The following is a 115,343-nucleotide window of genomic DNA, read 5'->3' on the forward strand; positions in this document are numbered from 1 at the left end:
CGGCTACTGCACGGCAGTAATCGCGGCCGGCGAGGGGGCGCGTGTAACAATCGTCGGCCACGACGGCATTGAGCGCGTTCAGGAGGTCGCGGCATCGATCATGCAGCGGTTTGGATTGACGGTCGAACCGGCTGATGGATCGACCGAGGCCAAAAAAAGCACCATTGTGGAAGGCACGGAGGTCGTCCTCGCGGCGGCAAAGGCAGGCGTGCAGGTGATCTCGAAAGCGCAGCTCGGTTCGGCGGGCGGACTTCTGGTTGCTGCCGATGTGAATGCGGTGCCTCCGGCTGGTATCGAAGGACTGAAAGTAAATGCAAATGGTGAGACGCTCGATGCGACACAGGCTGTCGGCATTGGTCCGCTCTCGATTGGCAACGTCAAATACAAGACGCAGGCTGGTTTGTTCGAACAGATGATCAAGGCCGAAAAGCCGGTCATCTTTGATTTCCGGGACGCATTCACCCTTGCTCGCGACCTTGCCAAATAGACCCGAGATCCTGATCGTTGCGATCTCTGGCCGCTCGCTTGCAGCAGCAGCGAAGCAGGCCGGTTTCCGGCCGCTGGTCGCGGACCTTTTCAACGATGCGGACACGCTCGCGCTGGCAGACCGCGCAGTGAAGCTGTCGGGCAGCCTGGAGGCGGGAATCGATGAGGATCAGATCGTCGACACGCTGACGGATCTGGCTCGCGGCTATGCACCCACTGCGGTCGTGTTTGGTTCCGGATTTGAACGAAAGCCGGAAATGATCGACGCGATATCGAAAATATTTCCGGTTGCCGGCAACAATGCCAAGACGATTCGGCTGGTAAAGGATCCCTCCAGTCTTTCCCGCCTCTGTTCCGATCTGAAAATTCCGCATCCCGACATTCGTTTCGACGTGCCCGACAACCAACAGGAATGGCTGACGAAACTCGCCGGTGGTGCGGGAGGGTCGCATGTGAAGCCAGCCAATGGCGGTGCTTCCGGCCACGAACGCTATTTTCAGCGCTTCATTCCCGGCAAGAACCTATCCGCGCTGTTTCTCGCCGACAGGCACCAAGCCCACATTGTCGGCTTCAGCCGGCAATGGTCTTCCCCCTCCAGACACGCGCCGTTTCGCTATGGCGGGGCGGTGCGGTTGCGGCGTTACAACAGGACAAAATCAGTGCTGATTGGCGATTGGCTCACCGCGTTGACCCGGCGCACTGGCCTTGCAGGCCTGTGCAGCGCCGATTTCATCGACGACGGTTGCGGCTTCCATCTCATCGAAATCAATCCACGCCCCGGCGCGACGCTGGATATCTTCGACAGCAAGGAGACGCCGCTGCTGCGCGAACATTTGCGCGCCGTCATGGGCCACAGGATATCGGTGCCAGCTTACAGAGGTTCCGCCGCATCGGCGATCGCCTATACCGCGCGAGCCATCAGCGCCTTTCCGCACGTGGCGTGGCCGGCATTGACGGCAGATCACCAGATGCCGGGCACTGCTCTTGCGGCTGGTGATCCCGTTTGCACTGCATTTGCCACTGCAGATTCGGCTATCGCCGCAATGAGGGCCGTCAAGAGCCGCGTCAAGGAACTAGCAGTTCATTGGAGGGAGGAGTTCCGATGAGGGACGGTCATGCCTATCTGAATAGAAATGCGCAACGCATTGCCGATTCGATGATCGAGGATGCCGACCGCCTCGGCATTGAACACAGCCGCGGCAGTCTCGGTGAACGGCTGATCGATGCTGGCGCGAACAGTCCGGGCGGCATCGAAGCGGGCCTTCGCATCGTCGAGATCTGCATGGGTGGCCTGGGCACCGTGTCCGCCGCTCTGGGCACAGGCAAATGGCCCTATTGCGTTGATGTTCGCTCGTCACAACCGGTGCTTGCGTGCCTTGGCAGCCAATATGCCGGATGGAATCTTTCGCACGAGAAGTATTTTGCCATGGGATCCGGTCCGGTGCGGGCCCTTGCGCGTGTAGAACCGCTTTTCGACAAGATCGCCTATCGCGAACCGGACGCAGACTCGTCAGTCATCGTGCTTGAAACCGCAACGCCGCCGCCGGCAGCGATTGTCGAGAAAGTGTCGAATACGACTGGCCTCGATCCCGAAAAGCTGACATTCATCTATGCTCCGACACAGAGCCTGACGGGTTCCATGCAGATCGTCGGCCGGGTGCTGGAGGTAGCACTGCACAAGGCACACGACCTGAACTTTCCGCTTGATGCGATTGTCGATGGTGCAGGCCGCGCGCCGATTCCTGCGCCACATCCGGATTTTCTGCAGGCCATGGGCCGGACCAATGACGCGATCATCTATGGCGGGATTGTTCAGCTTTACGTCCGCGGGAGCGCCCAGGACGCACGCGACCTGGCGGAACAACTTCCAAGCCGGACGTCACGGGATTACGGGCAGCCGTTCGCCGATATCTTCAAGAAGTTCAAAGGCGATTTCTACGCCATCGACCCGCATCTGTTCAGCCCTGCCGAGGTGATCGTCACCGCGATCGAAACCGGTGATACATTCCGCAGCGGTCGTGCTGACAATGCAATGCTGGAACAATCTTTGGGGTGAGCTGAAACAAAAATGCCAGAGACGATACTGATCCTATCCGACCGGCCTGATCGTCAGGTAAGGCAGCTTCAATCCTCGTTCAAGTCGCTCGGATTCGACGTCCTGGCGCTGGCTTTGGCGGATATCGGTTTCGACAGCCGTTATCCATCAGGAATTGCAATTCCGGCGATGAACGGCGCCCTACCCGTCGCTGTGATTGTGCGATCGATCTCATCGGGAACATTCGAAGCGATCACGCGCCGTCTCGGCATATTGCATGCCTTTGCCCATCTTGACGTTCCCGTTTGGAATTCAGCCAAGGCTATCGAGCGTTGCGTCGACAAATCGACCACGACGTTCTTTCTGGCGCAGGCAGGTTTGCCCACGCCGGAGACTTTCGCCGTCGAGAGCCTCGCAAATGCCAAGTCTGTCGCAGAACGTGAACTCACGCACGGTCCTCTGGTATTGAAACCTCTTTTCGGCTCACAAGGCAAGGGTATTCGCCTGATCCGGCATATTGACGACCTGCCCGCACCGGAAGAAATTGATGATGTCTACTATCTCCAGCGTTATGTGGCGCATTCCGGACCGCCCTTCTGCGATTACCGGGTCTTCACCTGCGCTGGTGAAGTGCTGGGCATGATAACGCGTCGTGCCGAGGGCTGGATCACGAATATAGCCAAGGGCGCGAAGGCGGAGCCTGTCGTCGGGCCGTTGCGCTTCAAACTGGAAAGCCTTGCCCTCGCCGCGTCCGCGGCAATCGGCACGGATTTCGCCGGGATCGATATTGTCCCGGCGGCCGATGGCAGGCTTCTGGTGCTCGAGGTCAACAGCATGCCCGCCTGGACCGGACTGCAATCGGTCGTTCCAGTCAAGATCGCCGATTGCATTGCCAATGCGCTGGCCGCGCGGATCGTACCGCGACTGGACGAGAGGCCCGCGGCGTGACACCGGCACGCGAACAGATCAGGCGGGCCTATATCGATGCCTGCTATCAGGAAATCGAAGCGTTGAAGCCCGGCAATGTGCACCGATCTCGCCGATGGTCATCGTATGAACGCCCAGCAGTTTTTTGAAAGCGCGCAAGTGTCGTCGCATGCGGTTTGTGATCCAGCGCTTTCCATGGGCCGGCGCATTCTTGAGGGGGTCACGGCAACGCGAAACAGGATCGGAACCAACACCAATCTCGGCATTCTGCTCTTGTGCGTTCCACTCGCAAAGGCTGCCGAAAACGTCAATTCCGATTTGCAATCAAGTCTTGCCGAAACGCTTGAGAAACTGGAACTTCGATGACGCACGCGATGTGTTTTCGGCAATCGTGCTGGCGCAGCCCGGCGGGCTGGGCTCAGCGCCCAAGCACGATGTCTCGGCGGCGCCAGAGGTCCCCCTTCTCGAAGCGATGCGGGAGGCGGCTGACCGGGACATGATCGCCCGGCAATATGTGACCGGGTTTGGCGACATTTTCGCCGGCGGTCTCTCGGCGCACAAAGCTGCGATCGACCGCAATGAGCAGGGAATGTGGGCGACTGTTTTTGTCTATCTGTATTTCCTGTCGGCCTTTCCCGACGGCCACGTTGCCCGCAAGCTTGGCAATATCGTTGCCGAGAATACGCGAAAGGAAGCCGGGCAAATTCTCAAGCGCATTGAAGGCCTGAGTGAGGGAAAGGAACGCGAAAAAGTGCTTCTTGCTTTTGATGCCAAGCTCAAGGCCGACGGCATCAATCCGGGGACTTCCGCCGACCTGACAGTCGCCACCCTTTTTGCATTAAAACTCAACTTGGCCTTGCATAATGTTGAGGTAAATGCTTGAATTTCACCAGCGGATTTCATCCGCTGCTATCTGGCCAACCGACCCCCAACTCAAGGGTGCTGCGAACAAGGATAGCTGTCCATCGAGCGTCGTGTCTCGAGAGGTACGGCGTCTTTGGACAAACCATTTGGGACCGCTATAGGGAGGAATTAGGCCGTGGCGAAAATCAATAAAGTTATGGTTGGCGAGTCGCTTATTGGCGACGGAAATGAAGTTGCGCATATCGATCTTCTGATCGGGCCGCGTGGCAGCGCTGTAGAGACGGCATTTTGCAATGCATTGACGAACAACAAGGACGGATTTACCTCCCTTCTTGCTGTTATCGCCCCTAATCTTGCATGCAAGCCGAACACGATCCTGTTCAACAAAGTCACGATCAAAGGCGCCAAGCAGGCAGTCCAGATGTTCGGACCTGCACAGCACGCCGTTGCAAAAGCAGTCCAGGATAGTGTTGCCGATGGCACAATTCCCGCAGAAGAAGCTGACGATGTATTCATCTGCGTTGGCGTCTTCATCCATTGGGAAGCCGAAAGCGACGCCAAGATCCAGGACTTTAACTACCGCGCGACGAAGGAAGCCATCAAGCGTGCGGTGACAGGCTGGCCGACAGCGGCAGAAGCAACTGCTCAGCGCGACTCCGTCAAGCATCCGTTCGGCGCTGCCTAGACAAGAGACAACCCCGCACAGAGCACGCCCTCTGACGAACCGGATGGCCTGTTGCGCCGGTTGGCAAAACTTCTGGGCTTCCAGTAATGAGAAAGGGGAGAAGGAGCGATCTTCCTCCCCTTCTCAGCCGCTCAGGATGTTGTCATTTTGCATAAGAGACGAAATCGCCTCCGGTGTCAGCGAACCGTTGTGAAGCGCCGTCGCCACGAGCGCAGCCGAGATGCCAAGCTTCTGCAACTGCTCAATATCCCGCAGACCACGGATGCCTCCAGCAGCGATGACAGCACGATTGCCCGCACGGCGCTTAATCGCTGACAGGCGGTCGAGGTCCGGTCCTGCATTGGCGCCGATGCGGCCGAGCGTCATGACGATGACACGCGGCGGCCAGCTTTGCGCATTCTCAAGGATCGACGGCGGTCCCAGAAACTCATCGCCACGAAAATCGAGCGACAGGATCAACCGCGGGTTGGTGCAAAACGCTTGCAGCACGGAAATATCGGATTGTGACTCGGACCCAAGAACCGGGAATATCCGGTCCATTGCAAGCGCGCTATCAAGTTGTTCCGGTTCGCTGAACCCGGCGTCGAGCCAGATGTTTTCGGTCGGCATCAATGGCCGCAACTGCTCCAAGGCGGAATGCTCGCAGCGGCGTTCTATCCGGTCAAGATCGGCAATATACAATGCCGGAAAAGGATAGACGGTTCGCAGGCCATCGGCCACATCGCGAACGCTGGCGGTCGGACTGAGCGGTGTTTCAATGGGCTTATAGCTGTCGCGATGGCCCATGCTTGCGCGAACCACGAGACCATCTTTTATGTCGAGTACCGGAATGATATGCACGAGTGAAATCCAAGGAACGATGTGCCCATGAAATCCCGATTTGCCAACGAAGGAAAGCCCCTGGTTACGGGTTGGGATCTGGGCGGTGCCCACCTGAAGATGGCCCAATGCCATAACGGCAAGATTGTCTCGGCGAAAATCCTGAAAACACCGCTTTGGCTCGGCGTCGATCAGTTGCGTGAAGCCTTGCGGGAACTTGACCCGCTAAGCGCCGAAAACAATTTCAATGTCTTCACCATGACTGGCGAACTTTCCGACACATTCGCTTCGCGTGATGCGGGAGTTGCCGGCCTGCTCGACCTCATCCAACAGGAATTCGGCACAGAAAATACACTTATCTATGCCGGGCGCGCCGGTTTCTGCGATGTGGGTTCCGCGCGCAGCCTTGGAAGCGATATCGCATCGGCCAACTGGCACGCCACTGCCCTGCTGAGCGCAAAGCTGGCAAACACAGGTCTGTTCGTCGATATGGGTTCGACAACAACTGACATCCTTGCATTCAAAGACGGCGAACTGACCAATCTTGGCTATTCGGATGCCGAGCGGCTATTAACCGGCGAACTCGTCTATACCGGTTTCGCCCGCTCGGCCCTGATCGGTATCGCGGGTCTCGTCCCCGTTCGCGGGCGGATGACACCGCTGATGAACGAATATTTCGCCAATACCGCCGATCTCGGCCGAGATCCTTGGCACGCTTGACGAAGCGGACGACAAATATCCGTCGGCTGACCGTCAAGCGAAATCGGCGGCGGGATCGATAGCACGGCTGGCGCGCATGGTCGGACGCGACGGCGCCGATCTCAATGAGAACGAATGGATCGATATCGTGCGCTGGTTCAGCGAACACCAGCTGCGCATGATCCATGATGGAGCGTTCCGCGTCGCTTGTAATCTTTCACCGGACCGCATGGCACCAGTGGTCGGCGCAGGGATCGGGCGCCCGCAGATCAGAGAACTCGCGAAGCGCCTCGAACGGCCCTATCTGGATTTCGGTTCGCTGATCCCTGCCAATGAGGAGGCTAGGGACGACGCCAGCAAGGCAGCGCCTGCTGCAGCGGTCGCTTTGCTAGGTTCAATGCATCTGCAGGGCGCATAGTCCCATCTAGATATAGCCCCCGTGGTGATGCACGACCGCATCCTTGCCTTTTTCATCGGCCGCATCGCGATGATCCTTGACCCGCTGCATGAGCCAAGACCAAGCCTGATGTTCATCGGGTCCAGCCGTTTTTTCAATGGCGATCATCAGATAAGCGATCTCGGCATCGATCTTCTCCGGAGGAAGCATGTGCAGACGGCTCACCAGAATCGCGAGTTCCAGCACGGCAGCCTTGGCGCGATTGAGTCCCGTAAAGGGCGCATGGGTCGCTTCCGAGACCACCTTGCAGAAATGAAGCGGCCGCAAGCCATCATCCTTGATTGATCTCGACGTGCAGGACGGAATGGCTGAGCGCAGCCTGAAGTCGCGGTACCGGACAGTTCTCGACGGGAACGGCTGGCCAGTCTTTATGGCCAGTCAGACATCCGGCAAAGACCAGCATGTCGTCAGTATAATTGGCGATGGCATAGGGAACAGCAGCCAGGTTTTCCAGCGTCTTTGAGGGCCGGAACGGCGCGATGATCCAGCCGTCCGCCTCCTGGATAATTCCGAGCGGGGCGATATGGACGGCGCCATCGGCATCGACCGTGGTAATGATGGTCTCCCTGATGTAGGTCATGGCGCCACATCCTTCTTGGTTCGCAGCGTGTGCCCGGCTTCGGCCAGTCGCGTACGGTCCTGTTGCTTCTCCGGGGCTGCCGCGCCCCAGGCGAGCGGCTCGTCCTGAGCATAACGCTTGCCAAGTTTCCAGGCGATTTCGGCCTTGGTCAGCTCCGCACCCAGATAGAAAGCATGCGCTCCGTCGCCTTCAACGTTGAGACGCGGGAAAAGTTCAAAAGCATCGCTGGATACGTGATGGCCCTTGCCGTTGAATATATGGACACCGTCCGGGGCGGTCAGGATGCGGAAATTGGCGTCGCGCACGTCAGCGGCGAGAGCGTCAATGTCTTCAATACTATTGGGATACGGCTTGCGGTCGTGGATCTGCAACAGGCCCGCATCATAGCCGCGCGGCAAAGCATGGTCCTGTTTGGCGGCAAACATGATACGGCGGGCGCGATCGTGCTCCTCGACCGTGCGTACGGTATGCGGGCTCACATTGACCACCAGCACGTTGCCGATCGAAAGCTCCGAGCAAAGACCGGCAAGGAGAGCCGTCACCCCGGATGAATCGGCATCGGTCAGTTCAGTCAGATTGCCAGTACCCATCATCATCGGGGCATCGGGCCAGCGGCGGCGCGCCTCCATGAACCGCCCGAGCGAAGCGGCGAAACCGAAGTGGATGGGATCGAGCACGGGATCAGCAATGAAGGGAATGTTCGCAGCCTTCGCAGCACGGATCGCACGGCCGAGCGAGATCCAGATCTCCCGGAACGGCGGGAATGAGAATCGGCGTGACGCCATATTTGATTGCCAGGCCGATCGTCTCTTCGGTGAGACTGAGGAGATAATCCGCTCCGGCAGCAGCACCGGTCTCGAGTTCTTCAAGGTTCGCTGAATCCACGCTGACGCAAAGACCCTGTTGCTTGAGGCTGCGAACCGCTTCGGCGAGATGCGGAAACGGCGTTTCGGGAAGACAGCCAAGGTCGATCACATCCGCTCCGGCAGCCGCCAGCGTCAAGGCACGTTGCATCAATGTGTCAAGCGACAGTGCCGAGGCGTCGACGATTTCTGCAAAAATACGCATGTCATGTCTTGAAAGATCGATTGGTTTGCCGACGCGCCCGAGAAAAACCGGCAAATCCGAGACTTCGTCCGGACCGCGGATGAAGGAAACACCGAACCGCTCGCTTAGCCGGCCAAGATCGCCGCGGTAACGCCCGGGGAGGATAACCCGGTCGCCAGTCAGAGGCTGCTTCAGCCGACGCGAGATGATCTCTTCCGTCATCAGAGCGGCGACTTTCACACCGATATCCACGATCTCATAGGAAAACGCCGTCTGCCCAAGGTCGGCCAGCACGCGTTCCACCCGCGAACGGGCAAGATGGCCAGTCAGAAACAGCAGATGCTCAGCCATTGTCGGCGATCACTTTCTGGCGCTCGGCAATTGCCGCTTGCAACTCGGCAAGAGATTCAACCACGTGTGTGCGCTCATAAGTCTTGAGCCGGGCCGTATTTTCGAGATCGATGGGCCGGGGATAAACCTTGACCAACCCTCCCGGAGCCATGGTTTCAAGTTCAGGTGCCGTGTCACAAGCGAAAACAATCGACGGCACCAGACACTTTCCCGCCTGCGCATAGACATTCGTCGGCAGCGAATCGGAAATCCCGACGACGCATTTCGCTACGGTGTTCGATGTGGCGGGTGCAATAACCGCCGTATGATAGACGCCATGATAGAAACCGCCTATGGGGATGGAACTTGCTGTCTTGTCATGCAGCACCCTCATGGTTTCGGGAAAGTCGAGTTTCAGCCCGTACATGCGCAGCACTTCATTTGCGGCCTTCGAAACGAAGACATCGCAATGTTCGAGCGTGCGGATCAAATCGAAGCTCTCTACGAAGAAATGGCCAGAACCGGTCAGGGCCCAAGCCCATCGCGGCGTATGAAGCTGTGTCATTGCGCAACCATTCCTTCGGCGGTCATTTTGTGCTGCATGATCATGCGTCCGGGGATCGTCGCCAAGGGCAAATCGAGCGTACGCAACGCTTGCGGACCTGCGATGTGGAGGCGTGTATATCGTCCCAGCATCGCGGGCAGCATTCCGTCGACAATGCCGGCGCCGGTGAGGTCTGACACACGGGAATAAGCCACGTACTCCTCGGTTTGTTTGATCAGCAGCAGCGTATTCGTGTCCAATTGCCTGCACAGCCAAGCGCTGAGTGAATCCGATGTTACGTCCCAGGAACAGGGAATGTCCGGCGCGCCGATCGTCATGGATGATGGAAGCCACACCGGTATGTCACCAGCCACCAGAACTTCGCGAATTTCCTTTAACGATCGTGCTGGTTGCAGGCGCATGTTGCACTCTGCGATGACAATGCCGAACTGGTCCATGGCAAGGATCGCCATCGCATGGGCCGCTTTATCCGAATAGGCGAGACTTTTTTGCGAAACCCTGACCCGATCGGCAAACGGGCCACCACCCGGTACGACAACGAGCGGAAAAGTCGCCGTCGTCAGAACGGCGATCCAGCGCTGCATTTCCTCATGACCCGCCGTGCTTCCTCCCAGTTTCACCACGAGTGGCTTCATGAAGATGCGCCCTTCCTGCCTCCATGTGCGTGCACAGCTTCTGGCTTGCCTGCAGTATGTCTGGATTTCGCCGAATTCTTGGCATCACTTTTGCGTTCGATCTCGACACCAACACCGCCCGGTCCAAGTTCAAGTTTTTCTGCCCGCACCACGACCCGGGTAACACGGGGATTTTCCAGAACGAATGCAGCAACCTGTTCCGCCAGCGTCTCGGCAAGTTCGACATGTCCCTGCGCAACAATAGCCCGAATGCCATCCATGATAAGATCGTAGGAGACGACGTGGCGCATGTCCTCTGGATTGCGCGTCACCCGCAAAACGTCGACCGTGACGTCGAACCGCACCTTCTGTGACTTGCCATGTTCGAAACTATAGGCGCCGATCTGGACCGGCAGAACAAAATCACGGACAAAAATCTTGTCGGTGCCGAGCCCGGCCTCGGCCGGATCGGGGAAATAGCCGCGCGCCGCGAGGAGTTTATAGTCGACGCCAGTTGGTGCGCCTGGCCCCTGTGCGTCTGGGATCAGAGCCCGTATTTTTGCCGTCGCTAGCGCATCGACTGGCGAGTTGCGGCTCAAACCGGCACACAAGGCGCCGCGAAAGCCAAGAAAATCCGGCTTGAAGGCCAACAACCGCGGCACATCCGGCGCCTCAAGCGATCCCGCGACCCCGGACATCAATCCGTGCGACTGGCAATCCTTGACGAAATGGCCAATCTGGTCGGGCGTCATGTGATCGAGCAGGCGGCCCGCCGATTTCTTGGCAGTATCGATCATAACCCCGTGAAAACCGGCAGCAGCAAATTGTTCGGCCAGGCCTTCTTCATATTCATTCCGGTGGTCGGCAAAGACCACGGCAATCAATTTTTTGTGCGCGGCGAGTGACTTCAATATCCCCATGCAGGCGGCCAATTGACCAAAGGGGAAGAAGCCGATCTTGATATAATCCACACCTGTCGCGGCGATTTCCTCCACCTTGCGGCGGATGGTTTCCGGCTCCATCGGAAGATCACCACATGCAGCACTAACAGGCCGCCTGCCTGAAATAAAATTGATAACTTCCAATAGCTTGTCTGGTCCGACCGCTCCCAGAGCCCCGTTTGCAGGATCCTTCAGATCGATAATATCCGCACCATTCTGGAAGACGATTTCCGCTTCCTGCCGGTTTTGCACACTCGCAAGCATCTTGGTCATCAGCGGGCCCCTTCGCAGCGGTAAAGAATTTTGCCCGAACCCCACGAAAAGATGACTTTGAGGGTTGAGATAATGGCGGGGTTGTTTAAAAACACTATGGGCACCTCTGTTCTTAAGCGACCGCCATCATGCGAATGGCGGCAAATCCGAATGGTACGGTCATGAAGAGTATGGTGCCAGACACTCTTGTGTTTTTATTCGGCTTTTTTTTGCTCTTCGTCAACGTGTCTGAGTTGCATGCGCAACAGGCATCGACAGATAAAACGACAAAACCGGTCACCGAAACCCGGATGGGTTATCTTCGCGCCTATGAACCGCAGCTTGCTCTTTCTGTGCTCGACATCCCTCCCCGCGATGAGGGTGTAGCCGGCGCCAACGTCGCCATCAACGACAACAATACCACCGGCAAGTTCCTTAGTCAGAGTTTTGCGCTCGATGTTATCGAGACGAAATTTGATGCGGACGTCGTCCCCGTTTTCAAGGAAATGCTCGCTCGCGGCGATCGCTTCATTTTGACCGATATTTCTGCCAAGCAATTGCTGTCGATTGCGGACCTCGCAAAGGATAGCGGTGCCCTGCTTTTCAATGTTGGCGCGACGGACGACATCCTGCGAGAAGAACAGTGCCGATCGAACGTGTTCCATACGGCGCCGACACGAACCATGCTTGCCGACGGTCTGGCCCAATACCTTGTCTGGAAACAATGGCGCAAATGGGTGCTGCTCTATGGCTCGCACGAACGCGACCAGCTCTACGCCGATGCCATTCGCCGCGCCGCGGCACGGTTCGGGGCAACGATCGTCGAGGAGCGTGTGTACGAGGACAAAGGCACCGCCCGCCGGACCGATACCGGCGTGATCCAGGTGCAGAAGCAGATGCCGGTCTTTACGCAAAACCTGCCCGAGCATGATGTGGTCGTCGTCGCCGACGAGAGCGAAGTATTCGGCAGTTATGTGCCCTACCGTACTTGGACCCCACGGCCCGTTGCGGGAACCGCCGGGCTTGTTCCCTCGAGCTGGCACCCCGCCAGTGAACAATGGGGTGGCTCCCAGATTCAGAATCGTTTTGACAAGGCGAACGGGCGCAGGATGCTGTCGAAAGACATGCAGGCCTGGACGGCAGTTCGGATACTGGGCGAGGCTGTTACGCGTACCAAGGGAAACGACCCGGCCCAGGTGGAGGCCTTCATTAAGGCGGACGACTTTTCGATCGCAGCCTTCAAGGGCCAGAAAGTGACATTTCGAAACTGGAACTGGCAGTTGAGACAACCGATCCTGCTAGGCGACGGGCATAGCGTCGTCTCCACCTCGCCGCAGGAAGGCTTCCTGCACCAATTTTCGGAGCTCGACACGATGGGGGTCGACCGGCCGGAGACCAAATGCAAGCTCAACTAATGAACAGTGAATTGGGAGGACAAAATGCGACGACATTCGTGCTTGCTCGCTGCGACCGTGGCGGTGCCGTTGTTTGCACAGCCCGCATGGGCAAATATGGTCTACGTCTCCAACGAGAAGGACAATACCGTCACCGTCGTCGATTCCACGACGATGGAGGTGGTCAAGACAATCGACGTCGGCCAGCGTCCACGCGGGATCACCATCTCCCACGATGGAAAGCTGCTGTATGTATGTGCCAGCGACGACGACACGGTCGAGATCATCGACACCAGTACGAATGAGATCGTCGGCTCACTTCCATCCGGTCCCGATCCGGAGCTATTTGTCCTGTCGCCAGATGGGAAGACGCTCTATATCGCCAACGAAGACGACAATCTTGTCACGGTGATCGACGTCGAGACGAAAGGCGTGCTTGCGGAAATACCGGTGGGCGTGGAACCTGAAGGGATGGGCATCAGCCCCGATGGAAGAACCATGGTCAACACCTCTGAAACAACCAACATGGCGCATTTCATCGATACATCCACCCACGAAATCACCAACAATGTGCTGGTCGATTCCCGGCCACGCTTTGCCCAGTTCAAGCCGGACGGGTCGGAGGTCTGGGTCTCGGCGGAAATTGGTGGAACTGTATCAGTGATCGACAACCAGAAGCGCGAGGTGACGCATAAGATCACTTTCGAAATTCAGGGATTGCGTGCCGAGCAGATCCAACCGGTCGGTGTCCGCATCACGGCCGACGGCAAAAAGGCGTACGTCGCGCTGGGTCCCGCCAACCGTGTCGCAGTCGTCAACGCCGAGACCTACGAAGTGGAGAAATACATATTGGTGGGACAGCGCGTCTGGCAGCTGGCATTCACGCCGGACGGCAAGAGTATCATCAGCACGAACGGCCTGTCGAACGACATCACCTTCATCGACACAGCAACGGACGAACCGGTCAAGTCAGTCACAGTCGGGCAGTTGCCGTGGGGTGTGACAGTGTCGCCCAACTAAACTGAAAATACCGCAAGGGAGGAAGAATATGACGAACTGCAAATCATTCGCACGGGCCGCATTTCTCAGCATCGTAATCGCTCCGTCATTGGCTTTTGCACAGGCGGACGACGATGATGACGATCAGGCGACGGCAAAGCCCAAAGCAGAAGCGCAGACGAAAGCGCCGGCGGTCACCCGCGCCAGCAAGAATGTGCCCGAACTCATTCTCGGTGCGAAGACAGATGATTTTGCCGTGAATCAGAAGGATTTCGAGCTGCTTGCCGGACAGGGCTACCGCTGGAAGATTACGTCCGCCGCAGGGCTGGAATACAAGTTCGTCACCGATCTCTTTCGCAATGTCTGGATGAACCAGATCGTCATAAATGATCTTGAGGTGCATATGAACGGTGCCCCGGCCTGGCTCGAATTCGACGCGCCGGGCACGATCAATGTCCAGTTCACAGCAGTAAGGCCAGGCGAATATACCTGGTCGGTTCCAGACCTTGCCGACAAGGGGATGAAGGGTAAGATAACGATCAAATAGGGCGCAGGTATTTCAACGGCCCGACAAGGTATCAAGGGTGGAGCACGATGAGTCCAAATGCCGGATTGAAAGACGTTCAAGGCAAGTCATTGCCGGAGGCCAGCATTCCGGCGCTTGAACTTGCATCCGTGAGCTATGCCTATGGCAAACGGCAGGCGCTGGATGACATTTCGTTTTCCATCCCGCCGGGCCGGTTCGCTGTGCTGCTCGGATTGAACGGCGCCGGCAAAACGACACTTTTCTCACTGATCAGCCATCTCTTTGCAACCCGAAAGGGCCGGATCCATGTTTTCGGCCATGAAATAAACCGCAGGCCAGGTGACGCGCTGCGGCGCCTCGGGATCGTATTTCAGGCACGAACACTGGACCTCGATCTGTCGGTGCACCAGAACCTGTCCTATCACGCGTCGCTGCACGGGATCGGGGCACGGGAAGCGAACCAGCGCATTAACGAACTGCTGCAATCGATCGACATGAGCGATCGTTTGTATGAGAAGGCACGCAGTCTTTCGGGCGGGCAAATCAGGCGCGTCGAGATCATCCGCGCCCTGTTGCATCAGCCATCGCTGCTGCTGCTCGACGAAGCGACCGTCGGGCTCGATATCAAGTCACGCGCTACAATCCTCGCTGACATTCGCAAGCTGGTCCACGACAATGGGATCAGCGTTCTCTGGGCGACCCACCTGATCGATGAGGTCAATCATGCCGATCAGGTCATTGTGCTGGACCGGGGAAGATTGGTAGCCAATGGCTCGGTGAACGATGTGGTCAAGGCTGCAGGCGGCACGACCATCAACGAAGCCTTTTCGCGGCTTACCGGCATTGTTGCGTTGAACCCGGGACACAGGCCATGACAGATATCACCAATACCGGCCGCATTGTTCCATCAATTGCCCGCAAGCGCTTTGGCCCGATGCAATATCTCATCTGCCTCAAGGGCATTCTCGTTCGCGAAGGTCTGCGCTACCTCAATCAGCGCGAGCGCTTCATCTCGTCGCTGGTCCGGCCACTGCTGTGGCTCTTCATCTTTGCAGCAGGGTTCCGCCAGGTTCTCGGCGTTTCAATCATTCCGCCCTATCAAACCTATGTGCTCTACGAGGTCTACATCACACCCGGTCTTTGCGGCATGATCCTGCTATTCAGCGGCATGCAATCTTCGTTGTCCATGGTTTATGACCGGGAGATGGGAAATATGCGCACACTGCTCGTTAGTCCGTTCCCGCGCTGGTTCCTGTTGATATCGAAGCTTCTGGCCGGGGTCGCCGTTTCGATTATCCAGGTCTATGCATTCCTGTTCATCGCCTGGTTCTGGGGCGTGAAGGCCCCGGTGTCCGGCTATTTCCTGACACTGCCTGCGCTCTTCCTGTCAGGGATGATGCTGGGTGCGCTCGGTATGCTACTGTCCTCCATGATCAAGCAGCTGGAAAACTTCGCCGGCATCATGAATTTCGTTATTTTCCCGATGTATTTCGCCTCTTCCGCACTCTACCCGCTCTGGCGTGTGCAGGAGGCAAGCCCGCTTCTCTACAAAATCTGCCTGCTTAATCCATTCACCTATGCTGTCGAACTGGTGCGATTTGCCTTTTACGGACAGATCGAATGGACCTCGCTTGCAGTGGTCTGCGCCTTCACTTTCGTTTTTATCGCAGGCGCAATCATTGCCTACGACCCATCAAGGGGCCTCATCATCAAGAAGCAGGAGGGCGGAAACAATTGAAACGATTGCGCATCATCATTGGCACTGCGGCCGCCCTTATCCTAGCTTCATCCAACGCAACGTTTGCAGCAGCAAGCAACGACCCGAGCTGGCCATGCATCCAGCGCAAGGTACCTGAACTTTCGGTCGGCCAGGTGTGGAGCGGTCCCGACATTCCGGAGGCCGCAAAAAGCTGGAATGCCGATACGAAAATCAACGAGCTTGTCGCAGAATTGGCGCCACGGCGCACCCCGTTGGACGTCGCTCAGAAGCAGATCGTTGAATATGCCACAAGCCTGCCGAAGGAGCAGTTGAATGACAAGCTTTTTCAATTGTTTCAGGGACTGTTCGAAACGCTGAACCGTGAGCGCGAACAGGTTGTTGCGGGGATTTCGCGCTACGCGGCCAAGCAGCGAGACCTTGCGGCAGACCTGCGCAAGGAAGCTTCCGCCGTCGATGCCATGCGGGCGAAACCCGATACCGATCCGGAAGAATTGGACAGGCGTGACGAACAGCTGAAATGGGAAACGCGCATCTTCGAAGAGCGGGTACAATCGTTGACCTATGTTTGCGAAGTTCCAACGATCATCGAGCAGCGCCTCTACGGGCTATCAAAGACGATCGGCCAGTCGATGATCAAGCAATAGGCTCGGCAACCCGCCCGATGCGCCGGTAAGTGAAGGCGTCTGACGCCTCATCTGACGCCTTTGTATTGATTGCTTCCGTGATCAGAGCCCCCATCCGGGCATGCAATGGAGATTTGATACAGGCCGGATCGGTGGCGGCCGCATCGCCAGCGATCGCCATGGCCTGACAGCGGCAGCCACCCCAATCGATCTCCTGACGTTCGCAGCTTCGGCACGGCTCCTGCATCCAGTCTGTTCCACGGAAGGCACTGAATGCTGACGATTCATGCCAGATCCGGCTGAGATCCCAGTCGCCGAAGCGCTCAAAACTTAGCGATTTGATCGTGCCGGCCGCATGGCACGGAAGGACAGTGCCATCCGGCGCAACCATGAATGCATCGCGTGCCCAGCCACCCATACAGGGTTTGGGATAGACGGCAAAATAGTCGGGCGTAACGAAATCAATGGTCATGATGCCGCGCAAGCGCTCCTGCGCCTCCTCGACGATCTCAACCTGCCGCTCGACTGCTTCCCGCTCCGGCATCAGTGCCTTGCGATTGAGGAGCGCCCAACCCGCGTACTGCACATTGGCGATTTCCAGCCGCTCGGCGCCTAGGGAGAGCGCCAGCTCGATGAAGTCCGGCACTTCCTCCATATTGTGGCGATGGATGGGTGCATTGATCGTCAGCGGTAATCCGGCTTTCCGGATGCGCCTGGCAGTATCGAGCTTTTTCTCATGCGCGCCGCGAGAATTGCCGATCTTTTCCGTTGTCGCGGCAAAGGCACCCTGAAAACTGAGTTGAACATGATCAAGCCCGGCCTCGGCGAAGGCTTCGATTCGGCCCTCGGCAATTCCAACGCCCGCTGTTATGAGATTGGTATAGACACCGCGCCGGGCAAGACTGGCAATCAGCTCGGCAAGATCGGTTCGCAAGGTTGGTTCGCCGCCGGAAAGGTGAACCTGCAGGACACCCAGATCTGCTGCTTGCTCGAACAGGGAAATCCACCCTTGCGTATCCATTTCCCGGTTGGCTTTCAGGAGTTCGACGGGATTGGAGCAATAAGCGCATTGCAGCGGGCAGCGATGTGTCAACTCAGCCAGCATGCCGATCGGAGGCAGGACAGGTTCCGTCATAGCGTCACCAGAAACTTGTCGGACCATTCCTGGAGAAAGCCGGTCACATCCGGCGCAATCTCCGCTTCGTCCGCTCCATATTGATCACCAAGCAGGACAATCATCTGCGCCACGCTGTGCCGGCCGTCACAGAGGCGCAGAATGTCGAGACTGACTTCATTGGGCCAGAACACCCGCTCTGGCGACAAGAGCGCCCACGCTGCGCGCACCTTATCATATTGGAGCCGCACATGCTGCTTCAAAACCGGCTTCGAGTGCATCGACAGAACTGTGCGAACGCGGGTTGTCTCGATCATGCCGCCTCCGGGTCAAAGGCACCGGGCGGAATATTGCCCTTCTCACCATACGCATGCGCAAGGCCGTCCAGCATAGCCCACAGCACGTCGCACTTGAAAACCAACGCATCGATCACCGCCTGCTGTTTTTCAGGCGTGCCTGCATGTTTCATCACATAGGCCAGCGCAAAGTCGGAATCGCGCGATGCCTGCGCGGGGCGCTTGTCAAAATAGGCGAGAATATCTTTGGTCACATAATCATAGTTCGCCAGCATGGCTGGAACGCGCTCGCCAATGATAACCGGTGAGAACAATTCCGTCAGTGACGATGCGACGGCCTCGAGCAGGGTTCGATTGGTACAGAAGGATAGATAGGCACCGACCGCAAAACGCGTGGCGGGCAGCGCGAGCTTTTCACTCTTGACCAGATCGGCATCGAGGCCAAGGCCCGTCGCCAGCTTCAGCCATCGCGCGATTCCGCCGCTCCAGCCATCACGGCCATCATGATCTTCTACCCGCTTGCGCCATTCTGCGCGAAATTCCGGGTCCTCGGATCGCGCGATGATCATCGCATCCTTGCGCGGAATGACCGACTGGTAGCAATAGCGGTTGAGTGCCCAGGCCTGCATCTGCGCTTTCGTCAAAGCACCACTCATCATCTGGTGATGGAATGGATGCCGGTTATGGTAACGGGCAGCACCCACTTCACGCAGGACCGCCTCAAGTCCCGCCGGAGACAACCCGTCTCGTGCCGCATCGCTAAATTCGTTCAAAGCCGCACCTCCATACCATCATAGGCAACTTCCCATCCTGCCCCATTTACTGCCGCATGTTCAGGCGAGATTTCATCGAGAATCGGGTTGGTATTGTTGATATGCACATAGATCCGCCGCTTGATGCCAATATCCGCGAGGGAAACCATCGAACCGTCCTCGCCGGAAATATGCAAATGCCCCATCCGCGCACCGGTCTTTGCCCCCACTCCCGCCGCAATCATTTCGTCATCGGTGAAGACTGTTCCGTCGAATAGGAGGCAATCGGCACCGGACAGACGTTCCTTCAGGGCGTGGTCAATAAGGGCGCAACCGGGAATATAGAAGGCCGCACGTTCCTCGATGCGCGAGGAAATGCGCAGGCCAATCGTATCACCCTCCTGCGTGCCATAACCGTCGGCGGCTTTTGTCTGGTCTTCAAGAAACAGCGCAACCTTGCCCGGAACGGCAAATGTCTCAACCGCGATGCCAGTCGGCTCGCCATTCACATTCAAAATATCGGTCGTTGCGCCGAGCACGAGTTCACGCCGCTGGACGATTGAACGGTCGAGCACGTTGAATATGGAATTGGCGTCGAGAACCTGCAGCACACGGCGCGTCGCATAGATCGCGAACGGCTCGCGCTCGCGCAAGCTGAGTAACCCCGCGATATGATCAATATCGGCATTGGTCAAAATAACCGCCCGGATCGGGGTACCACGCAACGGACCGGCAGCCAGTGGTTGAAGCTCCGGCGTTGCCGCGATCTGCTGGCGGATATCCGGCGAGGCATTGAACAAGACCCAGTCACTCCCGTTTGCGCAGGCGGCTAGGCTGGATTGAGTCCGGGGCCGAACATGTGCTTCGCCACTCCTCGCGCCACGGCTCAATCGATAATTGCAATTCCACTGTGGAAATCCACCCCCTGCCGCGGAGCCGATGATTTTCAATCGCATTACGGGCAAATTTCCTTAAGCCGGAACCCATTAACCAGCGCCATGATCAAACCCAAGTCGCCCCACGCAATCAGATCGCGCAGGGCGATGGTTGGAGTTACTTCTTTGCTTTCAATTCGGCTGGCAGGTAACGGGAAAGTTCCATCCCTGCAGCAACCTGGCACATGGTAGGCTTTGTCCATGTTTTCTTCATGCTTTCCTCCTTCTCAATCAAAGATCAGCGACTGATCTTTCTCTCCGGCATCATACGCCACCCTGGCGCAGGATTCTGAATTAATACGGTGCACTTCTTTGTGTAGGCTGCTTCGCCGCCACCCATCCATCGGTGCCCAAAGGGTACCAGAAGACTGACCGGTATCCCCACTCTACGGCCCTTTTGGCAGCATTCCACGACATCCAGCAACGCGCCATACAGTAGAAAAGCACCTTTCGATTCATGTCGTCTCCCAATCGAGACTTCAGGCCTTTACGGAAGTAGGCTTCCGTCTCCTTGTTTATGACTCCGTATCCGACATTGGGGAGCCAGATACTTTCGGGAATATTCTCCCGTATTTTTTCCTTCCAGATCGTTCCAGCCGGAAGATTTGCCGGCTTAGGATCGTGGGGAAGGACATCGACAAACACAGCCGACCTGTCTTTCCAAAGGGCAATAGTCTCACTTGTGGTGACAACCGTCGCTCCTTTCAACGTCGCAGGAACCGGGGCACGGTAGTTCTCGGTCCTGTATGCTTCGGGCTCCGGCACAGTCTCAGTCGCTAACGCTGCAGTCGTCATCATGACGAGCAAAACAGCCATTATGCTAAAACAATTCCAAACCCGTTTTCTCACGTTACTCCCTGTCCACGGTCCTCAATGCCCAGCTATTGCGTAATCGGCTTGTTATTCTCATCGATCAGCGGAACCTGGTAATCGAGCAATATCCTATTGATATCCGCCTGGTTCTCCCTGATGACCTTGTTCAGTGTGCGTTTCCATTCCTGATCAGAGGGCCGCACGCCCATGGTAATGCGGTACGCCATATGCCCGGACTTTTCCTTCACCAGCGGCACAATCGTCAGATCTGGATCAATTTCTTTCGCGTAATATCCGGCCATCGGACCCCAGAGGATCGCTACATCAATCACACCGCTCTTGAGTTCCTTCAGCATGACGTCAGCCATGGAAGGCGCAAGACGCGTGTCGACCATGAGCGGATAGGGATGGACATTGCGCATGTAGCCGGCTTTGGCCAGATTGGCTGACGGCGGCGTTCCGGCGACGACTCCGATTTTCTTGTCTGCCAACTTGCGGTCCTCGATCGTGTCCACACCATCAAGGCCACTGTTTTTCTTGTAGATCATTACGTAGGTCGAGCGGTAATAGGCATTGGTGTTCTGGACGAGTTCGTCGCCTTGCGCGTACCCCATGATGACATCACAGCGGTTCGCCCGCAGCGTATTGCGCACAAATCCCGTCGACATCGGATACCATGTATAGGCTACCGATTTGCGTCCGGTCTTTGCCGCCACGAGGTCGGCCAGCTTGTTTTCAAGCCCTTGCCGCTCTCATCCGAGAACGGCATATTGGATGGGTCCGCACAAACGCGCAGCACATCTGGATCAACCAGTTCGCCGGCAGCGCCGAGACCAGCCCCTTGAGCGAGAACGCCGGCTGGGGCGGCGATGATTGCTGCCATCATGCAACCGCCGATCCATTTCACTAAAGCTCGCCGATGCCGCATCATCTTATCCACCCATGCAGGATGCTTCCGCATCTTTGGCAGCTTGGGGCTTGTCCTCATGTTTTGCAGGACGCCCTCGCGGAAGATCTCCAACGGCGCGCGCGCGCAGATAGACATAAAGGTCATCCATATAACAGTAGACATTCTTGTTGTTGCCAAACGCCGGCATGACGTTTTCCTTGCCAGCGCTCAAGTTCTTGCGGCCCTCAGCAACAATTGAAAGAAAATCGGCATAGCTCATCGCCTTAAGCGAGTTGGCAAGAGCCGGTGCAAAGGACGATCCAGCACCATCGGCCCCATGGCATACATGGCATTCCGAGTTGAACCGGCGATAACCGCTATAGCTATACCAATCGACTGTACCGTCCTCTTGTATCTTGAATGTTGGGCTCCCCTCCTTGTCGGTATATTTGCCGTTGTCGTCGGCGGCAACCGCAGCGGCTGCCTTGTCGTCGGCGTAGGTGCTGCCTTGAGATGCCAACAGGGCAAGTCCGGCAGTAACGGCAAGAAATGTCATTCGAATAGGCATTCGGGATCCTCGCATTCCAATCCGACAGGCCAGCACCTCTCGGCCCCGGTTCGACGGTTGTGATTGATCATCAATTTTGGTGACACAAGGGGCCCGGCCTGGTTGGAACCGGGCACCCTATTTTCTAGGCCTGCATCTGCAAGCTCAATGTGTCCACGTCGTTCCGGATTACTCGGGAACGGTGAAAACGGTCAGCTGACCGCCCAAGGTTGTGTAGTCCGCCAGAGCGGCATAGCCGCCGACGGCGCCCAGACCCGCCGTGCCGACGACAGCAGCTTCATCGCCCTGGGCTCTGCCCTGGTCAACGGCGCCGTGCCACGCCGTGGCGTTTTCAGGCGCCAACAACCCGGCAGCGAGGCCGATACCTGCCCAGCCACCAACACCGGACAGAACAGCAACATATTGTTTGCCTTTATGTTCGTACGTGGTGACGTTGCCGATGATGCCGGAGGGTGTCTTGAACTTGTAAAGTTCCTTGCCGTCCTTATCGACCGCCTTCAAATAGCCTTCGAGTGTTCCGTAGAAAACAACATCGCCATCGGTTGCGAGAGCACCTGACCAAACCGAGAACTGTTCGGGTTTGGACCAAACAATCTCACCCTTTGCCGCATCCCAGGCGATGAAGTTACCCATGCCGCCATGACTGTTCGGAGCAGGATACATGGAAAGCGTTGCGCCGACGTAAGGCTGACCGGCGGTGTAGTTTACCTTGTAAGGCTCATAGTCCATGCAGACATGGTTGGTTGGAACGTAGAAGAGCTTGGTCTTTGGCGAGTAGGCTGCCGGCTGCTGGTCCTTGGTACCAAGAGCCGCCGGGCAGATGCCCGTCGTATTCACGTCTTCGCCTTGTACCTGGGTCGAGTATTTATCCACGACCTTCGGACGCCCGAAAGTCTTGCTGTCCTTGTTCATGTCGACTTCCGTCGCCCAGTTAACCGCTGGATCGTATTTCTTTGCGACCAGGAGCTCGCCGGTCGCACGATCCATCGTATACGCAAAGCCGTTGCGGTCGAAGTGCACGAGGACATCGCGAGGCTTACCCTCGATTTCAATGCCATCGGCAAGGATCATTTCGTTGACGCCGTCATAGTCCCATTCGTCGTGCGGCGTCATCTGATAGAGCCACTTGGCCACGCCTGTATCGGCATCTCGGGCCATGATGGTCATGGACCATTTGTTGTCGCCTGGACGCTGACTTGGGTTCCAGGTAGACGGATTGCCGGTGCCGTAGTAGATCAGATTCAGCTTGGGATCGTACGAATACCAACCCCATGTTGTTCCACCACCGATCTTCCACTGATCGCCTTCCCAGGTATTGGTACCGGAGTCAGCGCCGACCGGCTTGCCGAGGTGAGTGGTTTTTTCTGGATCAATCAATGTTTCCTTGTCGGAACCCATCGACCATGCACGCCAGGCCTGTTTGCCGTCTTTGATATTGTAAGCCGTCAATGAGCCGCGAACACCAAATTCACCGCCGGAAATACCGACAATGACCTTGTCTTTCACAACCATTGGCGCTGAGGTTCCAGATTCACCCTTGCTGCCGTCTATTGCTTCAGCGTTCTTGACCGACCATGCGACCTTGCCTGTCTTTGCGTCGAGAGCAACGAGCGTCGTATCCGCCTGGTAGAGGAATATCTTGCCATCGCCGTAAGCGACGCCACGATTGACTGTATCGCAGCACATGATGGGAATAACGTTTGGATCCTGCTTGGGCTCGTACCTCCAGAGGATCTTGCCGTCATTGTTCAGATCGAGTGCATACACCGTATTTGGAAAGGGCGCATGGACATACATCACATCGCCGATGATGAGAGGACCTCCTTCATGGCCACGTAGCACACCGGTCGAAAACGTCCAGGCAACCTGAAGGTTCTTGACGTTGTCCTTGGTGATCTTGTTGAGTTTGGAGTACCGGGTATTGGCATAATCGCCAGTCTGAATCGCCCAGTTTTTGAATCAGAGATCAAGCCCTGTACGTCATCATTGGCTAAGGCTACACCCGCCAATGAGAACGACATAGCCGTCGTAGCCAATGCTATTCCCATTAAATTCTTGTGTACACGCATTTTGAGTCCTCCCTAAGTTCACATTTATGAACCATCGGACGAAGCCGTTTTCAGTAGCGGGCTCGCTCCATTAGCTCACGCAAATGGGGAAGTATTTCCGGCAGCGTGTCACGACCTAAGCCAGGCGCGCAGAGGGCACCGTTACTGCCCACCTCGCTTGGCCTACGAAGACTGTCACCACTCCCTTGACGGTAACGTCCTTGAAGCCGGAAACAAATGGACGATAGGAGAAAGAAATGCATTACGCAAGCACGATTATCAATTTATATTTGCTGCATTGCAAAATACTATTTTTGCGATGCAGTAAGCAGTCGGTTTAATTGGCATAATCTGTTAAATGCCCCTGTCACAAAATTTGATACTTGAATCTTCGTTAATGTTTGCCGTTCAATATTATTTTTTGCTATCTACTTAAAAAATGTATATTTTCACTGGGCGAAAGCGAGATATCTCATGATCACGCCAAAAAACGTGAATGCTGCCTTGTTAGCTCTTGCAGCAATTGCAGCCTCCTCCCCGGCAAAAGCTGCGTCAGATTACCCCACTTCGACGCTCGCGGAATACGTCTACGGATGCATGAAAGCCAATGGTGAAAACCGCGATATGCTCCAACGCTGCTCCTGTTCGATCGACGTGATCGCTTCCGTTCTAACCTATGAGCACTACGTGGCGGCGGAAACTTTCAAACAGATGGGACAAGTCCCTGGGGAGAATGGTGTGCTCTTCCGCGAGAGCGCTCCGGCCAAGGCTGCAACAAGCGAATTGAAGCGCGCCCAGGCCGAAGCCGATATGCGGTGTTTCTAGAAAATTGTTGGGCCTGGATTACAGACTCGACGATTGCAGCGGCCATTCGTCCTGGAATTTCTTGCCTTTCGTGTCCGCTGCCTCGACCTTGACGTCCTCACCGGGTTTCGCGTCGAACTCGAAGCGGAAGTTTGGATCTTCGGAGATCGATATTCCACCCTCCATTGACATGATTAGGCGATCGCCTTGCGATACCGTGAGTCCTTGAATGAAGTGCGCGGGGATATAGTAGCGGGTGAGCTGGTCCATCTGCAGGCCGGAATTGTTAGGATGGCGTATCATCAGCTGCATCTCGGTTGCGCGTGTCATCGGCTCGGTGCCAGGTGCGTTGGTGGGGAACACCCGTAATTTCATTTTCCCGAGCGAAGCCATCGCCTCAGCCTGGTTTTTCATCGCAGGCGCGGAGCAGCCTCCTGACGCTTTCACGAATGTCTCGGTCATATGAAGCTTGCCGTCCTCCGTCTCCGCGATCGCCCTGACATAGGAATAGGCATTGACCCGCAACCGGGTCGCAAGGTGGGTTACGCCCGCATCCTTTCCGAAAGTGAACACGGCGGCGACAGGCGCCGGATTTTCATCGACGATCAGTGTAACAGCTTTGATCCGGCGGGTCGCTCCATCGGTTCTAAAATGCAGATCCACGGGGACGATGGCTGCGTCTTCAGCACGTTTGGGGGCTTCGATGGAAATAATGTTGTCGGCAGGTCCGATCACTTTCTGACCGAACACGTCACCTTTCAGACTATTCCAGGTCTTGCTTGCCGGAGCGCTCGTATCCTGCGCACCAGCATTCACGGATACTGCAGCTCCAAGCAGTGTCAAAAGAACGACCGCAACAATCCGGCTGCGTCGGTTTATTGAAACAATCTTCATTATCTTTGTGCCTCCACCAAGAAAAATTGGCGGTGCCCGGCCATTCGTCAGTATATCATCTTGCTGGATGATCTGGCAAACAGCACGATCATTCCCATTCAAGCTCGGCAAAGGAAGCCGTGGCATTGCGTTCGTTATATTCGTCGAAGAGCTGCCAGTTCCCCCGTTCGCTTTGTGCCGCCATCTTGACGGCTTTCGCAATGGGTACGCCATCGGCGATTGCCTGACGGATGTCGCCTGCGAGGACGTCAAAGTATCGCTCCTCGGGGTCAAGCGCTTCCGGCCATTTTGATGGCACCGGACCATGTCCCGGAACAGCCAGTCTTGCCTTGATCGCCTTCAGGGTTTCCAGCTGTGCAATCCACCCGCGCAACGATCCGTCCATTGTCGGGAGATGGTCGATGAAACAAAGATCGCCGGTGAAGAATGTGCCAGACTGCTGATCGAAAACAGTCAGGTCGTTGTCCGTGTGGGCAGGTTTCCATGCCTTCAAGGTCAAATGGCGGCCGCCGAGGTCAAGCTGTTCTTCGTCTGTGATCAGTTTGGCGGGGGGCACGATCCGAATGTCGGCCATCAAGGCGACGCCCATGCTGTCGCGATAGCTCTGCAGGTAGTAATCGCCGCGGCTCGCAAGGGCACGCGGCAAATTGCGATGCCCGACGACAACTGTGTCAGCATCACTGAAAGCAGCGTTACCGAATATATGGTCGGGATGCATGTGTGTGTTGATGAGATAACGGATGGGTCTGTTTGTAACGGCACGGATGGCAGCAATCAGCGCCCGGCCTTCGGTCACACTCCCCCCGCTGTCGATCACGGCAACGGCGTCAGTGCCAACGACAAAGCCAACGTTACAGATCTCGCCTTTATTCTTGGCATTCATCATTTCGGGAAGGCCCGCAAAGGCAAAGACCCCACCTGCAATCTCCGTAACGGGCAAAACCGCGCTATGCGCGGATTGGGATCGCGCAAACCGCATAGGCGACATCCCGCAACACGCAAAGAAAGCTCCGGTTTTAAGGACACTGCGCCGTGTCGGTCTGTTCATGACACGTTCCTGATACCTGCGAATTTCTCGTTGAACGAACGAAGGAGATCAGCATTGACCTGTTCGTTGCGATATTGGCGCGGCAGGCGGATGTCAAAGGTGCCAAGAACATGGGCCGGGCGATCCGACAATACAATGATGCGATCCGACAGCATGATCGCTTCCTGCAGATTGTGCGTCACCATCAAGGCCGTTGTCGGGCGTTCGGACCATACAAACAGGAGCAAATGCCTCAGCTGCTGCGCTGTTGGCTCGTCAAGCGAAACAAAAGGTTCATCAAGCAAAAGGATATCCGGTTCAATTGCCAGCGCCCGTGCGATCGCCGCCCGACGTGCAAGGCCAAGCGAGAGCTCCGCCGGGTAGAAAGTGCGCATCTTGGACAGGCCCAACTGACCAAAGAGCGCATCAAGATTTGCGCCTCTCAACTTCTTGGGCAGCGCCAGCCGCACATTCTGCTCGACCGTTCGCCAAGGAAGAAGCATCGGTTCCTGAAACACGGCACCCATACGCGCCTGCGACTTGCCCGGCAGTTGAACGGAGCCGCGGTAGTCCTGATCAAGGCCAAGCAGTATGCGTAGCGTCGTCGTCTTCCCGCATCCGGAAGGACCGAGAATGCAGGCGAATTCATTCTCCTCGACCTCGAAACGCAGTTGACGCAATACGTCGATCGTTCCGCCATTGGACGAGCGAAACGCTTTGTCCTCGATATTGACCTTAAGCCGCGCGGCGGCGCCAGCGAGTGGATGTGTGTTCAAGAGGCTGCACCACGACAAGTTCTATGAAGAGCATCACGGCAACGAAAGCCAGGGTATAGGCAAGGATCGCCGCGACATCGAAAAGCTGGAAAAACAGATTTATCTGGAAGCCTATGCCATTCGAGCGGCCGAGCAGTTCCACCACCAGCACGATCTTCCAGATAAGCGAAACGCCTGAGCGGGAAGCTGCCGCGATGAATGGCTGCAATTGCGGCAAGAGAACATGCCGCAATTGGTCTAATGCACCAAAGCGATAGACTTTTGCCATTTCCGCATAGCGGGGATCAAGCGCTCGTGTTCCTTCTCGCATCGTGACAACGACATTGGGAATCTTGTTGACCGCAACCGCACCAATGGCTGCGGCCTCGTTCAGGCCGAACCAAATATAGGCGAGCACGATAATCACCAGCGCCGGTATATTCAGAAACAGGATAAGCCAAGGGTTGAAGAACTGATCGGCGCGCCGATGGCTGCCGAGCAGCACTCCGATCACCGAACCAATGATCATTGCCAGGAAAAAGGAGGCTGCAACACGCCACAGGGTAATGGCCAGATGATAGGGCAGATCGCCGCTCGCAGTTTCGCTGAGGAAAGTCTGCAACACAAGCAATGGTGCTGGAAAAGATCGGCTTGGCCATAGGGTTGCTGCCACATGCCAGGCGACGAGCAGCACCGCAAACGACAGCACGACCATCACGGATGAATTCCATCGGCGCAACCCGTCCGCGGGCTCGCTGTTGTTGAGAGCCTGTCCGGTTTTTGTGGCCACTGGCCCCATTTATTCTTCCTTCCAAAACGTGCCGGGAGCAAGTGTCGTGGCGGGGCCGACAAGCCGCGGGCCCCCGAGTTCAGCAAGAACCGCATAGAGTTTCGCCGCATCCGCCTCTTCTTCCTCGGCAGTCCCTTTGGGGATTCCCTCCCGGTAGCGGTCGCGCAACACGTCCAGTTCGCGGCCCTCAGCTTTGATGACGGGTGACAGACGTTGCCAGTCCTCATCGGATCGCGCGAGCAGCGCCTTCGCCTCGCGGCTGGCGCCGATGAAGCCGGCGATCACTTGCGGGTGCGCTTTTGCCCATTTCTCGTGGAAAATATAGCCAATGGCGGATGCGGTACCCGATGCACCCAACGCCTTGGCAGCATCGTTTGTCCCGATCAATCGGTGAAAGCCGTTAGCCTCCAATCTTGCACAAAAATTCCAGAAATTCAGAACCGCATCAAGTTCATCCTGCTGCGCCTTTTTCGGCAAGCAGCGGCGGTGCGCCATAGATGATCTCGTTTTGCGTCGCCAAATCAACTGAAAGCTGTTTTTTGGCGAGGCCCTGCAAAAGCAGCCAGCTTTTATCGAGAGGTCCGCCGGCAACACCGATCTTCTTGCCCTTCAGATCGGCAAGACCTTTCAGCGGCGACCCGTCGCGAACCATCAACGCACCGACAGAGCTGGAATAAGGGACGAACGTCAGGTCTTCGCCGGACGAGCGCTGCCGGGATACCCAAAGCCAGTCGCTCACAATGATATCGACGCCACCAGCCATCATTGCGACATTGGTCGCATCCTCACTGGCGAAGAAACGGATATCGATGTTCACACCATGTTTCTCATCCAGCTTATGGTGTTTGATCGTGTCGAGTTCCCAGTTCACAGTGCCAAACTTGAGAACGCCAACCCGAATTGTTTCAGCAGCAAAGCTCGCGCAGATGCCAAGGCCGCCAAAAGCCAGCATGAACAAGAACAAGAAGCGAAAGAGGCGTTGATATATTCCTGTCACGATGCCCTCCCAGACAAATCGTTGTGTCTTCCTCTGACCTATAGTGTCAGCTCCTTCCTCGGATAGGCGCACTTCCACCGGACAACCCGAACCTTAGGATGTCCTTCGGACCACTTGGCGATTTCAGCTGGCGCGAGGAACATGCAATTGAGCATACCGCCCTTGTCTTCGAAGTGCAGCCGTTCTTCCCGGCAGTTTGACGGGTTCGACACGAGACAGATCGTAAGGACGAGATCAATAACATCCAAATGGCCACCTCCAATCTATCGACCAGATCGCCTGTGATACCGTCAGCAATTGGACCGGTATTTCCAGGAACAATCGTCCTATTGGTTTCTCAAGGTGCCCGAATGAGAAATATATCACTAAGGTACGGATCCCGCCTCAACACGTCAATCGTGACAGACGGGAAAACGCAATCGTGATCCTGCGGCGTTATTTCACCGGCCAACGATTGACTTATCAGGAGCCGACGGTACCTTCTGGAAGCGTTCTAAAAGATGGTGGCGCCAATGCATGGAAAATTGGCGCCGGTCTTCGTCCAGGGCACCCTTGGCGAAAATGAGGAGATGCCATGCGTTATTCTACTGTTCTGATAAGTATGTTGGCGGCGGTTCTGTCTATTGCTGGAGCCCGCGCCCAAGAGGCCGGTGATGCCAAGGCCGGAGAAGTCGTATTCAAGAAATGCGCCGTATGTCACGTGGCCGATACCGACAAAAACAAAGTTGGACCGTCCTTGTTTAAAGTAATGGGCAGAACTGCAGGCACGCACCCAGGCTTTGCCTATTCACCCGCAATGAAGGCGGCAGGCGCTGCCGGTCTTGTCTGGGATACGGCGAGTTTGCGCGATTATCTGCACGATCCAAAGGCAAAGGTGAAGGGCACAAAAATGGCCTTCGCCGGTCTGAAAGACGACACGGATATCACCAATCTTGAAGCTTATCTGAACCAGTTCAAATAGCTGAAATTGCCGTCGGCTGATTGTGCCGGCGGCACCTCGCCTTAAGCAGTCTCACGCCACTTGATCGAACAGCCGATTGAAGCGATCTGCTCGCGTGGACCTTGCCCCGCATTGGAGACCTGTTTCATTGCCTCAAACAGGTCACGGCGCATATCGGGCGCCCCCTCTTCCTTGCGCGATGCATCGAGGCGGCCGCGATATTGCAGTTCGCCGCCGCCATTGATGCCGAAGAAATCAGGCGTGCAAACCGCACCATAGGTCCGCGCCACACTCTGATCGGCATCGTGCAGATAGTGAAAGGGAAACGCGTTTTCACGAGCGAAGCGCTGCATGTTTTCGTAAGAGTCGGCAGGATAGGCAGTATCGTCGTTAGAATTGATGGCGACAAAACCAACGCCAAATTCCCTGAGGTCGCGAGCATCGCGTACAATGCGCTTGATGACGGCCTTTACATAGGGACAGTGGTTGCAAATGAAGGCAACCACCAGGCCCCGGCGTCCGGCCTGGCCCAGAATGGAATGAACCTGACCATCGGTCCCGATCAGACTGGCGTCCACGGCCTTCCAGCCGAAATCGCATACTGGTGGTGTCGCCGCCATTTCTCTTCCCTCCGGTTTGGGTCACGCCGCTTTCTGATGCCTCGCATGATCGGCAGCATGACGGATTGCGGCGATATTGTCAGCATAGGCTGTCTTGCCATTACCCTTGAAGATGGCGGAACCCGCCACAAGCACATCGGCACCCGCAGCAGCGACGAGCGGTGCCGTGTCCGGGGTAATGCCGCCATCAATTTCGATATGAATCGGCCGGTCGCCGATCATCGCTTTCACACGCCGCACTTTCTCGACAACCGACGGTATGAATGCTTGCCCGCCAAAGCCGGGATTGACGGTCATCAACAGCACCAGGTCGAGCCGGTCCAGCACATATTCGATGACATTTTCCGGAGTCGAAGGGTTGAGTGACACACCCGCCTTCTTGCCGAGGTTGCGAATGGCCTGCAGCGACCTGTCCAGATGCGGGCCGGCTTCCGCATGCACCGTGATGAAATCGCAGCCCGCATCGGCAAAAGCACCAAGGTAGGCATCCGTCGGTGCGATCATCAAATGGCAATCGAATATTGCAGCGGTGCGATTGCGAATGGATTTTATGACTTGCGGGCCAAAGGTGATGTTCGGCACGAAGTGCCCGTCCATGACATCAAGATGCACCCAATCAGCGCCAGCCGTCATGACATCTTCGACTTCCTGGCCGAGGCGCGAAAAATCGGCCGAGAGAACGGAAGGTGCAATGAGTGTCCTCTTGTTCATGGCGTTTGTTCCTCCCTTGGCGATGCGGCAAATACCCGGCTGACCCTGATATCGTCCGCAGTGATGGTGGATAGCTCGGCCGCATCTGTCGGGCCATTGGATGCCTCGAACAGCCGGTTCGCGTGCCGCAGTCTCGCCCTGTCCAGCGCATTGCGGATCGAGCGGGCATTGGCAAAGTGCGGCTGCTGGCGACGCCGTTCGATATAGTCGGCCATGATAGCGCGGCCTTCCGCATCGAAACTATAATTCTGCTTCGCGAGCATCATTTCGGAAATGCTCAGCAGCTCGTCTGAACTATAATCCGGGAAATCGATGTGATGGGCAATACGTGAGCGGAAGCCGGGGTTGCTTTCGAAGAACTTATCCATGCGATCGGCATAACCGGCCAGGATAACGACCAGATCGTCACGCTGGTTCTCCATCACCTGAAGCAGGATTTCGATCGCTTCCTGCCCGTAGTCCCGCTCGTTTTCCTGCCGGTGCAGATAATATGCTTCGTCGATGAACAGGACACCGCCCATTGCCTTCTTGAGGATTTCCTTGGTCTTCGGCGCCGTATGGCCGATATATTGGCCGACAAGATCATCGCGGGTAACGGAGACGAGATGACCTTTGCGAATATAGCCGAGGCGATGCAAGAGGTCCGCCATGCGCAAGGCAACGGTGGTCTTGCCGGTGCCGGGGTTACCGCTGAAACTCATGTGCAGCGTCGGTGTTTCGTGCGCCAAACCCATCCGTCTGCGTGCCCGTTCAACGAGAAGCAGGGCAGCCGTTTCCCTGATGCGCTGCTTGACCGGCTTCAGGCCGATCAGGTCGCGGTCCAGCTCGTCGAGAACATCCTTGACCCCGGACTCGACATATTCGGCCCGCAGGTCGATGGCAGCGGGAATCTCCGCGCTGCCATCCACAAGCTGCGTGATGCTGGCGTCAGCCATAGCGCTGCCCCGCTGGCTTGTCAGTGGAGTAGGCTCTTGTAGTATAGCGGACGACGCGACCTTCGCCTTCCTGGCGAGCAAGGTGGAATCCAGGTTCCTCCGGCGGCCGATTGACGAGGAATGAGAGTTTCACGGACTCCCAGCCATGGCTGTTGTCGAAGGCGACGAAACGGATATAGCTATCGCCATAAACCTTGCGGCATTCCTTCAATTCCATGATCAGTGCCGCTGCATCCGGATTGTCGAACATGGGATGGCCCCACATATCCCAATAGGTGTTACGGGGGTGCGGATCATCGGTGAATTCAAGGCTCACCGCCCAACCCTTGTCGATGCAATATTGTGCCTGCCTGGCGATTTGCTCGTCGGTCAGATCAGGCAGGAACGAGAATGCTCCCTGGGTAATACGCATATCTCTTCTCCTATTCGGCTGCTGTTGCTGTCGGAATGAAATCCGGCGAGTCGGTTGAGGTGTAGTTGAAGGAGACGTCCTTCCAGACCTCGAGCGCCTGCTGCAGAGGCTGGCAGTTGCGCGCAGCCATGCGCAGGATTTCGGGACCTTCGTTGACGATGTCGCGGCCCTCATTGCGCGCGAGCACCATGCATTCGAGCGCAACGCGATTGGCTGTCGCACCGGCGGCGATGCCAAGCGGATGACCGATCGTGCCACCGCCAAACTGCAGCACCACATCTTCGCCGAGGAGGTCCAGAAGCTGGTGCATCTGGCCGGCATGGATGCCGCCGGACGCCACCGGCATCATCTTGTTGAGAGAGGCCCAGTGCTGGTCGAAGAAGACACCGTTCTCCAGCTTCGTCGGATTGAAATCCTCGCGGCAGATGTCGTAGTAGCCGCGCGTTGTTGCTGGATCGCCCTCGAGCTTGCCGACAACCGTACCCGCATGGATGTGATCCACCCCGGCAAGCCGCATCCACTTGGCGATGACGCGAAATGACACGCCATGGGACTTCTGCCGCGTATAGGTCGAGTGACCGGCTCGATGCAGATGCAGGATCATGTCATTGCGCCGCGCCCACTTGGCCATGGACTGGATCGCCGTGTAGCCGATGACAAGATCGATCATGACGATGTTCGAGCCCAGCTCCTTGGCGAAGTCGGCACGCTCATACATGTCCTCCATCGTTGCCGCCGTGACGTTAAGATAGCTGCCCTTGATCTCCCCGGTTGCGGCCTGCGCCTTGTTGACCGCCTCCATGCAATAAAGGAAGCGTTCGCGCCAATGCATGAATGGCTGCGAGTTGATGTTCTCGTCATCCTTGGTGAAGTCGAGACCGCCCTTCAGGGCTTCATAGACCACGCGGCCATAGTTGCGACCGGACAGGCCAAGCTTGGGCTTCACGGTTGCGCCCAGCAGAGGACGGCCGAACTTGTCCAGTCGTTCGCGTTCGACAACGATGCCAGTTGGCGGGCCCTGGAAGGTTTTTACGTAGGCGACCGGCAGGCGCATGTCCTCGAGGCGCAGCGCCTTCAATGGCTTGAAACCAAATACATTGCCGATGATCGATGCTGTCAGGTTCGAGATGGAGCCTGGCTCGAACAGGTCGAGATCATAGGCGATGTAGGCAAAGTACTGGCCCTCGCCATTCGGGACCGGGTCGACACGATAGGCCTTGGCGCGATACTTTTCCGTTGCGGTGAGGCGGTCGGTCCAGACCACCGTCCAGGTGGCAGTCGATGATTCACCGGCCACTGCAGCAGCGGCTTCGATCGGATCGACGCCATCCTGCGGCGTGATGCGAAACAGCGCTATGATGTCGGTGTCCTTCGGTTCGTAGTCGGGCTCCCAATAGCCCATCTTCTTATATTCCATGACACCGGACCTGTAGCGGTCCTTTCCTGTGACCGTTTCTGACTTGTTTGACATGGTGAGGTCCTTTCCCTTTAATTTCAGTCTCAGTCAGGCAGCCTTGGCTGCGGCGATTTGCGGATCCAGCTTCCCGGCGGCATAGCGTCTTGCCATGTCGTCCAGGCCTATCACCTTGATCTTTGAGGCGTTCCCGGCCGTTCCGAACCGCTCGAAGCGATCGCGGCAAAGGTCGCGCATGGCATCCATGGCCGGTTTGAGGAACTTGCGCGGATCAAATTCCGCCGGGTTTTCCGTGGCTATCCGGCGGAACTGCCCGCTCATGGCCATGCGGCAGTCCGTATCGATATTGACCTTGCGCACGCCGTGGCGGATGCCCCGTTCAATCTCTTCGACCGGAACCCCATAGGTTTGCGGCATCTCGCCGCCAAACCGGTTTATGACATCCTGCAGGGCTTGCGGAACGGATGACGAACCGTGCATCACCAGATGCGTGTTCGGCAGCTTGCGATGGATCTCCTCGATGACCCCCATCGCGAGAATGTCGCCGTCCGGAGCACGCGTGAACTTGTAGGCTCCGTGGGAGGTGCCACAGGCAATGGCCAAGGCATCGACCCTGGTACGCATGACGAAGTCGACGGCCTGATCGGGATCGGTCAGCAGTTGGTCATGGCTCAATACGCCGCTTGCTCCATGACCATCTTCCGCTTCCGCTTCGCCGCTTTCGAGAGAGCCGAGGACACCAAGTTCCCCTTCGACAGAGACCCCAACCCAATGGGCGATCGTGGTGACACGCCTGGTGATCTCGACATTGTATTCATAGGAAGCTGGCGTTGCCGCATCGGCTTCAAGCGACCCGTCCATCATAACCGAAGTAAAGCCGTGCCGTACTGCCGTCATGCAGGTGGCTTCGTCATTGCCATGATCCTGGTGCATGCAGACCGGGATGGAAGGATAAATATCGACCAACGCGTCGATCATCCGCGCTAGCATCAGGTCTTTGGCATAGGACCGGGCGCCGCGCGATGCCTGGAGAATGACTGGCGCATCGCAGGCCGCAGCCGCTTCCATCACGGCGAGGCCCTGTTCCATATTGTTGATGTTGAAAGCGGGAACGCCATAGCGGTGTTCGGCAGCATGATCGAGCAATTGTCGCAGGGTGATCCGGGCCATGATCAATACTCCTTTCAGTTCAGTTGATAAGCTTGCGCGCGGTAGCAACGATGTTTTCGGGCGTGATGCCGAAATGGCGGTAAAGATCCGAAGCCGGTGCGCTGGCGCCAAAGCCCTGCATGCCGATGAAAGCACCTTTCTCGCCGATCCAACGGTCCCAGCCCAAGCGGGCCGCCGCCTCGATGCCAATACGCGGCGCCGCGGCCAGAACCGAGCGGCGATAGGCCGGCGTTTGGGCTTCGAACAGCTCCCATGACGGCATGGAGACAACCGCAGCGGCGATTTTGTATTGACCGCGAAGGATGTCTGCAGCGGTACACGCGATCTCAACTTCGGAGCCGGTTGCCAGAAGCGTTATCGCCCGCGGCTCCGAAGTTTCCCGCAACACATAGGCACCGCGGCTCGATCGGTTGTCATCACTGTGCGCGTGGCGCAACATGGGTAGATTCTGGCGCGACAGAACGAGAACGCTCGGCCGGTCGCGACATTTGAGTGCCAATTCCCAGCATTCGGCAGTCTCGATAATATCTGCCGGCCGGAACACGTTGATATCGGGAGTTGCCCGCAGCATCGCCAGGTGCTCGACAGGCTGATGAGTCGGCCCATCTTCGCCAAGCCCGATCGAGTCGTGGGTCATGACGTAGATCACCTGCTGACCCATCAAGGCCGACAGCCGCATGGCTCCCCGGGCATAATCGGCAAAAGCCAGGAACGTTCCGCCATAGGGTACGAAGCCGCCATGCAGCGCGATGCCATTCATGGCAGCGGCCATCGCGTGTTCACGAATGCCGTAGTGTATATAGCGACCAGAAAAATCCCCAGGCGCAACGTCTCTCATTCCGGGCGTAATTGTCAGGTTGGAATGGGTTAGGTCGGCCGAGCCGCCAATCGTCAACTCGGTGGCACTATTGACGACACCGAGCACCAGCTCCGATGCCTTGCGGGTTGCGACCTTGGTCGCCTTCTCAACGTGGTCGCGGCGAAACGCATTGAGTTCGTCGAACAGCGCTTCTGGCAATTGCTTGTGAACCGCTTGCCTGAATTCGTCGCAGCGTGACGAAGCCCCCACCCGGACACACCATTCGCGCCGTTCGTCGGCACCACGGCGCGCGACGTTACGCCATGTTTCCACGATGGCTTCCGGAACATCGAATGGCCGGTGCGGCCAGTCCATGGCCTGCCTCGCTGCTGCGATTTCGCTGTCGCCGAGTGGCGCCCCGTGGGTCTTTTCGGACCCCTGCAGGTTTGGTGCACCCTTACCGATGATCGTCCGGCAGGAAATCAGCGACGGCAGGTTCGACGACCTTGCCCGGCTGATGCTATCGGCGATTGCCTCGAAGTCATGACCGTCGATCTCCTGCACGTCGAAACCTGCCGCCTTGAATCGCGCCAATTGGTCCATAGACGTCGATAGCGATGTCGGCCCGTCAATCGAGATGGAGTTGTTGTCCCAAAAGACGATAAGTTTCGACAATCCCAGATGACCCGCAAGATCGATCGCTTCATGACTGATACCCTCCTGCAGACAGCCATCACCGGCAATCACATAAGTATGGTGATCAACGATCTGGTCGCCGAAACGCTCCCTTAGCAACCGTTCAGCCATTGCCATGCCCACGGCCGTAGCGATCCCTTGGCCGAGCGGTCCGGTCGTCGTTTCAATCCCCTGCGCATGGCCATATTCAGGGTGACCTGCTGTCTTCGCGCCGAGCTGGCGAAAGCGCTGCAGTTCCTCGACCGGCATATCGGGATAGCCAATCAGATAATGCAGGGCATATTGCAGCATCGAACCATGCCCGGCCGAGAGCACAAAACGGTCGCGATCCGGCCATTGCGGGTGCAGCGGGTCAAGCTTGACGAACCGGTTGAAGAGGACTGTTGCAACATCAGCCATGCCCATCGGCATCCCGGGATGGCCGGAGTTCGCTTTTTGAACGCTGTCCATCGCGAGCGCACGAATTGCGTTGGCCATATCGCGTTCCGACACGGTTTCGATGCCTGGATTCCCTTGAAGGAAAGCTTGTGTATTCATCGTCTTCTCCTCACGAGGCTCGGTTTTTGCGTTCGATCAACTGCATGATCAGCGGCGTCAGGATGAGTTGCATGGCAAGGTCGAGCTTATTGCCTGGCACGACAATCGAATTGGCCCGCGACATGAAGGAGTCGTGGATCATCGAAAGCAGGTAAGGAAAATCGATCCCGCGCGGCCGGGCAAAACGAATGACCAACATCGATCTCGTCTGGTGTCGGTATCCACCTTGCTATGAAAGGATTGGACGTATCGACAATCGGCACACGCTGGAAATTGATATCTGTCAGCGTGAATTGTGGCGTGATGTAGCGGACATAATCCGGCATACGGCGCAGGATGACGTCCATCACCGCCTCGGTGGAGTAACCGCGCGTCGAGCGATCACGATGGATCTTCTGGATCCATTCGAGATTGATGACGGGCACGACACCGATCTTCAAGTCGGCGTGGCGGGCGAGATTGACGCCCTCGGCTACCGCGCAGCCGTGCAGCCCTTCATAGAACAGCAAGCTGCTCGGCGGAAAATCGCGCCATTCGGTAAACGTGCCCGCCGGCGTGCCGTAAAGCTCGGCTTCCGCGTCATCGTGAATGTAGGTTCGCGTCTGCCCCGTTCCCCTGCGTCCATATTCCTCAAAGACCGCTTCCAGGTTCTCGAGCTCGTTTGCATCGACATGGAAATGCGTAAAGTTGGGATTACCCTTGCTTTCTTCCTCTGCGACCTTGGCCTTCATGGCATTGCGATCGTATTTGTGAAATGCATCGCCTTCGATATAGGCGGCTTCGATTTCCTCGCGGCGGAAAATCAGCTCGAAGATGCGCTTGACCGAGGTGGTTCCGGCACCGGACGAGCCGGTAATCGAGATAATGGGGTGCTTTGCCGACATGGTATCCTCCTCCCATCACGCCCTGAACAGGCCGCGATTGCTGAAGAGCGGCGCGCGCTCACCAATATTGCTGGGTTCTGTGTGGTATCTTCCGATACGAGCGACTTCTCTCGATGATCCAAATATCAGCGGTACACGCTGATGCATGCTCCTGGGCGTCAGCTCGAGAATCCGGCTCGTCGTGTCGGTTGCCGCTCCGCCCGCCTGCTCGACAATGAGGGCGATGGGATTGGCCTCGTAGACCAGTCAGATCCGGCCGTCGCCATACCCTTTTCGCTTGTCGCCAGGATAGAGAAACACACCGCTACGCACGAGAACACGGTAGGCTTCCGCCACCAGAGAGGCGACCCAGCGCATGTTGAAGTCCCGTTCGCGCGGACCTTCCGTGCCTTTCAGGCAATCGTCCACATAAAGACGCACGGCCTCGTCCCAATGCCGGTAGTTTGCCGCATTGATGGCAAATTCATGCGCGCGGTCGGCGATGACGATGCTCTCATAGGCTTGCACGAAGGTGCCAAGGCGCGATGAGAAAACGAACACATGCGTGCCACTGCCGACAGTGAGAACCAATGCCAGTTGTGGTCCATAGATAAAAAACCCGGCAGCGAGCTGACGCTCCCCTTTGGAAGAACGAAGCGTTCGGCTCGCTGTCCGGGTGGCCAACCACCGGGAGGATGGAGAAGATCGTCCCTATCGAGACGTTGGTATCAATATTTGAGGAACCGTCCAGCGGATCAATCGCCAGAGCAAGCGCCGCGTTTGGGTCGAGCAGGGCTGGATGTTCGAGCTCCTCGGAACCGTAAAGCGCAACCGGCGCGTGGCGCATGGCTTCAAGAAACATATCGTCGGCGAAGACATCGAGATCTCGCTGCGAGATCGCCGTCGGCATTCCTGCTGCCGTGGGCACTGGAAAAAGCCTTCCCCAGCGCGCCCTGGTTGATCGTATTGCGGATCTTCACGGATGTTAGCGAGAGGTGGCGCACAACGGACGCCACTGCGGTGCGAAGCGCGTCACCGCTTTCTGCATAGGATCCGAGAAAGGCGTCTAGTGTCGCCGTTGTCATGGTATTCCTCCCGTGCCTGCTCGTCTCTTGGCGTCAGACTTCGAGGGCATGGAAGCAGTTGCAGATCGCTAAGTAAAATTTATTATATTTACGGAGAGGCTAAATTATTTTAACTTAAGCCATGCGCAATCTCAATTTGAAACAGCTCCGGGCAGTCCAGGCCATTATGAAGCACGGTACGATTGCCGCTGCCGCCAATTCTTTGGGCCTGACGCCACCGGCGGTAACGATCCAGCTCAAGCTCATCGAAGACGACGCAAACATCATCCTGTTCGATCGAACGAACGGGGGTCTACGACCGACCGTCGCCGGCCTGGCTTTTCTCGACGCGGCGCAGATGATCGAGGAACGGCTGCGATTGCTCGACGATGAGATCGACGCAATCAAAGGGCTGCGCGTCGGCAGTCTGACTTTGGGCGTCGTCTCGACAGCCAAATACTTTGCCCCGCAACTGATGGCGACATTCAGGAAGGAACATCCGGACATAGCCATCAAGCTCGCGATCGGCAACAGGGCCGAGACGATTGCCAGCTTGAAGAGCCATGAGGTTGATATCGCATTGATGGGCCGCCCTCCGAAGGATATTCCGCTTCGCTCTTCCGTCTTTGGTGATCATCCACTCGTCATGATTGCGGCACCCGACCATCCACTTGCCAAATGCCGGGACATCAGCAAGGAGCGTATCGCCCAGGAGCATTTTCTCGTTCGCGAGCCCGGTTCCGGAACACGCATATCATTGGAGATTTTCCTGAGTGAGTTGCCGGGGCGTCTCGATGATCTCGGAACGGAAATGTCGTCCAATGAAACCATCAAACAGGCTGTCATGGCAGGGCTTGGCATTGCGTTCATCTCGGCCCACACAATTGCCCTGGAGCTCGAGGTCGGCAAGCTGGTGATGCTCGATGTGATCGGCATGCCTATCCGCAGGCAGTGGTTTTCGGTCGTGCGCACCGACCGGGTCCTCTCGCCGGCGATGCGTGCTTTCCAGGATTTTCTTAATCGCAAGGGCGCGCAGTGCCTGCCATTCTTTGAAAAGCTCTATCCCGATTCAGCCGCCACACTTCGATAGAGGTCCGTTGCGCCATGTGGGAATGCCTTCCGACCTTGCGCACATTGGACACGTCACCTGCAAAGGCTCAGAGGCAACAGGAATGTCCTGACCTAGTTCAAATAGGGAACTTGAAGCTTGCATCCCAATGCGTTGAACTTCCGCCTCGGCCGTAAAATAACGGACGCGATGCCGCAACCTGGCTATATTGAACCGGCTCGCGGTAAGCGTTGCATGATCAAGGAGCAACTCCATGGCATTGATGGGCACAATTTTCCGCGGCGTGGCGCCTGCGTTACTGGCATTTACATTCTGCATGGGCGCTGCCTTCGCCCAGTCTCCCAAATCCGGCTGTGCGTTGCAGCCCGTAGGCGGCACCTCCCGTCAACTCCTGCGCTGTCAGGGCGGACTGACAATCGTCGCCGAAAGCGGAGCCCGCTTTACGCTCGTGGACCGTAACAGGGACGGCAAAGCGGACGCAGCCAGGCTGCAGAGCAAGGCCCTGTTGCTGGAATTTCCCGCAGGGTCGTCTGGAACCGGTTTCCAGGTAAGCACACCGCAAGCCATCGCCGCTGTGCGAGGCACCAAATGGGCAGTGGATGTCGCGGCGGGCAAGACATCGGTATTTGTTGTCAGGGGTGCCGTTGCCGTTCGGAGGCCCACGGGAAGTGCCGGGGTGGTGCTCAATCCCGGCGAAGGTGTTGACGTTGAAGAAGGAACGGGGGCTCTGACAGTCAAGCGGTGGCCGCGTGCCCGCGTTTCAGCACTGATGGCGCGCTTCGGTCAGTAAGCCAAATGAGCCGACGAGCGTTCCAGACGCTGATCGCACTGATACTCGCAGGCCTCTGGGGGGCTGGCATCGGCCTTGCGCATATGCAAGGCGACGTGTGGTTGGTCGACCGGGTCGAAGCCACAATGACCGATCTTCGTACCGCAATTCGCGGGCAGAAGCCGGCACCCGGAACCGTGACCATTGTAGCTATCGACGACGAGGTGGTGCGCCAGGAGGGCAGCTACCCGCTCGCGCGGGCCACACTCGCGCGGCTGATCGACAAGATCACAGACCTGAATCCGAAGGTTATCGGGATCGATCTTCTGCTCGTGGATCCAGGACCGGAGGACGGGGACCGGGCGTTGGCACTGTCACTCGGCCGAAGCACCAATGTGCTCGCGGCTGCCGCCGTCTTTCCCGAGGGCCAACAGCGGATTGAAACAAACCCGGACGATCCGCTCAGCAGCGTCCCAAGCGCCGAACGATTTTTGCTTCCAATGAAACCGTTCGTCGATGCAGCGGCGGTTGGCGTGGTAAATGTTTCGACCGATCGCAACGGCACCCCTCGACTCGTTCCGATGCTATTCAAAAGCGGAGACCACATAGAGGCATCGTTTCCGCTGCGGGTTGTCTCTTTGGCGAAGGAGTCGAGCCCACCATCGAGCCGGGCCGCATCTTGCTTGGGGAACAGACGATACGGACCGACACCGGTCAGGCCTTGCCTCTTATATTCTACGGTACCAGAAGCACGATTCGGACGTTCAGCGCTGCGGATGTCCTGAACGGGAAACTGAGCCGCGATAGTATTGAGGGCCAAATTGTTGTCCTGGGAACAACGGTAACTGCCGGGGGCGACGTGTTTCCAACGCCCTTTGATCCGGTACTCCCCGGCGTCGAGGTCATTTCCACGGCGATATCGCATTTAATGAATGGCGACGGGATTGTCCGCGACCGGAGCGTTCGTCTTGTGGACGCCGGCGTGGCTGTGGGGCTGCCGCTGGTCCTCGTCGCACTGTTGGCCTGGCGACGCAACGTCATCGGTCTGGTGATGATCGCATGTACGATTCTGGCCTGGCTTGCCATCAACATGGCCGCCTTTGTAAACGGCATCTGGCTCAGTGCAGCAGTGCCAATGACCGCCGCGATCCCGCCAGCGGTCATCTTCGGAGCCGTTCAGCTGTGGCTTGGAAAACGCCGAGCGCAGCATTTTGCCAGACAAAGCGCGCTCTTGCAGCAGATTCAAGCGCCCGGCCTTGGCAAATGGCTCGCTCGAAACCCCGGATTTCTGGCAGAACCTGTCCGACAGGATGCAGCCGTTGTCTTTATAGATCTCTCCGGATTTACCGGGTTGAGTGAGACATTGGGGCCGAACCCGACACGCGAGCTGTTGAACGGTTTCTATAAAGTCGTGGACGAAGAGGTTGCGGCGTGCGGAGGGATCATCACCAGCTTCATGGGCGATGGCGCAATGATCCTCTTCGGCCTACCGGAGCCGGGCATCGACGACGCCTTCAACGCTGCGCGCTGTTGCGTGGGTCTTTGCCACAGTACCAGGGATTGGCTTGCGTCGCTGCCCACATCGATCTCGCCGCGAGATCGGCTTCAAGGTAGGCGCGCATTTTGGAACTGTCGTAGCGTCAAGGCTTGGTGGCGGCAGCCGCCAGCAGATTACAGCCACTGGTGACACAGTGAACGTCGCGAGCCGCTTGATGGAAGTCGCCGCGGGTCACGGGGCAGAGCTCGCCTTGAGTGAAGAAATGCTTCAGGCGGTCGGACACCGCTCCTCGCCATTCCAATCGGGTACGCTTAGCGGCCCCTTGGAAACGAACATCCGCGGGCGCGCTGGTTCAATTGCGATTTGGCTGTGGCAAGGTGTTTCACGCTAAAGATACAGGTTCCGGCGGGCAAATCAAAACGAAATGTCAAAGTACAAATCCGTTGCCGTAACGTTTCGAAGTGGCGGATCGGGGGTTTCGTCGATACGGATAACACCATCCTTGGCCGCACGTTCAAGTGCTGCCACCAATTCCGGAAGCGGTATCTTGCCCCATCGCTTCTTAATAGCCATAGCATGGTCGACCGGAATGGCTGCGATCGACAAATTCTTCATTAGCTCAAGGCCATCCGCGCGCAGCGCCGCATTATGACTTCCATGGTGTCCGACCTTGTAGAAAACGGTTCGCGCGAGCAGATCCGGCCCGGTGACTTTCCTGCCTTCCACCTCCCAACTGAGTTCCCGCCATGACAGCCAGTTGCCAACTTGCGCGTCCGCCACAAACAACAAGACATCGCCGTCCGAAAGTTCGATCGCAAGCACAAGACTTGTGTTGTTCGTTGCACTGTCAAGAGCCAGGGCAAGCTCCGAAGCCCCATCAAGCCATGCCGTGTCGATCCTGCGCCAGTCGGGCGCGCTGTCGCCCGGTCCCCAATACCACTTTCGAAAGAAATCCATTCCCTCTGTGATTGAAAGAGGGATTGATCGGATATCACTGAACGGCGTGCTGTTGTCATCAGGGTTGAGCGCCGCTGACACGCTTGCGCCAAGTTGATGCGCGGCAACACCATATGTCTCTGGATCGCGCGACGATGGGAGAGTTTTCCGTATCTGCTTGGGATCATGGGGCGGCCCCAGGATATAAAGCCTGACGTCCGTATCTGAAAGAGGGACGGGATCGTCCGTCGCACGGCAGTAGCGCACTTTTCCCATTTTCATGACAGCATTCAATGCATCTTGAGTGCATGCACCCCCTGCCGCACCGAAAAATCCGAGCAGATCGCCAATCTCACCCGCACCAGCCTCATCGCCAGCCATCGTCATTGCTGCGGCACTCAATTTGAGAGCTGCAATTGCCTGAACACGTTCCTGCCGCAGTTCGCCGGCGAGAACGTCATCCGGATCCTCGGTCCATGCAACCCAGACCTGATCTACCGTCAACGTCGCGAACATTTCAAAAGCTTGGACAAACCCGGAGAGGTGATCCCAATGCTGGTGCGTAGCCAAGAGAATATCAATGTGCCCTTCGGCTTCCTTGGCGACATCCTTGGCAACCCGGATCATTTTCCCGGCCGCATCGCTGGTGCCGAGAATGACACCGCAATCGATAAGGATTCGGAATGGCTTTTTATTCTTGCGCGGGATTGTGATCAGGAAACAGTCCCCCATGCCCTGCCTGTACATACGGACCGTAGCTCGATGATCCTTACCCGCGCCGGACGCTTGGGATTTGGCAATTCTCTTCCTCTTAGCCACCCTTGCCCCCCAATGCACCGTGCAGCAATGCAAAAGGTTCATTGCCCGCTGGAGACTCACTGAAGTATTGCAGCCTCAGGCCGAAGTCTTGTTGCATGCGAAATGCAGCTTGCTGGTTCAATCGCTGGGCACTCGTAACGCGTTTCCTGATGCAATAGCGGACAGTATTCGTCTCAAGATCTATGATAAGCGTGCAACCACCACGATAGAGTCCGCCTTGGTCTGCATCCGGCTTGAAAGTCTGAGTGATCTCGACAACGAGATCCGTTCGGCTCTGGCCATCGGGGCCAATGCGCCGTGCAGGGCGCACGGAATGAACCTCTATGCCCCGTATGGTGCCTTTGATATTTCCGATCGTCATGGGCTGGCTTCGCCGCACTAATCCGAGCACCGCAAGTTCATCATCTGAAACCTGCTTGGGAGAAACAAGCCAGGCGTGAAAAGTTGCAGCATTCTTCTGTGACACCTCGTAGGCGGATCGCCGATCGCTGTCCAGATTCCAAGTCAGCTTCATTCGTGCAACGATCTCTGAAAGATTTCTCAGAGGAAGCGGTGGCGACTCCCAGACAAGATTGCCTGGAGACAGATGCCGGACACCCGACGGATAGATGCCCCGGTCCCGGAAGGCCGCCACAAAGGCCACGCGATAACCCCGGGGATCATCCGGCACGAGGTCGCGATCGGCCGTTATGAGTGCCCGCAGGTAATCACCGAAGGTGATGTCCACAGGCGGACAATAATCCAGTGCCCGTATGCACATTTTCAGAACTTGCCCCGCCACCTTACTCGCTTCGTCCGCCATGCGGTTGGCAAGATCGATTGGGATATCGCCTGGCGGCAAAACGCCGGTACCCTGTGTTGCCAACCTTACCAGATCCGCCATCCTTGCTTTGTAGATCGAGAGGAAAGCAGCGAAGACCGCAGACACCAACACGGCCCCAAGGGCGTGCGGTTCCTTGCTGGCATCATAATCCGTGTGCTGGGGTTTCCTGGCTACCCACTTATCGTCCTTGTCACGTGTTCCTATGGCGTCCCGGAGCGCCCCGTAGCCACCACTCACAGCCTGGCCAAATTCAATGGCAAGTTCGGCAAGCAGATTCTCTTGGCTTAGGTCACCTCGGGTCCGGCTGATCTGATGACGCAGTGCCTCTGGCAGGGTGAAGTGCTGGAACAGGGCTACGATATCCGCGAATGCTTCGTGAAAAGCCAACACATCCGGATTGGTTGGTTCGCGAAAACGTGTATGCAGACCATCCAACAGGGCGTGCGTCGTCTCGTGGGCAATAACGTCATGGGACAGAGCTGTGAAAACAACCCCGTGAGGAAGTCCCAGGCCCGCCGTTTTCTCGGCGGCGGTAAAGTAGCCGAGAAGGAGGGCCTTTCGATCCGGGCTGTAGAACGCGTTTCGAGCGCGGGTCGCATGCGGATAGATCCGCAGACGCTGGACATATTGCTGATGCAATTTGCCAGCCGTTACTGTTAAACGCGGCGACCAAAGGGCTGATCGTCCAAGCGCGCGTTCAAAATATTCGATAGTCCTCATCGCGACTGCGTAGCTCATCTGCTGATGAAACTGCGGGTTGCCTTCCGATGGAGCCAGCCCGTCCTGCGGCAGGAGATGCCTGTGGTTCAGATCCACGGGGGCGTAGGCGCAGCGACTGGCCGGGTCTATATCGATCACTTCAATATACTCGCCCACAGGTCCAGGATTCAGGCCCGGCTCCCACTTAACGTCCAAAGTCGCCTGATTTATTGCGACGGTGTCAGGGTCCGTTGCAAGCGACGGGTCGAAGGCAAAGACACGCAGGCGCCGGCGCATCGGGGCAGGCACGTCCGGATCCATGGCAGCTTTAAGGTGAAACCGGGTTACTGCATCTTCGGCGACCGGAAGCGACGTCACGGGTACCGAGGTATGCATCGCGCCTGCCAGTGTGTCGCGCAATGTTCGCGAGATGCCCGGCTGGGCCAACAGTGCTTCTGCAATATTCAGCTTGTCCTTTGCGCTAAGCGATTGCGGATCGATGGAGGGATCAGGAAGCACCGCCTCCACCCCCGCTGTTTGGGACAGCTGAAGCGCCTCAAGCTCGAGCATTTGACGGCCCGGCTCGGATGCTGCCCCAAAATCCACTCCGGTCAGCACATTCAAAATGGAGAAACTGGCACTATCGACAGGCGCCTTCACGAGATCCGATGCTCTTGCTGGCAGAATGTCCAAGGCGGCGAGCGCCTGGAGTTCACCGCGTCCGAGACGGCGCAGATCCCCGCCTGTCCGGGCTGATAGGAACAAGGCCTGACGGACTGCTTCCGCCCGCATCCAGTCCTCGCGATACGCAGCAAGTTTGGTCATATTGTCCTGAATCCAGAGCGCTGCAGACGCAGCCACCTGCGGCGTGGCCGATGACGTGCCATTTCCATCAAAGTCGACAATGGCTGGACAGCCTTTTCGAGCCCAGGGCGTGTTCGGAGTACAAGCCGCGAGGGCGGTCTCCATCTTTGAGGCGGGTCCGTAATTGCCTGCCATAATCGCCGCCGGCAAATCGGCGTAAGGCGCGTGATTTGCCATCACACCACAGGCTGCAACGACCCGATTGAACCTCGCTGGATAGACAATGTTGCGCGTGGGCAAATTTGCAAAGTTGTTGCCTGCAGCCGCAACAATGAACACGCCGCGATCATAAAGAGCGTTGACGGCGTCCGCCCATGCCCGCGAAGCCAGCCCTCCCATGCTCATCGTAATGACGTGAACACGGGTCGCTGGATTGGTACATAGGCCGTGAATGTAATCCATTGCCTTGGCGATCGAGCTATTGGAGAACAGAACAACGCTATTGGCCACGCGAACAGGCACCACCTCTGCGTTCGGTGCACATCCGATCGTTGACGTCGAGCCAAAAGCCTTGCCTGCAAGGATGCTCAACGTACCCGTTCCGTGACCGGGATTTGATAACGCCGTTTCCGATGTGGTGTCTGTCGCATCGTTTGGCCGGTCTGCCTCGACAAAATTCCGTTGGAGGCGTAAATTCATATGAGCAGGCAGACTGCGATGCCCCGGATCATATCCGGTATCCAAATGGGCGATCTGCACCCGATTTCGATTGCCAGGCTGCCCCACCTCTGCAAGTGCATCATCAAACTGGGAATGGCTGCGCTTCCTCAGCCAGAAATTATCTGCGTCGCGTGGATAGTTCGAGCTTTGCGGACTGGCCCGATCGCATCCCGCCGTCAATCCGATGCCCAGGGCTTTCTCATCCCCGATCAACCAACGCTGCTGCAGATCCGGCTCAGCGAATTCTACTGAACCGCCGGTCACGCCCAGTCCGCTGGAAAGCAGGGAATAACAGATATCCCAAGGATTCGTACCATCATCGTCTGGTGCTGAAAGGACGTGCCATGTCGCACCGGCCGAGAGACCCAAAGCAGCCTCATGGCCTATGCTTTGAAAAAGTGGTTCGACCGTGAAAGCCGTTTTTGCGGTACCGAGAGCCAAGCGCTGGCCAGCAATCACTGCCGTAGTCTTGACCAGCACACGCCGTGCGCTTGTTGCTTCAGCCATGTCCCGCCCCCAGCAAACGGCGCGATAGTTGTATCGCGCGGCTTCAAGTAACGCTCACACGCCAATCAGACACCAGAATCACAATCCGAATTCTTACGGCTTTGGATTTTGGCCCCGCATTTCAAACAAAATATAGTATTCCAATACAAATTAATCACAGAGTTTACATCCAGGCAAATGAAACAGACTTTTAGACGTTAAAGATAAGCATAGTCCCACGTAATTTTTCACCAGCTCGCGCCGAGCCGCGTTGTTCTCTTCCTCTCAATATTGAGTTGGATTATAGTTTAATTAATTGATTATAATTCGGAAGTGTCTTTAAGAAGAAGGTGCAGAATGCGCGGCAGCGAGTTTTCCAGTCTCAAGGCCTTTGCGGCGATTGCCAAATACCGAAGCTTTTCCGGTACGGCAAGGGATATAGGTGTCTCGCCATCGGCATTGAGTCAGATCATTCGCGATCTCGAGAAGCGGCTCGGGGTCCGGCTGTTCAACAGGACCACCCGCAGCGTGACACTGACTGAAGCCGGCAGTCATTTGCTCGACAGGATCCTGCCGTTGTTCGACGAATTTGATGCTGCACTCGAGGAGATCGGTAACCTGCGTGACAAGCCGTTCGGCACCCTCCGCATCTGTGCACAGCATATGGCCATCAACTACCTCATTCAACCGATCCTGCCTCGTTTCCAGGAACTCTACCCGGATATCAATCTTGAGCTCATAAGCGACGAAGCTATTGATGACATATTTGCGCGTGGTTTTGATGCCGGTATTCGGCTTGGCGAATATATCGAGAAGGACATGATTGCTATCCGGGTCGGCCCCGATTTGCGCCAAGTTGCCGTCGCGACTCCAGATTATCTTCGCAGAAATGGCGTGCCGCAGACGCCCGGCGATTTGCAGCATCATTCTTGCATTACCTGGAAGCAACCGGGCCGCGAGACGCTTTATAACTGGGAATTCGCGAAGGACGGAAAATGGTTCGAAGTTGCGGTGAAAGGTTCACTCACGGTCAATGACTGCGGCGTGGCTCTTCGTGCCGCGCGCGACGGCATGGGGATCACACTGTGGATGGAAGAATGGATGCAGGATGATATTGCAAGCGGGAGGCTTGTCCCGCTGCTCCAGGAATGGTCACCTCCCTTTCCCGGCTTCTACCTGTTTCATCCCAGCCGCCGGCAGGTCCCTGCCAATCTGCGGGCGTTTATCGATGTCCTGAAAGCAGCAACAAATACTGCCTTGCATGAAGTCCAGTCAGAGGATGTCTTACGCGCTGCAAACGGATGATTGCAGAGGATAACGGGTAGATCTTATGCGTCTTCCAGCCCGATTGCCTGTTTTTCTTCTTCGTGCAATGTTAGGCTCGAGTTTCTACAGATTGCAAGTTCATGTCCACAGCCGATTGCGGCAGGGAGGGGACAAGGAATGGCTGTCGTACTTATTCTGGTTCTAGTAGCGTTTGCGTCAGTTCTGTTTCATTTGCTGAGTCCATGGTGGTGGACGCCGATCGCGTCAAACTGGCATTACATCGATAACACAATCATCATTACATTCTGGATCACGGGATTTGTGTTCACCGCAGTGGTGTTGTTTGTTGCCTATTGCGTTTTCCGCTTTCGGCACAAGCCAGGTAACCGTGCTCATTATGAACCAGAAAACAGAAAACTGGAGTTCTGGCTTGCCACGGTAACCACCATTGGGGTCGTCGCCATGCTGGCGCCTGGCCTGTTCGTTTGGAACCAGTTTGTAACGGTTCCCAGCGATGCAACCGAGGTCGAAGTGGTCGGGCAGCAATGGCTGTGGAGTTATCGCCTTCCCGGAGCCAATGGAAAGCTGGGGACGTCAGAGACCCGCGATGTCAGCACTGAGAACCCTTTGGGACTAAACAAGAATGACGCCGCCGGACTTGATGATGTCATCATATCGGGCGGCGAACTGCACGTACCGGTCGGGAAGCCGGTTAAGATGCTGCTGCGCTCGATCGATGTGTTGCACGACTTCTATGTGCCTGAATTCCGAGCCAAGATGGACATGGTTCCAGGCATGGTCACCTATTTCTGGTTTACACCCACACGAACAGGGACCTTCGAGGTTCTTTGCGCAGAACTATGCGGCGTTGGCCACCCCCAGATGCGCGGAACCGTCGTCGTCGACACGGAAGCCGACTACCAGAATTGGCTGCAGCAACAGCAGACATTCACGCAAATGATGGCGGGGGAAGTGCAGACGACGAATTGAGTGACATCGTTCCTCGGGAGGAGGAGCGACCGAGACAACAGGGAGGCTATTGATGGTCAACATTCCATCCAGCATTGACGACACCGTCCCGGCAGCGGAAGTCGAAGATGTCGAGCTTTACCACCCGCACAGCTGGTGGACGACCTATGTCTTCAGTCAGGACGCAAAGGTCATAGCCATCCAGTATTCGCTAACCGCGATATCGATCGGACTTGTGGCGCTTGTGTTGTCGTGGTTGATGCGATTGCAGTTGGGTTTCCCTGGTTATTTCACCTTCATCGACGCTGACCGCTATTACCAGTTCATCACCATGCACGGCATGATCATGGTGATTTACCTTCTGACTGCACTGTTTCTGGGTGGGTTCGGCAATTACCTGATCCCGTTGATGCTGGGTGCGCGGGACATGGTGTTCCCTTATGCAAACATGCTGAGTTACTGGCTTTATCTCCTTGCAGTGCTCGTTCTGGCTGCGGGCTTTTTTGTGCCAGGCGGCCCGACAGGCGCCGGCTGGACGCTGTATCCACCTCAAGCCATACTTTCCGGCACGCCGGGCGGTCAGAGTGGCGGCATCATCCTGATGCTGGTTTCACTCATCCTGTTCATTATCGGCTTTACCATGGGCGGGTTGAACTACGTGGTCACAGTCTTGCAAGGCCGTGCGCGCGGGATGACCCTGATGCGCATGCCCTTGACGATTTGGGGCATCTTTACCGCAACGGTCATGGCGCTATTGGCCTTCCCAGCCCTGTTTGTTGCCTCGGTCATGATGCTTTTCGACCTTGTTCTCGGCACCAGCTTTTTCATGCCGGCGATTGTTGAAATGGGCACACAACTACAGCATGGCGGTGGCAGCCCAATTCTCTTCCAGCACCTGTTCTGGTTCTTCGGCCATCCCGAAGTCTACATCGTCGCTCTGCCGGCCTTCGGCATTGTCTCCGATCTGATCAGCACTCACGCACGAAAAAATATCTTTGGCTACCGCATGATGGTGTGGGCAATCGTCATCATTGGTGCGCTGAGTTTCATCGTCTGGGCGCATCACATGTATGTCAGCGGCATGAACCCGAACTTCGGATTCTTCTTCGCAACCACGACACTGATCATCGCAGTTCCAACCGCTATCAAGGTTTATAATTGGGTGCTCACACTGTGGCGCGGTGATATCCATCTCACCATCCCAATGCTGTTTGCCCTTGGTTTCATCGTTACATTCGTCAATGGCGGCCTGACGGGGCTGTTTCTCGGCAACGTGGTGGTCGACGTCCCGCTTTCCGATACGATGTTTGTTGTCGCGCATTTTCACATGGTGATGGGCGTCGCACCAATTATGGTCATATTCGGTGCCATCTATCACTGGTTTCCCAAGATCACGGGACGCATGCTGGACGAGATCATGGGACGGATCCATTTCTGGGTCACGTTCCTTGGTGCTTATCTCATCTTCTTCCCCATGCATTATCTGGGTCTGCTCGGAGCACCCCGGCGCTATTATGAACTGGGCGAGTCGGCAGTGAACCCCCCATCGGCTCATGATCTGAATGTATTCATCACGCTAATGGCGCTGACGGTGGGTGCAGCGCAAATGTTGTTCCTGTTTAATCTGGTCTGGAGCCTGCGGCACGGCAAGGAAGCGGGCGGCAATCCATGGCGAGCGACGACCCTCGAATGGCAGACCCCCACAACCCCACCGCCCCATGGCAACTGGGGCAAGGAACTTCCGGTGGTCTATCGCTGGGCCTATGATTACAGTGTCCCCGGTGCTCCGCAGGATTTCATTCCACAGAACCAGCCCAACCCCGACCGGCTATCCATGGAAAATGCGTCATGAGCGCCATGCTGATTTTCTTGGCCGGGATTGCCGTTGTCATAACGTGGTGGATGGCCCAGCAACGCCTGACCTCGAAGCCTTGGCTCGAGGTTGGGAATGGTGGCGATGCCCCCCGCTATGACAGATCCCCTATAGCAACCGCCAAAATAGGTCTTGGCGTCTTTCTGGCCGTCGTCGGCGCTTTGTTCACGCTTTTCATCAGCGCTTATTTCATGCGGATGGGCGTCGAGGATTGGTGGGCAATTCCTATCCCCGGGCTGCTTTGGGTTAATACGGCCGTGTTGATGGTAAGCAGTATCGCTTTGCAGTGGGCGAAAATAGAAGCCCATAAAAATCAGACCGAGGTCATGAAGATCGCTCTTCTGGCGGGCCTTGTGACAGGTGTGGTTTTTCTCGTCGGACAGGTCTTCGCGTGGCGCGAATTGGCGCTGGCCGGTTATGTGCTCGCCGACAATCCAGCGAACAGTTTCTTCTATCTGATCACCGGCATGCATGGCCTTCATATTGTGGGCGGTCTCGTTGCTCTCTGCCGCACGACACTGAAGGCATGGGAAGGCGCCCGGCCGGACCGGGTGCGCTTGAGCGTCGAGCTTTGTGCCATGTATTGGCATTTCATGCTGCTCGTCTGGCTGATCCTTTTTGCCCTGTTCGCGGGTTGGGCGAATGATTTTGTCGATATCTGCCGGCAATTGCTAACGTAGGGGTGTGACGATGCATGAATCCGCCAAAACAAAGCCCAGTGCCACCCCTGCCCTCCCGCGGCCATCAGGATTAAGTGGCTTTGCCGCAGACTGGGCCTCGGACCAGCGGACGTTCAAAAACGTTTCCTGGGGCAAAGCCATGATGTGGATATTCCTCCTCAGCGACACCTTCATCTTTGGATGTTTTCTTCTTGCCTATATGACCGCCCGAATGTCCACGACGGTGCCCTGGCCCAATCCAAGCGAAGTCTTCGCACTGAATATCGGCGGACAGGAAGTGCCACTTATCCTTATTGCGATCATGACTTTCGTGCTCATCAGCAGCAGCGGGACGATGGCGATGGCTGTCAATTTTGGCTACAGGCGCGATCGCCGCAAAACGGCTGCGCTCATGCTGTTGACGGCTCTGTTTGGCGCAACATTTGTTGGAATGCAGGCGTTCGAGTGGACCAAACTGATTTCGGAAGGTGTCCGCCCGTGGGAGAACCCATGGGGCGCCGCACAATTCGGCTCGACCTTTTTCATGATCACCGGCTTCCACGGAACCCATGTGACGTTCGGCGTCATTTTCCTGATCATCATTGCCCGCAAGGTCTGGCGTGGAGATTTCGACCAGGAGAGGCGCGGCTTTTTCACGAGCAGAAAGGGCAATTACGAAATCGTGGAAATCACTGGCCTTTACTGGCATTTCGTCGACCTGGTCTGGGTCTTCATCTTCGCTTTCTTCTACCTGTGGTGAGGTCACGCTATGGCACAAACTGCAACGCACACGGAACATCAGCAACATCCGATCAAGCTCTACCTCGTCGTCTGGGGTTTGCTGTTCGTTCTTAGCCTTTTTTCATATCTGGTAGATTATCTCCACGTGCAGGGCTATCTCAGATGGACATTGATACTCCTCTTCATGGTCTTGAAGGCAGGCTTAATCGTTGCGATTTTCATGCACATGGCTTGGGAAAGACTGGCTCTTGTATACGCCGTACTGCTGCCGCCTATATTGGTGCTCGTCTTCGTGGCAATGATGGTTTCGGAGGCGAATTACACGCTCTTCACACGGTTGGCTTCCTTCGGCGCAGCTCCATAGATACATAACGGCGCGGCATTTGCAGCCGCGCCGATTCTATCTTCTGGCAAATGGTTACCTGGGCTGGTTTGCAGCTTCGCGTGGCAGAGGTACAACAACCTTGCGATAGAGATGCCATGTCGCATGTCCCAGCACTGGTATGAAGATAGCCAGACCGACGAATAGTGTCAGAAAGCCAACCAGCAGAAGTGCAGCAACGATCAAACCCCAGAGTGCCATTTCAACAGGATTAACCAGAACGGCTTTGATTGAAGTGACGACAGCCGCTAACGCCCCGACGTCGCGGTCGAGCAGAAGCGGAAACGCGATGACGGTTGTGCAAAGCACGATGACAGCGAAGACGAAGCCAATCGCATTTCCGAGGATGATCATTCTCTGCCCTTCGGGGGTGTTGAAGACCTGATCCATGAAGGCGCTGATGGATTCCGGCGCCTGCGGGCCGAAAAGATTGGTGTACAGTGCTTGAGCGGTCAGTATCCATGCAATGAAGAATAAAAACAGCATAACGCCAACGGCCACGATGGAAGGTATAGCCGGCGATTGCCTGACTTCCAGGGCATGTTTCCACGACGTATCGAGGTTGAGTTCCCGCCGCCTGCTGATCTCATAAAGGCCGAGCGCGGCGAAAGGCCCTATCAGAGCAAAGCCAGACATCAGTGGAAATAAAAGCGGTAATAAATTGGCTCCCGAAGTCCAACGCGCGAGAACCAGCCCGGCAATTGGATAAATCAGGCAGAGAAAAACATAATGTGAGGGCTTTTCCCAAAAGTCGTCCAGCCCTTCGCGAAGCGCGGCAAAAACATCTGCTACGCTAATTCGACGCACGTCAGGATAGACGCTTGTTTCACTTGCACCAGCTATCACATGAAATTGTGCCATGAACAATTCTCCCAATCTCGTTCGGAGCGGGAAAGGCACCAGTGGCACCGTGCAAAGAGCGGGGCCATGAGACCTATACCTGCACAAATGAAAACATAACCTGATCGACTTTGTTTTGCCAGAGCTATCAGGAACCGCCGATCGATGTACGCACCGGGATATGGTTTGCTAATGCCAGTCCCGGTGATGATTATAGTGTGCATCCGTCAGCCCGTTACGGAAGAAGCGCTCATAATATTCTATATCGACATGATGAACCTGCAGCCAAACACCAGGTATATGAATAGCGTCGCAATGGGCCGGGAACCGGCCATGGGTGTCATAGATATATGTGCAGATGTCTTGCACGCAATCGATCACTTGCGGGCTGTAGACTGCGGCCTCGGCCAGATAACGATCACCGTAGCTGCCCTTGTAAATCCTGGAGAACAATGATTTGTCCACATAAAGACCCCTGTCTCCAAACTTGTCCATGATGACAGCCTGTACGGCATCTGCCATCGAGATCGTAATATGGCGGCGACATGCCCTTGATCAGGTATTCTCCCTTGTATCGCAGACCAATCGGGTTGCTTCGCACGTTTGAAAATCGCGGCAATGGCACGTGCCAGCGTAGCAGGTCCATGATGCGCCAGCGCGGCGTAACAACGTCAAATCCCAGCATCGAACCATAGTCTTTTGTGAACTTGGGATCGCCGATGAGCACTGGTGGGCTGATGGAAGCATGGATCCAGCCCCCAAGCCCCATCGCATCGGCGGCCAAAAACAGATTCTGAAGCAAAAGATCTGCCTCGATCTGTGTGCGCAACGAGCCGATGGCGCCAAGTGGTACCTTCAGATCCTTGTTGAGAAAACCCTTCTCAACCCAGCGTTTCACGCCCGCCGAACGGTAGAAGTTACGATCGTCCACGATCGCCGGCCTCGCACCATCCGGTTGAGTTAGAAGGTACATCAGCCCGTTGATATATTGCCGCGACAGATCCACCACCGGAAGGAGCACGGTGGTGCCCGGCAAGTTCGACAGGAAGCGATTGGAATCAAGATATGCCGGGAAATCGCGCTTGCCTTCAGCGACATCCAGCCGGCGATCCAGGATTCGGACCTTGGCTTCACCAGCTCGCCGCATGAGCCGTTCTTTGCTGAAAGCAGTCTCACCGTCTTGCGGGGGAGGCAGGTTGCGAAGAAAATAGGTGCCGGTATCGTTTATCAGGAAGAAATGCGTACCTTGTGCATTGTCGGGGCTGCCCGCCGTGCGCCCGTACATGTTCAGGTTCGGCTTGGCCATGATCGGCTGATGCGTCTGCGGATCCTCGAACGGGCGGTCCGGCATTGTCAGACCGGTGCACCCTGTCATGGCGATCAGGACTGCCTCTTCCAACTCTAATAGCGGTTCGCGGGGCTGGGTTGACTCATAGGACATTGTGCCGGCCAAAACCGAACTTCCCTGGCTGACACGATGGGTTCGACGTCGCCAGATCGTATCGATCAGCGGCCTTTTAAGGAAGGCATCAAGCCCAGGGTGTCCAGTGGAAGCTGCCGAAGAGTCGCTGGCCGTTGCATCCTCAGTTTCACGTGCGTCAGTCATGATGGTCTTTCTGGAGGAACTCCCTTACTGGTCGGAAAGATTGGGCGCCAGGGCGCGAAAGCACTGCCTGTACGGGGCAGAACCGAGACGAGATCGGGGCAGTGACGCAGGATGACGCTGGTCATGCCGTTATTCGCGATCCAGTCCATTCCGAACGGTGAATAGATTTCGGGCCGGAAATCAACGGTCAGGAAACGGTCGCTTTGCAGCCGCCGCGACGCCATCAGGATAAAGATGCGGAACGCAGTGTCGCTAAAGCCGAACCCGGCGGGGGCTGGCTCAGCGAACAGTCCGACGACCGTATCGACGCGATCGATGCTGCCATAAATCTCCTTGAGCAGGCGCACGTCCTCGGGGCTCGTTGCAAGTTCTTCCCAGCTTTTGATCCGGGGCCGATGCAGTCCAGTGCGGAAGTCATTGTAACGCGGTACGCCGCGGCGCCGCGTTCGCACCAGATCAACAACGGAAAGGTCGATGATCTCGTTGTCGCGTTCGAGTGCAAGGAGCGAACGGGGGAAATTATGGAGTGTGATGGCGCCGGGATGAGCAATCCCAAACGAATATAGTGTATTCCGAAGACCCAATGCCCTCATGCAGTCATCTGCAGCCGCACCCTGGATATCCAGAAAACCTCTTTCCGCGATCTTGGTCCCGGTTGTGTGGTCATAAAAACAATAGTCGTCCGGCAGCAGCGGATGCATGCGGTACACGGTGACGAAGTCTTCTGTCAGTGAGTATGGCGCCCCGTGATGGTCAGGCAATGTCTTGGGAATTCCTGTCAAGGCATGGGCGTCAATCAGCCAGATGCCCAGTTTTGTCAGCCAGTCATTCGCCGGAGGTCCATTCCAATTGCTCGAAAGACCAACGTCTATTGCCCTCGTAGCAAGAATCGCCGGCGTCCATTCGACCGTGTGAATCTTGGCGATAAGCGCGGAAACGATTAGGCGCGCAGTCTGGTAGATGTGTTCGTCGTCCCAGGTGCGATATCTCGATCTGAGTTCGTCACACAGGAGATTGTGCTCGCGCGCGAACAGCGTATGCAACGCGCCGAGACCCAACCACCAGCTTTCGTTGAAGCCCGTGACCTCGAAGCCTTTAACGTCGACGGGCAAATGCCCGTCGACCAGCTTGAGCTTTGGACCATCGCGCAGCAATCCGGCTTTCACACTGTCAGGGCCGTAGACCTCAGATCCATCCCACCATTGCGAGGCGTTGTTGCCGAAATAGATGGGCGGTCGATTATCCCCCTGCTCGCGCCCAGCCACATTACTCGCGATGCGCATGACGTCTTCGGCGGGACCTCCAACGTAATTTTTCCAGGTCATACCTCTTGGTAACGGGACAACAACGTCGTCTTTGCCCAGCGGATTGCGCGCATGGTTGACCCAATCGTGGACCTGGAACTGGATCCATGCGGCAGCAAGGATATTCAGTGAACGAGCCGGAATGAATGTGTCACGATGAAGAAGTTCCCGGGCCACCGTCACAGGATTGGGTGTGTCAAACAGGTCCGGCGCAAAGTTGGGTTTCAGGTTTCTACCGAAAGCCGAGCCGATTGCTCCCATCTTTGGCTGTGACAGATCGTTGAAGCTGCCGTCATAGGTCCGCGCCTGACGAACGTCCTCTCCAACGCCTGTTGGCGGTACGGGCCGAGCCGCAGGCGGGGCTTCACCAGTTTCAGTATCGATCAGGTTCTTATTGCGCAAGACATGGCGAAAAGCGTCGAGGTTAAGCAGGCTAAGGCGCAACGACAGTCTGTGCCATTCAACGTAGCGATTGACGACGGTGAAGGCCGCCCGGGCGGCTCCGCCAAGAATACGGTTTCGAAATGGAAACCCTGACCGCCAGCGATAAATATGGCGATGAGCGGAGCTCGCATCGTAGACCGCCTTCCTTGCCCGGTTGAGATTGCCTAGCGGGCGGAACTCGTCGGTTGTATTCCAGGGATTGAAGGCGAGCTCGTCGATCAGCCTCGCGTCGATGAAAGCTTCAGCAATCCCAGCGCTTGGCTTCGATATCATGAGATCCGCGACCTTGACCGGAGGCGAGGCAATGGTCGTCCATTCAATGGCAGTATCTTCTATCGGGGTCTTGGTAGGATCGACATAGGGCTGAATGCATAGCTCGAAATGAACATCGCCACGATCGAGGCGACGGGCGAATTCGTTCGACAGGTAGCCGGGGTCTTTGTCCGAGGGCTCGGGTGCGGAAGGTGCATCAGGAGCGGGCCGCAACAAATAGCGCACAGCGAGCGTCTCGCCCCAGCGAATGGCCCCTCTGCTCCAATACGTCTCAAGGGCCACACTGGAGACTTTGCGCTTGCGGGCCGCGGTGACATTGCGGAGCATGCGTATGACCTCGGAGGGTCCGAACTTGAACAGCAGGCACACCAATCCGGTAACTTTGCTCAAGATGCTGCCCGCTGTTGCCTTCGCAAAAGCCACGAATTGTTCCGCATTGCGGGCATGGGAAACCGGGAAATTAGTCGCCAGCAAGTCATGCTGTTCATTTTCAGAGACCTGAATTCGAAGCGCGACGCCACGCATATCCGGCTTGTAGTCCGCTTGCCCAAATCCATTGGCATTCGAAAAACGGACAATGGTCGTGTAGGACTGCCCCGGTTTCACGAATCCCGCACACAAATCGGCCGGAAGATCATCCAGGAACGTCAGCTTGGCATCGATTGCCGAAAAGATTGCCTTGCTATGAAATGCCCGCTGAATGGTGGGAGCTTTGCTGTATTTCTTTGTTTTCAGCTGGACGTCCATCATGTCCTGCGCCAAGCGCTCGAACATCACCCGTTCGGCCTCGGGATCGCCTTGATACTCTTCACGCCACATCGACATTGTCTCACTTCCCCTTGCATTACGCAGCGAACTGAAAATGCGTAGTCCCGGCATAAATCAAAAATCTCCCGATCGGTTGGAACCGGGCTACACAGTCTCTTCAATCACGATGGATCCTCTCGCCCAGTCTTTCGACCAAACCTGCCAGCACCCCCTCGGGCGATGAACTGTAGTGGGGGAGCTCCAGACGAGAGATATGGGCGTCGATAATGACGGGTTTGTTAAGGACAAGCGCCGCCTCGAAAGCCACCTCGAATTCCTTAAGCGTCTCCACGCGAAAACCCATCGCACCGCATGCTTTGGCGTAAGCGACATAGTCAGGATTATTGAACTCCACCAGACCGGATTCACGATACGTCGCGATCTGATATATCTTGATGAGTTTAAACTCACCGTCGTTGAAGATAATCCAGATAATGGGAAGGCCGTATTGCACGGCAGTCAGGAGTTCAAAACCCGATAACAGGTAACACCCGTCGCCGCACCCAACGATGACGGGTTTATCGGGATGAGCACATTTGACGCCAAGTGCGCCATTGACACTGCCAGCCATGGGGCCAAAGCCGCCAGGCTTGCGGAAATGCTGATCTGGCGTGAGCTCAAGATAATATGCGAGCCATGCCAAGTGGGCGCCTGCATCGGCGAGCACGATAGCATTCTCGGGGAGCCGCCTGGAGATCGCCTGCGCCATCTGGCCAGGGTGGATCTTGCCGATCAGATCGACAATTTTGTCTTTGCTGTAGTCATAACGCTTGAACGCGCGCGGCGGCAGCGGATCGAGTGAGGGAGACATCCTGTCCAGCAGCGCCTCTATGGCAAGTCTCGCATCCGCTATGATAGCCGCATCCGACTTGTAGACTTTATCAATCTCGCCCGCATCGATGTTGATGTGAATGAGTTGCTTGTCGTTAAGAAGATCTTCGCGAAAATTGAATGTTGCATGCTGGGCGAAGGAATTCCCAACCGCAAGGATGACATCGGCCTCCTGGAAGGCTTTCCGGGCGGCCTTGTGACCACTGTCGCAAAATACGCCAATCGAAAGCGGATGGCGCTCCGCGATGATGCCCTTGCCGTCCAGTGTGGTGACGAAGGGAATCTGGTAGCGTTCCAGAAGAGCCTGCAATTGCGGCCCCGCATTGCTGCGTATTGCTCCGAAGCCAATAAGGGCCAGCACCCTTTTGCCTTTGGACAGTGCCTTGATCAACCGAGAGCTTACCTCCTCGACTCTCGCAGGTTCGGGAAGCACGGCTTTGATGTGAAGGTCTATATCCCGGTAGTTGTGTACCGAAACGCTCCGGTCGGTCAGGTTCTCGGGAACATGGATATGGACAGGGCCTGGGCGTCCCTCAAAAGCCAGATTGACGGCTTCTTCCAGAACATAGCAAACCTCGGAAGCGTCATCGAGGAGATACGATTTCTTTGTCGTCGCGGCAAACATCGTCTGGGAATCAGGCGTGCGACTGAGGCCGGATGTTTCGTTCAACGCGCCCTTGCCCTTCCAATTGAGTGACGAAAAACCGGAGATCGCCAACACGGGATAGGATCGGACATTGCGACCGCCAACCCCGAAAAAAGATTGAATGCACCGGGGCCGGCTGTCGCGAAGCAAACGCCAAGATGGCCAGAATACATCGCGTAGCCACACGCCATAAAAGACGCCGCCTGCTCATTGCGTGTGATGATTGGCCTGATCTGCTTTGAATGCTTAAGGGCCAGCATCAGACCAGCGGCATTTTCCCCAGCGCCGCCAAATGCTGCGCCAACACCGGCACTTTCCAACCCCTTGACGATCGCCTCGTAGATCCTCATCGCAAGTGCACTCCGGTCGCGCGGTACTGGCACCGGCGCGACAAATACTCAACAGCGGACCCAAGAGAGCCTCGCTTATAGGTGGCGGCTATGCATTACAGATCGTATTTCTGGTAAATCTTGCCTTGCATGACTGTCAATAAATGCGGTCTTACAACGGACTGAACTGTCCAATATAATAACATTCTTTGAATGACTTGCAATCTCTTCGGATGAGCCTAGCCACTCCTAACCCAAAGGGATTAGAACCAAGATGGCGGGTTCCAATAAACAGATTCCCTACCGCGACACGCAGCCAAGGCCGAGATTGATCATTCGTCAATTTCTGACGGAGTGGAGATATGGGCAATTATCGAAAGTCTCATGGCAGGTGGGATATTTAGCAATTCCAGCGCCGTGGTAACCTCCTCTTTCCAACCGGGATGAGGCGATTCCGGTTTTGCAAAATCGTCGGTGCCGTCAAGAAGCCGATGCGTTGCATGAAAGCCAAGGCAACGATAGGCCTCAAATTGCTCTTCGCTGAAAAACTGATCGATGGTGGTTTCATGCGGAAAAGCAACGTTACGCCGCTTGTAGTCGAGAACGTAATCATTCTCGTCGCCGCTAAGCGATGACTTGATATATATAAGAACGCCGCGTTCATCATCATTATACCTGATGATGCCGATTGCAGCATGCGGACCGTGCGCCCCAGGAGGCCCGTCGGGTCCATATAGCGCAGTAGATGTCACGCCAAGAGTGCCGCTCTGGAGGGTCTGCCATGGCAGCTCAATTCTGACCCCGAGGTCAATACGCGCCATCACTTCCAGATTCACGAGTGAGGGGAATGTCATGTTCGGGTCAGCGTCCGCATCGACGGCAATAATGACTTTGCAACGGCGTCGAAGGAGTTCGTAGATGCCGAGGTTTTCGATGTGCCCTCCGTCAGTAAGGTATACATTGAGCCTCTTCTCATTCAACAAGCCCGCCGTTTCGACTGCAAAAAACCAGCTCCCAATGTTTGCGCGCCAACGATTTAACCGGTGGCGAAAAGCGTCCAACTTGCCCGGATTGGCCAGCCAGTACCCGAGCCGGATATTCAGCAGCGAAAGACTAAACCTCAGGACCTTGATTGTGCTCCGCCCCATATTCGCGGAAGCCGCAGCACCGGATACAGCCATTGCTGTCGCCAGGCTAAGATCCGGGACGACCGCCTCCATCTTTCTTATCGGCACATAGCCCGTCCAGCGGCTCCCCACATGAAGGGGACTGAAGATGAAGGTATCCGCGTTCCGCCCGCGCTTGTTCAACTCCTCCGAACCCTCAAGATTAATTGCCGTATTCGTGAGGAGGTAAGGTGCGAAGGCCGTGGCGGGCAACCAGACGCCCGTCTCGCTATCCTGAGGTTTCAACGATGAGAATTTCCAAGTGTCTACGGCGCTGGCGGCGTTTCGCGAACCAATCATGGCTCGCTCGAACAGGAAGGCTCGACTAAGGCGATCGCGGTAGAGCCGGTGAAGCGAGTTCGAGTTCGGCCCAATCAGCAGCGTTAGTGCCACGAGGACACTTGCGGCAATGAGATATGACGTGCCTATTGGCCCTATTCCTTGCAACGAGGGCAAGGACCAGTTCACATCGCACATGGTCAGCTCTTGCAACCAGCCGGGGGTCTTTACTCCGCAGCCGACCCCGGCATCGGCTCGAATGGCCCAAAAGCTCAGATAGATATAAGCGATCCAAAGGAGCAGTGGCACAATCACCGCTGCAAAATAGAGGGCTACACGGCTCGCATACTTTTTTGCGATTGCCGTCCAAGTGGCTTCTCCCAATGAAGCCTTTGCCAAATTTGCCAATTTTTGAGCAACCATGACGAGGATCGCCGCCAGAGGCGCCAGAAAGGCCGCGAGCGCCGGAAGAAACTTTGCAAATTGCGAAAGGAGGCTTTCCGCCGACACCGGCTCCATGCTGGTGTTTGCCGCATTGGTTGTACCGGTCACCATGCCGGCGAGGACAAATGGCTGTGCTTCGAACAGGGCAGCCAGCACGACCAAAATCAACATCAAACCGAGAACCCGCCCGAGATTTTCTCGAGATCGGAGGCTGCCTGTGCGGAACGTCAGCGATGTGTATATGGCGCTTCCGAACATCAGCACCGCTGTGACAACGATGAGATTGAGGGTCTGTGGAAACGGTCTATACAAATCAGGATTGCTTACCAGGGGATTTGAAGCAATCGTAAAGACAGCAAGGAGAAGCAGAACCGGTAGAACCATCACGACATTGACGAGGAGGCCCCGCAACACGAGCGCAGCGCTCACCAGGTAGTCAATCATTCCATTCGGGGCCAGAAAGTTTGAAAAATCTCGCAAATGCTGAGTCTCTGGAGTCTCTTGTTCATCGAGCCTGCTGTCGAATGGAAACGTGGCATTTTCCTGCATAAGGCCAGCGACAAGAGAAGTTCCGATATATCCACCACCAGAGACGGCCGAGATGTAGTCAATTGCATCGAGAACCTCGGATTCATCGTGATTCGAAAGTGAATCAAGTGCCTGCAATACGCCAAGTGAGAATGAGGCCGAGCGGATTCCCCCGCCTGACAATGCCAGGCCAATCAGGCCATTGCCCCCCGAGACACGGATAGTCTCCCGGTTTGAGGTAACACCCTGCTCAAGCGACACCTCTTTTCGCGGGGTGACAGACGGCTGACGGACGGGCGCTGGGCCTGATGGAACGTCTTTTGCAGTGCGATTGCTTGCGCGAGTCTGCGCAAGCACGCCACTTTGAATTGCGCGGCGCCGGTAATTGATGGCATCGAGTTCGTTCTGGAAAATATCAGCGAACGAAAGGACCACTTCACGCCTCCGATCTTCCTTGAAGATGTCAGGTGTTCAGTCGCGTATCACAATTTCAAATATGCTAATTGAAATCCAGCTGGAGCACCAGCACCACGGATGGCGGCGCGCATTTGGCAAAAAACTCTTAACCTTTGCGCATTATACGATGGGCCATGCTGCGAACGCGACTAACATTCGCCACGGTAACCGTAGTGTTGCTGGCTCTTGCAGGCTGTGCTTCTGCGCCCGGCCAAATCAATAACGTCTGTGCCGTCTTTGAGCAAAAAGATGGCTGGTTCGACAACTGGTACGTCGCAGCCAAGCAAACGGAGAGAGAATATGGAGTGCCGGTCCCGATCCTGATGGCGACCATCCGCAAGGAGTCCGGCTACAAAGCAAACTCCCGCCCTCCCCGCACCAAACTATTCGGTTTCATTCCGTGGAAGCGTCCCTCAAGCGCCTATGGTTTCTCACAGGCTCTCGACGGTACATGGGCGCAATACAAGCGAGAAACAGGCAAATATGGGGCGGATCGCAACGATTTTGCCGACGCTGTGAACTTTATCGGCTGGTATCATCAGCAAAGTCACCTGAAGAACGGCATTGCGATTGACGACGCATACCATTTGTATCTGGCATATTATTTTGGGCAATCTGCCTTTGCCCGTGGGGATTGGCAACGCAACGCAAACATGCAGAAAGTCGCCCGTAGCACAGCCGAGATGGCCAATAGCTATGCGGCCCAGCTGCAGAGTTGCAGTCTATGAACTCAAGGACGCAATTCTATAGTCGTTGTGCCGCTTTTGCGGCCTTTGAAGGCGAACATCTGATCTTCACATATTCGTTCGAAGAACGGCCGACGATGGCTGTGTTAGCGATATAAGCTTGACCTTGCAGCCCACACATCATCGCGTTGCTCACCTGTGGACCTATAATCACATCAAGTGCAGTGTTCGTTTGACAATCGACCTGCGAAAGATTTGCTGAACAGATCAGAATTACGACTTGAAGCATTGCGTCACCCCTATGTGAACAGTTGTCCCGCCTCCTTTGAAAAGATACTCCTTTCTTGCTGCATTGCAATATATAATGCTGCGTTGCAATATTGAGATGCGCGACGGTCAGACATTAACTGTATTTTGCCGCTTTCCGTGGTAGCTTCCCGGCATGACAGACGTTCGCAATATGCGCCTGCACTCGAGACTACATACGGCACCCGACAAAGCTGAAGCTAATCGGTGGAGCTTTGCGCTGGAATCGGCCGGGCTTGGCGTCTGGGATTCCAACCTCGTGACCGGCCAATGCTATTATTCATCGACTTGGAAGAAGATGCTTGGCTACCGGGAGGATGAACTTGGTGACCGCGGCGATCTCTGGTTGACACTAATTCATCCCGACGATCGGCAGCGGGCGATCGAGAGCGGTGAGCGGCATATTTCCGGCGAAACCACCCAGATCGAAACAGAGTTCAGATTGCGGCATAAGGATGGGCACTGGGTATGGGTGCTGGACCGCGGACGTGTCGTCGAATGGGACGATGCCGGAAAGCCAACAAGAATGATTGGTGTCCAAACAGACATTACCGATCAAAAGAACGCCGAGCATCATCTGACTCTGCTGAATGAACGCGTTCAACTCGCACTTGATGCCGGTCAAGTCGGCCTTTGGCACTTCAACATAGAAACCGAAACCGTCCTGTGGGATCGGCGGATGCGTGAGATATTTGGGATAGGCCCAGGTCCGGAGGAAGTGCCGAGGGTTACATGGCACAAACTGCTGCATCCAGACGACGCAGCGATGGCGGAACGGGCAATTGAAGATACGTTCAAAACCGGCGCGCCAATGAAGATGAGCTACCGCATCGTCAAGCCGAACGGTGAAATTCGGCATGTTTTTGCCCTTGCCCGCCTCGTGCGGCAGGAAAGCGTCGCTCATATGTTGATAGGCAGCATATGGGACATCACCGAGCAGGTTCTCAACGCAGAGGCGCTGGCGCGAGAAAAGGACCTGTATCGCGTTACACTCCAGTCCATTGGCGACGCGGTCCTGACGACCGATGTTGAAGACCGCGTTACATTCGCCAATCCTGCGGCCGAAAGATTGCTTTTGCGCGACGCAACATCGCTGATTGGATTGCCCGTGGGCAACATTCTCAATCTCATTGACGAAGGGACCGGGAACATTCTCACTTCGGCTACAAGGCGGGCGATGGAAAGCAGGTCGACCGTCGACCGCGAAGAAAATGCTCTCTTGGTGCGAAGCGATGGAGAGCGCCGTTCCATACGAGACCTCGCCTCGCCCATTTTCAATGCAACTGGCGCCGTCACCGGTTCGGTCCTGGTCGTTCAAGACGTCACGACCGCACGCCATTTGCAGCGGGAACTTTCGCATGCAGCCACCCATGACGCTCTTACCGGACTCCTCAATCGCAGGGCGTTTGAATTGGCAACTTCGTCGGCGATTGAGCAGGCCCCTGGTGTCACCTGTCATGCATTGCTCTACATCGATCTCGATCGCTTCAAGATGGTCAACGACACGCTTGGTCATGCTGCTGGAGATGCTTTACTGAAAATGGCGACTTCGAGCATGAAGAATGCTCTTCCCAATGAAGCGATTCTCGGGCGGCTTGGGGGTGATGAATTTGCGGCTTTGATCCCCATCTCGGATTTTGAGTATGCAGAACAGGTTGCTGCGCAACTCATCGGCGAAATCCGCGAAATTCGCCTGGATTGGGGTGGAAAGATCCAGGAGATAGGCGCCAGCATTGGTATCGCTGTTCTGGATGATGCGGAACTTACTCTCAGTGAAATAATAGCGCGTGCCGACGCGGCCTGTTACGCCGCCAAGGCGGAAGGTCGCAATCGAACCGCAATCTACGATCCCGACACTGGCGCGGCGCGTCAGAATTTAGCGAGCATCCAGGCTGCTTCGGGTATTCTGGAAGCCCTGTCAGCAGGCAGGCTGGAGGTTTATGGTCAACAGATCCGCGAAATCTCCGATACAACAGACCATGTTGTATACATCGAGATTCTTTCGAGAATGACCACAAATGACGGGACCGTCATCCCTCCGTCCGAATTCATACCGGCGGCGGAACGCTTCGGACTCATGGGGGTCATAGACAGGTGGATCATCCAGCATACGCTGGAGACATATGGACACCGGTTGATGACGATGGACAATGTCTCCATAGCAATCAACCTGTCGGCAAATACAATCAGCGACCCGACCCTCTGGTCATTCTTGCAGTCAATAATGGAGCAAACAAATGTCGCCCCATCACGCCTTATATTTGAGATAACTGAGACGACCGCTGTCAATAATTACGAGGTAGCGGAACAGTTTGTCAGGAAAGCCCGGGCCGCAGGATGCCGTATTAGTCTCGATGACTTTGGGGCAGGTCTCAGCTCATTTGGATACTTGCATCACTTCAACGTGGACAGCATCAAGATAGACGGGGCATTTATCGAAAAATTGTCCAATAGCCGGTTGAATCAGGCCGTTGTCGCGTCCATTGGCGGTGTGGCGCGTGAGCTCGGTGTCGACGTTGTTGCCGAACATGTTGAAGATACGGATGCTGTCACCATTTTGCGGTCACTGGGCATTGGCTATGGCCAGGGGTTTCTGTTTCATCGCCCCCAACCGCTTGAAATTTTGCTGCACGATTTGGGTGCGCGGGATTGAGGCGACAGTGATGTTCTTTCGCACACGCTCGTGATAACCTGAAAGCCTGAGACCAGCATGGAGCCACGCTCGCGGAGCTGGCCAGTGCTCCCTCAGATTCGGCAACCATTCCACATAAAGATGGGAGAATAGCGATGGGCCTTCGCATCAATGACACTGCCCCGGATTTTACCGCCGAAACAACGCAGGGCGAAATCCATTTTCATGACTGGATCAAGGATAGCTATGCTGTGCTGTTCAGCCATCCAAAGAATTTTACTCCAGTGTGCACCACCGAACTCGGTTATATGGCTGGGCTCGCACCAGAATTTGCCAAGCGGAATGCCAAGATCATCGGCATTTCGGTTGATCCCGTTGAAAGCCATGACAAATGGAAAGCGGATATCAAGGCGGCGACAGGTCACGAGGTTGATTATCCACTCATCGGTGACAAAGACCTGAAAATCGCGAAGCTATACGACATGCTGCCGGCCGGGGCAGGTGACACTTCAGAAGGCCGCACGCCCGCGGACAACGCGACCGTGCGCTCTGTTTTCGTCATTGGTCCCGACAAGAAGGTTAAGCTCACCATCACCTATCCGATGACGACGGGTCGCAATTTCGATGAAATTCTGCGTGCCATCGACAGCATTCAGCTGACCGCCAAGCACCAGGTCGCAACCCCTGCCCAGTGGAAACAGGGTGAGGATGTCATCATTACCGCTGCTGTTTCGGATGAGGACGCGATGCAACGTTTCGGTGGATTCGAGCGTGTCTTGCCCTATCTGCGCAAGACCAAACAGCCGGCAGGCTGAGGATCATTCTCCATTGGCCGGTCTCTTCGGATTACCGGCCAATCGCCTCGCCCGTGCTCTTCAGAAAGAAGTGCATCTTGTCAGGCTCGATCGGTACGTTGATGACATCATCGTGGGCGATTCTTGAGCCCGCAGACACCTGAGCCGTGAAAGGCGCGGTGCCGGCCGTGCCAATGGCCAGGGTATGGGGCCCAAGCGGTTCGATATCGGCGACCTTCAACGGGATCGTCGGGAAGGAGGGATCGACGGTCATCGTGTGCTCGGGGCGAATGCCGAGCACAACGGGTTTGCCGGTAGCTTCCGCCAGCTTGGCCACCCGGTTTTCCGGGATGGGGATCACCACATCGCCCGCGGTACGGAACATCATGGCAGTCCCGCTGCGCTCCAATGAACCCTCTATGAAATTCATACTCGGCGCACCGATAAAAGCCGCCACGAAAATATTCTTTGGCAACTCATAGAGCGTAATTGGATCTGCCGCCTGTTCGATACGACCCTGGTTCATCACCACAACGCGATCCGCCATCGTCATGGCTTCCACCTGGTCATGCGTCACATAGACGATGGTAGTCTGCAGCCTGCGATGCAACAGTTTGATTTCTGTACGCATTTCGATACGCAGCTTGGCATCAAGGTTCGACAGCGGCTCATCGAACAGGAATACGTCCGGTTGACGGACAATGGCGCGGCCAATGGCAACACGCTGACGCTGGCCGCCCGAGAGCGCACTTGGCTTGCGGTTAAGATAAGCACCTAGATTGAGGATACGGGCAGCCTCCGTCACGGCTTTGTCGATTTCGGCCCTGGTCGTGCCACGTACTTTCATGCCGTAGCCAATATTCTCGGCAACTGTCATATGAGGATAGAGTGCATAATTCTGGAAGACCATGGAGCAATTGCGCAGGCCAGGTCGAAGGGCTGTAACGTCGCGGTCACCGATACGGATTTCGCCAGATGTGGCCTGCTCCAGTCCAGCAATCATCCGCAAGGTGGTGGTCTTGCCGCAGCCGGAGGGGCCAACCAGAACCACGAATTCCTTGTCTGCGATTACCAGATCAAGCGGTGGGATGACCGAAACGCCACCAAAAGATTTGGTGACCTGTTCCAAACGCACTTGGGACATGCTTTGCCCTTTTCGAGAGAGTTGAGGACCCGCCCCGGAAACTTCCGGAGCGGGACGACGTCATAAGCCTATTTTTGTGGAAGGCCCATCGATGCCCGATAAGCTGCCAGCTGCTTGTCGCGCCCAAACTCATCTGTCAGCTTGTTCCACTGCTCGGCGACACTGTCGAGCGCCTGTTGCGGTGTGGATTCACCGGCAAGCGCCTTGGAAAGCTCGATTTCGAGGATTTCCGTGTAAGAGAAGTACCCGGGCAGACGCATATCGAGAGCGACGTTCTTCGCCGTCACAGAATCCTTCTGAGCGCCAAGATATTCTTTGGCCTCGCGCTGGCTGAATAGTTTCGACCACAGATCGAGATTGGTGGTGTGCGAAATGCGGTAGGGGTTCACACCGGTACCGCCGGTGATCGCTGCCTGACCGGAAACTTCGGGACTGGTCAAATACTTGATATAGTCCCAGGCGGCTTCCTGCTTCGTGGAAGAAGCTGGAACAGCAGCCTGCCAGCCGCCAAACGCCATGAAGGGAGATCCGACGACGTGGTCGAACTTGTCCCACTTCTTGGTTTTGTAGTTCCAGATCTCATCGGAACCGGGCAGCATGGCCGACCCGACATTGCCCGAGACTTTTGATTGTTTCGGATCGGCGGCAATCACGCCAGTATCGCCCCAGCCGATAGACTCGGCCGCCTGGCCGCCGGCAAAGGCCGCATTTACTTCGCCGAAGGAGAAGTTGAGGGCATTTGGAGGCGCCAGCTTTGACGAGCGGATATACTCCTCAAGGCCGCGCACCCAGCCGGGGTTGTTGATTTGCGCATCCATTGTGTCTGGATCAAAGAACATCGAGCCCTTGTGATCGGGGTGGTTGGTATAGCCTGCCGCATGACTGAAGAAGAACCAGAACTGCTGGCCGCCACGACGGAAAGCCTCCGCGGTACCCCAGATCCCCTTGTCGGGCTGCTGGAAGAATTCGGCAATGTCGAGATATTGCTTCCAGGTCTTCGCCGGGGCCAGATCATAGCCATACTTTTCCTTGAAGGCTTTCTGGTTATCCGGGTTTTCGAAGAGATCGATGCGATAGGTATAGGTGTGCACGTCGCCATCCATGGTCTGCGACAGCACCTTGCCATTCCACACCATCAGCGATTCGCGATAGACGGGCGCGATGTCTTCCCAGTCAGGGCCCGACTGCATGGCTTTGGGCATTTCCGAAAGATAATCGGTGAAATCCGGCGCCCAGGCCGGGGCAAAGGCGATCACGTCGAACGTATCCTCGCCCGAGGTGAGCGTCGTGACGATCTTCGGATAGAGCTCGGACCAGGGAAACTCCACAACATTCACCTTGCCGCAGGTCTTTTGTTCCCAGCCTTTGGCAGCAAGCTGCAGGGCCGAGGCAATATACGGGCCCGTTTGGGTGGTAGCCGACAGTGTCACGCCGGTATAGTCCGGATCGCACGCTAAGGCCGATGTGGCGCCGGACATTGCGAGCAATGCCATGGCTGTTGAACCAATTAAGAATTTCCTCATCTGTTCCTCCCTGGATTGAAATGATGATGGTGTACCGTGGACGGTCACTTGATTGCTCCCAAAAGCAGGCCAGACCGCATCAACCTGCTCAAAATCCCCGCCATGATGACCATAGGTATGATCGCGACCAAAGCGGCTGCCGATATTGCCCACCATTCATCGCCGCGCTGGCTGTTCTGTCCAGCAACCAGGATGGGAAGGGTTTGCCATTTCGAACTGGTAAGGAAGAGTGCAAAGAGAAACTCGTTCCAGACGAAGGCTAGCGTGATCATGAACGTAGCGATCAGTCCCGGCTTGGACATGGGCACCACGATGCCGAAGAAAATCCTCCACGACGGCACATTGTCGACCATCGCCGCTTCTTCGACCTCAATTGGCAATGCCTCGAAAAAGTCGCGCATCAGCCAGATCACGATCGGCAGCGAAAAGGCAACATAGGCGAAGGTCAAGCCGACATACGTATCCACCAGCTTCACACCCATCTTGCCCATTTCCGTGTACATCAGGAACAGGGCAAAGGCAGCGACGATCGGCGGGAACATGCGTTGGCTCACGAACCAGAAAACGATGTCATTGTTGCCCAGAACCGGTCCGGGGAGCCTCAGCCGGCTTGACGCAACTGCCAGCGAAAGCGCGGCCACGAAGGCGTAGATCAGCGATGGTCCTTGACGAAGGCCCAAAAAATTATAGCCGATCAGATAACCACCGAAAGCGATGACGACAAAAATAACAGCGGACAGCAGTTTCACTTCAAAAGTGAAACGTACCAGCGCATAGGCGGCCATAGATCCAATCACCGTCGCAAGCAGTGAGGCAGACAGGCCGACGATCGTCGATGCGATGAAGGTATTGTAGAACTGGCCGCGCTGACCCGACAGAAGCTCTCTCCAGGCCGACAGGCTCGGTTCAAAATCGACAAACGGAATGTAGGTGGGTCCGCCGACCACCCCAAGCGGGGTCTTGAAGGATGTAATCGCCACCCAATAGAGCGGGAAGAACGTGAATGTCAGCCAAAGCAGGCATCCCGCCAGAGCCCACCACCGGCCATTTCCTTTGAGTGCGCGCACGCTCATTTGTGCTTCTCCAGATATGGCTTCAGGATGGCGAGGTAAACGAGGCCGATGATCGTGATCACGATGAGGAACAGAAAGGAAAGTGCTGAGGTATAGCCAAGATTGAACTTCTTGAAGCCTTCCTGATAGGCAAAGAGCGTCAATGTCTCCGTGGAAATGCCGGGCCCTCCGCCGGTCATGACAAAGACCGTATCGATGATCTTGTAGCTCTCGATCAATCTTATGAACACAACCGCCACGGAGATCGGCAGCATCATGGGAAACGTGATCCCCCAGAACTGCTGCCACGGGCTCGCATTCTCCAAGGCGGCCGCCTCATAGACATCGTCAGGCAGCGTTTGAAGTCCTGCGAGCAGCATCAGGATGACGAAGGGTGTCCATTGCCACACCTCGACAGAAATAATCGCGCCGATGGCCCATTTCGTTTGCGTTAGGAACGGGAGGTTAGGAAACCCGAAAACCGCCATGAGTTCGTTGAGCGGCCCCATGGTCGGATTGAGAATTTGACGGGCGATGAGAGCCACGGCCACCGGTGCCACCAGCATCGGCAGCAAGAAGCCAACGCGGAAGATGCCTTCACCGGGAACCCTGGCGTTGAGGGCCAGCGCGATAGCGAAGCCAATGATGTACTGCAACGCGACCGCGATAAAGGCAATAATCGACGTCGTCCGCGCCACGTGCCAGAACCGCGGATTCTGCAGGAGTTCAATATAGTTGCCGAAGCCGACAAAGCGCGGTGGGATTGGCGGCACGAGCCGCAGGCTCATAAAGCTCGTTGTCAGCGAATAGATCAGCGGAAAGATCGAGATAACCAGCACGATCAGCAGTGCCGGCCAGATGAAGACATGTTTGATGGGATCGTTACGGGTCATGCCGCAACTCGCTCAAATGGAGTCCGGCGGTATGACGCCCTTGGTGAACAGGAAGCAGCCATAGAAGCGGGTTTCTCCAGTGGTGATCACGCAATAAGCATTCTTGGCTTCCTCGTAGAAGGCGAAGCGCTCAATGCCGTACATCGGCGCCGACTTGCCTTCGGCGGCATCGATCTCCACTTGAACTTCCCGCTGTACCGGAGGAATTTCACCCGGAGCGCCCATGATTTCCATGCGTCCCGCGGACGGTTGCAGCGGCGTATCCAGAGGCATCACCGACAAGATGGCCCTGATTGCGCGAGCGGCCGGCACGTTGTCGATCCGCAAGAGTTTGCCAAGCCGGGTCTGCCGCGCGATCGCCTCGGAAGGGAAATTGGTGTCCGATACGACAAGCGTATCGCCATGTCCCATGGAACGCAGCGCATGCAGGACATCCGCATTGAGAGCCGGATCAATATTCTTGAGCATAGAAGTCCTCCCTGATCGTCATTTCCCCGGCAACGCACCGAGAAATATCCTCGAAGCCACCAGCCATCGCCCGCTGGCAAATGCCATTTATCCCACTTCGCCACCATCCGTTCCTTATCGGCCGGGAGCGCAGACCCCTATTCGCCGTAAGGGATCCAGATATTCTTGACATCGACGGCACGGCGCAGAAACAATGCGCCTTCCCCTGCCGCCCTGTCCATCCAGTCCGTCAACTCGCCATAGTCAACAAAAGTCCGTTTCAGATTGCCGGCCGACAGCATTTCCACCATGGTCGAAAGCTCCGTTGTTCCGAAAGCCCACAGTGCATCCACATCGTTGTGCGCGGCAAGGGTCTTTGCAAGTTCACCTGCCGATCCGGTGACGATGTTGACGACACCGGCCGGTACATCCGAGGTTTCGAGAATGGAATAGAGATCCGTGGCAGCCAGCGGATAAGGTTCGCTCGGTACGGCGACGACCCGGTTGCCGGTAGCAATCAGCGGTGCCACCAGACTGATGAAGCCAAGCAATGGGGCTTCTGGCGGGCAGATAACGCCCACTACGCCGAGTGGTTCTGGCATTGCGAGAGCGACCCCCCGAAGCGGTGGCGTATGAACCACACCCTCGAATTTGTCTGCCCAGGCGCCGTAGGTGAACAAACGCGAGATTGAAGCGTCAACCTCCGCTTTTGCAGCGGCTGCCGAGGTGCCGCTCATCGTACCAATTCGATCGGCGAACTCATCCGCGCGGCCGCTGAGGTTTTCCGCGATGTAGTAGAGTATCTGCGCCCGATTGTGAGCGGTTGCGCTCGACCAGGCGGTCGCGCCTTGCGCGGCCGCGACGGCATTGCGGATGTCCTTGCGATTGCCCTCCCCGACTTCGCCAAGCTTCCTACCCTTAGGCGAGACAATCGCGCGCGAATAGTTGCCGTCCGGTCGCGCCTGCTTGCCCCCGATAAACAATTTGGCAGTTCGGTCGATGGTGGATAAGCCAAAATCACCGGAAACCGCTTTCAGTTCGGGCAGATTTGGCAGTGCGCGGAGCTTACGCCCGAACCAGGCTTTCGGCTTCAAATACTCATAACATCCTTCGCGTCCGCCCTCCCGGCCGAACCCGGATTCGCGTTTTCCACCAAAACCCGCTGAGGCATCGAAGAGATTGGTCGCGTTCACCCACACCACGCCCGCGACAAGTTTTGCCGCGACGTTCAACGCCAAGCCTATTGTTTCGCTCCAAACACTGGCCGCCAGCCCGTAGCGCGAATGGTTGGCGAGCTGTATCGCTTCTTCTGGCGTGCGGAACGTCATGGAAACAGCGACGGGGCCGAAGATCTCTTCAGTGGCGACGATGGAAGTCGGCTGGACGCCGCTGAGCAGTGTCGGCGGGTAGAAACTTCCACCTTTGGGCATCTCGATTTTCGCCTGGTGCAGTGCAGCCCCGTCCGCCACGCCTTGTTTAACGAGCGCTTCAATACGGTCGAGTTGCTCCGGAGCAACGATCGCGCCCATGTCGATGCACTTATCCAGCGGTTGCCCGACGCGCAACGTCTGCATACGGCGTTTCAGCCGCTTGTGAAAAAGGTCGGCTATACCTTCCTGCACGAGCAATCGGGAACCCGCACAGCAGACCTGGCCCTGATTAAACCAGATTGCGTCGACGACGCCTTCGACCGCACCATCGATATCCGCGTCGTCAAAGACGATAAAAGGCGATTTTCCGCCGAGTTCCAGCGTAAGCGATTTGCCGCTGCCGGCGGTCCGTTCACGAATAATCCGACCAACTTCCGTCGATCCCGTAAAGGCAATCTTGTCGACATCGCCGTGCTCGACAATGTGCGCGCCGGTTTCGCCCTCGCCGGTAACAATGTTGAGCACGCCCCCGGAAGACCGGCCTTCGCGGCCAGCTCCGCGAAAAGAAGCGCAGTCAGCGAGGTGAATTCGGCGGGCTTCAACACGACGGTATTGCCGAGTGCCAGCGCAGGTGCCACTTTCCAGGCGAGCATCAGGAACGGAAAGTTCCATGGAATGATCTGGCCTACGACGCCGACGGGCAGATGATCGGCAAATTCCGTTTCCTGAATCTGTGCCCAACCGGCATGGTGATAAAAATGGCGCGCCGCCAGCGGCACGTCAATGTCACGGGTCTCGCGAGATCGGCTTGCCGTTGTCGATGGCCTCGACAACGGCAATCAGGCGGGCGTGCCGCTGGATCGTTCTGGCGAGTGCGTAGAGGTGACGGGCGCGGGCATGGCCCGGCAGCTTCGCCCACAATGTCTGTGCCTTGCGGGCTGCGCCGACCGCATTGTCCACATCGGCCTTGTCGCCAGAAGCCAATCTCGCCAAGAAATTGCCGGTGGCAGGCTCGAAAGTATCGAAACTCCTGCCCGATGCAGATGGTACGAAGGTGCCGTCGATGAAGTGGCCGAAACCCGATGCATTTCGTGCCAGCCAAGTGCGCGCTTCGATATCGGCTTCCGGTGCAGGTCCATAGGACATTTCGTCAAAATAATCTGCGACAGTCATCTGCATCATCCAATCGGGTGTCTGTTGAGCGCCGAGTATGCGCCAGTGACATGGTGTTCCAGCTGGCGTTCGATATCGGCGAGCAGGCTTGAGGCACCGATGCGGAAAAAGGTCAGGCTCCAGCCATTCACGGCCAAGCTCATCCTTCATCAGGAATTGATAGTTCAGGATGTCTTTAGCCGCTGAGATGCCGCCAGCCGGCTTGTAGCCGACCTTGAAACCGGTGCGCTCCTCATAGGCCCGGATCATCCGTAGCATGGCGAGCGTTACGCCAAGCGTAGCGTTCACACCTTCCTTGCCGGTGGACGTTTTGATGAAATCAGCACCCGCCATCATGCAAACCAGGGAGGCACGCGCCACATTGCGCAGCGTCTTCAAATCGCCCGTCGCAAGTATCGCCTTGACATGGGCCTCGCCGCTGGCGGCCCGATAGTCTTGCATTTCCCGGTAAAGCGCCAGCCAGTCGCCCGTAAGCACATGCTCGCGCGTGATGACGATGTCGATCTCTTTCGCACCGTCGGCGACGGATGCTTCGATTTCTTTCACCTTGAGATGGTGTGGGCTGAGGCCCGCCGGGAAACCGGTAGAAACGGCTGCAACAGGAATCCCCGAGTCACCAAGCGCTTCAACGGCTGTCGTAACATAGCGGTGATATACGCAGATAGCACCCGTGGTAATCGCACGCTTGTCCATACCAAGCGCTTCCAGAATATCCAGACGCACCGGGTTCATGGCCTTGGCGCAGAGCCGCTTGACGCGTTCGGGCGTATCGTCACCGTTGAGGGTTGTCAGATCAATGCAGGTCACGGCCTTGAGAAGCCAGGCCGCCTGTGCGTCCTTCTTCACCGTTCGCCGCCCAGAAAGGGAGGCGACGCGCCGCTCCGCGGAAGAAAGATTGATGCGCGTGTCCAGTACCCAGGACAGATCCAGTTCCATCCCCGGATTGCGTGGCCATCCGTTTGACAGAGTTTGGCGTCGCATTGCGCCGGCATCGGCCGGCAACAGATGGGTATCATCAGGTATCGCCACTGCACTCACACCGAATTTCTCCACGCAAACTCCTCCAGGGATCCTGGTTTCGCCAATCTCCGGTCATTGGCATTCTTGTTATATTTATACCAACATTTCTGTTATGTTTTCATCAAAACGCCAGACCGTCAAGGGTCTGTACAAAAATATCCGGCGTCTGACTTTTGTGCGCAATGCGCTACTGTGGATATGTAATATCTGTTTCACCCTCTTCGGTGATGACCGCCTGAAATGCTCCGATTGGAGCGAAAAAAGCCGGCTTGATCTTGCCAAACTTGCTGCGGTCCACCACCAGAAAGCTCTTCTGTGCCAGCGATATAACCTTCTGCTTCACTGGAGCTTCATGGAAGTGCGCGCATGTCGCGCCCCGGTTCAAATCTACCCCAGCTGCGGAAATGAAGGCGGTGTTAATACCGAGATAATTCAAGGTATCGAGCCCGGAAGCCCCCGAAAAAGAAGCCGATGACGGATGATACAGCCCACCGAGCATCACGACACTGACGTTCGCTCTCCGGGTCAGCTTCTCCGCGACATTTAATGCATAACATACAGCAGTGATTGAATAATCATCTGGAATATAGTCAATCAGACTGAGAAGCGTTGTGCCGCAATCGATGAATATTGTTTCATCACGCCGGATGTATTTGGCAGCACGCGCGCACGCCTCTCGCTTTGCCGAGGCATGGCTGTCCGCAGCTCTCGCCAATTCGTATGGAACGTCGCCGTCGATATCGGCAACAGGGACTATATGTCCGCCGAGATAACCAAACTGGCCTGGATTTTCAGCAACATCACGCCGGACCGTCATTTCCGACACGTTGAGCAAAAGCGCGGCGTCCCTTAGATGCAATACACGACGCTCTGTGAGCGCCTCAGAAAGATCCCTAATGCGCTTCGCTTTCCGGCTGACCATGTCATCCTCTCCAAAAAGGGGGCAGAACCCCGATTGAGGATATTCCGCCATAGACTTCCACAATTTGTAATAAATATAACAAAATAAAAGCAAGCTGCAAATGCAGCGAAGTGCCGGGGGCGTTCGACGCCCCGGCGCCCCGTCCTCCGTTTTACCTGTCAAGCGGGATATCGGCCCCCGCGCAACCAGGCACGTCCTCCAGTCGATAGTAGACTGGAATACCGCGTTCCTCGGCGATACGAACGTCATTATCTGCGCCTTTTGATGCCCCCGGCAGTCGCAGCACCGCGTCGCAGAGTTGCAAGAGCCGGCCAGCAACTGGGTGAAAAACCTCGTTATAAAGATCATCCCCAACGCACTTTCCTCCCCCTGCATTCCATACGGGCAGTGCGACCCACTCGCCGATAATCGGAATATGCCCAGCTCTAAAGAGCGCATAAGACGGCCGCTCGAGCCGCGTCAGGTTCTCCTTCATTTTCGGTGCATCGTCGCCCGTGCCGGACCGATAGGGCCCCGCGATGAGAATAAGCATGAAATTCCTCCATTTGCATGAAATATCCAGAAATTTCTGGATTTTCGTGATATTTCATGCATTATCGTGCAGAGTCAAGGAGGATTCAATGCTGACCATTCAACGGCGCGCCCTAATCACCGCGCGCCTCAATCGCGATGGGCAAATCATCGCCAAGCCATTGGCTGACGAGCTAGGCGTCTCCGAAGACACAATCCGGCGTGATTTAAGGGAGATGGCGGCCGAAGGCCTGCTTCAACGCGTTCATGGTGGAGCCCTGCCATTGACGCCGCCGCTGCCGGATTTAGCGGCGCGGCGGGAGATTTCAGACGGAACAAAGCAGAGCCTTGGCCGCAGGGCAGCAGACCTCGTGAAGAATGGGCAGATAATCTTTCTCGATGGCGGAACGACAAATGCACATCTCGCCAGAGCGCTGCCGCGGGAAATGCGCATTACTGTGATCACACACAGCCCGACAATCGCGAGCGAACTGGAGCGTCATGACGCCGAGGTAATCCTGATTGGCGGCAGGCTCTACAAACATTCAATGGTGGCCACCGGCGCTGCGGCGATTGCTTCCATCGCGCAGATGAGAGTCGATATTTTCTTCCTTGGCATCACCGCCCTCCATCCGGTGCATGGCCTTTCCACGGGCGATTATGAGGAGGCCGCCGTGAAACATGCGATCGCCCAGCAAGCAGCCAGCACCTACGTACTCGCGACGCCAGAAAAATTCGGCCTTGCCTCCCCCTTTCGGATCATGGGCGTTGATAACCTCACCGGCATCGTCGCGGCCAGGGACATGGTTGACGAACCGCTCGCCCCTTACCGCGACCTCGGCATCCCGCTCCTGCTTGCTTGAACTATCCGACGGCCTGCCCTGGGGCAGCCCGTGGCATGCGCTTCTTGTTTGAATGCTACAGCGCTAATGCTCGTTCAATTGTTTCAGGTAGATCGATAGAAGCTGTGTTTGCGATGAAATACCCAGCTTTCGATAGACGTTGCGCCGATGCACCTTCACCGTTCCGGTTGCAATACTTAGCCTTAACCCGATCGATTCCGATGAATGCCCTTGAAGCACCAGTTCAATGATCGCCGCTTCGCGGTCGGTGAGATTGAGGTCGCGCCAGACTGTATCGGCCGCATTCAACTTGGCCTTTCGCCGCCCCCGGCCTTGCTTTGCCACGGCCGCATCGAAAAGATGGCCGATGTCCGAGCAATATTGCCTTACGAGCGTTGCGACCAGCGGATCGGCCTTGCGCAGCAGCGAGAACTCCTGCGCCGGAAATGGTCCCGTCTCGCCGCGCCGCATCAATGACAGCACGATCGTAATGTCGTTTCCGACTGGAACGAAGAACCCGATTTCTTCGGCAAGGCCGGTCTGCACATAATAGGTACGGTAATATTCGCTTGAAAAGAACCGGTCAGGCGCAAGTTCGCGCATGCGCCAGACACCGGGCTTGGGAGCCCGCGCCGTGTGATAGAATGGATCGAGCAGATAAGGCCCTGCCTGATACAAGCTGACAAAAATTACATGCTCCGCCGGATCGAAAGTGCTGTAGAGATCGATAGGACGCTCATTGCTGCGATAGGCAAACACCACGATGTAGTCGAACTTCACCAGCGCATGCATGGTCTGTCCGAAGAGATGGCCAAATTCCCGCGGCACCAACGACGATTTGCCTACGAACTGGCGGAATGCATCGAACAGCATCTCGACGTCGACGCTCATTGGACTCCCCCTCGTTGCAGCTCATGTTTTCCCGCTCCAGGCATATACCTTACATTGGCATTGTTCGGTTGAAATACCTCTTTCGGGGTATATACCGCGCAGCCGCTTGTTGATTAGGCTGTCAAGAATGACGGTGGCAAGAAGGCAGCGAAGACTGCTTCTGTTAACTCAAGCCGCAGGGGACCAACGTGATATCCGCTTTAACGAACGACATCGAATTCCGGTCGGTCAGCAAATCCTATGGCGCTGTGACTGCCGTCTCCGACATCAATCTTCAGGTACCAAAGGGCGCGTTCGTTGCGCTGCTTGGCCCATCCGGTTGCGGCAAGACCACGTGCCTGCGGATGATCGGCGGCTTCGAACAGCCCACAACCGGCGAAGTCTTGATCAACGGTCAGCCTATGAACGGTGTCCCGGCATATCGCCGTCCGGTCAATATGGTGTTCCAGCAGTATGCACTCTTTCCGCATTTTGACGTCGAGCAGAACGTCTCCTATGGGCTGAGGCAAGCGCGCCCCAGGATCAATGCCAGGGAAATTTCCCGACGCGCCAATGAGGCGCTGGAGATGGTCCGGCTCGGTGGCTTCGGCAAGCGCCGCATCCACGAGATGTCCGGCGGCCAGCAGCAGCGTGTGGCGCTGGCGCGTGCGCTGGTGAACAAGCCTTCCGTCCTGCTCCTCGATGAACCGCTTGCGGCGCTCGACAAGAAATTGCGCACCGCCATGCAGATCGAATTGCAGACACTCCAACGGGAACTCGGCATTACCTTCGTCCTGGTAACGCATGACCAGGAGGAAGCTTTGTCGATGAGCGATCTCGTCTGTGTGATGAATGCCGGACGTATCGTCCAGCTCGCAGCGCCGCGGGACGTATATGATCACCCAACGGACTTCTTCGTGGCGGATTTCGTTGGCAAGACCAATCGCATTGCCGCAACCGTCGAAGCAGATGGCTCCACATTGCGCCTTGCCGATGGCAGCGCGCTGTCGATACCCGGCCGAGCGGGTCTCAAATCTGGCTCCGCTATCCTGGCGCTCCGCCCGGAAGCAATCAGCCTGCATCGGCAAAATGGCTCGGCGTCCGGCAAGTTTTCCGGCATCGTCACCCACCGCATCTTCCTTGGATCATCCGCCGAATATTCCATTGCCGTCGAGGGCCTTGGCGATTTCCTCGTCACTGCCGACCGGAGCGACCTCGCCGACGGCGAGCTTGTCGAACCGAATGAAAGGGTCGTGCTGAACTTCGACCCCGGCGCCGCACATATCTTTCCGGCTTGAACACAACCAAAAAAGGGAACATCTTCATGTCTAAGTCATACAAACAGAATGCCCCAATTTCCGTCGAACAACTGACAAATGAACTGATGCGCCTCAAACGCGGATCGGTCACGCGCCGGCATTTCCTCGGCGTCACCGGCCTTGGCCTTGCATCGGCCGTACTGGCGCGCGAGACCGGCCTTCTCTCGACGCCCGCCTTTGCCGAAGACCTCGGCAAGCAGATGTCGATCGCCACATGGCCGAACTACCATGACCCCGCGACCTTCGAAGCCTTCACCGCAGCGACCGGCGTTGCCGTCGAAGTCAATGTCTTCGGTTCCAACGAGGAAATGCTGGCCAAGCTGCAGGCCGGCGGCACCGGCTGGGATCTGTTCGTGCCGACCAACTACACTATCTCTACCTATGTCAAACTTGGTCTTATCGACCCGCTCGATATGGCAAAAGTGCCCAACTACAACGCCTCGACGGAAACGGCGCGCTTCACCGCCGAAGGCGTGGTCGACGGTACGACCTATGCGGTACCGAAAAACTGGGGAACGACTGGCATCGCTCTCAACTCCACGAAGATCAAGACGCCCGTCACGAGCTGGAAGGACTTCTTCGAGGTTGCCCAGGGAGAGGCTGACGGGCGCGTCATGGTACACGATTATCAGTTGACGACGATCGGCAATGCGCTGGTCTCGCTTGGTTATTCCTTCAATTCGGTTAAGCCCGAAGAGCTCGCCAAGGCGGAAGAGCTACTCATCAAGGTCAAGCCGCACCTCTACGCCATCAACAGTGACTACCAGCCGGGTATGCGCGCAGGGGACGCCTGGATGACGATGTGCTGGACCAATGACGGCGCACAGTTGAACCGCGACGTTCCCGAGATCAAATTCGTCCTTGGCAAGGATGGCGGCGAGATCTGGTCTGATTTCTATGCCATTCCGAAAAGCGCCGCCAACAAGCCCGCGGGCTACGCTCTGCTGAACTATCTGATGGATCCGGCCAATGCCGTGAAGGAACATATTGCCAATGGAGCGCCAACGACCGACAGCCGAGTGCTCTCGCTCCTGCCAAAGGAAGTCACATCCAACACCATCGTCTATCCGCCGGAAGCTGAGCTGACGCCGCTGGAATTCGGCGCTGCCGTCACCCTCACCGATCCGGCACGCGCCGAGGTCATGGCGCGCTTCAAGTCCGCCTGACGAAACACCCCGGCCTCCTCTCCCCCCAGTGTGGCGAGGGGAGGCAAAGCATCGATCGTTAGAGAGATCCCCATGACATTGGCACTAAACACAAAACGAGGGATGGTCACGGCGGCGCTTGTCGCGCCGGCCGTGGCGTGGCTTTTTCATCTTTCTTGTGCTGCCATTCATCGCAATGCTGGTCTTTTCCGTCGGTGAGCGAGCTCCTGAGGGCGGCTACCAGCCGGCCTTCACCTTTGCTCAATTCGCCAATCTTCCGGCCCGCTCCGCTGCCTTCTGGAACACTCTTGTTCTTGCACCGGTCGGCTCGTTGGTCTGTCTCGTCGTCGCCTATCCGGTCGCATATTATCTGGCGGTCAGGGCCAGCCCGCGTTACCGGTTGCTCCTCGTATCCCTCGTCGTCGTTCCATTCTGGACAAGCCTGCTGGTGCGCACCTATGCGTGGATGTATCTCCTCGGCTCCCGCGGCATTCCTCATCTTCTGGACATGATCGGCTTCGAGGACATCCGTATTCTCAATACGCCCGGCGCCGTGCTTCTGGGCATCGTCTATGGCTATCTGCCGCTAATGATCATGCCGATCTATGTCAGCCTCGAAAAACTAGATCGCCGCCTGCTCGAAGCCTCCGCCGATCTCGGCGCCAAGCCGGTCTCCACCTTTTTCAGCGTGACGCTGCCGCTCTCCCCTGCCCGGGGTTATGACCGGTCTGGCGCTCGTTACCATTCTCCTGCTCGGCGAATATCTGATCCCGCAGCTGCTTGGCGGCGGCAAGGTGTTCTTCATCGGCAATGCGCTTGTGGATCTCTTCCTGCAATCGCGCAATTGGCCATTCGGCTCGGCGATCGCCGTCACTCTCGTGGTCGTCGTGGTCTTCGTGCTTTTGATCGCCATGCGGATTGCCTGGAAGATCGCCGGAACAAGACAGGTGGACCTCGTTTGATGCGTGCCTTTATTTCAGCCGTCTACCTGTTCCTCTATGCGCCTATCGCGCTTGTGGTCCTGTTCTCCTTCAACGCCGGCCGCAATGCCAGCGAGTTCACCGGCTTTTCGACCATGTGGTATGGCAAGGCGCTCGGTAATACCTTCCTCGTGGCCGCGCTGCAGAACAGCCTGATCATCGCCCTGACCAGCGCAACGCTCGCCGCCGTATTCGGCACAATGGCAGCGCTTGGCATGGAGCGGCTGCGCCCTCGCTCCCGAGCGGTGCTTGACGGCCTGTTCGCCGCCGCCATCGTCGTACCGGGTGTCGTCATCGGCATTGCCACGCTGGTCGCCCTGGTTGAAGTGTTCTCCTTCATGAATCCGGTTTTGGCCTCGGTATGGCCTGGCGAAAATCCGCCGCAACTTGGCCTTGGCTATGGATCCATTATTGCCGCCCACGGCCTCTTTTCGATGGCGCTGGTGACGATGATCGTCAAGGCCCGTATCGCCAGCCTTGGCAGGGACATTGTCGAGGCCTCCAGCGATCTCTATGCGACACCGCTCACCACATTCCGGCTCATCGTGCTGCCGCAAATCCTTCCTTCGGTGCTCGCAGGCTTTCTGCTTTCCTTCACCTTCTCCTTCGACGATTTTATCATCGCATTTTTCGTTGCGGGCTCGAAGACAACCTTGCCGATCTACGTCTTCGCCTCGATCCGCCGGGGCGTCACGCCGGAAATCAACGCAGTCGCCACGCTGGTCCTTGTCGCTTCGCTGATGATGATCCTGATTGCACGCATCCTGATGCGTGAGAAAAAACCAACAAACTGATACAGGAAACACCCATGATCCTCAGAGATCGCATTGCTATCGTGACCGGAGCTGGCTCCGGAATAGGCCAGGCCGGCGCCGCCATCCTCGCGCGTGAAGGCGCCCATGTAATCGTCGCCGATCAAAATGCGGAAGGTGCGGCGAACACGGTAGATTACATCACCAAGGCAGGTGGAAGTGCCGAACCGATGATCGTCGATGTCACCGACGATCATGCGCTCGCAGCGGGTATATCCTCTATCGTCACCCGGCATCGCCGCATCGACATTTTGCACAATCATGCCGGCGCGCAGGTCGCAGGCAACCTTGAGAAGGTGGATATCGAGGGGTTCGACCGCTCGTGGAGCTTGAATGTTCGCGCGCATTTCATGGCGGCGCGTCTCGTCATGCCGGTGATGAAAGCTGCAGGACGCGGCGTCATTCTCAACACGTCGTCATCGTCGGGCGTACTCTATGATCGCGAGATGATCGCCTATACCACAACCAAGCATGCCGTTATTGCCATGACCCGGCAGATGGCCGGTGATTATGCGAAGTTCAGGATCCGCGTGAACGCTCTGTGCCCCGGCTGGGTGGATACGCCCTTCAATGAACCATTCATCGCCCAAATGGGCGGGCGTGAGGCGGTCGAAGCCTATGTCAGCCAGCAGGTGCCGCTTGGACGCTGGGCCAGCGTCGATGAAATTGCTGAGTCGATCCTTTTTCTGGCTTCGGACCGTTCATCCTATATCACCGGGCAAGCACTTGTGGTGGATGGCGGCGAAACGGTCGTCTAGTGGATACCGAATATCTCGCTTCAAGCCTCGCCGCTTGCTAGTCGACTGTCGCGGGTCCATTATTTGTCGGAGCACCAAGCTCATTTGAATGTGGCCGGAAACACGATCGCAAGTCGCGGCTCCTGCGAGGTCGTTGACGATGGACTGCACCAGTTGCGGTTTTGACGTTGCAAGCGGTTTTGCGTTTTGCCCGAAATGCGGCGCGAAACAGCCGATTGCGTGCCTTGGCTGCGGATATCTGTGTCCTGCGGACTTCGCGTTTTGTCCAAGATGCGGCACTCGGATCCCTGGTGCACCGCAAACAGATGGCCACTTGAAGCCAGCTCCCAACGCCGAACGAACTCTCCGGCCGGTCAAGCTCACCAGTGAAGCAGACCGCCGCACCGTCAGCGTGTTGTTTGCCGACCTTTGCGGCTTCACTGCTTTGAGCGAGCAGCTCGATCCGGAAGTCATGCAAACTCTTCAGAACGAACTGTTCGAGGAGCTAACGGTAGCGGTGCAGAGCTTTGGAGGATTTGTCGACAAATTCATCGGCGATGCAATGCTCGCATTGTTCGGCGCCCCGGTTGCACACGAAGATGATCCCGAACGGGCCCTTCGCGCAGCTCTGGATATGGTGGACAGGGCGGCGGATGTAGGTCAGCGCTGGCAAGCACGCGTTCATGTGCCTCTTGTATTGCATGTGGGGGTCAACACCGGCCCAGTTGTTACCGGTGGGTTCGGGGCAGGTAATGCCAAATCCTATTCGGTGACGGGCGATACGGTCAACAGCGCTCAGCGACTGCAGTCGATGGCAGAACCTGGGGAAGTACTCGTTGGGCCGCTGACTTACCGCCTTACCCGGCATGCATTTGCATACGACCTCATCGGCGACGTCGCGTTGCGAGGTAAAATCGGCAGCGTTCTGGTACATCGATTGGTGGGACCGCTTGACGCGCCGCGCGCAGCACGCGGACTTGAAACGCTTGGCCTCAGTGCACCGATGATCGGGCGCGATGCCGAACTAACCCGCATGCTCAGCTGTCTCAATCTTGCGTGCGGCGGTGCAGCGCAGCTGATAAGGCTGATCGGCGAGGCGGGCATCGGGAAATCGCGCCTGACTGACGAGTTCCTCGCTCGCGCAGGCAACGACGAGCGTTTCACTAACGTCGTCGTCCGGCGGGCCGTCTGTTCGCCACTCGGTGAACAATCCTACGGCACACTCGCCGCCGTGTTGCGCAGCGCTTACGAAATCGCACCGACCGAAACTGCCGAAAGGACCAGGGAGTTACTTGCAACTGGGTTGAACGGGCTCGGCCTTGCAATTGAAGACGTCGAGCAACTGATGCCGCTCCTGTTCTACATTCTCGGTATTGGCGATCCTGACGGTGCGCTGAAGCATGTCGAACCTGAGCAGTTGCGGCGACAGATTTTCTACGCGATCCGTGTCATTTTCGAGCGGCGCCTGGCGCGCACACCGCTGTTGCTTGTCGTCGAAGACCTGCATTGGGCTGACACTGCTTCACTTGAGGCATTGCGCTTTTTGATGGACCGGCTTGAGCGAAGCCGCTTCATGCTTGTGACGACGCACCGGCCGGCATTCGATACGGACATGCTCGATTCAAGCCGAACCAGCCTGACAGCTTTGCGGCTAGCCCCCCTGCCTGCCAGTGAAGGCCGACAACTGCTCACCGCTTTTTTTGGCCCCAGCCGGCGTGGGTTGCCTGCCGATCTGTGCAACCGGATTCTCGAGCGTGCAAGTGGCAATCCTTTGTTTATTGAGGAGATCCTGCGCGGACTTATTGAAGTCGGTGCCGTACAACGTGATGGCCCGCGTTGGCGAATTGCGGCAAAGGAAGCAGCTGTTGAAATTCCTGTGAGCATACAGGCTATGTTGCTTGCACGGATGGACAGATTACCGCCAGAGGCACGCAGATTAGCCCAGGAGGCTGCCGTTATCGGTCCTCACTTCGATGCAATCCTGCTGAAATCCATCGCGGGTGATCAGGCCAATGTGGAAGTCGGGCTGGATATTCTTTGGGACGCGGAGATCATTGAGGAAGTCACCAGCGCCGGCCCGGTGTCGTCACGGACGTACCGATTCACGCAGACGTTGCTTCATGATGTGATCTACCAAAATCTGCTGCTGCAACGGCGCACCGAGATGCACAGCCTGGTCGGTGTCACCTTGGAGCGATTGTACGGCAGCGATCCCGAACGTCTCGAAGATTTGATATTGCTGGGACACCATTTCAGCCAAACCCCAGCGAGGAAGAAAGGCGCGCGTTATCTGACCACGGCGGGTGACAGGGCCCGCAAAACATATGCCAATGACGATGCGATCCGTCTCTATCGACAGGCGCTGGACGCTTTGTCGGATGCTGGCGATCAAGGGACGGAATGGCTTCTCCTGTGCGAACGAATTGCCGATCTTTGCGGACCCGCCGGAGAACGTGACACGGCCAACGCGTATTACCAGAAAGTACTGAAAGTCTTTCGAAGTGCAGGTCACCCCGAGGCTTCAGCAAGGATACTGCGCAAGCTTGGGCGCCTGCTTTGGGACTCAGGCAAACGTGACGAGGCCGAGATACGCTACACTGAAGCAGCCACACTGCTTGAGGGCATCGACTCGCCGGTCGAGCGCGCGCACCTTTTGCAGGAACGCGGCCACCTTGCGTTTCGTACGGGCGACCATGCTGGTGCCGTGAGGTGGGCAGACGAAGCATTGCGCTGCGCAAAGTCACTGGTGTCTGATACTGACGCAGAAGCCGAGATCGAGGCCACCCGAGCCATTGCTGAGGCACTCAATACCAAGGGCGTAGCCTTGGCGCGGCTCGGGCGAAACCGGGAGGCGGTCTGCGAGGTAGAGCAAAGCGTTAAAGTCGCGGAAGATGCGGCGCTTCTTAGTGTTGCCTGTCGCGGCTATACCAACCTTGGCGTGCTCTACACCGTAGTCAATCCGCAATTGGCAATCGAGACATGCCGGCGGGGGCTTGAAATGGCGTGCCGCATCGGCGACCTCGGGTTTCAGGCGCAGCTCCTCGCCAACCTTGCGGTTGCTTGCTGCACGTTCACGGATCGCTGTGCGAATGAGGGGGTGCCAGCTGCCAAAAGATCCATCGAGATCGATCGTGCATTGGATCAACGTGATCATCTCCCCGTACCGTTGACGGTGCTCGGGCAGATCTATCAATGCCATGGCCAGCCGGAACTGGCGCGCCATTGCTACAACGAAGCACTTGAGGTGGCAGGCAAAACCGGCGAACCACAATTGCTGTTTCCGTGCTATGATGGTTTGGCGACGCTCAATCTCGACCTCGATGATATGGCCGAGGCGGATCGGTACTTTGCTCTGGCGCAAGAAATCTGCGCCAGGCACGGACTCGATCCCGAAGCGCTTGTCGTATTGCCGTTTCTTGATTAGCCAAGAGGAGGATGACATATGTCGGAGCCTCATATCAAAGGACCGCTACAGCCGGGTGACCGGGCGCCCAATGTCGTGCTTGATGCGATCACGCGCCAGGGCAAAGTGGCGATCGACGACTTTCGCGGCCACAAACCGGTATTAGTCGGCCTGTTCCGTGGTTTGCATTGCGCGTTCTGCAGGCGCCAAATCGCTGCCATGTCGCAACTTGAAGGCGCATTGCGCGAGAAGGGTATTGATAGCCTGACGGTGGTGAATACGCCGATTGAGCGTGCCCGCTTATATTTCCGTTACCACCCGTTGCCCAATCTGTTGGCAGCGTCCGATCCCGAGCGGGTCTCACACCGCGCGTTTGGCCTTCCCAACATTGAGTTCACCGAAACTGAAACAAACTGGCCCTACAAGCTCAGCAAGGATGCGGTGATGTCAATGCGGGTCGATCTGCCGGGAGAATTACCTGAACCGATGGACCCCATTGCAGCCGGAACCTATCTCGCCGAGGCAGATGGCTATGAAGTCACCGAAGCCGACGAGCAGATGATTGCAACCGGTGAGGGTCAGCTGGTCGGTCAGTTCCTGCTGGACCGGGACGGCGTTGTGCGCTGGAGCTTTACCGAAGTTCCCGAAGGAGGCCGCTATATGTTCGGCGTACCGACGCCACAGGAATTGATGTCTGCCGCATCACAGGTGGCAGGGTAATGCACTAATTTGCGCCTCAAAGCACACGGTAAAATATTCATTGGGGAATGGAGTAAAAATTAGAAGCAATTAAGGAGGAGAGAATGCCTGACGTCAAATGGACACTGGTAGGTCGTGAATTCGTGCATTGCAATTGTGCATATGGCTGTCCTTGCCAGTTCAACGCTTTGCCCACCAAGGGAAATTGCTGCGCCATAGCCGCAATTGCGATTGAAGAAGGTCATCATGGCACCACTAAACTTGATGGATTAAATTGCAGCATGATCGTGGCGTGGCCGGGGGCCATCCATGAAGGGAAGGGGCAGGCTGTACCAATCATCGATGAACGCGCCTCGCCCGAGCAACGCGAAGCGCTGTTGCGCATCTTGAGTGGACTGGATACCGAACCGGGTGCAACTTTCTTTCAAGTGTTTTCGACAACATTCGAGAAAGTCCACGATCCGGTTTTCGCAAAGGTCGATTTCGACGTCGACATACATCGCCGGACGGCGCGGTTGAACGTTCCGGGATGGATCGAGGCGCATGGGGAACCTATCCTCAATCCTGTTACCGGCGAGACGCACCGCGCACGTATCAACCTGCCAAACGGTTTTGAATACGACGTTTGTGAAGTGGGGCGCGGATGGGCTGAGACGCAGGGCCCGCTGAAGCTGTCGATTCCGGACTCGCATGCACAGTTTGCCAGATTGCATATTACTGAAAGTGGCGTTGTCCACTAAATGCCATGACCGATACCTCACTCGAAGCGGTGCTCCGGCGAGATAGGCTTATCATTACCGCTTGCATGACTGTACTGACGGTCATGGCATGGGGTTACGTCCTGTGGCTTGCGCGCTCCATGAGTATCGACGACATGCCGATGCCGGGTATGGAAATGGGCGCTGGCTCACATGATATGGTGATGGCACCCGAGCCGCGTTCGTGGACCATGACCGAGTTCGCCGTCATGTTCTCGATGTGGGTGATCATGATGATCGGTATGATGACACCGTCCGCATCGCCAATGATCCTGCTTTACGCGCGAGTTGGGCGGCAGAGTGCGTTACAGGGCAAGCCGTTGGCCGCAACCGGCTTCTTCCTTGGTGGCTATCTGCTCGCCTGGGTTTCTTTCTCCTTGGCGGCAACTCTTGCTCAATGGGCCTTGGAGAATATGCTGCTGCTTACGCCCGCAATGACGAGCACGAGCAAATTTTTTAGCGGAATTATGCTTATCGCTGTCGGGCTGTTTCAATGGACGCCGCTTAAGGACGTTTGCCTTAAGCAATGCCAGGCGCCGATCGTGTTCATTCAGCGGCACGGCGGGTTCCAGCGTCACGCGCTTGGCTCGCTTGGCCTTGGATTTCGCCACGGCCTCTACTGCGTGGGGTGTTGTTGGGCTCTGATGGGCTTGCTCTTCGTCGGCGGAATAATGAATATCCTGTGGATTGCTGCCATCGCAATCTTCATCCTCACGGAAAAACTGGTTGCGAACGGCCACCGTGTCTCCCGCTTGTTTGGCTTTGGACTATGCGCAGCAGGAGTGTGGGTACTAGGTCACGCGGTCTTCTAGCTTGCCACAGATCGATAGCAAATTGGGAGCACAAACTGCCTTGCGCTCGCTCCGCTGGGTACCAGACGCGCAAATTCTTTTTTGATTACCCATACACTTTGCCATTTACGGTTCCTACATACTATGAAGAGGGACATGGCGACAAAGGGTGATCGTCATCTAATAAAGGACACAACTGCGTGTCTTGATTGCAACTATACAATAATACTGCAATCAGTGTCTTGCGCAGTACAGCGACTCACCCGACACTGGAAGCGTTCGGCATGCAATCCTTCTGAGCGGAGGGGCGGCCCCTTCGGCTCAAATTCATTGAATTTGCATGCGGCTGGAGGTTGACATGACTACGCAAGCGTCTGACGTATTTAGTCTCTTCTCTGAAATCTACAGCAGCGAGAAGCAGGAAGAGATGAGCCTGCAGGAATATCTCCTCGCCTGCCGCAATGATCCGCGCATGTTTGCTACTGCTTCCGAACGAATGGTGGACGCGATCGGTGAGCCGAAGCTCATCGATACCAGCACCGATGAACGTCTCGGCCGCATCTTTCTCAACCGGACAATCAAGATTTATCCAGCATTTGCCGATTTTTACGGCATGGAAGACACGATCGAGCGGATCGTAGGTTATTTCCGTTATGCGGCTCAGGGCCTGGAAGAGCGAAAGCAGATACTCTATCTGCTCGGCCCCGTTGGTGGTGGCAAGTCCTCACTGGCCGAGCGGCTGAAGCAACTTATGGAACACAGGCCCATCTACACACTGAAGGCCGGTAATCAGATCAGCCCGATTTTTGAATCGCCGCTCGGGCTTTTCCACCCGGAGCGCATGTCAGGGCTTCTCGAAGAGAAATACGGGATTGCGCGCCGCCGTCTCAATGGTTTGATCTCGCCGTGGGCCTCCAAACGGCTTGATGAATTCGCTGGTGACATTTCGAAATTCAGCGTGGTGAAGCTTACGCCGTCCCGCTTGCGCCAGATCGGCATCGCCAAGACGGAGCCCGGTGATGAAAACAACCAGGACGTCTCTTCGCTTGTCGGCAAAGTCGATATCCGGCAGCTCGAAAACTTCAGTCAGGCCGATCCTGACGCCTATTCGTTCAGTGGCGGCCTGAACCGTACAACGCAAGGCATGCTCGAGTTTGTTGAGATGTTCAAGGCGCCGATCAAAGTGCTCCATCCGCTTCTGACGGCCACCCAGGAAGGCAATTACAACGGAACCGAGAACTTCGGTGCATTCCCCTTCCAAGGAATTATTCTGGCCCACTCAAACGAATCGGAGTGGCTGCAGTTCAAGAACAACAAGAACAATGAGGCGTTCCTCGATCGCATGTCGGTCGTCAAGGTTCCCTATTGTCTGCGGGTCACGGAAGAAAAGCAGATTTATGAGAAGCTGTTGCGTGAAAGCGAACTGCTCAACAATCCTTGCGCACCGGAAGTGCTGGAAATTCTGAGCCGCTTCACCGTATCGACGCGTCTGGCAGAACATGAGAATTCGCCGCTCTACACCAAAATGCGCGTCTACGATGGCGAGAACCTGCGCGAGTCTGACCCCAAAGCGAAATCGGTGCAGGAATATCGTGATGCCGCCGGGGTGGATGAGGGCATGAATGGCATCAGCACCCGCTTTGCATTCAAGGTTTTGTCGGAAACGTTCAACTACGACACCAAGCAGGTGGCAGCTGACCCCGTGCATCTGATGTACGTGCTGGAACAGTCCGTCAAGCGCGAGCAGTTCCCGCAAGAGGTCGAGGCGAATTACCTCGACTTCATCAAATCAGAACTTGCCACACGTTACGCCGAATTTATCGGCCACGAAATTCAGAAGGCGTACCTGGAATCCTATAGTGAATACGGACAAAATCTCTTTGATCGCTACATCGCTTATGCTGATGCCTGGATCGAGGATCAGGACTACAAGGACCCCGATACCGGTCAGATACTCAACCGTGGCATCCTCGACAGTGAATTGTCGCAGATCGAAAAGCCGGCCGGAATTGCCAATCCCAAGGATTTCCGCAATGAGGTCGTGAAGTTCACCTTGCGGGCGAAGGCCAAGAACAATGGCCGCAACCCCTCGTGGACGAGCTACGAAAAGCTGCGCGAGGTCATCGAGAAACGCATGTTCGGCCAAGTCGAAGATTTGTTGCCCGTAATCAGCTTTGGCTCGAAAAAGGATGGCGCCACCGAGAAGCAGCACACAGAATTCGTCCAGCGCATGGTAGAACGCGGATATACAGAGAGGCAGGTTCGTCGATTGGTCGATTGGTATATGCGGGTTAACAAGGCCGGCTGATCGCCGAAGAGAGGTGCGTGCATGCCGAGCTTCATCGATCGCCGCTTGAATCCCAAGGACAAAAGCCTGAGCAACCGCCAGCGCTTTCTGCGGCGTGCGCGCGTGGAGCTCAAACGCGCCGTCCACGAACAAATAAAGTCAGGGAAGATCGTGGATGTCGATGCCGGCCACTCCGTACCTTTTTCCCGTAGACGGCACCAGCGAGCCCAGCTTCCAACCTGATCGGAGCAGCGGGCGGCGGGAGCACGTCTTGCCGGGCAACCGGGAATTTATCTCCGGCGACCGCCTCCCCAAGCCTGGCCAAGGGGGCGGGACCGGTGCCGGCAAGGGGGCAGCGTCCGAAGGCGAGATGGAGGACGATTTCCGTTTTGTTTTGTCACGCGAAGAGGTGCTTGATCTGTTTTTTGAAGATCTCGAGCTCCCGGACATGGTCAAGTCAAGCTTAAAGGAAGCGGTTGCGTTCAAGCCACGCCGGGCCGGCTTCACGATCGCCGGATCGCCGACCAATATCAATGTTGGGCGAACCATGCGCAACAGTTTTGGGCGTCGTATTGCTCTTCAGCGTCCGAAACAGGCACACGTGGACGCTCTGGCGGAGGAGATCGCAAAGCTGGAGGCAAGGGAACCGAAGCCGGGCACCGCCGCTTTCAATCATCTTGCAGAGTTGCGCGAGGAGCTGGCAATCCTGGAGCGCAGGCGCAAGGTCGTTGCCTATATTGATCCGGTTGATATTCGTTTCAATCGCTTCGAACCGCAGCCCCTGCCGAACGCAAACGCGGTAATGTTCTGCCTTATGGACGTTTCTGGTTCCATGGGCGAGCGCGAGAAGGATCTGGCCAAGCGCTTCTTTGTGTTGCTGCATCTCTTTCTCAAACGGCGCTACGACCGCATCGACATCGTCTTCATCCGTCACACCCATCAGGCTCATGAAGTCGACGAGGAAACGTTCTTTCGCAGCACACAGAGTGGCGGAACGGTCGTGTCAACCGCGCTCGAGGAAATGCAGCGTATCATATTCGACCGCTACCCCAGCCGGGACTGGAACATTTATGCAGCTCAGGCATCCGACGGCGATAACCTTGCGGGCGACTCCGAGCATTGTGTCAATTTGCTGAACAAGGAACTGATGAAGCTTTGCCAGTACTACGCTTATGTCGAGATTCTGGACGAACGTGAAAGTGCCATTTTCAGATCAACAGATAATGGCACCTCACTCTGGCGTTCCTATCGCCAGGTCGGAGAAAACTGGCGGAATTTCCAGATGACTCGAATTGCAAAGCCCGGGGATATCTATCCGGTCTTCCGTCAGCTTTTTGCCAAGCAATCAACTTCTGCGAAGAACGGCTGAGGGTCACAACCGATGAGCAAGGGTGCGGGTACGTCTGACCTTCTGTTCCATGGCTCCGACTGGAGCTTCGACACACTGTCCCGCACTTATGACGCAATCAAGGAGATAGCTCTCGGAGATCTTGGCCTCGATGTCTATCCAAACCAGCTCGAAATCATTTCATCCGAGCAAATGCTCGACGCCTATTCCTCCAACGGCATGCCGTTGATCTATCAGCATTGGTCCTTCGGCAAGCATTTCGTCTACGAGAATTACCTCTACCGCAAGGGACGGCGTGGGCTGGCTTATGAAATCGTCATCAATTCCAATCCTTGTATTACCTATTTGATGGAAGAGAATACGATGGCGCTGCAGGCGCTTGTGACGGCGCACGCTTCCTTCGGACACAACCATTTTTTCAAGAACAATTATCTGTTCAAACAATGGACGGATGCCAGTGCAATCCTGAATTACATGGAGTTTGCCAAGGGCTATGTCGCACGTTGCGAGGAGCGGTACGGGTTTTCCGAGGTTGAATCGATCCTTGATGCAGCTCACACCCTGATGGATCAGGCAGTATTCCGTTACCGACGGCCGCCGCGCATTTCGTCCGCAAAGGAACAGGAACGCGTGCGCGAACGGTTGGAATATGAGGACCGCATTTTCAGTGACTTGTGGCGCACGCTGCCACAGTCCAAGCAAAGCGAAGATCCGACCGAGGCCGAGCTGGATGCGCTGGAGCGCAAGAAGTCTCTCAATCTTCCGGAAGAAAACCTGCTTTATTTCCTCGAGAAGACCAGCCTCATACTCGAACCGTGGCAACGTGAAATTCTTCGTATCGTCCGTATCGTCGCGCAATATTTCTACCCGCAGCGCCAAACCAAAGTGATGAATGAGGGCTGTGCCACGTTCGTCCATTACACGATCATGAACATGCTTTTCGACAAAGGCAGGATCAGCGAAGGCCATTTGCTGGAGATGCTGCACAGCCATTCCAATGTCGTCTTTCAACCGGGGTTCGACGATCCGCGCTATTCCGGCCTCAATCCCTACGCGCTGGGTTTTGCCATGATGCAGGATATTGAACGCATCTGTACGCAGCCTACGTCCGAGGATCGCGACTGGTTTCCCGAATTTGCCGGCAATGGCGATTGGCGCGGGACTTTGCTCGATGCATGGGCCAATCACCGTGATGAGTCATTCCTGCTGCAGTATTTAAGCCCGGCCCTGATACGCAAAATGCGCTTGTTCGCACTGGTCGACGATGCCAAGGAAAACCACTACCGCGTTGCCTCGATTCACAATGAGCGCGGCTATGAAAAAGTCCGCGGCACCCTTGCCCGGAGCTACGATCTCGGGATGAACCAGCCAAACATCCAGGTGGTTGACGTGGATCTTTTGGGTAATCGTCAATTGCGCCTGCAACACACGGTCCGAGACGGCATTATTCTCGGCGAGAACACACGCGATGCCACTCTGCGGCATGTCCGCCGCCTTTGGGGCTATGATGTGAGCCTTGTCGGCGTCGAGGCAAGTACAGGCAATGTCCTGTACGAAACCTCGACTGACAAGGTTGGATAGGCCCTCGTTCTGCTCAAGCTTCGAGCGGGTATTCTTTGCGATCGTTTTCCGTGACATTGGCAAGATCGATCGCCTTTTGCAGCTTTGCTGCGTGACGGAACGAAGGTTCCAGTGTGCTGCCCTGCCCTACAGCCTCGGCAAATCGCTGGTAGTTGGTGGCAACCGGCTCCACCTCGATTTCTCTCCACGTCGCCGTTTCAATGTCATCCCCGAGGCACGCCAGCAATTTTGAGCCGTCATGGCGATGAACCACCTCGAACGATCCCTTATCACCGTAGACGCGCAGACGCAGTTCGTTGACATGGCCGGTGGCCCACCGGCTTGAATGGACAACGCCAAGCGCGCCATTGGTGAAGCTTACGGTCATGGTGAAACTGTCATTGGCGTCGAGTTCATAGTCACCGATGCGATTGCCTTCCGCTTTGTCGAAGGCCTTGAGACGGCAAAAGACCTCGTCAATTTCGGTGTCCGTGCCGTAGACCACGAAATCAAGAATGTGCACACCGACGTCGCCGAGCGTGCCGTTGGACCCATGTTTCTTAGACAGGCGCCATAACCACTGGCTTTCGGTGCGCCAGTCACCCCACTGCTTCGAGACAAGCCAGCTCTGCAGATAAGAGGCTTCAACATGCCTGATTTTGCCGACCTGACCACTCGTCACCAGTTTACGGGCAGCCTGCAATTGCGCGACATTGCGATAGGTGAGGTTCACCATACCGACCAGATTGGCGGCCTCCGCCCTCTCTGCCATTTCCACGGCATCGTGGTGGTTTGTTGCCAGCGGTTTTTCGCAAAAGACATGCTTGCCGGCGATCAGACATTTCAACGTTGTCGCATGATGTGCTCTATCTGGCGTCACGTTGGCGACCGCATCGAAATCACCCCAGGTCAAGGCGTCCTCTAGAGAGGTGAATGCGCGCTCGATGCTGTACTTCTCTCGAAATGCTTCCGCCCGGCCGGGATCGACATCGACTGCCCCTGCAAGGGTCACACCCTCGACTTCGATGAAATTCCTCGCGTGCGAGTTGGCCATATGGCCGGTGCCCAAGATCAAAAGACGCATTGGTCCAGTCCTCGATTAATAGAGCCGCGCAACTCCCGAAGCGTGGCATTGATCTTTCGGGTTTTGATGGGCGGGGATGAAGCGCCAGCCGCATCAAAAGGCCGCCTAACGAAAGCCTTCCTCGCCCGCTTCGTGCAGGCTGCCGCCCCGTGCGGTGATTGGCTCAATTGCCTTCTCGACCGGCACGTTGGGCGCTGTGTTCAGCTCAGGATAGCGGTTGGCATTGTATGCCCAGTTCACGGCATTGCGCAGCACGAGCCCGACCGTCTGGTCATGGTAGGTCGGGTAGGTTTCATGGCCGGGACGGAAATAGAATACGTTGCCCGCGCCCTTGCGGTAAGTGAGGCCCGATCGAAATACCTCGCCGCCCTGAAACCACGATACGAAGATGGTCTCGAGCGGCTCTGGAACCGAGAACGGTTCGCCATACATTTCCTCGTTTTCGAGCTCGAAATAAGCAGGCAAACCCTTGGCAATGGGATGACCGGGATTGACCACCCACAGTCGTTCGCGTTCGCCTGCTTCACGCCAGTGCAGCGCACAGGGCGACCCCATCAGACGCTTGAAGATTTTTGAGAAGTGTCCAGAATGCAGGACGATCAGACCCATGCCTTCCCAAACGCGCTTTGCGACACGCTCGACGATTTCATCAGCGACATCGCCATGGGCGCGGTGACCCCACCAGATCAGGACATCCGTCTCTTCGAGTACCTTGTCGGTCAGGCCGTGCTCAGGTTCCTGCAGGGTCGTGGTCTTGACGGAAAGATTGCTGTCGGCCGCCAGAAGCTTGGCAATCTGATTGTGCATGCCTTCGGGATAGATTTCGGCGACGGTCTTGTTCATCTGCTCATGAACATTTTCGCCCCAGACGAGTGTTCGGATAGTCATTTTTTGTTCCTGTTCATTCCATGTGCCGTTGGGAGGATTTCAAGGGCAACGAATTACCGGCTCATTCGTTGCCTAATTCTTCTAATGTGCCGCCGCCGGCCTGCCGGATTGGTCGAAGCGATGGACATTGTCGTTGATCGGCGAAATGTAGAGCCGTTCGCCAGGCTGTTGACGTGCCGTGCCGTCCTGCCTGACGACAAGCGGGTCTTTCGCGCCGATATCGATGTAGAGATATGTCTCGGAACCCAGGTTTTCAGACAGGATCAGCTTGCCGTCCCAAGCGCCATCCTTTTCCTTGATTTGAAGATGTTCCGGCCGCACGCCCAGGGTATGCGCTTTGTAGGTGTGGGCATGCTTTTCAGTCAGAAAGTTCATTTTTGGCGAGCCGATGAAACCTGCAACAAAGATCGATTGCGGCTTTTCGTAAAGCTCCAGCGGAGTCCCGACCTGCTCCACAATACCATCGCGCAACACACAGATGCGGTCCGCCAGCGTCATGGCTTCCACCTGATCGTGTGTCACATAAATCATTGTCGTTTCGTGCATTTTCGCGTGCAGTTTAGCTATCTCGAGGCGAGTCTGTACGCGTAGTGCGGCATCAAGGTTGGACAGAGGTTCATCGAAAAGAAACACTTTCGGATCGCGAACGATAGCCCGGCCAATGGCAACACGCTGGCGCTGACCACCGGAAAGCTGTTTCGGCAGACGATCGAGATAGGTTGTGATCTGCAGCATTTCTGCAGCTTCATGCACGCGCCGCTTGATCTCGCCGGCTTCGCCTTTGGCGAGTTTCAGACCGAAAGCCATGTTGTCGAAAACAGTCATGTGCGGATAGAGCGCATAGGACTGGAACACCATGGCGATACCACGCTGAGAGGGCGTCAGGCTATTGACCACCTTGTCGTCGAAGGCGAGCGTGCCGGAGGTAATGTCCTCAAGCCCGGCGATCAGGCGCAGCAGCGTGGATTTTCCGCAGCCGGAAGGGCCAACGAAAACCATGAACTCGCTTGGACTGATTTCAAGGTCGACACCCTTGATTACATCGAAGGTGCCAAAGGATTTGTGGACATTGTTGAGATGAATTGCCGTCATTTGTAAGCTCCTTAGCCTTTGACACCGCCAGCGGTGAGGCCAGAGATGATCTTGCGTTGGAAAATCAGGACGAGAACAACGAGCGGTACCGTGACAATGACGGACGCAGCCATGATGGTGCCCCATGGAATTTCATGCGAGCTTGCCCCCGACAGCAGCGCGATGGTGACGGGCACGGTCCGCGTTTCGGTCGAGGAGGTAAAGGTAAGTGCGAAGAGGAACTCGTTCCACGCTGCGATAAACGCAAGCAGCCCGGTCGTCACCATGGCCGGCCACATCAACGGCAAGAAGACCTTGGTGATTATGACCCAGGGCGTTGCCCCGTCCACGATCGCCGCCTCTTCAATTTCGACGGGCAAATCCCGCATGAAGGTTGTCAGCACCCACACGGTAAAGGGAAGCGTAAATATCGTATAGGAGAAGACGAGGCTCCAGAGTGTATTGTAGAGGCCGAGAAAGCGGACCACCTCAAACAATCCTGCCAGCACCGCAATCTGCGGAAACATCGAAACGGACAGGATTGTCAGCAGCAGCATGGAACGGCCACGAAACCGCACACGTGCGAGCGCGAAGGATGCTGTCACTGCTATCAGCAATGCCAGCAAGACGACCAGGGTCGACACAATAACCGAATTGAGCAGATTGCGTGTAAAGCTGCCAGCATTGATAACCGAAACGTAGTTATCCAGCGAGAACGAGGTTGGCCAATATTCAACGGTAAACAGCGCGCTGCCGGATTTGAAGCTGGTGATGATCGCGTAGTAGAACGGAAACACCGCCAGAATGACAATCAGAACAACCAATGCATAAAAGGCAGTATTTTTGGTGAGGTTCCAGATCATCAGCGGTCTCCTCCATCCATCCGCACGCGCCCAAGCCAGATCGCGGCAACAGTCATCATCGCAATGACAAGGAACAGCAGCGTCGATTGCGCCGACCCGTAGGCGAATTTGTCGAATTCGATCAGATTCTCCCGCGCCAGTACCGACATGGTCTTTGTCTGGGAGCTGTTCGGCGTCAGGACGTAGATCAGATCGAAAATGCGCATTGCATCAAGCAGGCGGAAGATGATTGCAACCATTAGAGCTGGCTTGATCAGCGGCAGTGTGATGCGGAAGAATTGCCGGATCGGATGAACGCCATCAATGTGCGCTGCCTCATAGATGTCTTTCGGAACCATCTGCAGACCAGCAAGGATCAGAAGCGCCATGAAGGGCGTGGTTTTCCAGACGTCGACGATCAACACCGCTGTCATCGCTGTATCGGCGCTGGCTGTCCATGCGATGGGTTGACTGATAAGGCCCAGACGCATGAAGAGATCGTTGAGGATGCCGAACTGATCATTGAGCATCCACCCCCACAGCCGGGCAGAAACGATCGTCGGTATCGCCCAAGGAATCAGGATTGCAGCGCGGACGATGCCCCTGCCCTTGAACTCTGCATTCAGGACGAGGGCTACGATCATGCCGAAGAAGGCTTCGAGTGCCACGGAGATAATGCTGAAACGGACGGTATTCCAGACGGCATTCCACCAAGTCGGATCGACCAGCAGACCCGAATAGATCGTACGGCCGCTTTTCAGCTGGATCCAGGACAGGTAATTCTTGAACCCCACCCATTTCGCGGCGCTCATATTGGTCAGCGAAGCATCTGTGAAGGAAAAATAGATGGTCCGAAGCAAGGGCCAGCCAGCAACAATGGCCAGGGCAAGGATCATCGGAAAGAGGAATAGCCGCGCTGAACGGGCGCGCTGGCGCAAAAGCTCTGAACGTGCGCTGGAAGGCGTCATGGTCGTTTCCTGCCCGTAATCATGTTTCCGGATTGGTCGAGATGCGGTCAGGCAAGCGGTGCGAATGGTGTCCGGGAGGTTCTGAACACCATCCGCACCGTGCCCTTTGCTGGCAGGGGCCTACCAGCTACCTCCCTGAAGTTCCGTCAGCTTGGCTTCCAGAAGTTCAAGATTGTCGGCAGCGGTGCCATTGCCCGATAATGTATCGTGGACCGCACTCCAGAACATGTTGGACACTTCGTTGTATTTTACCTTGGTCGGCGCGGACGGGCGGGGAACGGAAGTCTCAAAGACCGGCTTCCAGTTAGGGATCAGGGGTTGTGCCGCGGCAATATCCTTGTCGTCGTATAGCGCCTTGATCGTCGGCATGCTCGCCAGGGCGATCGCCCTCTCCTTCTGCTGTTCGGGTGAACCGAGAAACAGAGCCAGCTTTATAGCTTCTTCCGGAGCTTTCGAATATTTGGAAACGGCCAGATTCCAGCCGCCAAGCGTTGCGGCAGAGCTTTGGCCCTCTTTTCCGCTTGGCAAGGGAGCGACGTCAAACTTGCCCTTGATCGTGCTGTCATTGCTCCCGCCAAGCGCATATGCATAGGGCCAGTTGCGCATGAATACTGAGTTGCCGGTCTGCCAGATGCCGCGGGCTTCCTCTTCCGTATAGGCGAGCACGCCCTTTGGCGAGATCGTATCGACCCAACCCTTGGCCCGGTCGATAGCAGCAGCTGCGTCGGGATTGTTGATCGAGATCGTGCCATCAGGCTCGACGATCTGACCGCCACCGGAAGATTTGACCCACTCCAGTGCATTGCATGTCAGGCCTTCATAGGCGTTGGCCTGAAACACATAGCCGTACATGCTCTTGTTGCCGGCCGTGCGTTCTGCATCCTGGATTTCCTTGGCGGTTGCCGCCATCTCATCCCAGGTTTTCGGTACGGGCTTCTTGTACTTCTCCAGCAGATCCTTGCGGTAATACAGCGCCGGCGCATCCGTAAACATCGGGAGCGCCACAAGCTTGCCACCCACCGTCTGGCTTTCAATGATCGACGGAATATGTTGGCCTATGACGTCCTTGGCAGCCTCTTTCAAGTCAAGAAACTGGTCCGCCAATTGCGGTGCCCAGATCACGTCCGTGCGGTAAACGTCGATATCGGTATTGCCCGCCGCGAGCCACAACCGGTACTGGCCGAAATTATCCGAGCTGTTCGCAGGCATGGCAACGATGGACACCTTGTTGCCCGTTTCCTTTTCAAAGCGATCAAGCTGCTTGCGCAGGAATTCCCGCCCATTGCCAGTATCGCCGGAGACGATAGAAAGGTTGGCTGCAAATGCCCCGGAAGCCAGCAAAGTGGCGGTCAAAAGGGTTACAACAAATGATTTGGCTTTCACGATTTCCTCCCAAAAATCCGACGGAATCAGACCCGCCGCTGACGCAGTAAACGGCAATCCCCGCCCTCAAAACTCCTCCTCAAGCGCTTTGAATGCAGGCTCTGAATGTGAAATTCAAAGCGCTTTGGATGGAAAATGGCAAAGCGATTTTCAACTGTCAAGCCGCAAAATTATTTGCCTATAAAGAGCTGGCAGCTGACCAGCACGCAGCAGGTGATAATATTGTTTTGTTTCAATAGATTAGAAGGTGTATCCGCAAGCGAGAATCTGCTCTGGGCCATTGTGGAAACGCAGCAGCAGACCCGCGCCATCACCTTGTTTCCGCAAATATTCCAAAGCGCTTTGAAATTATGCTATAGTTATGTTCAGCATTTGCAGTCATATGTCCTTGCTGGCTTCGTGGGGGTCGCTGAAACATGGGCCTCACATTCTAAAGTATCGGATATTGGATCGCTGGTTATGAAACTCAAGGAATTGGCTGAACAATTGGGCCTGTCGCAGACAACCGTCAGTCGCGCCCTGAATGGCTATCCTGAGGTCAACAGCGCAACACGGGAGCGTGTAAGCCAAGCCGCGCTCAAATTCGGTTACAGTGCCAACGCCAACGCCCGCCGCCTTGCCATCGGGCGGATTGGTGCGATCGGCATTCTCATGCCGAACGACCGGAGTGAACGCTTTGGTCCGCACACGAGCGAGTTCTTTTCCGGGTTGGCTGAACGGCTTTCGCAGGATGAAATGGACCTGCTGATGAGTCCCGTCATCAACAATGATGAAATTTCGGCATATAGGCGGCTCATTTCCAGCAAACGTGTGGATGCCATCATCGTCACAGGCCCCACGCTGATGGACGAGCGGGTTGCCATGCTGACCGAAGCCAAATTTCCTTTCGTCTTGCACGGGCGAACAAATATCGAGGCACCGCATGCATGGCTCGACATCGACAATGCCGGTGCCTTCCGTCAAGCTGCGTCCCACCTCCTTGATCTTGGTCACAGGCATATCGCCATGATCGATGGTCTGAAAGGACATACATTTTCTGAACATCGCGAGCTTGGCTATCGCGAGGCGCTTCTCGAGCGGGGCGTTCCAATTGACCCTCGTTTCATCGTGCATGAACGATTTTCTGACGAGACCGGGTTTCGTGAAGCGCAAAGGCTTTTGTCCTATGCACCGCATCCGACGGCCATCCTTGCCGGATCCATGATGACAGCGCTTGGTGTCTTCCGCGCCATCCGTTCAAAAGGTTATCAGCTTGGCAAGGAAGTCTCGATCATCGCCCATGACGACGTATTTCCTTATCTCAACGCCAGCAATATGGTGCCGTCCATGACGACAACACGCTCGTCGATACGTTCTGCGGGCACGCGCATTGCCGAGATGCTGGTCCGGATACTTGACGGTGAACCCGTCGAAAACCTTCATGAGGTCTGGCCGGTCGAATTGATCCTGCGGCAGTCGAGCGGACCACCCGTCATACCTGGCTGACCGTTCAGGCGATGCAAGGTGGAGGGTCAACACGAGCTTGACGGCAGTCACAAGCGACTTATGGTGGCTCATTGATCGGCTGATCGCCCGGCCTCTGGGAGGAGTACGTGGGAACACTGCATAACGGCTTGCATGCCGACCATATCCAATCGGCGCTGACAGGGAGTGCTGCAGCGCAGTCTGCGCTCGTCGCCTCATGGCGACGATCCATGCGGCTCTACGGTTTGAATCCTGGGGAGGGCACGCCGCCAAACGTCCTGACCGAACGCGAGTTAAATGAGACGCGGGAGCGCCTCGGGTCCCTGATCCACACCGCACAGGCCAGTCTTGACCGGCTTTATTCAGCCGTTGGCGGAGCAGGTTGCTGTGTACTCCTGGCAGACAAGGATGGCGTTCCGGTGGACCGTCGCGGTTCCGCTTCTGACGATGAAACTTTCTACAGGATGGGGCTTTGGACCGGCGCCGTATGGAGTGAGGAAAGCGAAGGGACCAATGGGATCGGTACCGCACTTGCTGAACAGAGGGCGCTTACCATCCACCGCGAGCAGCATTTCCGCAGCAAGAATACCGCGCTGTCCTGCACGGTTGCACCGATTTTCGATCATCGGGGCCGTCTGATGGCCGCAATTGACGTTTCCTCAGCCCGCCGCGACTTGACCGAGGATTTCGTCAAACTCATTGCCGTTGCCGTGGTTGATGCCGCGCGGCGGGTCGAGGCCGAGAACTTCCGGTTGGCATTTCCCAAGGCACGAATTGTTTTGGCGCAAGACGCGGAAAACGCCCTGAGCGAACGTGCCATGCACGCACTGATTGCTGTGGATGAGGATGACCTTGTGATCGGCGCCTCGCGCTCGGCACGCCATATGCTTGGATTGACCGATGAATCGCTCAGCAGACCCGTGCCGGCCTCTGATGTTCTTGGCCAGCACGCCAATGCCGAGCGCGATTATGCTATCGCCGAGCGAGGCGCCATACAGCGCGCTTTAGCGCGCACTGGCGGAAACGTATCGGCTGCCGCAACTAATCTGGGGATCAGCCGCGCCACCCTGCATCGCAAACTGAAACGGCTTGGCCTCTCCTGATCAGGCATCTCGTCCAGCGATTGCTACTTCCAACTGTCGCAGAACTGCGACAGTTCACCGACGATGTTGTCCTGGCTGGGCTGACACATAAGCCATAGAGCGCGATCCTTACCCTTCGACACCGCAGGAGGTGGTGTTTTCAGCGCAGCCGGCTTGCAGGAGCAAGCTGCAATGCAAGGGAGGAAAATCCGTGAACAAGGTGGAATTCAACCGAACAATCAAGCCCAATTTCAAGAAGCGTTATGGCAATTTCATCGGCGGCGAATTCGTCGAGCCGAAAGCTGGGCGCTATTTCGAGAACACGTCGCCGGTAAATGGGCAGGTGCTTTGTGAAATCGCCAGGTCGGACGCAAGCGATGTCGAGGCGGCGCTGGATGCGGCGCATGCTGCGAAAGACGCTTGGGGCCGCACAAGCCCGGCCGAGCGCAGCGTCATTCTCAACAGGATCGCGCAGGTGATGGAAGACAATCTCGACGTGCTTGCTCAGGCCGAAACCTGGGACAATGGCAAACCGATACGCGAGACAACTGCCGCAGATCTGCCGCTGGCCATCGATCATTTTCGCTATTTCGCTGGCGTGATCCGCGCCCAGGAAGGTGGAATCTCCGAGATCGACCATGACACGGTCGCTTATCATTTTCACGAGCCGCTTGGCGTTGTCGGCCAGATCATTCCGTGGAATTTCCCGATCCTGATGGCCGTTTGGAAACTGGCGCCGGCGCTGGCTGCCGGCAACTGCGTCGTCTTGAAACCAGCGGAACAGACACCTGCGTCGATTCTGGTACTGGCCGAACTGATCGCAGATATCCTGCCGCCGGGTGTGCTCAACATTGTCAACGGTTTCGGGCTGGAGGCAGGCAAGCCACTGGCATCGAGCCCGCGCATTGCCAAGATTGCCTTCACAGGCGAGACGACGACCGGCCGCCTCATCATGCAATATGCCAGCCAAAACCTCATACCGGTAACGCTCGAACTCGGTGGCAAATCGCCCAATATCTTCTTCAAGGACGTGACCGCCGAAGATGACGACTTTTTCGACAAGGCGATCGAAGGCTTTGTTATGTTTGCGTTAAATCAGGGCGAGGTATGTACGTGCCCAAGCCGCGCCCTCATCCATGAAGCCATTTACGACAGGTTCATGGAGCGTGCACTGAAACGGGTTGAGGCGATCGTGCAAGGCGATCCGCTGGATCCGGCAACGATGATCGGTGCGCAGGCATCAAGCGAGCAGCTGGAGAAGATCCTCTCCTATATCGACATTGGCAAACAGGAGGGTGCCGAGGTGCTGACCGGCGGTGCGCGCAATGTTCTTGCCGGCGATCTGGCGGGCGGCTTCTATGTCCAGCCGACAGTATTCAAGGGCCACAATCGCATGCGGATTTTCCAGGAGGAGATTTTCGGACCAGTCGTTTCGGTGACGACCTTCAAGGATAATGACGAGGCGCTATCGATAGCCAACGACACGCTATATGGCTTGGGCGCTGGAATCTGGAGCCGTGACGCCAATACCTGCTACCGCTTCGGCCGCGCAATTCAGGCCGGGCGCGTCTGGACCAATTGCTATCATGCCTACCCGGCGCATGCTGCGTTCGGCGGCTACAAGCAATCCGGTATCGGCCGGGAGAACCATTTGAAAATGCTGGATCATTACCAGCAGACCAAGAACATGCTCGTCAGCTACAGCCCCAGGAAACTCGGCTTCTTCTAAGACGTCTTGATCGTAGCGAACCATCGATAGCGGCACAGCGCTATCGATGGATTCTCCAGGGAGAGCATCATGGAAGACAAAGTCAGTGCCACACCGGCAGCCCTTGAGCTGATCGCAACCTTGCAGTCGGAATATGGTCCCATCCTGTTCCACCAATCCGGGGGCTGCTGCGATGGGTCTTCCCCGATGTGTTACGCCCAAGGGGATTTCATCATTGGAGATCAGGATGTTTGCCTGGGTGAAATCGGCGGCGCACCAGTATATATGAGCGCATCCCAACATGAGGTCTGGAAGCACACCGATCTCATCATCGATGTCGTCCCGGGACGAGGCGGCATGTTCTCACTCGATAACGGAAGGGAAGTGAGGTTTTTGACGCGATCCACGATCTGCGTGCGATAGGCCCTGGATACTACCGCCCACATCTGAAATGCGTGCGTAGGTTGAAAAACTCTGGTCAAATTCGCTCGGTTTCGGGCCAAATCCCCCGATATTCGAGCCAAAAATCGCGCCAGTTCTGATTAAATGCCCCAGACCACGGCACCGCCGGTCAACCCGGCACCGGCTGCGGTCAGCAGCAATTTTTCCCCCGCAACAAACGGCCGCGCATCATGGGCCAGCGACAGTGAGAGCGGAATGGTTGCAGCCGAGGAGTTGCCGTATTCAGCGATGGTGCGAATGATCCTTCCGGGCTCAATCCCCACGTGCTCGCCAACAACGTCGAAGATGCGGGCATTGGCCTGATGCGGCACAAACCTCGACACGTCTGCCGGCTGAAGCTCCGCGCTTGCCAGCGCCCGTCTGGCGCAAAGGGTCATCATGTGCACGGCCTGGGCAAACATCTCCCGGCCATCACGCATGGTCATCAGGCATTCCTCCGCCGCCATGCCTGCAGCAAATGGTTGTTTGGAACCTCCTGCCGGGATCGAAATCAGGTCGTAGCGGCTTCCATCGGCCGCGAGATCCACGCCGAGGAGTCCCTGTTGCGTATTGTCTGCCGGGACCAGAACGACGGCGCCCGCCGCATCGGCAAAAAGCACGGCGCTGGCACGTTCTGCGGGATTGATGCGCCGGCTCAGAATATTGGCAGCCACCACGAGAACCGGCCGTCCCTGACTGCGGACGAAACCGTCGGCAAGCGTCAGGGCATAGATAAATCCTGAACAGGCACCGGCGAGATCAATCGCGCCAGAATTTGCCAGGCCAAGACGATGGGCGAGCAACGGAGCCGAGGGCGGCAGCAGATGATCCGGCGTCGACGTGGCGAGGATAGTCAAGGCGATTTCGCCGTGGTCGATATCGCCATCCTCAAGCGCCGCAGCACCGGCCTTGGCTGCAAGGTCGGTAAGCAGTTCTCCGTCCAGGGCCCAACGCCGCGATCGGATGCCTGTCCGGCGCTCGATCCAGCCCGGTTCGAGACCGAGCTCGGTCTCGATCTGCGCATTGCCGATACGGCGCTGCGGCGCATAATGGCCGAACCCGGCGATACGGCTTGCCGCCACCCGGCTCATTGATCGCCTGCAAACAAATTCGCTGCCTCGTCGATCGCGTCATAGGCCCGGTCGAGATCTTCCGCCGTCACGCAATAGGGCGTCATCAGATAGATTACATTGCCAAGTGGCCGGATCAGCAGATTCCTTGCGCGAAAGAACGATCGGAGCTTCGGCCCCGCATCGGAAAGATAACCGGCAGCCGGAACATTCACGTCAAGCGCGACGATCGTTCCTGTTTGACGCACATTGGCAAAGCGGCGATCCGTCCTGAAGCGTTCCAGCCGTGTCCGGTGCATGGCTTCAAGCGAGTGGATGCGGGTCCCCACCGGCTCCGTCTTCCACACGGCAAGATTGGCCAGCCCTGCGGCGCAGGCGATCGGATTGGCGGTATAGGAGCTTGAATGAAAGAACGTGCGGCTCCGATCGCTAGACAGATGCGCATCAAAAATCCCGGCCGAACACAAAGTCGCCGCCAGTGGCAGCGATCCGCCGGTCAGCCCCTTGGAAGTGCACAGGATATCCGGAGCGAGGTTTGCCTGCTCGCAGGCGAACAGAGTGCCGGTACGGCCCCAGCCGGTCATCACCTCGTCGGCGATCATCAGGCTGCCGTGCCTTGTTGCGATCGCCTTGAGCTCGGTCAGAAGCCACGCGGGATACATCCGCATACCCCCCTGCCCCAAGGATCAATGGTTCAATCAGCAGCGCCGCAACCTGCCCGCTCAGGCAGAACCTTTCGAACGCATCGAAGCGTGTCCTGCTCATGTCCCGGTACGGGAAAAGGCAGACGATCGACACCATAAAGTATCGGCTCATAGGCGGCGTTGAAGACCCCCCGTTCGCCGGCCGACATCGTACCGATCGTGTCGCCGTGGTAGCCATGCTCCATCACGACGATGCGGGAACGCGGCGCACCGGAATTGTGGAAGAAACCGAGGGCCATCTTCAGCGCTACCTCGACACAGGTCGACCCGCTGTCGGAGTAGAATACATGGTCCAGACCGGCCGGAGCGATGGCGACCAGCCCTCTCGCCAGTTCCTCGGCCGGTTCGTGGGTATATTCGGCAAAGATGATCTGGTCATAGAGCCCGGACGCACGGCGGATCGCATCCATGATCAAGGGATGCCGATGGCCATGCGTGATCACCCACCAGGAAGAAATCGCGTCGAGGATTGCGTGCCCTTGTTCATCGAGGAGATAGGCGCCTTCCGTCCTTACAATGCGCCTCATGGCCGGTTCCAGCGCATGCTGGGTAAAGGGGTGCCAGACGGGCGATCGGGTCATTGCGACGCTTTCTGAAAACAGGAGATATCGAAATGGTCGTGGAAGGCCCGGGCGAGGGTGCCGGGTGTCAGCGGGTCAAGCAACGGCAGACGGCCGAGACAATTCACCTGCCCCAGTTCCGCGATGATGCCTTGCGTGTCCGCCTGTTCATCCCCGATGAAAACGACACCGAAAACCGGAATGGAACGGCAGCGCAAGGCCTCGAGTGACAGCAGCGTATGATTGATGGTTCCAAGTCCGGTGCGGGCGCAGAGGATGACCGGTATCTGCCAGCGGGCAAAGACATCGGCAAACACCTGACGTTCGGTCAAGGGGACCAGCACACCGCCCGCCCCCTCGATAATGAGTGGAAACTGCGTCGGCGGCGGGGACAGCGCTTCCGGAACGATGCGGACATCGTCGATTCTGGCAGCAAGATGCGGCGAAGCCGGCGTACGGAGCCGCCACGCCTCGCGGAAGACGCGCGAGGATGGTATCCGGCCGAGACGCAGCACCGTCTCACTGTCCGTTTCGCCTTCGAGCCCCGATTGGACGGGCTTCCAGTAGCATGCACCCAGCGCATCGGCCAATGCCGCCGAGAACACTGTCTTGCCGATATTGGTGTCTGTGCCCGTAACGACAAAACGGCGCGTCATGCTGCCGCCTCGGATATGGATGCGAGCGTATCGAACATGCGGATGATGGCGGGCCTGTCGACATTGAGGGTTATGGCAATTCTCAAGCGCGCCGTCCCTTCGGGAACCGTGGGAGGGCGAGATCGCGCGGATATCGAAACCTTCCGCACGCATGCGTTCCGCAATGCGCATCGCGCGACCATTGTCGCCGATGATCACCGGCAGTATTTGCGATCCGCTGCCTTCGACACCAAGCACGGCAGTCAGTTGGGTATTGGCAAACGTCCAGAGTTCCTCGAAATCCGCGCGGCGCCGCGGTTCGTCGACCAGGATCTTCAGGGCTTCGCGAACGCCTGCGGCCATCAGCGGCGAAGGAGCCGTGGAGTAGATGAAAGAGCGCGCGCGGTTTACGAGGTAATCGCAAATCACGCTGCTGGCGCCAACAAGCGCACCGGAAACGCCAAGTGCTTTCCCGCACGTGTGGAGCAGGATGACATTGTCCCGGCCCTCGATGCCTGCAGCAAAGCCCCGGCCGCCGGAGCCGAAGACGCCGGTCGCATGCGCCTCGTCGATTACAAGGAAGCCGTCATGCCTTTCTGCCAGGCCAAGGAGCTCCGCCAGCGGCGCGCGGTCACCATCCATCGAATAGAGGCTCTCGACGGCGATCCAGGGGTGCCCCCTCCCCCGTCTTTGCGCCACCTTGCGATCGCGTCCTCGAAATCACCAACATCATTGTGCCGTGCGGCGACTGCCCCTGCACGGCTGGCCGCGATGCCCTCATGCGCACTGGCGTGGATCAGAGCATCGTGTACGATGAGATCATCCCGCTGCGGCAGCGTTGAAAAAAGTGCGGCATTGGCGGTATAGCCACTGCCAAAATAGAGCGCCCGGCCGGTTCCGAAAAAAGCGGCTGCATCTGCCTCCAGGGCCTCAAGTTCCCGGTGATTGCCCCGCAACAGACGCGACCCGCCCGAGCCAACGGCAACCCCGCGCTCCAAGGCCTCGGCAATTGCCGAACTGATACGCGGTGAGTTGGCAAGACCAAGATAGTCGTTCGATGTGAAATCGATACCACCCTGTGGTGCGAGCGCCCGCCGCCGCCCCTTCCGTTCCAGCCCGCTCAGCGTCTTTGCGTAGCGGGCAAGACGTTCGGTCGTCATTCAGCAGCACCCAACGCCATCGGCTTCAGACCGAGACGGCGAAACAGCCCGGCGTCATGATCTTCGCCGGGGTTATCCGCGGTCAGCAGCGTGTCGCCGACAAAGATTGAATTTGCGCCAGCAAAGAAACACAGCGCCTGCATCTCGTCGCTCATCTCCGTGCGCCCCGCCGAGAGACGGACATGGGTTCTTGGCATGAGAATGCGAGCGAGCGCTATCGCACGGACAAACTCAAGTGGATCAACCGGCGTTGCATTCCCAAGCTTCGATCCGGGGATGGGTATCAGCATGTTGATCGGCACGCTTTCAGGAGGAACCGGCAGATTGGCGAGCGTCACCAGCATGGCGATATGATCATCGGTGGTCTCGCCCATGCCGAGGATGCCGCCCGCGCAAACCTTGATTCCCGCCTCCCGCACATTCGCGAGCGTCTCCAGGCGGTCCGCGAATGTACGCGTGCTGATAATTTCGCTGTAGAAGCGTTCCGACGTGTCGATGTTGTGATTGTAGTAATCAAGGCCGGCATTTCCGAGCCTTGCCGCCTGCGCCGGCGATAGCATGCCGAGCGTCATGCAGGTTTCCATTCCAAGCTCCCGGACGCCCTCGACCATGGCGACGATCGTCTCCATGTCGCGGTCTTTCGGGCTGCGCCAGGCGGCACCCATACAATAGCGTGTCGCACCGCCCTCCTTGGCCTTGCGGGCCTCGGCAAGGACGCGCTCGACCGCCATCAATTTGGAAGCTTTAAGGCCGGTGGGATTGTGCGCGGATTGGCTGCAATAACCACAATCCTCCGGGCACCCCCCTGTCTTGATCGACAAAAGCCGGCTCAATTGCACGGCGTTGGGGTCAAAGCCTTCGCGGTGGACGCTGTGCGCCTGAAACAGCAGATCGTTGAAAGGCAAATTATAGATTTTTCTCGCATCCGACAAATTCCAACGCTCTTCTGCGCAAACGGACAGAGTTGAACCATCGTATTTCAACGTTGAAGCTTCTGGCATACGGGGATTTCCTCGGCTCTTCAGGGGGGAATGCGACCAATTATAGATAGAATCCATAATTATCTATAACTTTACCTGCCGCGTTCGAAAACGCAACCGTGTTACCAACGGCTTTCCGAAACCAGCACAAGTTCTTTGGAAAACGGGCTGACGCCGACAGCGCCGGCCCTTACTTTCACTCGTGGGAAGAAAACGATTTCAACATTCTGGTTCTTGCTTCGTGCTGGAAATTGCGAGGGGGCGGTAGCGAAAAATCCCGCACCTGGCCTTCTCACCCGCAGGCGACCGTCAACCGACGATAGCAAAAGCGTCCCGTGTCGATCCTGTGGCGCTTTTGACGGGCTTTTGCCCGATCCATTGGACGTGGCGTTCGAGCACTGCGACGGCATTGTCAATATTGCCCTGGCGCAGAAAACCCAGGATCGCGCGATGGTCGTGATCCGTGCGCACTTCCCAATCGGAACGCCAGGCCGAAAACAGGAAGCGCGCGCTGACCGAATGCAGATCATCGATGGCCGCAAGCAAACGCGGCATTGCGCATGGAACAAGGATCAACCGGTGAAAGCGCCGGTTCGCGTCCTCCCAGGAGCGCACATCCCGCGAATTGTCCCCGGCAACAGTTGCTTCTTCGGCCTCATCCAGAATCGACGCCGTCAAATGCGGCGCCGCCTGTCTTAGTGCAAGTCCTTCGAGCTCCGCACGCATGAGCGCAACTTCCCGCACTTGCTTCAGGTCGAAGGAAGCGACGCGTACGCCGCGGCGCGGTTCGCTGACCGCCAGCCCTTGCGCTTCAAGCTTGCGGAACGCCTCGCGGACGGGCACATGGCTCGCTCCGAACTCCTCGGCGATGTGATCCTGGCGCAGTTTCGTCCCCGGTTCCAGTTGCCCGGTTACGATCCTGTCAGCAAGGATGCGGCTGATGCGGCTGGCGATTGTATCTTCATTCGTTGCGGTCATGTTTTATAGATATTTTGCTTCCGGGAGACTGTCGAGCCCGGCCGAATCTTTTTCCGCATATAACGCCGGACGCTGCCTTCGGGCGCGATTTGGAGCGTACCGGCGATTTGAGCTTCCGCAAAATCCTTTGCAAAAATCGATTTCGATTCCCGAGGTAATGCGCTAGCTCTCAGAAGCTGCAGTGGATGATCGAAATTCAATCATCAAAAAGGAAACCCATGAATTTCAGACAACTCGAAGTTCTCCGGACCCTGCTCGTCACCGGCTCGACGACGGCAACGGCACGGGCGATGGGTCTCAGCCAGTCAGGTGTCAGCCGCCTGCTGCAGCAGCTTGAATCCGATTTGTCGCTGCAATTGTTCGCGCGGGACAAGGGCCGGCTCATTCCAACGCCGGAAGCGGAAAAACTGGCCTATGATGCCGATCTTGTCCTCGCCAGCATCGATCGTTTCAGCAACCTCGCACAGGACCTGCGCAGCGGGGCGGTCGGTCCGGAATCCGTGCGTATCGCCTTGCCTCACAGCCTTGCCGACCATCTGACGCCGGCACTGCTCGCCGACTTCGACAAGGCTTTTCCGCGGGTGCGCATCGAGACTTTTTTCGACACCTCCATGCGCATTACCCGCCTGGTGGAGCAGCGAACAGTCGATTTCGGCTTCCTGCGTTACGAGGGTCAGCAAAGCGCCGGGGTTGAACTGGACAAGATTGCGAGCGGACGCAAAGTCTGTGTCATTCCCAAATGGCACGCCCTGGCGGACCTCGCAACGATCACGCCAAAGGATTTGCGTGGCGTTCCCCTGATCCTTATCGGTCGCAACCGGCCAAACCGCATGAAACTGGATGAAGTTTTCCGGCGTGCGGGCGTACCGCAGAATGTGAAGATCGAAACGCACAGCAACAATTCAGCCTTTGCCTTTGCGGCACATGGTCTTGGTGTTGCGATCATCAGCAGCTTCTTTGCCAATCTCAGCAAGGACCCTGAAGTGGTCGTCCGGCCCTTTGACCCGCCCCTGACACAGGAGTTCGGTCTCGCCAAGGCTGCTGGTGTTCCGCTCTCCATTGCAGCGGATGCTTTGATCAAGCGTTTGAAACAAATGCTGATTTCCATGGAACACGATACCGTCTGACGGATAAGGGCAGGCGCGAGACGCGGGCGCGGGATGCCACTCCCTGCGCCGCTCGTCAGAACCTCCGCGCATACTCCTATGACGTTTACTCATAATATTGCGCGATCTTCTCACATATGCTCATAGATAGGGCTCAAACAGGCCAAGCGGCGGCGCTGCTCACGACAATGAGGTGCGCCGTTCAAAAGAGCAGATTGGGAACCCGGTGTTAAAATTCATTCTCAGCAGAATGCTGATGGCCGTGCCGACAATCGTCATCGTGGCAATCACGGTTTTCACACTCATCCGGCTCATACCAGGTGATCCGGCAGCGCTGATGCTCGGTGACCTGGCGGAGCCGCAGCAGGTTGCGGCGCTGCGCTCGTCATTGGGTCTCGATCAGAGTATCCCGGTCCAGTTCATGATCTGGGCCGGCAATCTGTTTTCAGGCGATTTCGGCAAGTCGATCGTCACGGGCGAGCCCGTCCTTCATCTCGTGCTGTCGCGGTTCGCAATCAGCGCCCAGATCGTCGTGCTTGCAGTTTTTATCGCCAGCCTTGTTGCCGTACCCGCCGGCGTCATTGCTGCCTGGAAGCAGAACAGCCTGACCGATCTTGCCCTTGTCGGTACGGCGACCGTGCTTCTCTCCATTCCAACCTTCTGGCTCGGCCTGCTGCTATTGCTGTTTTTCGGTTTGAAGCTCGGCTGGGTACCTGTCCTTGGCTATGTTTCGGTGACAACCGACTGGAAAGCCGGGCTTATCTATATGGCGCTGCCGGTCGCGACGCTGTTCATCCATGAAATGGGTGTGCTCATTCGCATGGCGCGCGCCTCCACGCTCGAAGTGCTGCGGCTCGACTATATCACCCATGCCCGCGCCAAGGGGCTTTCCGAACAGGCGGTCCTGTGGCGTCACGCCTTCAAGAACGCATTTGGTCCCACCTGGACGATGATCGGCCTGATCCTCGGCAATCTGCTCGGCGGCATCGCGGTCATCGAGACCGTGTTCTCTATCCCCGGCCTTGGCAGGCTTCTCGTCGACAGCATCTTTCAGCGGGACTACCCGGTTATTCAAGGCTGCCTGCTGCTTGTCGCTTTCGCCTATGTACTGGTCAATCTGATGGTCGACCTTCTTTATCCACTCTTCGATCCGCGAGTGGCAGCAGAATGAACCGCCTCACATTCAACGGTGTCATTGGCGGCACCATCATCGCCCTGCTGTTCGTGGTCGCGGCCACCGGCCTGTTCTGGACGCCGTTCGACCCGATGACGCTAAGCTTCACAGCCAGGCTCGCGCCGCCGAGCGGATTGCATCTGCTGGGAA

At 56.6% G+C, this 115,343-nt stretch carries 101 protein-coding genes and 13 pseudogenes (2 of these 114 cut by a window edge); 50 read left to right on the forward strand and 64 right to left on the reverse strand.

The annotated features are described in order from the left end of the window. The 7 genes and pseudogenes from N8E89_RS27090 to fae form a co-directional block, all read left to right on the forward strand. A pseudogene (locus tag N8E89_RS27090) lies at window positions 1–487 on the forward strand (NAD(P)-dependent methylenetetrahydromethanopterin dehydrogenase) (it extends 411 nt beyond the left edge of the window). Then, window positions 465–1,592 carry an ATP-grasp domain-containing protein gene (locus tag N8E89_RS27095; RefSeq protein ID WP_262263614.1) on the forward strand — a complete coding sequence of 376 codons (1,128 nt, stop codon included), beginning with the start codon at window positions 465–467 and terminating at the stop codon, window positions 1,590–1,592. Before N8E89_RS27090 ends, N8E89_RS27095 begins: the two are co-directional and overlap by 23 nt. Next, window positions 1,589–2,542, forward strand: coding sequence for a methenyltetrahydromethanopterin cyclohydrolase (gene mch, locus N8E89_RS27100; protein WP_262263615.1), 954 nt, complete (start codon window positions 1,589–1,591; stop codon window positions 2,540–2,542). Before N8E89_RS27095 ends, mch begins: the two co-directional genes overlap by 4 nt. 12 nt (window positions 2,543–2,554) lie before the next feature. Continuing rightward, window positions 2,555–3,469, forward strand: coding sequence for an ATP-grasp domain-containing protein (locus tag N8E89_RS27105; protein ID WP_262263616.1), 915 nt, complete (start codon window positions 2,555–2,557; stop codon window positions 3,467–3,469). A gap of 75 nt (window positions 3,470–3,544) precedes the next feature. Beyond that, window positions 3,545–3,814 carry a triphosphoribosyl-dephospho-CoA synthase gene (locus tag N8E89_RS27110; protein WP_262263617.1) on the forward strand — a complete coding sequence of 90 codons (270 nt, stop codon included), beginning with the start codon at window positions 3,545–3,547 and terminating at the stop codon, window positions 3,812–3,814. Next, complete coding sequence (locus N8E89_RS27115) at window positions 3,792–4,331, forward strand: triphosphoribosyl-dephospho-CoA synthase (RefSeq protein ID WP_262263618.1); 540 nt, start codon at window positions 3,792–3,794, stop codon at window positions 4,329–4,331. The genes N8E89_RS27110 and N8E89_RS27115 overlap by 23 nt, the downstream gene beginning before the upstream one ends. Window positions 4,332–4,487: 156 nt before the next feature. Then, window positions 4,488–4,997, forward strand: coding sequence for a formaldehyde-activating enzyme (fae, locus tag N8E89_RS27120; RefSeq protein ID WP_262263619.1), 510 nt, complete (start codon window positions 4,488–4,490; stop codon window positions 4,995–4,997). A 123-nt stretch (window positions 4,998–5,120) separates the two neighbouring features. Here fae and N8E89_RS27125 read toward each other — a convergent pair whose 3' ends face one another. Continuing rightward, window positions 5,121–5,837 (reverse strand): HisA/HisF-related TIM barrel protein, encoded by a 717-nt coding sequence (locus N8E89_RS27125; protein WP_262263620.1) that lies wholly within the window; start codon window positions 5,835–5,837, stop codon window positions 5,121–5,123. Window positions 5,838–5,864: 27 nt separating this feature from the next. Between N8E89_RS27125 and N8E89_RS27130 the strand changes: the two genes are divergently transcribed. Both N8E89_RS27130 and N8E89_RS27135 read left to right on the forward strand, forming a co-directional pair. After that, the gene (locus N8E89_RS27130) at window positions 5,865–6,536 is read left to right on the forward strand and encodes a hydantoinase/oxoprolinase family protein (protein WP_262263621.1); all 672 of its coding nucleotides are present in this window, start codon (window positions 5,865–5,867) and stop codon (window positions 6,534–6,536) included. Between the two features lie 76 nt (window positions 6,537–6,612). Continuing rightward, on the forward strand, window positions 6,613–6,933 hold the full coding sequence (locus N8E89_RS27135; protein WP_262263622.1) for a hypothetical protein: 321 nt from the start codon (window positions 6,613–6,615) through the stop codon (window positions 6,931–6,933). A 6-nt stretch (window positions 6,934–6,939) separates the two neighbouring features. Here N8E89_RS27135 and N8E89_RS27140 read toward each other — a convergent pair. The 5 genes and pseudogenes from N8E89_RS27140 to N8E89_RS27160 all read right to left on the reverse strand — a co-directional run bounded on the left by N8E89_RS27140 (window position 6,940) and on the right by N8E89_RS27160 (window position 11,322). Further along, window positions 6,940–7,552: pseudogene (locus tag N8E89_RS27140) on the reverse strand (DUF447 domain-containing protein). Beyond that, a pseudogene (locus tag N8E89_RS27145) lies at window positions 7,549–8,950 on the reverse strand (DUF6513 domain-containing protein). The pseudogenes N8E89_RS27140 and N8E89_RS27145 overlap by 4 nt, the downstream one beginning before the upstream one ends. Next, window positions 8,943–9,494 carry a flavoprotein gene (locus N8E89_RS27150; RefSeq protein WP_262263623.1) on the reverse strand — a complete coding sequence of 184 codons (552 nt, stop codon included), beginning with the start codon at window positions 9,492–9,494 and terminating at the stop codon, window positions 8,943–8,945. Before N8E89_RS27150 ends, N8E89_RS27145 begins: the two are co-directional and overlap by 8 nt. After that, window positions 9,491–10,129, reverse strand: a complete 639-nt coding sequence (locus N8E89_RS27155) for an amino acid kinase family protein (RefSeq protein ID WP_262263624.1) — start codon at window positions 10,127–10,129, stop codon at window positions 9,491–9,493. Before N8E89_RS27155 ends, N8E89_RS27150 begins: the two co-directional genes overlap by 4 nt. Further along, on the reverse strand, window positions 10,126–11,322 hold the full coding sequence (locus N8E89_RS27160; protein WP_262263625.1) for a (5-formylfuran-3-yl)methyl phosphate synthase: 1,197 nt from the start codon (window positions 11,320–11,322) through the stop codon (window positions 10,126–10,128). The genes N8E89_RS27155 and N8E89_RS27160 overlap by 4 nt, the downstream gene beginning before the upstream one ends. Window positions 11,323–11,483: 161 nt before the next feature. Here N8E89_RS27160 and N8E89_RS27165 point away from each other — a divergent pair, with 161 nt between their 5' ends. From N8E89_RS27165 to N8E89_RS27190, 6 genes are read left to right on the forward strand one after another with little or no spacing between them, the layout of a single operon-like run. Then, window positions 11,484–12,716, forward strand: a complete 1,233-nt coding sequence (locus N8E89_RS27165) for a lanthanide ABC transporter ABC transporter substrate-binding protein PedA1 (protein WP_262263704.1) — start codon at window positions 11,484–11,486, stop codon at window positions 12,714–12,716. Between the two features lie 24 nt (window positions 12,717–12,740). After that, window positions 12,741–13,715, forward strand: a complete 975-nt coding sequence (locus N8E89_RS27170; protein ID WP_262263626.1) for a YVTN family beta-propeller repeat protein — start codon at window positions 12,741–12,743, stop codon at window positions 13,713–13,715. Window positions 13,716–13,743: 28 nt separating this feature from the next. Then, on the forward strand, window positions 13,744–14,241 hold the full coding sequence (locus N8E89_RS27175; RefSeq protein ID WP_262263627.1) for a cupredoxin domain-containing protein: 498 nt from the start codon (window positions 13,744–13,746) through the stop codon (window positions 14,239–14,241). Between the two features lie 47 nt (window positions 14,242–14,288). Further along, window positions 14,289–15,095, forward strand: coding sequence for a lanthanide ABC transporter ATP-binding protein PedB/LutE (locus tag N8E89_RS27180; RefSeq protein WP_262263628.1), 807 nt, complete (start codon window positions 14,289–14,291; stop codon window positions 15,093–15,095). Beyond that, entirely contained in the window at window positions 15,092–15,958 is an 867-nt protein-coding gene (locus tag N8E89_RS27185; RefSeq protein ID WP_410010482.1) for a lanthanide ABC transporter permease protein PedC, read from the forward strand. The genes N8E89_RS27180 and N8E89_RS27185 overlap by 4 nt, the downstream gene beginning before the upstream one ends. Beyond that, window positions 15,955–16,584, forward strand: a complete 630-nt coding sequence (locus tag N8E89_RS27190) for a hypothetical protein (protein WP_262263629.1) — start codon at window positions 15,955–15,957, stop codon at window positions 16,582–16,584. Before N8E89_RS27185 ends, N8E89_RS27190 begins: the two co-directional genes overlap by 4 nt. Here the strand turns inward: N8E89_RS27190 and pqqE are convergent. The 9 genes and pseudogenes from pqqE to N8E89_RS27235 form a co-directional block, all read right to left on the reverse strand. Further along, window positions 16,574–17,698 carry a pyrroloquinoline quinone biosynthesis protein PqqE gene (gene pqqE, locus N8E89_RS27195; protein ID WP_262263630.1) on the reverse strand — a complete coding sequence of 375 codons (1,125 nt, stop codon included), beginning with the start codon at window positions 17,696–17,698 and terminating at the stop codon, window positions 16,574–16,576. The genes N8E89_RS27190 and pqqE overlap by 11 nt on opposite strands. Further along, window positions 17,695–17,994 (reverse strand): pyrroloquinoline quinone biosynthesis peptide chaperone PqqD, encoded by a 300-nt coding sequence (gene pqqD, locus N8E89_RS27200; protein WP_262263631.1) that lies wholly within the window; start codon window positions 17,992–17,994, stop codon window positions 17,695–17,697. Before pqqD ends, pqqE begins: the two co-directional genes overlap by 4 nt. Beyond that, on the reverse strand, window positions 17,991–18,746 hold the full coding sequence (gene pqqC, locus N8E89_RS27205) for a pyrroloquinoline-quinone synthase PqqC (protein WP_262263632.1): 756 nt from the start codon (window positions 18,744–18,746) through the stop codon (window positions 17,991–17,993). Before pqqC ends, pqqD begins: the two co-directional genes overlap by 4 nt. Further along, complete coding sequence (gene pqqB, locus N8E89_RS27210) at window positions 18,743–19,681, reverse strand: pyrroloquinoline quinone biosynthesis protein PqqB (protein ID WP_262263633.1); 939 nt, start codon at window positions 19,679–19,681, stop codon at window positions 18,743–18,745. The genes pqqC and pqqB overlap by 4 nt, the downstream gene beginning before the upstream one ends. Beyond that, window positions 19,681–19,863, reverse strand: coding sequence for a hypothetical protein (locus tag N8E89_RS27215; protein ID WP_262263634.1), 183 nt, complete (start codon window positions 19,861–19,863; stop codon window positions 19,681–19,683). The genes pqqB and N8E89_RS27215 overlap by 1 nt, the downstream gene beginning before the upstream one ends. 91 nt (window positions 19,864–19,954) lie before the next feature. Further along, window positions 19,955–20,476: a PQQ-dependent catabolism-associated CXXCW motif protein gene (locus N8E89_RS27220; RefSeq protein ID WP_262263635.1), complete on the reverse strand. Its 522-nt coding sequence runs from the start codon at window positions 20,474–20,476 to the stop codon at window positions 19,955–19,957. A gap of 65 nt (window positions 20,477–20,541) precedes the next feature. Next, a pseudogene (locus tag N8E89_RS27225) lies at window positions 20,542–21,401 on the reverse strand (substrate-binding domain-containing protein). 4 nt (window positions 21,402–21,405) lie between these two features. Beyond that, window positions 21,406–21,930 carry a c-type cytochrome, methanol metabolism-related gene (locus N8E89_RS27230; protein WP_262263636.1) on the reverse strand — a complete coding sequence of 175 codons (525 nt, stop codon included), beginning with the start codon at window positions 21,928–21,930 and terminating at the stop codon, window positions 21,406–21,408. Between the two features lie 168 nt (window positions 21,931–22,098). Then, window positions 22,099–23,874: a methanol/ethanol family PQQ-dependent dehydrogenase gene (locus N8E89_RS27235; RefSeq protein ID WP_410010485.1), complete on the reverse strand. Its 1,776-nt coding sequence runs from the start codon at window positions 23,872–23,874 to the stop codon at window positions 22,099–22,101. 578 nt (window positions 23,875–24,452) lie between these two features. On the opposite strand from N8E89_RS27235, the gene N8E89_RS27240 reads away from it, so the two are divergent. Next, window positions 24,453–24,803 (forward strand): hypothetical protein, encoded by a 351-nt coding sequence (locus tag N8E89_RS27240; protein ID WP_262263637.1) that lies wholly within the window; start codon window positions 24,453–24,455, stop codon window positions 24,801–24,803. 18 nt (window positions 24,804–24,821) lie between these two features. Here N8E89_RS27240 and N8E89_RS27245 read toward each other — a convergent pair whose 3' ends face one another. From N8E89_RS27245 to N8E89_RS27275, 7 genes are all read right to left on the reverse strand, one after another. Continuing rightward, window positions 24,822–25,676 (reverse strand): quinoprotein dehydrogenase-associated SoxYZ-like carrier, encoded by an 855-nt coding sequence (locus N8E89_RS27245; protein ID WP_262263638.1) that lies wholly within the window; start codon window positions 25,674–25,676, stop codon window positions 24,822–24,824. Window positions 25,677–25,764: 88 nt separating this feature from the next. Further along, window positions 25,765–26,724 (reverse strand): quinoprotein relay system zinc metallohydrolase 2, encoded by a 960-nt coding sequence (locus tag N8E89_RS27250; protein WP_262263639.1) that lies wholly within the window; start codon window positions 26,722–26,724, stop codon window positions 25,765–25,767. Beyond that, entirely contained in the window at window positions 26,721–27,479 is a 759-nt protein-coding gene (locus tag N8E89_RS27255; RefSeq protein ID WP_262263640.1) for an ABC transporter ATP-binding protein, read from the reverse strand. The genes N8E89_RS27250 and N8E89_RS27255 overlap by 4 nt, the downstream gene beginning before the upstream one ends. Then, window positions 27,439–28,173, reverse strand: coding sequence for an ABC transporter permease (locus N8E89_RS27260; RefSeq protein WP_262263706.1), 735 nt, complete (start codon window positions 28,171–28,173; stop codon window positions 27,439–27,441). Before N8E89_RS27260 ends, N8E89_RS27255 begins: the two co-directional genes overlap by 41 nt. A gap of 84 nt (window positions 28,174–28,257) precedes the next feature. Next, window positions 28,258–28,743 (reverse strand): substrate-binding domain-containing protein, encoded by a 486-nt coding sequence (locus N8E89_RS27265; protein ID WP_262263641.1) that lies wholly within the window; start codon window positions 28,741–28,743, stop codon window positions 28,258–28,260. Then, on the reverse strand, window positions 28,700–29,245 hold the full coding sequence (locus N8E89_RS27270) for an ABC transporter substrate-binding protein (RefSeq protein ID WP_262263642.1): 546 nt from the start codon (window positions 29,243–29,245) through the stop codon (window positions 28,700–28,702). The genes N8E89_RS27265 and N8E89_RS27270 overlap by 44 nt, the downstream gene beginning before the upstream one ends. Window positions 29,246–29,283: 38 nt before the next feature. After that, the gene (locus N8E89_RS27275; RefSeq protein ID WP_262263643.1) at window positions 29,284–29,493 is read right to left on the reverse strand and encodes a hypothetical protein; all 210 of its coding nucleotides are present in this window, start codon (window positions 29,491–29,493) and stop codon (window positions 29,284–29,286) included. A gap of 326 nt (window positions 29,494–29,819) precedes the next feature. On the opposite strand from N8E89_RS27275, the gene N8E89_RS27280 reads away from it, so the two are divergent. Beyond that, window positions 29,820–30,206, forward strand: coding sequence for a c-type cytochrome (locus N8E89_RS27280; RefSeq protein ID WP_262263644.1), 387 nt, complete (start codon window positions 29,820–29,822; stop codon window positions 30,204–30,206). Between the two features lie 41 nt (window positions 30,207–30,247). On the opposite strand, the gene N8E89_RS27285 is transcribed toward N8E89_RS27280, so the two are convergent. The 9 genes and pseudogenes from N8E89_RS27285 to N8E89_RS27325 form a co-directional block, all read right to left on the reverse strand. Further along, entirely contained in the window at window positions 30,248–30,805 is a 558-nt protein-coding gene (locus N8E89_RS27285) for a thioredoxin family protein (protein ID WP_262263645.1), read from the reverse strand. 21 nt (window positions 30,806–30,826) lie between these two features. Then, window positions 30,827–31,516, reverse strand: a complete 690-nt coding sequence (gene rpe / locus N8E89_RS27290; protein WP_262263646.1) for a ribulose-phosphate 3-epimerase — start codon at window positions 31,514–31,516, stop codon at window positions 30,827–30,829. After that, a complete protein-coding gene (gene cbbX, locus N8E89_RS27295) occupies window positions 31,513–32,451 on the reverse strand; it encodes a CbbX protein (protein WP_262263647.1) in 939 nt (312 codons plus the stop codon). The genes rpe and cbbX overlap by 4 nt, the downstream gene beginning before the upstream one ends. Next, window positions 32,444–32,863: a ribulose bisphosphate carboxylase small subunit gene (locus tag N8E89_RS27300; protein ID WP_106665622.1), complete on the reverse strand. Its 420-nt coding sequence runs from the start codon at window positions 32,861–32,863 to the stop codon at window positions 32,444–32,446. The genes cbbX and N8E89_RS27300 overlap by 8 nt, the downstream gene beginning before the upstream one ends. 10 nt (window positions 32,864–32,873) lie before the next feature. Further along, window positions 32,874–34,334, reverse strand: coding sequence for a form I ribulose bisphosphate carboxylase large subunit (locus N8E89_RS27305; RefSeq protein WP_106665621.1), 1,461 nt, complete (start codon window positions 34,332–34,334; stop codon window positions 32,874–32,876). Window positions 34,335–34,367: 33 nt separating this feature from the next. After that, on the reverse strand, window positions 34,368–35,447 hold the full coding sequence (fba, locus tag N8E89_RS27310) for a class II fructose-bisphosphate aldolase (protein WP_262263649.1): 1,080 nt from the start codon (window positions 35,445–35,447) through the stop codon (window positions 34,368–34,370). A gap of 19 nt (window positions 35,448–35,466) precedes the next feature. Then, window positions 35,467–37,479, reverse strand: a complete 2,013-nt coding sequence (tkt, locus tag N8E89_RS27315; protein WP_262263650.1) for a transketolase — start codon at window positions 37,477–37,479, stop codon at window positions 35,467–35,469. A gap of 10 nt (window positions 37,480–37,489) precedes the next feature. Beyond that, window positions 37,490–38,363: pseudogene (locus tag N8E89_RS27320) on the reverse strand (phosphoribulokinase). Between the two features lie 15 nt (window positions 38,364–38,378). After that, window positions 38,379–39,427 (reverse strand): annotated as a pseudogene (locus tag N8E89_RS27325) (class 1 fructose-bisphosphatase). Between the two features lie 121 nt (window positions 39,428–39,548). On the opposite strand from N8E89_RS27325, the gene N8E89_RS27330 reads away from it, so the two are divergent. The 3 genes and pseudogenes from N8E89_RS27330 to N8E89_RS27340 all read left to right on the forward strand — a co-directional run bounded on the left by N8E89_RS27330 (window position 39,549) and on the right by N8E89_RS27340 (window position 43,133). Beyond that, on the forward strand, window positions 39,549–40,496 hold the full coding sequence (locus tag N8E89_RS27330) for a LysR family transcriptional regulator (protein ID WP_262263651.1): 948 nt from the start codon (window positions 39,549–39,551) through the stop codon (window positions 40,494–40,496). Between the two features lie 241 nt (window positions 40,497–40,737). Beyond that, entirely contained in the window at window positions 40,738–41,265 is a 528-nt protein-coding gene (locus N8E89_RS27335) for a FecR domain-containing protein (protein ID WP_262263707.1), read from the forward strand. A 5-nt stretch (window positions 41,266–41,270) separates the two neighbouring features. Further along, window positions 41,271–43,133, forward strand: a pseudogene (locus N8E89_RS27340) (CHASE2 domain-containing protein). A gap of 23 nt (window positions 43,134–43,156) precedes the next feature. On the opposite strand, the gene N8E89_RS27345 reads toward N8E89_RS27340, so the two are convergent. Together N8E89_RS27345 and N8E89_RS27350 are read right to left on the reverse strand one after the other, a co-directional pair. Next, window positions 43,157–44,497 (reverse strand): ComEC/Rec2 family competence protein, encoded by a 1,341-nt coding sequence (locus N8E89_RS27345; protein WP_262263652.1) that lies wholly within the window; start codon window positions 44,495–44,497, stop codon window positions 43,157–43,159. Beyond that, window positions 44,490–48,050 (reverse strand): S8 family serine peptidase, encoded by a 3,561-nt coding sequence (locus tag N8E89_RS27350; protein WP_262263653.1) that lies wholly within the window; start codon window positions 48,048–48,050, stop codon window positions 44,490–44,492. Before N8E89_RS27350 ends, N8E89_RS27345 begins: the two co-directional genes overlap by 8 nt. A 336-nt stretch (window positions 48,051–48,386) precedes the next feature. On the opposite strand from N8E89_RS27350, the gene N8E89_RS27355 reads away from it, so the two are divergent. From N8E89_RS27355 to N8E89_RS27380, 6 genes are all read left to right on the forward strand, one after another. Further along, complete coding sequence (locus N8E89_RS27355; RefSeq protein WP_262263655.1) at window positions 48,387–49,334, forward strand: LysR family transcriptional regulator; 948 nt, start codon at window positions 48,387–48,389, stop codon at window positions 49,332–49,334. A 138-nt stretch (window positions 49,335–49,472) separates the two neighbouring features. Continuing rightward, window positions 49,473–50,285, forward strand: a complete 813-nt coding sequence (locus tag N8E89_RS27360; RefSeq protein ID WP_262263656.1) for a cytochrome c oxidase subunit II — start codon at window positions 49,473–49,475, stop codon at window positions 50,283–50,285. A gap of 52 nt (window positions 50,286–50,337) precedes the next feature. Continuing rightward, window positions 50,338–52,116 (forward strand): cytochrome c oxidase subunit I, encoded by a 1,779-nt coding sequence (gene ctaD / locus N8E89_RS27365; protein ID WP_262263657.1) that lies wholly within the window; start codon window positions 50,338–50,340, stop codon window positions 52,114–52,116. Continuing rightward, entirely contained in the window at window positions 52,113–52,817 is a 705-nt protein-coding gene (locus N8E89_RS27370) for a cytochrome c oxidase subunit 3 (RefSeq protein ID WP_262263658.1), read from the forward strand. The genes ctaD and N8E89_RS27370 overlap by 4 nt, the downstream gene beginning before the upstream one ends. 10 nt (window positions 52,818–52,827) lie before the next feature. Next, complete coding sequence (locus N8E89_RS27375; RefSeq protein ID WP_106665607.1) at window positions 52,828–53,556, forward strand: heme-copper oxidase subunit III family protein; 729 nt, start codon at window positions 52,828–52,830, stop codon at window positions 53,554–53,556. 9 nt (window positions 53,557–53,565) lie between these two features. Beyond that, entirely contained in the window at window positions 53,566–53,901 is a 336-nt protein-coding gene (locus N8E89_RS27380) for a cytochrome C oxidase subunit IV family protein (RefSeq protein ID WP_106665606.1), read from the forward strand. A gap of 54 nt (window positions 53,902–53,955) precedes the next feature. Here N8E89_RS27380 and N8E89_RS27385 read toward each other — a convergent pair whose 3' ends face one another. From N8E89_RS27385 to N8E89_RS27415, 7 genes are all read right to left on the reverse strand, one after another. Further along, on the reverse strand, window positions 53,956–54,780 hold the full coding sequence (locus N8E89_RS27385) for a DUF2189 domain-containing protein (protein ID WP_262263659.1): 825 nt from the start codon (window positions 54,778–54,780) through the stop codon (window positions 53,956–53,958). A 168-nt stretch (window positions 54,781–54,948) separates the two neighbouring features. Further along, window positions 54,949–55,212: a hypothetical protein gene (locus N8E89_RS27390; protein WP_262263660.1), complete on the reverse strand. Its 264-nt coding sequence runs from the start codon at window positions 55,210–55,212 to the stop codon at window positions 54,949–54,951. Continuing rightward, window positions 55,178–56,065, reverse strand: coding sequence for a hypothetical protein (locus N8E89_RS27395; RefSeq protein ID WP_262263661.1), 888 nt, complete (start codon window positions 56,063–56,065; stop codon window positions 55,178–55,180). The genes N8E89_RS27390 and N8E89_RS27395 overlap by 35 nt, the downstream gene beginning before the upstream one ends. A gap of 296 nt (window positions 56,066–56,361) precedes the next feature. Next, window positions 56,362–59,211 carry a peroxidase family protein gene (locus tag N8E89_RS27400; RefSeq protein ID WP_262263662.1) on the reverse strand — a complete coding sequence of 950 codons (2,850 nt, stop codon included), beginning with the start codon at window positions 59,209–59,211 and terminating at the stop codon, window positions 56,362–56,364. Window positions 59,212–59,311: 100 nt separating this feature from the next. Further along, complete coding sequence (locus tag N8E89_RS27405) at window positions 59,312–60,694, reverse strand: thiamine pyrophosphate-binding protein (protein ID WP_410010483.1); 1,383 nt, start codon at window positions 60,692–60,694, stop codon at window positions 59,312–59,314. Beyond that, on the reverse strand, window positions 60,691–61,020 hold the full coding sequence (locus N8E89_RS27410; RefSeq protein WP_262263664.1) for a thiamine pyrophosphate-binding protein: 330 nt from the start codon (window positions 61,018–61,020) through the stop codon (window positions 60,691–60,693). The genes N8E89_RS27405 and N8E89_RS27410 overlap by 4 nt, the downstream gene beginning before the upstream one ends. Window positions 61,021–61,331: 311 nt before the next feature. Further along, window positions 61,332–63,851, reverse strand: coding sequence for a patatin-like phospholipase family protein (locus N8E89_RS27415; RefSeq protein ID WP_262263666.1), 2,520 nt, complete (start codon window positions 63,849–63,851; stop codon window positions 61,332–61,334). 155 nt (window positions 63,852–64,006) lie between these two features. Between N8E89_RS27415 and N8E89_RS27420 the strand changes: the two genes are divergently transcribed. From N8E89_RS27420 to N8E89_RS27430, 3 genes are all read left to right on the forward strand, one after another. Then, a complete protein-coding gene (locus tag N8E89_RS27420) occupies window positions 64,007–64,600 on the forward strand; it encodes a transglycosylase SLT domain-containing protein (protein WP_106665601.1) in 594 nt (197 codons plus the stop codon). Window positions 64,601–65,000: 400 nt separating this feature from the next. Then, complete coding sequence (locus tag N8E89_RS27425) at window positions 65,001–67,517, forward strand: EAL domain-containing protein (RefSeq protein ID WP_262263668.1); 2,517 nt, start codon at window positions 65,001–65,003, stop codon at window positions 67,515–67,517. A 134-nt stretch (window positions 67,518–67,651) separates the two neighbouring features. Beyond that, window positions 67,652–68,311, forward strand: coding sequence for a peroxiredoxin (locus tag N8E89_RS27430; protein ID WP_106665597.1), 660 nt, complete (start codon window positions 67,652–67,654; stop codon window positions 68,309–68,311). Between the two features lie 31 nt (window positions 68,312–68,342). Here N8E89_RS27430 and N8E89_RS27435 read toward each other — a convergent pair whose 3' ends face one another. From N8E89_RS27435 to N8E89_RS27475, 11 genes and pseudogenes are all read right to left on the reverse strand, one after another. Beyond that, entirely contained in the window at window positions 68,343–69,434 is a 1,092-nt protein-coding gene (locus tag N8E89_RS27435; RefSeq protein WP_262263669.1) for an ABC transporter ATP-binding protein, read from the reverse strand. A 68-nt stretch (window positions 69,435–69,502) separates the two neighbouring features. Further along, a complete protein-coding gene (locus N8E89_RS27440; protein ID WP_262263670.1) occupies window positions 69,503–70,957 on the reverse strand; it encodes an ABC transporter substrate-binding protein in 1,455 nt (484 codons plus the stop codon). A gap of 44 nt (window positions 70,958–71,001) precedes the next feature. Then, window positions 71,002–72,030 carry a carbohydrate ABC transporter permease gene (locus N8E89_RS27445; RefSeq protein WP_262263671.1) on the reverse strand — a complete coding sequence of 343 codons (1,029 nt, stop codon included), beginning with the start codon at window positions 72,028–72,030 and terminating at the stop codon, window positions 71,002–71,004. Continuing rightward, window positions 72,027–72,902: a carbohydrate ABC transporter permease gene (locus N8E89_RS27450; RefSeq protein ID WP_262263672.1), complete on the reverse strand. Its 876-nt coding sequence runs from the start codon at window positions 72,900–72,902 to the stop codon at window positions 72,027–72,029. The genes N8E89_RS27445 and N8E89_RS27450 overlap by 4 nt, the downstream gene beginning before the upstream one ends. A gap of 12 nt (window positions 72,903–72,914) precedes the next feature. Beyond that, on the reverse strand, window positions 72,915–73,370 hold the full coding sequence (locus N8E89_RS27455; protein WP_262263674.1) for an RbsD/FucU family protein: 456 nt from the start codon (window positions 73,368–73,370) through the stop codon (window positions 72,915–72,917). 137 nt (window positions 73,371–73,507) lie between these two features. After that, window positions 73,508–74,443 (reverse strand): aldehyde dehydrogenase family protein, encoded by a 936-nt coding sequence (locus tag N8E89_RS29605; protein ID WP_410010486.1) that lies wholly within the window; start codon window positions 74,441–74,443, stop codon window positions 73,508–73,510. A 48-nt stretch (window positions 74,444–74,491) separates the two neighbouring features. Next, window positions 74,492–75,498: pseudogene (locus N8E89_RS29610) on the reverse strand (aldehyde dehydrogenase family protein); the annotation flags it as partial. Between the two features lie 7 nt (window positions 75,499–75,505). After that, window positions 75,506–75,901, reverse strand: coding sequence for an aldehyde dehydrogenase family protein (locus N8E89_RS29615; RefSeq protein WP_410010484.1), 396 nt, complete (start codon window positions 75,899–75,901; stop codon window positions 75,506–75,508). Next, window positions 75,898–76,873 (reverse strand): annotated as a pseudogene (gene deoC, locus N8E89_RS27465) (deoxyribose-phosphate aldolase). Before deoC ends, N8E89_RS29615 begins: the two are co-directional and overlap by 4 nt. A 226-nt stretch (window positions 76,874–77,099) precedes the next feature. Beyond that, the gene (locus N8E89_RS27470; RefSeq protein ID WP_262263708.1) at window positions 77,100–77,834 is read right to left on the reverse strand and encodes a DeoR family transcriptional regulator; all 735 of its coding nucleotides are present in this window, start codon (window positions 77,832–77,834) and stop codon (window positions 77,100–77,102) included. A 151-nt stretch (window positions 77,835–77,985) separates the two neighbouring features. Beyond that, a complete protein-coding gene (locus tag N8E89_RS27475; RefSeq protein WP_262263675.1) occupies window positions 77,986–78,366 on the reverse strand; it encodes a DUF4406 domain-containing protein in 381 nt (126 codons plus the stop codon). Window positions 78,367–78,454: 88 nt separating this feature from the next. On the opposite strand from N8E89_RS27475, the gene N8E89_RS27480 reads away from it, so the two are divergent. Beyond that, window positions 78,455–79,207 (forward strand): DeoR/GlpR family DNA-binding transcription regulator, encoded by a 753-nt coding sequence (locus tag N8E89_RS27480; RefSeq protein WP_262263677.1) that lies wholly within the window; start codon window positions 78,455–78,457, stop codon window positions 79,205–79,207. 63 nt (window positions 79,208–79,270) lie between these two features. On the opposite strand, the gene N8E89_RS27485 is transcribed toward N8E89_RS27480, so the two are convergent. Next, on the reverse strand, window positions 79,271–80,077 hold the full coding sequence (locus tag N8E89_RS27485; RefSeq protein ID WP_262263679.1) for a helix-turn-helix transcriptional regulator: 807 nt from the start codon (window positions 80,075–80,077) through the stop codon (window positions 79,271–79,273). Between the two features lie 188 nt (window positions 80,078–80,265). Here N8E89_RS27485 and N8E89_RS27490 point away from each other — a divergent pair, with 188 nt between their 5' ends. The 12 genes and pseudogenes from N8E89_RS27490 (at window position 80,266) to N8E89_RS27545 (ending at window position 95,916) form a co-directional block, all read left to right on the forward strand. Beyond that, a complete protein-coding gene (locus N8E89_RS27490; RefSeq protein WP_262263680.1) occupies window positions 80,266–81,354 on the forward strand; it encodes an ABC transporter ATP-binding protein in 1,089 nt (362 codons plus the stop codon). Between the two features lie 26 nt (window positions 81,355–81,380). Further along, window positions 81,381–82,541, forward strand: coding sequence for a polyamine ABC transporter substrate-binding protein (locus N8E89_RS27495; RefSeq protein WP_262263681.1), 1,161 nt, complete (start codon window positions 81,381–81,383; stop codon window positions 82,539–82,541). Window positions 82,542–82,613: 72 nt separating this feature from the next. Next, window positions 82,614–83,482, forward strand: a pseudogene (locus N8E89_RS27500) (ABC transporter permease). Continuing rightward, the gene (locus tag N8E89_RS27505) at window positions 83,482–84,294 is read left to right on the forward strand and encodes an ABC transporter permease (RefSeq protein WP_262263682.1); all 813 of its coding nucleotides are present in this window, start codon (window positions 83,482–83,484) and stop codon (window positions 84,292–84,294) included. The pseudogene N8E89_RS27500 and the gene N8E89_RS27505 overlap by 1 nt, the downstream one beginning before the upstream one ends. A gap of 14 nt (window positions 84,295–84,308) precedes the next feature. Next, on the forward strand, window positions 84,309–85,070 hold the full coding sequence (locus tag N8E89_RS27510) for an SDR family NAD(P)-dependent oxidoreductase (RefSeq protein WP_262263683.1): 762 nt from the start codon (window positions 84,309–84,311) through the stop codon (window positions 85,068–85,070). 139 nt (window positions 85,071–85,209) lie between these two features. After that, window positions 85,210–88,473 (forward strand): adenylate/guanylate cyclase domain-containing protein, encoded by a 3,264-nt coding sequence (locus N8E89_RS27515; RefSeq protein WP_262263684.1) that lies wholly within the window; start codon window positions 85,210–85,212, stop codon window positions 88,471–88,473. 18 nt (window positions 88,474–88,491) lie between these two features. Further along, a complete protein-coding gene (locus N8E89_RS27520) occupies window positions 88,492–89,172 on the forward strand; it encodes a peroxiredoxin-like family protein (RefSeq protein WP_106665582.1) in 681 nt (226 codons plus the stop codon). A gap of 83 nt (window positions 89,173–89,255) precedes the next feature. After that, window positions 89,256–89,891 carry a DUF1326 domain-containing protein gene (locus tag N8E89_RS27525; protein WP_262263685.1) on the forward strand — a complete coding sequence of 212 codons (636 nt, stop codon included), beginning with the start codon at window positions 89,256–89,258 and terminating at the stop codon, window positions 89,889–89,891. 5 nt (window positions 89,892–89,896) lie between these two features. Further along, window positions 89,897–90,721, forward strand: a complete 825-nt coding sequence (locus N8E89_RS27530) for a DUF2182 domain-containing protein (RefSeq protein WP_262263686.1) — start codon at window positions 89,897–89,899, stop codon at window positions 90,719–90,721. Window positions 90,722–91,058: 337 nt separating this feature from the next. Further along, entirely contained in the window at window positions 91,059–93,008 is a 1,950-nt protein-coding gene (locus tag N8E89_RS27535; RefSeq protein ID WP_106665714.1) for a PrkA family serine protein kinase, read from the forward strand. Between the two features lie 21 nt (window positions 93,009–93,029). Continuing rightward, window positions 93,030–94,356 (forward strand): annotated as a pseudogene (locus N8E89_RS27540) (YeaH/YhbH family protein). Window positions 94,357–94,368: 12 nt separating this feature from the next. Next, window positions 94,369–95,916 (forward strand): SpoVR family protein, encoded by a 1,548-nt coding sequence (locus tag N8E89_RS27545; protein WP_262263687.1) that lies wholly within the window; start codon window positions 94,369–94,371, stop codon window positions 95,914–95,916. 13 nt (window positions 95,917–95,929) lie between these two features. Here N8E89_RS27545 and N8E89_RS27550 read toward each other — a convergent pair whose 3' ends face one another. The 6 genes from N8E89_RS27550 to N8E89_RS27575 form a co-directional block, all read right to left on the reverse strand. Then, window positions 95,930–96,979, reverse strand: coding sequence for a Gfo/Idh/MocA family protein (locus tag N8E89_RS27550; RefSeq protein ID WP_262263688.1), 1,050 nt, complete (start codon window positions 96,977–96,979; stop codon window positions 95,930–95,932). 105 nt (window positions 96,980–97,084) lie between these two features. Continuing rightward, window positions 97,085–97,867, reverse strand: coding sequence for a ThuA domain-containing protein (locus N8E89_RS27555; protein WP_262263689.1), 783 nt, complete (start codon window positions 97,865–97,867; stop codon window positions 97,085–97,087). 81 nt (window positions 97,868–97,948) lie between these two features. Further along, window positions 97,949–98,959: an ABC transporter ATP-binding protein gene (locus N8E89_RS27560; RefSeq protein WP_106665575.1), complete on the reverse strand. Its 1,011-nt coding sequence runs from the start codon at window positions 98,957–98,959 to the stop codon at window positions 97,949–97,951. 11 nt (window positions 98,960–98,970) lie between these two features. Continuing rightward, complete coding sequence (locus tag N8E89_RS27565) at window positions 98,971–99,801, reverse strand: carbohydrate ABC transporter permease (protein ID WP_106665574.1); 831 nt, start codon at window positions 99,799–99,801, stop codon at window positions 98,971–98,973. Then, window positions 99,801–100,748 carry a carbohydrate ABC transporter permease gene (locus tag N8E89_RS27570; RefSeq protein ID WP_262263690.1) on the reverse strand — a complete coding sequence of 316 codons (948 nt, stop codon included), beginning with the start codon at window positions 100,746–100,748 and terminating at the stop codon, window positions 99,801–99,803. The genes N8E89_RS27565 and N8E89_RS27570 overlap by 1 nt, the downstream gene beginning before the upstream one ends. A 120-nt stretch (window positions 100,749–100,868) precedes the next feature. Continuing rightward, on the reverse strand, window positions 100,869–102,131 hold the full coding sequence (locus N8E89_RS27575; protein WP_262263692.1) for an ABC transporter substrate-binding protein: 1,263 nt from the start codon (window positions 102,129–102,131) through the stop codon (window positions 100,869–100,871). Between the two features lie 92 nt (window positions 102,132–102,223). On the opposite strand from N8E89_RS27575, the gene N8E89_RS27580 reads away from it, so the two are divergent. The 5 genes from N8E89_RS27580 to N8E89_RS27600 all read left to right on the forward strand — a co-directional run bounded on the left by N8E89_RS27580 (window position 102,224) and on the right by N8E89_RS27600 (window position 106,808). Beyond that, window positions 102,224–102,370: a hypothetical protein gene (locus N8E89_RS27580; protein ID WP_170117060.1), complete on the forward strand. Its 147-nt coding sequence runs from the start codon at window positions 102,224–102,226 to the stop codon at window positions 102,368–102,370. Window positions 102,371–102,590: 220 nt separating this feature from the next. After that, on the forward strand, window positions 102,591–103,616 hold the full coding sequence (locus N8E89_RS27585) for a substrate-binding domain-containing protein (RefSeq protein ID WP_106665572.1): 1,026 nt from the start codon (window positions 102,591–102,593) through the stop codon (window positions 103,614–103,616). Window positions 103,617–103,723: 107 nt separating this feature from the next. Continuing rightward, complete coding sequence (locus tag N8E89_RS27590) at window positions 103,724–104,698, forward strand: GAF domain-containing protein (protein ID WP_262263693.1); 975 nt, start codon at window positions 103,724–103,726, stop codon at window positions 104,696–104,698. A gap of 190 nt (window positions 104,699–104,888) precedes the next feature. Continuing rightward, window positions 104,889–106,406: an aldehyde dehydrogenase gene (gene adh, locus N8E89_RS27595; protein WP_262263694.1), complete on the forward strand. Its 1,518-nt coding sequence runs from the start codon at window positions 104,889–104,891 to the stop codon at window positions 106,404–106,406. A 69-nt stretch (window positions 106,407–106,475) separates the two neighbouring features. Further along, complete coding sequence (locus N8E89_RS27600) at window positions 106,476–106,808, forward strand: DUF779 domain-containing protein (protein WP_106665569.1); 333 nt, start codon at window positions 106,476–106,478, stop codon at window positions 106,806–106,808. Window positions 106,809–106,927: 119 nt separating this feature from the next. Here the strand turns inward: N8E89_RS27600 and N8E89_RS27605 are convergent, their stop codons facing one another. The 6 genes and pseudogenes from N8E89_RS27605 to N8E89_RS27630 form a co-directional block, all read right to left on the reverse strand. Next, window positions 106,928–107,917 (reverse strand): beta-ketoacyl-ACP synthase III, encoded by a 990-nt coding sequence (locus N8E89_RS27605; protein ID WP_262263695.1) that lies wholly within the window; start codon window positions 107,915–107,917, stop codon window positions 106,928–106,930. Next, window positions 107,914–109,181 (reverse strand): annotated as a pseudogene (locus N8E89_RS27610) (adenosylmethionine--8-amino-7-oxononanoate transaminase). Before N8E89_RS27610 ends, N8E89_RS27605 begins: the two are co-directional and overlap by 4 nt. Then, window positions 109,178–109,816 carry a dethiobiotin synthase gene (gene bioD, locus N8E89_RS27615; protein WP_262263696.1) on the reverse strand — a complete coding sequence of 213 codons (639 nt, stop codon included), beginning with the start codon at window positions 109,814–109,816 and terminating at the stop codon, window positions 109,178–109,180. Before bioD ends, N8E89_RS27610 begins: the two are co-directional and overlap by 4 nt. Continuing rightward, a pseudogene (locus N8E89_RS27620) lies at window positions 109,813–110,955 on the reverse strand (8-amino-7-oxononanoate synthase). The gene bioD and the pseudogene N8E89_RS27620 overlap by 4 nt, the downstream one beginning before the upstream one ends. After that, the gene (gene bioB / locus N8E89_RS27625) at window positions 110,952–111,956 is read right to left on the reverse strand and encodes a biotin synthase BioB (RefSeq protein ID WP_262263697.1); all 1,005 of its coding nucleotides are present in this window, start codon (window positions 111,954–111,956) and stop codon (window positions 110,952–110,954) included. Before bioB ends, N8E89_RS27620 begins: the two are co-directional and overlap by 4 nt. Before the next feature lie 288 nt (window positions 111,957–112,244). Beyond that, window positions 112,245–112,913: a GntR family transcriptional regulator gene (locus N8E89_RS27630; RefSeq protein ID WP_112760400.1), complete on the reverse strand. Its 669-nt coding sequence runs from the start codon at window positions 112,911–112,913 to the stop codon at window positions 112,245–112,247. Window positions 112,914–113,131: 218 nt separating this feature from the next. Between N8E89_RS27630 and N8E89_RS27635 the strand changes: the two genes are divergently transcribed. The 3 genes from N8E89_RS27635 to N8E89_RS27645 all read left to right on the forward strand — a co-directional run. Beyond that, the gene (locus N8E89_RS27635) at window positions 113,132–114,040 is read left to right on the forward strand and encodes a LysR family transcriptional regulator (protein ID WP_262263698.1); all 909 of its coding nucleotides are present in this window, start codon (window positions 113,132–113,134) and stop codon (window positions 114,038–114,040) included. Between the two features lie 205 nt (window positions 114,041–114,245). Next, entirely contained in the window at window positions 114,246–115,190 is a 945-nt protein-coding gene (locus N8E89_RS27640) for an ABC transporter permease (protein WP_262263699.1), read from the forward strand. Then, window positions 115,187–115,343, forward strand: partial view of an ABC transporter permease gene (locus N8E89_RS27645; RefSeq protein ID WP_262263700.1) — the 5' end (the start) only. 662 nt of this gene lie beyond the right edge of the window; 157 of the gene's 819 nt are visible here — the first part of the coding sequence; the start codon lies at window positions 115,187–115,189; its stop codon lies beyond the right edge, outside the window. The genes N8E89_RS27640 and N8E89_RS27645 overlap by 4 nt, the downstream gene beginning before the upstream one ends.

The organism is Phyllobacterium sp. A18/5-2, assembly GCF_025452215.1.
GTDB lineage: Bacteria > Pseudomonadota > Alphaproteobacteria > Rhizobiales > Rhizobiaceae > Phyllobacterium > Phyllobacterium sophorae.

What these genes read in the sequence shown, in the direction of transcription:
- mch (WP_262263615.1), top strand. Translation starts at nt 1,589, where the DNA reads ATGAGGGACGGTCATGCCTATCTGAATAGAAATGCGCAACGCATTGCC.
- N8E89_RS27105 (WP_262263616.1), top strand. Translation starts at nt 2,555, where the DNA reads ATGCCAGAGACGATACTGATCCTATCCGACCGGCCTGATCGTCAGGTA.
- N8E89_RS27110 (WP_262263617.1), top strand. Translation starts at nt 3,545, where the DNA reads ATGTGCACCGATCTCGCCGATGGTCATCGTATGAACGCCCAGCAGTTT.
- N8E89_RS27130 (WP_262263621.1), top strand. Translation starts at nt 5,865, where the DNA reads ATGAAATCCCGATTTGCCAACGAAGGAAAGCCCCTGGTTACGGGTTGG.
- N8E89_RS27135 (WP_262263622.1), top strand. Translation starts at nt 6,613, where the DNA reads ATGGTCGGACGCGACGGCGCCGATCTCAATGAGAACGAATGGATCGAT.
- N8E89_RS27150 (WP_262263623.1), bottom strand. Translation starts at nt 9,494, where the DNA reads ATGACACAGCTTCATACGCCGCGATGGGCTTGGGCCCTGACCGGTTCT.
- N8E89_RS27155 (WP_262263624.1), bottom strand. Translation starts at nt 10,129, where the DNA reads ATGAAGCCACTCGTGGTGAAACTGGGAGGAAGCACGGCGGGTCATGAG.
- N8E89_RS27160 (WP_262263625.1), bottom strand. Translation starts at nt 11,322, where the DNA reads ATGACCAAGATGCTTGCGAGTGTGCAAAACCGGCAGGAAGCGGAAATC.
- N8E89_RS27165 (WP_262263704.1), top strand. Translation starts at nt 11,484, where the DNA reads ATGAAGAGTATGGTGCCAGACACTCTTGTGTTTTTATTCGGCTTTTTT.
- N8E89_RS27170 (WP_262263626.1), top strand. Translation starts at nt 12,741, where the DNA reads ATGCGACGACATTCGTGCTTGCTCGCTGCGACCGTGGCGGTGCCGTTG.
- N8E89_RS27175 (WP_262263627.1), top strand. Translation starts at nt 13,744, where the DNA reads ATGACGAACTGCAAATCATTCGCACGGGCCGCATTTCTCAGCATCGTA.
- N8E89_RS27180 (WP_262263628.1), top strand. Translation starts at nt 14,289, where the DNA reads ATGAGTCCAAATGCCGGATTGAAAGACGTTCAAGGCAAGTCATTGCCG.
- N8E89_RS27185 (WP_410010482.1), top strand. Translation starts at nt 15,092, where the DNA reads ATGACAGATATCACCAATACCGGCCGCATTGTTCCATCAATTGCCCGC.
- pqqE (WP_262263630.1), bottom strand. Translation starts at nt 17,698, where the DNA reads ATGACGGAACCTGTCCTGCCTCCGATCGGCATGCTGGCTGAGTTGACA.
- pqqD (WP_262263631.1), bottom strand. Translation starts at nt 17,994, where the DNA reads ATGATCGAGACAACCCGCGTTCGCACAGTTCTGTCGATGCACTCGAAG.
- pqqB (WP_262263633.1), bottom strand. Translation starts at nt 19,681, where the DNA reads ATGCGATTGAAAATCATCGGCTCCGCGGCAGGGGGTGGATTTCCACAG.
- N8E89_RS27215 (WP_262263634.1), bottom strand. Translation starts at nt 19,863, where the DNA reads ATGGACAAAGCCTACCATGTGCCAGGTTGCTGCAGGGATGGAACTTTC.
- N8E89_RS27220 (WP_262263635.1), bottom strand. Translation starts at nt 20,476, where the DNA reads ATGGCTGTTTTGCTCGTCATGATGACGACTGCAGCGTTAGCGACTGAG.
- N8E89_RS27230 (WP_262263636.1), bottom strand. Translation starts at nt 21,930, where the DNA reads ATGCCTATTCGAATGACATTTCTTGCCGTTACTGCCGGACTTGCCCTG.
- N8E89_RS27240 (WP_262263637.1), top strand. Translation starts at nt 24,453, where the DNA reads ATGATCACGCCAAAAAACGTGAATGCTGCCTTGTTAGCTCTTGCAGCA.
- N8E89_RS27245 (WP_262263638.1), bottom strand. Translation starts at nt 25,676, where the DNA reads ATGAAGATTGTTTCAATAAACCGACGCAGCCGGATTGTTGCGGTCGTT.
- N8E89_RS27250 (WP_262263639.1), bottom strand. Translation starts at nt 26,724, where the DNA reads ATGAACAGACCGACACGGCGCAGTGTCCTTAAAACCGGAGCTTTCTTT.
- N8E89_RS27260 (WP_262263706.1), bottom strand. Translation starts at nt 28,173, where the DNA reads ATGGTCGTGCTGTCGTTTGCGGTGCTGCTCGTCGCCTGGCATGTGGCA.
- N8E89_RS27265 (WP_262263641.1), bottom strand. Translation starts at nt 28,743, where the DNA reads ATGGCGCACCGCCGCTGCTTGCCGAAAAAGGCGCAGCAGGATGAACTT.
- N8E89_RS27280 (WP_262263644.1), top strand. Translation starts at nt 29,820, where the DNA reads ATGCGTTATTCTACTGTTCTGATAAGTATGTTGGCGGCGGTTCTGTCT.
- N8E89_RS27285 (WP_262263645.1), bottom strand. Translation starts at nt 30,805, where the DNA reads ATGGCGGCGACACCACCAGTATGCGATTTCGGCTGGAAGGCCGTGGAC.
- rpe (WP_262263646.1), bottom strand. Translation starts at nt 31,516, where the DNA reads ATGAACAAGAGGACACTCATTGCACCTTCCGTTCTCTCGGCCGATTTT.
- cbbX (WP_262263647.1), bottom strand. Translation starts at nt 32,451, where the DNA reads ATGGCTGACGCCAGCATCACGCAGCTTGTGGATGGCAGCGCGGAGATT.
- N8E89_RS27300 (WP_106665622.1), bottom strand. Translation starts at nt 32,863, where the DNA reads ATGCGTATTACCCAGGGAGCATTCTCGTTCCTGCCTGATCTGACCGAC.
- N8E89_RS27305 (WP_106665621.1), bottom strand. Translation starts at nt 34,334, where the DNA reads ATGTCAAACAAGTCAGAAACGGTCACAGGAAAGGACCGCTACAGGTCC.
- fba (WP_262263649.1), bottom strand. Translation starts at nt 35,447, where the DNA reads ATGGCCCGGATCACCCTGCGACAATTGCTCGATCATGCTGCCGAACAC.
- tkt (WP_262263650.1), bottom strand. Translation starts at nt 37,479, where the DNA reads ATGAATACACAAGCTTTCCTTCAAGGGAATCCAGGCATCGAAACCGTG.
- N8E89_RS27330 (WP_262263651.1), top strand. Translation starts at nt 39,549, where the DNA reads ATGCGCAATCTCAATTTGAAACAGCTCCGGGCAGTCCAGGCCATTATG.
- N8E89_RS27335 (WP_262263707.1), top strand. Translation starts at nt 40,738, where the DNA reads ATGGGCACAATTTTCCGCGGCGTGGCGCCTGCGTTACTGGCATTTACA.
- N8E89_RS27350 (WP_262263653.1), bottom strand. Translation starts at nt 48,050, where the DNA reads ATGGCTGAAGCAACAAGCGCACGGCGTGTGCTGGTCAAGACTACGGCA.
- N8E89_RS27355 (WP_262263655.1), top strand. Translation starts at nt 48,387, where the DNA reads ATGCGCGGCAGCGAGTTTTCCAGTCTCAAGGCCTTTGCGGCGATTGCC.
- N8E89_RS27360 (WP_262263656.1), top strand. Translation starts at nt 49,473, where the DNA reads ATGGCTGTCGTACTTATTCTGGTTCTAGTAGCGTTTGCGTCAGTTCTG.
- ctaD (WP_262263657.1), top strand. Translation starts at nt 50,338, where the DNA reads ATGGTCAACATTCCATCCAGCATTGACGACACCGTCCCGGCAGCGGAA.
- N8E89_RS27370 (WP_262263658.1), top strand. Translation starts at nt 52,113, where the DNA reads ATGAGCGCCATGCTGATTTTCTTGGCCGGGATTGCCGTTGTCATAACG.
- N8E89_RS27375 (WP_106665607.1), top strand. Translation starts at nt 52,828, where the DNA reads ATGCATGAATCCGCCAAAACAAAGCCCAGTGCCACCCCTGCCCTCCCG.
- N8E89_RS27380 (WP_106665606.1), top strand. Translation starts at nt 53,566, where the DNA reads ATGGCACAAACTGCAACGCACACGGAACATCAGCAACATCCGATCAAG.
- N8E89_RS27385 (WP_262263659.1), bottom strand. Translation starts at nt 54,780, where the DNA reads ATGGCACAATTTCATGTGATAGCTGGTGCAAGTGAAACAAGCGTCTAT.
- N8E89_RS27395 (WP_262263661.1), bottom strand. Translation starts at nt 56,065, where the DNA reads ATGGCCAAGCCGAACCTGAACATGTACGGGCGCACGGCGGGCAGCCCC.
- N8E89_RS27400 (WP_262263662.1), bottom strand. Translation starts at nt 59,211, where the DNA reads ATGTCGATGTGGCGTGAAGAGTATCAAGGCGATCCCGAGGCCGAACGG.
- N8E89_RS27410 (WP_262263664.1), bottom strand. Translation starts at nt 61,020, where the DNA reads ATGAGGATCTACGAGGCGATCGTCAAGGGGTTGGAAAGTGCCGGTGTT.
- N8E89_RS27420 (WP_106665601.1), top strand. Translation starts at nt 64,007, where the DNA reads ATGCTGCGAACGCGACTAACATTCGCCACGGTAACCGTAGTGTTGCTG.
- N8E89_RS27425 (WP_262263668.1), top strand. Translation starts at nt 65,001, where the DNA reads ATGACAGACGTTCGCAATATGCGCCTGCACTCGAGACTACATACGGCA.
- N8E89_RS27430 (WP_106665597.1), top strand. Translation starts at nt 67,652, where the DNA reads ATGGGCCTTCGCATCAATGACACTGCCCCGGATTTTACCGCCGAAACA.
- N8E89_RS27435 (WP_262263669.1), bottom strand. Translation starts at nt 69,434, where the DNA reads ATGTCCCAAGTGCGTTTGGAACAGGTCACCAAATCTTTTGGTGGCGTT.
- N8E89_RS27440 (WP_262263670.1), bottom strand. Translation starts at nt 70,957, where the DNA reads ATGAGGAAATTCTTAATTGGTTCAACAGCCATGGCATTGCTCGCAATG.
- N8E89_RS27445 (WP_262263671.1), bottom strand. Translation starts at nt 72,030, where the DNA reads ATGAGCGTGCGCGCACTCAAAGGAAATGGCCGGTGGTGGGCTCTGGCG.
- N8E89_RS27450 (WP_262263672.1), bottom strand. Translation starts at nt 72,902, where the DNA reads ATGACCCGTAACGATCCCATCAAACATGTCTTCATCTGGCCGGCACTG.
- N8E89_RS27455 (WP_262263674.1), bottom strand. Translation starts at nt 73,370, where the DNA reads ATGCTCAAGAATATTGATCCGGCTCTCAATGCGGATGTCCTGCATGCG.
- N8E89_RS29615 (WP_410010484.1), bottom strand. Translation starts at nt 75,901, where the DNA reads ATGATGCAGATGACTGTCGCAGATTATTTTGACGAAATGTCCTATGGA.
- N8E89_RS27470 (WP_262263708.1), bottom strand. Translation starts at nt 77,834, where the DNA reads ATGGTCAGCCGGAAAGCGAAGCGCATTAGGGATCTTTCTGAGGCGCTC.
- N8E89_RS27475 (WP_262263675.1), bottom strand. Translation starts at nt 78,366, where the DNA reads ATGCTTATTCTCATCGCGGGGCCCTATCGGTCCGGCACGGGCGACGAT.
- N8E89_RS27480 (WP_262263677.1), top strand. Translation starts at nt 78,455, where the DNA reads ATGCTGACCATTCAACGGCGCGCCCTAATCACCGCGCGCCTCAATCGC.
- N8E89_RS27485 (WP_262263679.1), bottom strand. Translation starts at nt 80,077, where the DNA reads ATGAGCGTCGACGTCGAGATGCTGTTCGATGCATTCCGCCAGTTCGTA.
- N8E89_RS27495 (WP_262263681.1), top strand. Translation starts at nt 81,381, where the DNA reads ATGTCTAAGTCATACAAACAGAATGCCCCAATTTCCGTCGAACAACTG.
- N8E89_RS27505 (WP_262263682.1), top strand. Translation starts at nt 83,482, where the DNA reads ATGCGTGCCTTTATTTCAGCCGTCTACCTGTTCCTCTATGCGCCTATC.
- N8E89_RS27510 (WP_262263683.1), top strand. Translation starts at nt 84,309, where the DNA reads ATGATCCTCAGAGATCGCATTGCTATCGTGACCGGAGCTGGCTCCGGA.
- N8E89_RS27515 (WP_262263684.1), top strand. Translation starts at nt 85,210, where the DNA reads ATGGACTGCACCAGTTGCGGTTTTGACGTTGCAAGCGGTTTTGCGTTT.
- N8E89_RS27520 (WP_106665582.1), top strand. Translation starts at nt 88,492, where the DNA reads ATGTCGGAGCCTCATATCAAAGGACCGCTACAGCCGGGTGACCGGGCG.
- N8E89_RS27525 (WP_262263685.1), top strand. Translation starts at nt 89,256, where the DNA reads ATGCCTGACGTCAAATGGACACTGGTAGGTCGTGAATTCGTGCATTGC.
- N8E89_RS27530 (WP_262263686.1), top strand. Translation starts at nt 89,897, where the DNA reads ATGACCGATACCTCACTCGAAGCGGTGCTCCGGCGAGATAGGCTTATC.
- N8E89_RS27535 (WP_106665714.1), top strand. Translation starts at nt 91,059, where the DNA reads ATGACTACGCAAGCGTCTGACGTATTTAGTCTCTTCTCTGAAATCTAC.
- N8E89_RS27545 (WP_262263687.1), top strand. Translation starts at nt 94,369, where the DNA reads ATGAGCAAGGGTGCGGGTACGTCTGACCTTCTGTTCCATGGCTCCGAC.
- N8E89_RS27550 (WP_262263688.1), bottom strand. Translation starts at nt 96,979, where the DNA reads ATGCGTCTTTTGATCTTGGGCACCGGCCATATGGCCAACTCGCACGCG.
- N8E89_RS27555 (WP_262263689.1), bottom strand. Translation starts at nt 97,867, where the DNA reads ATGACTATCCGAACACTCGTCTGGGGCGAAAATGTTCATGAGCAGATG.
- N8E89_RS27560 (WP_106665575.1), bottom strand. Translation starts at nt 98,959, where the DNA reads ATGACGGCAATTCATCTCAACAATGTCCACAAATCCTTTGGCACCTTC.
- N8E89_RS27565 (WP_106665574.1), bottom strand. Translation starts at nt 99,801, where the DNA reads ATGATCTGGAACCTCACCAAAAATACTGCCTTTTATGCATTGGTTGTT.
- N8E89_RS27570 (WP_262263690.1), bottom strand. Translation starts at nt 100,748, where the DNA reads ATGACGCCTTCCAGCGCACGTTCAGAGCTTTTGCGCCAGCGCGCCCGT.
- N8E89_RS27580 (WP_170117060.1), top strand. Translation starts at nt 102,224, where the DNA reads ATGCAGGCTCTGAATGTGAAATTCAAAGCGCTTTGGATGGAAAATGGC.
- N8E89_RS27585 (WP_106665572.1), top strand. Translation starts at nt 102,591, where the DNA reads ATGAAACTCAAGGAATTGGCTGAACAATTGGGCCTGTCGCAGACAACC.
- N8E89_RS27600 (WP_106665569.1), top strand. Translation starts at nt 106,476, where the DNA reads ATGGAAGACAAAGTCAGTGCCACACCGGCAGCCCTTGAGCTGATCGCA.
- N8E89_RS27605 (WP_262263695.1), bottom strand. Translation starts at nt 107,917, where the DNA reads ATGAGCCGGGTGGCGGCAAGCCGTATCGCCGGGTTCGGCCATTATGCG.
- bioD (WP_262263696.1), bottom strand. Translation starts at nt 109,816, where the DNA reads ATGACGCGCCGTTTTGTCGTTACGGGCACAGACACCAATATCGGCAAG.
- bioB (WP_262263697.1), bottom strand. Translation starts at nt 111,956, where the DNA reads ATGCCAGAAGCTTCAACGTTGAAATACGATGGTTCAACTCTGTCCGTT.
- N8E89_RS27630 (WP_112760400.1), bottom strand. Translation starts at nt 112,913, where the DNA reads ATGACCGCAACGAATGAAGATACAATCGCCAGCCGCATCAGCCGCATC.
- N8E89_RS27635 (WP_262263698.1), top strand. Translation starts at nt 113,132, where the DNA reads ATGAATTTCAGACAACTCGAAGTTCTCCGGACCCTGCTCGTCACCGGC.